This window comes from Pseudomonas sp. ES4, from assembly GCF_050586665.1.
Classification (GTDB): domain Bacteria; phylum Pseudomonadota; class Gammaproteobacteria; order Pseudomonadales; family Pseudomonadaceae; genus Aquipseudomonas; species Aquipseudomonas frederiksbergensis.
Genome location: NZ_JBOBDO010000012.1, coordinates 57,672 through 160,380 on the forward strand (window position 1 = coordinate 57,672; position 102,709 = coordinate 160,380).

85 protein-coding genes and 1 tRNA gene are annotated in these 102,709 nt (G+C 59.6%); 39 read left to right on the plus strand and 47 right to left on the minus strand.

Annotation, left to right across the window (positions count from 1 at the left end; all coding sequences use genetic code 11):
• Positions 1 to 692: 692 nt before the first annotated feature.
• Complete coding sequence (gene gbcA, locus ACQ4OB_RS15285; RefSeq protein WP_074871505.1) at positions 693 to 1,988, minus strand: glycine-betaine demethylase subunit GbcA; 1,296 nt, start codon at positions 1,986 to 1,988, stop codon at positions 693 to 695.
• 282 nt (positions 1,989 to 2,270) lie between these two features.
• Between gbcA and gbcB the strand changes: the two genes are divergently transcribed.
• Positions 2,271 to 3,371 (plus strand): glycine-betaine demethylase subunit GbcB, encoded by a 1,101-nt coding sequence (gene gbcB / locus ACQ4OB_RS15290; protein ID WP_074871501.1) that lies wholly within the window; start codon positions 2,271 to 2,273, stop codon positions 3,369 to 3,371.
• Between the two features lie 105 nt (positions 3,372 to 3,476).
• Here gbcB and ACQ4OB_RS15295 read toward each other — a convergent pair whose 3' ends face one another.
• Complete coding sequence (locus ACQ4OB_RS15295) at positions 3,477 to 4,301, minus strand: SDR family oxidoreductase (protein ID WP_430955980.1); 825 nt, start codon at positions 4,299 to 4,301, stop codon at positions 3,477 to 3,479.
• Positions 4,302 to 4,576: 275 nt separating this feature from the next.
• On the minus strand, positions 4,577 to 5,617 hold the full coding sequence (locus ACQ4OB_RS15300; protein WP_430955981.1) for a low specificity L-threonine aldolase: 1,041 nt from the start codon (positions 5,615 to 5,617) through the stop codon (positions 4,577 to 4,579).
• A gap of 131 nt (positions 5,618 to 5,748) precedes the next feature.
• Between ACQ4OB_RS15300 and ACQ4OB_RS15305 the strand changes: the two genes are divergently transcribed.
• The 9 genes from ACQ4OB_RS15305 (at position 5,749) to ACQ4OB_RS15345 (ending at position 16,691) form a co-directional block, all read left to right on the plus strand.
• A complete protein-coding gene (locus ACQ4OB_RS15305; protein WP_430955982.1) occupies positions 5,749 to 6,465 on the plus strand; it encodes a TraX family protein in 717 nt (238 codons plus the stop codon).
• Positions 6,466 to 6,750: 285 nt separating this feature from the next.
• On the plus strand, positions 6,751 to 8,004 hold the full coding sequence (gene glyA / locus ACQ4OB_RS15310; RefSeq protein ID WP_430955983.1) for a serine hydroxymethyltransferase: 1,254 nt from the start codon (positions 6,751 to 6,753) through the stop codon (positions 8,002 to 8,004).
• A 23-nt stretch (positions 8,005 to 8,027) separates the two neighbouring features.
• A complete protein-coding gene (locus tag ACQ4OB_RS15315; protein ID WP_007947735.1) occupies positions 8,028 to 9,278 on the plus strand; it encodes a sarcosine oxidase subunit beta in 1,251 nt (416 codons plus the stop codon).
• Positions 9,279 to 9,292: 14 nt separating this feature from the next.
• Positions 9,293 to 9,622 (plus strand): sarcosine oxidase subunit delta, encoded by a 330-nt coding sequence (locus ACQ4OB_RS15320; RefSeq protein WP_033053963.1) that lies wholly within the window; start codon positions 9,293 to 9,295, stop codon positions 9,620 to 9,622.
• On the plus strand, positions 9,619 to 12,636 hold the full coding sequence (locus ACQ4OB_RS15325; RefSeq protein WP_074871494.1) for a sarcosine oxidase subunit alpha: 3,018 nt from the start codon (positions 9,619 to 9,621) through the stop codon (positions 12,634 to 12,636). Before ACQ4OB_RS15320 ends, ACQ4OB_RS15325 begins: the two co-directional genes overlap by 4 nt.
• Positions 12,637 to 12,766: 130 nt before the next feature.
• The gene (locus tag ACQ4OB_RS15330; RefSeq protein WP_074871492.1) at positions 12,767 to 13,399 is read left to right on the plus strand and encodes a sarcosine oxidase subunit gamma; all 633 of its coding nucleotides are present in this window, start codon (positions 12,767 to 12,769) and stop codon (positions 13,397 to 13,399) included.
• Between the two features lie 133 nt (positions 13,400 to 13,532).
• Positions 13,533 to 14,390 carry a formyltetrahydrofolate deformylase gene (gene purU, locus ACQ4OB_RS15335; protein WP_074871490.1) on the plus strand — a complete coding sequence of 286 codons (858 nt, stop codon included), beginning with the start codon at positions 13,533 to 13,535 and terminating at the stop codon, positions 14,388 to 14,390.
• Positions 14,391 to 14,596: 206 nt separating this feature from the next.
• Complete coding sequence (gene fdhA, locus ACQ4OB_RS15340) at positions 14,597 to 15,796, plus strand: formaldehyde dehydrogenase, glutathione-independent (RefSeq protein ID WP_074871488.1); 1,200 nt, start codon at positions 14,597 to 14,599, stop codon at positions 15,794 to 15,796.
• A 325-nt stretch (positions 15,797 to 16,121) separates the two neighbouring features.
• A complete protein-coding gene (locus tag ACQ4OB_RS15345; protein WP_430955984.1) occupies positions 16,122 to 16,691 on the plus strand; it encodes a DUF2780 domain-containing protein in 570 nt (189 codons plus the stop codon).
• 1 nt (position 16,692) lies between these two features.
• On the opposite strand, the gene ACQ4OB_RS15350 is transcribed toward ACQ4OB_RS15345, so the two are convergent.
• Positions 16,693 to 17,580 (minus strand): acyltransferase, encoded by an 888-nt coding sequence (locus ACQ4OB_RS15350; protein WP_430955985.1) that lies wholly within the window; start codon positions 17,578 to 17,580, stop codon positions 16,693 to 16,695.
• Between the two features lie 316 nt (positions 17,581 to 17,896).
• On the opposite strand from ACQ4OB_RS15350, the gene ACQ4OB_RS15355 reads away from it, so the two are divergent.
• The 4 genes from ACQ4OB_RS15355 to creD all read left to right on the plus strand — a co-directional run bounded on the left by ACQ4OB_RS15355 (position 17,897) and on the right by creD (position 22,161).
• A complete protein-coding gene (locus tag ACQ4OB_RS15355) occupies positions 17,897 to 18,403 on the plus strand; it encodes an ATP-dependent zinc protease family protein (RefSeq protein ID WP_074871484.1) in 507 nt (168 codons plus the stop codon).
• Between the two features lie 74 nt (positions 18,404 to 18,477).
• On the plus strand, positions 18,478 to 19,158 hold the full coding sequence (creB, locus tag ACQ4OB_RS15360) for a two-component system response regulator CreB (protein WP_430955986.1): 681 nt from the start codon (positions 18,478 to 18,480) through the stop codon (positions 19,156 to 19,158).
• On the plus strand, positions 19,158 to 20,579 hold the full coding sequence (gene creC, locus ACQ4OB_RS15365) for a two-component system sensor histidine kinase CreC (protein WP_430955987.1): 1,422 nt from the start codon (positions 19,158 to 19,160) through the stop codon (positions 20,577 to 20,579). Before creB ends, creC begins: the two co-directional genes overlap by 1 nt.
• Positions 20,580 to 20,790: 211 nt before the next feature.
• Positions 20,791 to 22,161: a cell envelope integrity protein CreD gene (gene creD, locus ACQ4OB_RS15370; RefSeq protein WP_430955988.1), complete on the plus strand. Its 1,371-nt coding sequence runs from the start codon at positions 20,791 to 20,793 to the stop codon at positions 22,159 to 22,161.
• A 210-nt stretch (positions 22,162 to 22,371) separates the two neighbouring features.
• On the opposite strand, the gene ACQ4OB_RS15375 is transcribed toward creD, so the two are convergent.
• From ACQ4OB_RS15375 to ACQ4OB_RS15410, 8 genes are all read right to left on the minus strand, one after another.
• A complete protein-coding gene (locus ACQ4OB_RS15375) occupies positions 22,372 to 23,001 on the minus strand; it encodes a glutathione S-transferase (RefSeq protein WP_074871476.1) in 630 nt (209 codons plus the stop codon).
• Positions 23,002 to 23,249: 248 nt separating this feature from the next.
• Complete coding sequence (locus ACQ4OB_RS15380) at positions 23,250 to 23,429, minus strand: hypothetical protein (protein WP_074871475.1); 180 nt, start codon at positions 23,427 to 23,429, stop codon at positions 23,250 to 23,252.
• A complete protein-coding gene (locus ACQ4OB_RS15385; RefSeq protein ID WP_430955989.1) occupies positions 23,426 to 24,556 on the minus strand; it encodes a PepSY-associated TM helix domain-containing protein in 1,131 nt (376 codons plus the stop codon). Before ACQ4OB_RS15385 ends, ACQ4OB_RS15380 begins: the two co-directional genes overlap by 4 nt.
• A 72-nt stretch (positions 24,557 to 24,628) precedes the next feature.
• Positions 24,629 to 27,064 (minus strand): TonB-dependent siderophore receptor, encoded by a 2,436-nt coding sequence (locus ACQ4OB_RS15390; protein WP_102614889.1) that lies wholly within the window; start codon positions 27,062 to 27,064, stop codon positions 24,629 to 24,631.
• Positions 27,065 to 27,287: 223 nt separating this feature from the next.
• Positions 27,288 to 28,259, minus strand: a complete 972-nt coding sequence (locus ACQ4OB_RS15395; RefSeq protein ID WP_430955990.1) for a FecR domain-containing protein — start codon at positions 28,257 to 28,259, stop codon at positions 27,288 to 27,290.
• A complete protein-coding gene (locus tag ACQ4OB_RS15400) occupies positions 28,256 to 28,774 on the minus strand; it encodes an RNA polymerase sigma factor (RefSeq protein WP_430955991.1) in 519 nt (172 codons plus the stop codon). The genes ACQ4OB_RS15395 and ACQ4OB_RS15400 overlap by 4 nt, the downstream gene beginning before the upstream one ends.
• Before the next feature lie 277 nt (positions 28,775 to 29,051).
• The gene (locus ACQ4OB_RS15405) at positions 29,052 to 29,759 is read right to left on the minus strand and encodes a 3'-5' exonuclease (protein ID WP_430955992.1); all 708 of its coding nucleotides are present in this window, start codon (positions 29,757 to 29,759) and stop codon (positions 29,052 to 29,054) included.
• Positions 29,756 to 31,696 (minus strand): putative nucleotidyltransferase substrate binding domain-containing protein, encoded by a 1,941-nt coding sequence (locus tag ACQ4OB_RS15410; protein ID WP_074880389.1) that lies wholly within the window; start codon positions 31,694 to 31,696, stop codon positions 29,756 to 29,758. Before ACQ4OB_RS15410 ends, ACQ4OB_RS15405 begins: the two co-directional genes overlap by 4 nt.
• 250 nt (positions 31,697 to 31,946) lie before the next feature.
• On the opposite strand from ACQ4OB_RS15410, the gene ACQ4OB_RS15415 reads away from it, so the two are divergent.
• Positions 31,947 to 32,408 carry a response regulator gene (locus ACQ4OB_RS15415; protein WP_074871465.1) on the plus strand — a complete coding sequence of 154 codons (462 nt, stop codon included), beginning with the start codon at positions 31,947 to 31,949 and terminating at the stop codon, positions 32,406 to 32,408.
• A gap of 71 nt (positions 32,409 to 32,479) precedes the next feature.
• On the opposite strand, the gene ACQ4OB_RS15420 is transcribed toward ACQ4OB_RS15415, so the two are convergent.
• Positions 32,480 to 34,657, minus strand: a complete 2,178-nt coding sequence (locus ACQ4OB_RS15420) for a malate synthase G (RefSeq protein ID WP_074871464.1) — start codon at positions 34,655 to 34,657, stop codon at positions 32,480 to 32,482.
• A 599-nt stretch (positions 34,658 to 35,256) separates the two neighbouring features.
• Here ACQ4OB_RS15420 and ACQ4OB_RS15425 point away from each other — a divergent pair.
• On the plus strand, positions 35,257 to 35,775 hold the full coding sequence (locus ACQ4OB_RS15425) for a glycine cleavage system protein R (protein WP_007947710.1): 519 nt from the start codon (positions 35,257 to 35,259) through the stop codon (positions 35,773 to 35,775).
• A gap of 215 nt (positions 35,776 to 35,990) precedes the next feature.
• Here ACQ4OB_RS15425 and rarD read toward each other — a convergent pair whose 3' ends face one another.
• From rarD to ACQ4OB_RS15450, 5 genes are all read right to left on the minus strand, one after another.
• A complete protein-coding gene (rarD, locus tag ACQ4OB_RS15430; RefSeq protein WP_430955993.1) occupies positions 35,991 to 36,878 on the minus strand; it encodes an EamA family transporter RarD in 888 nt (295 codons plus the stop codon).
• Between the two features lie 207 nt (positions 36,879 to 37,085).
• Positions 37,086 to 38,060 (minus strand): serine/threonine protein kinase, encoded by a 975-nt coding sequence (locus tag ACQ4OB_RS15435; RefSeq protein ID WP_074871461.1) that lies wholly within the window; start codon positions 38,058 to 38,060, stop codon positions 37,086 to 37,088.
• A 211-nt stretch (positions 38,061 to 38,271) separates the two neighbouring features.
• Positions 38,272 to 40,173 carry a PhoX family protein gene (locus ACQ4OB_RS15440; protein WP_430955994.1) on the minus strand — a complete coding sequence of 634 codons (1,902 nt, stop codon included), beginning with the start codon at positions 40,171 to 40,173 and terminating at the stop codon, positions 38,272 to 38,274.
• A gap of 58 nt (positions 40,174 to 40,231) precedes the next feature.
• Positions 40,232 to 40,996, minus strand: coding sequence for a TOBE domain-containing protein (locus ACQ4OB_RS15445; RefSeq protein WP_074871458.1), 765 nt, complete (start codon positions 40,994 to 40,996; stop codon positions 40,232 to 40,234).
• Between the two features lie 181 nt (positions 40,997 to 41,177).
• Positions 41,178 to 41,918, minus strand: coding sequence for a ComF family protein (locus ACQ4OB_RS15450; RefSeq protein WP_074871456.1), 741 nt, complete (start codon positions 41,916 to 41,918; stop codon positions 41,178 to 41,180).
• 93 nt (positions 41,919 to 42,011) lie between these two features.
• Between ACQ4OB_RS15450 and bioB the strand changes: the two genes are divergently transcribed.
• The 10 genes from bioB (at position 42,012) to ACQ4OB_RS15500 (ending at position 54,457) form a co-directional block, all read left to right on the plus strand.
• The gene (gene bioB, locus ACQ4OB_RS15455; RefSeq protein WP_074871455.1) at positions 42,012 to 43,067 is read left to right on the plus strand and encodes a biotin synthase BioB; all 1,056 of its coding nucleotides are present in this window, start codon (positions 42,012 to 42,014) and stop codon (positions 43,065 to 43,067) included.
• Positions 43,068 to 43,226: 159 nt separating this feature from the next.
• Positions 43,227 to 44,405: an 8-amino-7-oxononanoate synthase gene (gene bioF / locus ACQ4OB_RS15460; RefSeq protein ID WP_430955995.1), complete on the plus strand. Its 1,179-nt coding sequence runs from the start codon at positions 43,227 to 43,229 to the stop codon at positions 44,403 to 44,405.
• The gene (locus ACQ4OB_RS15465; RefSeq protein ID WP_430955996.1) at positions 44,398 to 45,129 is read left to right on the plus strand and encodes an alpha/beta fold hydrolase; all 732 of its coding nucleotides are present in this window, start codon (positions 44,398 to 44,400) and stop codon (positions 45,127 to 45,129) included. Before bioF ends, ACQ4OB_RS15465 begins: the two co-directional genes overlap by 8 nt.
• Positions 45,122 to 45,934 carry a malonyl-ACP O-methyltransferase BioC gene (gene bioC, locus ACQ4OB_RS15470; RefSeq protein ID WP_074871449.1) on the plus strand — a complete coding sequence of 271 codons (813 nt, stop codon included), beginning with the start codon at positions 45,122 to 45,124 and terminating at the stop codon, positions 45,932 to 45,934. Before ACQ4OB_RS15465 ends, bioC begins: the two co-directional genes overlap by 8 nt.
• Complete coding sequence (bioD, locus tag ACQ4OB_RS15475; RefSeq protein WP_074871447.1) at positions 45,931 to 46,611, plus strand: dethiobiotin synthase; 681 nt, start codon at positions 45,931 to 45,933, stop codon at positions 46,609 to 46,611. Before bioC ends, bioD begins: the two co-directional genes overlap by 4 nt.
• Positions 46,612 to 46,732: 121 nt before the next feature.
• Entirely contained in the window at positions 46,733 to 47,029 is a 297-nt protein-coding gene (locus tag ACQ4OB_RS15480) for a pyrroloquinoline quinone biosynthesis protein PqqE (RefSeq protein ID WP_074871445.1), read from the plus strand.
• A 279-nt stretch (positions 47,030 to 47,308) separates the two neighbouring features.
• Positions 47,309 to 49,114, plus strand: a complete 1,806-nt coding sequence (locus tag ACQ4OB_RS15485) for a phenylacyl-CoA dehydrogenase (RefSeq protein ID WP_074871442.1) — start codon at positions 47,309 to 47,311, stop codon at positions 49,112 to 49,114.
• 199 nt (positions 49,115 to 49,313) lie between these two features.
• Positions 49,314 to 50,603 carry a GGDEF domain-containing protein gene (locus tag ACQ4OB_RS15490; protein ID WP_074871439.1) on the plus strand — a complete coding sequence of 430 codons (1,290 nt, stop codon included), beginning with the start codon at positions 49,314 to 49,316 and terminating at the stop codon, positions 50,601 to 50,603.
• Between the two features lie 90 nt (positions 50,604 to 50,693).
• Entirely contained in the window at positions 50,694 to 52,490 is a 1,797-nt protein-coding gene (locus tag ACQ4OB_RS15495; RefSeq protein ID WP_430955997.1) for an acyl-CoA dehydrogenase C-terminal domain-containing protein, read from the plus strand.
• A gap of 188 nt (positions 52,491 to 52,678) precedes the next feature.
• Positions 52,679 to 54,457 (plus strand): acyl-CoA dehydrogenase C-terminal domain-containing protein, encoded by a 1,779-nt coding sequence (locus ACQ4OB_RS15500; RefSeq protein WP_430955998.1) that lies wholly within the window; start codon positions 52,679 to 52,681, stop codon positions 54,455 to 54,457.
• A gap of 227 nt (positions 54,458 to 54,684) precedes the next feature.
• On the opposite strand, the gene ACQ4OB_RS15505 is transcribed toward ACQ4OB_RS15500, so the two are convergent.
• Positions 54,685 to 55,614, minus strand: a complete 930-nt coding sequence (locus ACQ4OB_RS15505; RefSeq protein ID WP_430955999.1) for a LysR family transcriptional regulator — start codon at positions 55,612 to 55,614, stop codon at positions 54,685 to 54,687.
• 169 nt (positions 55,615 to 55,783) lie between these two features.
• Here ACQ4OB_RS15505 and ACQ4OB_RS15510 point away from each other — a divergent pair, with 169 nt between their 5' ends.
• From ACQ4OB_RS15510 to ACQ4OB_RS15525, 4 genes are all read left to right on the plus strand, one after another.
• Positions 55,784 to 57,067, plus strand: a complete 1,284-nt coding sequence (locus tag ACQ4OB_RS15510; RefSeq protein WP_430956000.1) for an aspartate aminotransferase family protein — start codon at positions 55,784 to 55,786, stop codon at positions 57,065 to 57,067.
• Positions 57,068 to 57,318: 251 nt separating this feature from the next.
• A complete protein-coding gene (locus ACQ4OB_RS15515; RefSeq protein WP_430956010.1) occupies positions 57,319 to 57,675 on the plus strand; it encodes a type II toxin-antitoxin system RelE/ParE family toxin in 357 nt (118 codons plus the stop codon).
• Entirely contained in the window at positions 57,668 to 57,988 is a 321-nt protein-coding gene (locus ACQ4OB_RS15520; protein WP_102614876.1) for a helix-turn-helix domain-containing protein, read from the plus strand. Before ACQ4OB_RS15515 ends, ACQ4OB_RS15520 begins: the two co-directional genes overlap by 8 nt.
• A gap of 82 nt (positions 57,989 to 58,070) precedes the next feature.
• Positions 58,071 to 58,229: a YqaE/Pmp3 family membrane protein gene (locus ACQ4OB_RS15525; protein ID WP_007904205.1), complete on the plus strand. Its 159-nt coding sequence runs from the start codon at positions 58,071 to 58,073 to the stop codon at positions 58,227 to 58,229.
• A 148-nt stretch (positions 58,230 to 58,377) separates the two neighbouring features.
• On the opposite strand, the gene ACQ4OB_RS15530 is transcribed toward ACQ4OB_RS15525, so the two are convergent.
• From ACQ4OB_RS15530 to ACQ4OB_RS15575, 10 genes are all read right to left on the minus strand, one after another.
• On the minus strand, positions 58,378 to 60,204 hold the full coding sequence (locus tag ACQ4OB_RS15530) for a S9 family peptidase (protein ID WP_074871426.1): 1,827 nt from the start codon (positions 60,202 to 60,204) through the stop codon (positions 58,378 to 58,380).
• Positions 60,170 to 61,345, minus strand: coding sequence for a pyrroloquinoline quinone biosynthesis protein PqqE (gene pqqE, locus ACQ4OB_RS15535; protein WP_074871424.1), 1,176 nt, complete (start codon positions 61,343 to 61,345; stop codon positions 60,170 to 60,172). The genes ACQ4OB_RS15530 and pqqE overlap by 35 nt, the downstream gene beginning before the upstream one ends.
• Positions 61,317 to 61,592 carry a pyrroloquinoline quinone biosynthesis peptide chaperone PqqD gene (pqqD, locus tag ACQ4OB_RS15540; protein WP_008024193.1) on the minus strand — a complete coding sequence of 92 codons (276 nt, stop codon included), beginning with the start codon at positions 61,590 to 61,592 and terminating at the stop codon, positions 61,317 to 61,319. The genes pqqE and pqqD overlap by 29 nt, the downstream gene beginning before the upstream one ends.
• Complete coding sequence (gene pqqC / locus ACQ4OB_RS15545; RefSeq protein ID WP_430956001.1) at positions 61,589 to 62,341, minus strand: pyrroloquinoline-quinone synthase PqqC; 753 nt, start codon at positions 62,339 to 62,341, stop codon at positions 61,589 to 61,591. The genes pqqD and pqqC overlap by 4 nt, the downstream gene beginning before the upstream one ends.
• A 137-nt stretch (positions 62,342 to 62,478) precedes the next feature.
• The gene (pqqB, locus tag ACQ4OB_RS15550; RefSeq protein ID WP_430956002.1) at positions 62,479 to 63,390 is read right to left on the minus strand and encodes a pyrroloquinoline quinone biosynthesis protein PqqB; all 912 of its coding nucleotides are present in this window, start codon (positions 63,388 to 63,390) and stop codon (positions 62,479 to 62,481) included.
• 76 nt (positions 63,391 to 63,466) lie between these two features.
• Complete coding sequence (gene pqqA, locus ACQ4OB_RS15555; protein WP_009045898.1) at positions 63,467 to 63,541, minus strand: pyrroloquinoline quinone precursor peptide PqqA; 75 nt, start codon at positions 63,539 to 63,541, stop codon at positions 63,467 to 63,469.
• Between the two features lie 155 nt (positions 63,542 to 63,696).
• A complete protein-coding gene (gene pqqF / locus ACQ4OB_RS15560; RefSeq protein ID WP_430956003.1) occupies positions 63,697 to 66,129 on the minus strand; it encodes a pyrroloquinoline quinone biosynthesis protein PqqF in 2,433 nt (810 codons plus the stop codon).
• Positions 66,130 to 66,177: 48 nt separating this feature from the next.
• On the minus strand, positions 66,178 to 66,972 hold the full coding sequence (locus ACQ4OB_RS15565; RefSeq protein WP_074871418.1) for a carbon-nitrogen hydrolase family protein: 795 nt from the start codon (positions 66,970 to 66,972) through the stop codon (positions 66,178 to 66,180).
• Positions 66,973 to 66,984: 12 nt separating this feature from the next.
• Positions 66,985 to 68,667, minus strand: coding sequence for a flavin monoamine oxidase family protein (locus tag ACQ4OB_RS15570; RefSeq protein ID WP_074871416.1), 1,683 nt, complete (start codon positions 68,665 to 68,667; stop codon positions 66,985 to 66,987).
• A 221-nt stretch (positions 68,668 to 68,888) separates the two neighbouring features.
• Positions 68,889 to 69,350 (minus strand): Lrp/AsnC family transcriptional regulator, encoded by a 462-nt coding sequence (locus tag ACQ4OB_RS15575; RefSeq protein ID WP_007980298.1) that lies wholly within the window; start codon positions 69,348 to 69,350, stop codon positions 68,889 to 68,891.
• 204 nt (positions 69,351 to 69,554) lie between these two features.
• Between ACQ4OB_RS15575 and ACQ4OB_RS15580 the strand changes: the two genes are divergently transcribed.
• The gene (locus tag ACQ4OB_RS15580) at positions 69,555 to 70,202 is read left to right on the plus strand and encodes a peptidase M41 (RefSeq protein WP_102614920.1); all 648 of its coding nucleotides are present in this window, start codon (positions 69,555 to 69,557) and stop codon (positions 70,200 to 70,202) included.
• 92 nt (positions 70,203 to 70,294) lie between these two features.
• On the opposite strand, the gene ACQ4OB_RS15585 is transcribed toward ACQ4OB_RS15580, so the two are convergent.
• From ACQ4OB_RS15585 to rpsU, 5 genes are all read right to left on the minus strand, one after another.
• Positions 70,295 to 70,371 (minus strand) — tRNA-Ile (locus tag ACQ4OB_RS15585).
• Between the two features lie 15 nt (positions 70,372 to 70,386).
• Positions 70,387 to 74,133 (minus strand): bifunctional diguanylate cyclase/phosphodiesterase, encoded by a 3,747-nt coding sequence (locus tag ACQ4OB_RS15590; protein ID WP_074871414.1) that lies wholly within the window; start codon positions 74,131 to 74,133, stop codon positions 70,387 to 70,389.
• Between the two features lie 121 nt (positions 74,134 to 74,254).
• Positions 74,255 to 76,105 carry an RNA polymerase sigma factor RpoD gene (gene rpoD / locus ACQ4OB_RS15595; protein WP_074871412.1) on the minus strand — a complete coding sequence of 617 codons (1,851 nt, stop codon included), beginning with the start codon at positions 76,103 to 76,105 and terminating at the stop codon, positions 74,255 to 74,257.
• A 67-nt stretch (positions 76,106 to 76,172) separates the two neighbouring features.
• Positions 76,173 to 78,140, minus strand: a complete 1,968-nt coding sequence (gene dnaG / locus ACQ4OB_RS15600) for a DNA primase (protein ID WP_076029528.1) — start codon at positions 78,138 to 78,140, stop codon at positions 76,173 to 76,175.
• A gap of 482 nt (positions 78,141 to 78,622) precedes the next feature.
• The gene (gene rpsU, locus ACQ4OB_RS15605; RefSeq protein WP_002551877.1) at positions 78,623 to 78,838 is read right to left on the minus strand and encodes a 30S ribosomal protein S21; all 216 of its coding nucleotides are present in this window, start codon (positions 78,836 to 78,838) and stop codon (positions 78,623 to 78,625) included.
• A 199-nt stretch (positions 78,839 to 79,037) separates the two neighbouring features.
• Between rpsU and tsaD the strand changes: the two genes are divergently transcribed.
• Positions 79,038 to 80,063: a tRNA (adenosine(37)-N6)-threonylcarbamoyltransferase complex transferase subunit TsaD gene (gene tsaD / locus ACQ4OB_RS15610; RefSeq protein ID WP_102614869.1), complete on the plus strand. Its 1,026-nt coding sequence runs from the start codon at positions 79,038 to 79,040 to the stop codon at positions 80,061 to 80,063.
• 35 nt (positions 80,064 to 80,098) lie between these two features.
• Here the strand turns inward: tsaD and plsY are convergent, their stop codons facing one another.
• Positions 80,099 to 80,668 (minus strand): glycerol-3-phosphate 1-O-acyltransferase PlsY, encoded by a 570-nt coding sequence (plsY, locus tag ACQ4OB_RS15615; RefSeq protein WP_008147193.1) that lies wholly within the window; start codon positions 80,666 to 80,668, stop codon positions 80,099 to 80,101.
• A gap of 74 nt (positions 80,669 to 80,742) precedes the next feature.
• Between plsY and folB the strand changes: the two genes are divergently transcribed.
• The gene (gene folB, locus ACQ4OB_RS15620) at positions 80,743 to 81,099 is read left to right on the plus strand and encodes a dihydroneopterin aldolase (protein WP_008008297.1); all 357 of its coding nucleotides are present in this window, start codon (positions 80,743 to 80,745) and stop codon (positions 81,097 to 81,099) included.
• Positions 81,090 to 81,608 (plus strand): 2-amino-4-hydroxy-6-hydroxymethyldihydropteridine diphosphokinase, encoded by a 519-nt coding sequence (gene folK, locus ACQ4OB_RS15625; RefSeq protein ID WP_074871408.1) that lies wholly within the window; start codon positions 81,090 to 81,092, stop codon positions 81,606 to 81,608. The genes folB and folK overlap by 10 nt, the downstream gene beginning before the upstream one ends.
• An 83-nt stretch (positions 81,609 to 81,691) precedes the next feature.
• On the opposite strand, the gene ACQ4OB_RS15630 is transcribed toward folK, so the two are convergent.
• From ACQ4OB_RS15630 to ACQ4OB_RS15680, 11 genes are all read right to left on the minus strand, one after another.
• Positions 81,692 to 82,921, minus strand: coding sequence for a multifunctional CCA addition/repair protein (locus tag ACQ4OB_RS15630; protein WP_430956004.1), 1,230 nt, complete (start codon positions 82,919 to 82,921; stop codon positions 81,692 to 81,694).
• A gap of 63 nt (positions 82,922 to 82,984) precedes the next feature.
• Entirely contained in the window at positions 82,985 to 84,547 is a 1,563-nt protein-coding gene (locus ACQ4OB_RS15635; protein ID WP_074871405.1) for a SpoVR family protein, read from the minus strand.
• Complete coding sequence (locus tag ACQ4OB_RS15640; RefSeq protein ID WP_074871403.1) at positions 84,544 to 85,815, minus strand: YeaH/YhbH family protein; 1,272 nt, start codon at positions 85,813 to 85,815, stop codon at positions 84,544 to 84,546. The genes ACQ4OB_RS15635 and ACQ4OB_RS15640 overlap by 4 nt, the downstream gene beginning before the upstream one ends.
• A gap of 201 nt (positions 85,816 to 86,016) precedes the next feature.
• A complete protein-coding gene (locus tag ACQ4OB_RS15645; protein WP_033056218.1) occupies positions 86,017 to 87,939 on the minus strand; it encodes a PrkA family serine protein kinase in 1,923 nt (640 codons plus the stop codon).
• Between the two features lie 296 nt (positions 87,940 to 88,235).
• Entirely contained in the window at positions 88,236 to 88,565 is a 330-nt protein-coding gene (gene glpE / locus ACQ4OB_RS15650; protein WP_074871401.1) for a thiosulfate sulfurtransferase GlpE, read from the minus strand.
• A gap of 33 nt (positions 88,566 to 88,598) precedes the next feature.
• Entirely contained in the window at positions 88,599 to 89,480 is an 882-nt protein-coding gene (locus tag ACQ4OB_RS15655) for a symmetrical bis(5'-nucleosyl)-tetraphosphatase (protein ID WP_430956005.1), read from the minus strand.
• Positions 89,480 to 89,860: a Co2+/Mg2+ efflux protein ApaG gene (gene apaG / locus ACQ4OB_RS15660; protein WP_074871397.1), complete on the minus strand. Its 381-nt coding sequence runs from the start codon at positions 89,858 to 89,860 to the stop codon at positions 89,480 to 89,482. The genes ACQ4OB_RS15655 and apaG overlap by 1 nt, the downstream gene beginning before the upstream one ends.
• Positions 89,861 to 89,983: 123 nt before the next feature.
• Entirely contained in the window at positions 89,984 to 90,802 is an 819-nt protein-coding gene (gene rsmA / locus ACQ4OB_RS15665; RefSeq protein WP_008147203.1) for a 16S rRNA (adenine(1518)-N(6)/adenine(1519)-N(6))-dimethyltransferase RsmA, read from the minus strand.
• Positions 90,799 to 91,788: a 4-hydroxythreonine-4-phosphate dehydrogenase PdxA gene (gene pdxA, locus ACQ4OB_RS15670; RefSeq protein WP_430956006.1), complete on the minus strand. Its 990-nt coding sequence runs from the start codon at positions 91,786 to 91,788 to the stop codon at positions 90,799 to 90,801. Before pdxA ends, rsmA begins: the two co-directional genes overlap by 4 nt.
• Positions 91,785 to 93,101 (minus strand): peptidylprolyl isomerase SurA, encoded by a 1,317-nt coding sequence (gene surA / locus ACQ4OB_RS15675; protein ID WP_139273350.1) that lies wholly within the window; start codon positions 93,099 to 93,101, stop codon positions 91,785 to 91,787. The genes pdxA and surA overlap by 4 nt, the downstream gene beginning before the upstream one ends.
• Positions 93,082 to 95,898 carry an LPS-assembly protein LptD gene (locus tag ACQ4OB_RS15680; RefSeq protein ID WP_430956007.1) on the minus strand — a complete coding sequence of 939 codons (2,817 nt, stop codon included), beginning with the start codon at positions 95,896 to 95,898 and terminating at the stop codon, positions 93,082 to 93,084. Before ACQ4OB_RS15680 ends, surA begins: the two co-directional genes overlap by 20 nt.
• Before the next feature lie 130 nt (positions 95,899 to 96,028).
• Between ACQ4OB_RS15680 and ACQ4OB_RS15685 the strand changes: the two genes are divergently transcribed.
• The 3 genes from ACQ4OB_RS15685 to ACQ4OB_RS15695 are packed head-to-tail and all read left to right on the plus strand — an operon-like array spanning position 96,029 to position 98,485.
• Positions 96,029 to 97,048 (plus strand): aminoglycoside phosphotransferase family protein, encoded by a 1,020-nt coding sequence (locus tag ACQ4OB_RS15685; RefSeq protein WP_102614866.1) that lies wholly within the window; start codon positions 96,029 to 96,031, stop codon positions 97,046 to 97,048.
• Entirely contained in the window at positions 97,045 to 97,716 is a 672-nt protein-coding gene (gene murU / locus ACQ4OB_RS15690) for an N-acetylmuramate alpha-1-phosphate uridylyltransferase MurU (RefSeq protein WP_430956008.1), read from the plus strand. Before ACQ4OB_RS15685 ends, murU begins: the two co-directional genes overlap by 4 nt.
• Before the next feature lies 1 nt (position 97,717).
• Complete coding sequence (locus tag ACQ4OB_RS15695) at positions 97,718 to 98,485, plus strand: TerB family tellurite resistance protein (protein ID WP_074871388.1); 768 nt, start codon at positions 97,718 to 97,720, stop codon at positions 98,483 to 98,485.
• Positions 98,486 to 98,605: 120 nt separating this feature from the next.
• Here the strand turns inward: ACQ4OB_RS15695 and ACQ4OB_RS15700 are convergent, their stop codons facing one another.
• A complete protein-coding gene (locus ACQ4OB_RS15700; protein ID WP_074871386.1) occupies positions 98,606 to 99,598 on the minus strand; it encodes an alpha/beta hydrolase family protein in 993 nt (330 codons plus the stop codon).
• A gap of 73 nt (positions 99,599 to 99,671) precedes the next feature.
• On the opposite strand from ACQ4OB_RS15700, the gene ACQ4OB_RS15705 reads away from it, so the two are divergent.
• A complete protein-coding gene (locus ACQ4OB_RS15705) occupies positions 99,672 to 102,071 on the plus strand; it encodes a PAS domain-containing sensor histidine kinase (RefSeq protein ID WP_430956009.1) in 2,400 nt (799 codons plus the stop codon).
• Positions 102,072 to 102,701, plus strand: coding sequence for a response regulator (locus ACQ4OB_RS15710; RefSeq protein WP_003210977.1), 630 nt, complete (start codon positions 102,072 to 102,074; stop codon positions 102,699 to 102,701).
• The last annotated feature ends 8 nt before the right edge of the window (positions 102,702 to 102,709 follow it).

Below are 102,709 nucleotides of genomic sequence, written 5' to 3' on the forward strand. Positions count from 1 at the left end.
CAAGCCTTCGTACAAAAAACAACCAACCTAACTTGCGGTTTTTTCAGGCTTTTTCCAGAGGATAAGTTTGTACGCAAGCCAATACTTGCCCCCAATCTCTGTTAGCGTATCTGTGGATAAGATGTTCGCTGTCCTCTACAGGCCATATAGACCGGGCCTTTCAGGCGACTGATTAAAAAACGATCAAATTATCGTTTTTAGTCGGTGAAACTCGCACAAACCCCGATTTGTCGCGGCTTTCAACGGTTTTCCACAGATCCGCCGAAGTTGCCCCCAAAGTCTGTTGGCGCTTCTGTGGATAAGGTGTTCGCCATCCTCTGTAAGCCACGTATAACGTGACCTTCAAGCTTCTGATTAAAAAACAACCAATCGCTGTTCAAAACCCTGCTTCTGGATAAGTCACGGATTTTCTTCAGTTTCTGTGGAGAAAGTTTCCACGAAATCCACACTTGTCCCCAATAGCTGTGGGTGGAGGTGTGGATAACTTGTTTGCGGAAGGCTGGAAGGTGCGTGCGGCATAGCGCTGAACGGAATAGGTCATATTTCGTACAGTTCTAGATTGAGGGATGTATCAGTGAAAGGTATGTAGTTGAGGAGGGCGCCATCGCAAGCAGGCTCACTCCCACATTGGATCTGTGTCGTTCACAAATCCCCTGTAGGAGTGAGCCTGCTCACGATGCTTTTGATCTCGATTAGCCGCTAACAGGAACGCCTTTGAGGTAAGGCGCAGGCTCCGCGCCCAGGTTGTTCAGCAAACGCTCGCTGTACCAATCCACAAAGTTCACCACGCCAAACTCATAGGTCTTGGAGTAAGGGCCTGGCTGGTAAGCCGTGGAGTTAATTCCGCGCTGGTTCTCTTCGGCCAGGCGACGGTCCTGGTCGTTGGTCGCATCCCAGACCTGGCGCATGCGCTCCACGTCGTAGTCCACGCCTTCGACCGCGTCCTTGTGGACGATCCACTTGGTGGTGACCATGGTTTCCTGCGCGCTGATCGGCCACACGGTGAACACGATGATGTGGTCGCCCATGCAGTGGTTCCAGGAGTGCGGCAGGTGCAGGATGCGCATCGAGCCCAGGTCCGGGTTCTTGATGCGGCCCATGAGTTTGGCGCAGCCTTGTTTGCCGTCCAGGGTCATCGACACGGTGCCCTTGAGTAGCGGCATGCGCACGATGCGGTTACGCAGGCCGAAACTGGCGTGGGCGTAAGGAATCTTCTCGGCTTCCCAGGCAGCGGCCGAAGCAGCGACGTGGTCCTTGAAGGCCTGGTCGGCACGCGGGTCGGTGACGTCGTCCCATTCCAGCAGGGTTTTCAACAGTTCCGGGTGCGACGCGTTGCAGTGGTAGCACTCGCGGTTGTTTTCCAGCACCAGTTTCCAGTTGGCTTTTTCCATCAAGGTGGTGGTAATTGCCACCTTGGTGTTCTCCATGTCGTACGGTTCCATGTAATGGTTCAGCGTCGACAGGAAGTCATCAATGGCCGGCGGGTTTTCCGACAGGCTGATGAAGATGTAGCCGCCGGCAGTCTTCACGTTCACTGGTTTGAGGCCGTACTGCTTCATGTCGAAGTCGGCGCCCATTTCGGTGCCGGCGAACAGCAGGCGACCGTCCAGCTCGTAGGTCCACTGGTGGTAGTGGCAGACCAGTTTGGCGACCTTGCCTTTTTCACTGGTGCACAGACGCGAACCACGGTGACGGCAGACGTTGTGGAATGCATGGACCACACCGTCGGCACCGCGAATCACGATGATCGGGTTCTTGCCGACTTGCAGGGTCAGGTAGTTGCCCTTGGTCGGGATTTCGCAGGTCATGCCGGCGATCAACCACTCTTTCTGAAAGATTTCCTGCATGTCGATATCAAACAGCCGCTCGTCAGAGTAAAACGGCTGCGGCAGCGAAAACGTGCGCTCGCGCTCTTGCAACATCTGCGCGGTGGCCTTGCGTGCGGGTTCCAGTGGATCGCCCAGGCTCAGGGTAGTGGTGACGTCCATCGTGTGTTTCCTCAAGGCCATCTGCGTGGCCGCGAAAGTGGCTGATCAGGTTTGCTACGCAAGGTGTAAAGGTTGTGTCTTGGTATGGGGCGAGTGTGGGGCCGGCGCTCGCCAGAACCTTATCCATGGGCGACATGGCCAAATCTGTTCCCGACGCGCAACCCCCGGTAATTGGGGGCTGGTCGCGATAAGTATGTGAATGTCGCAGATAGGTAAATGGAGGAGCTGCGCTATACGCAGAATCGCCAACATAAAGGCCGGTAGTCGGCCGTGGAGAACAGCATGTCCAACAGCTTCCTGAATCCGGTAACCACCCAGACCTGGGCCAATGGTCGACACATCGTCCGTTGCGTCAAAGTCATCCAGGAAACCTGGGATGTGCGCACCTTCTGCTTTATGGCGGACCAGCCAATCCTGTTCTTCTTCAAGCCGGGGCAGTTTGTCACCCTGGAGCTGGAAATCGACGGCGTGCCGATCATGCGCTCCTACACCATTTCCAGCTCGCCATCGGTGCCGTACAGCTTTTCGGTGACCATCAAGCGTGTTCCGGGCGGCAAAGTGTCGAACTGGCTGCACGACACCCTGCACGAAGGCCAGGAGCTGGCGGTGCACGGGCCGGTCGGGCTGTTCAACGCCATGGATTTCACTGCGCCGAAGGTTCTGTACCTCAGCGGTGGCGTCGGTATCACGCCAGTCATGTCGATGGCGCGCTGGTTCTACGACACCAACGGCAACGTCGACATGGTCTTCGTCCATAGCGCCCGCTCGCCCAAAGACATCATTTACCACCGCGAGCTGGAACACATGGCGTCGCGGATCGATAACTTCAGCCTGCACCTGATCTGCGAGAAGCATGGTCTGGGCGAACCGTGGGCCGGTTATCGCGGTTACCTGAACCACAAGATGCTTGAGCTGATGGCGCCGGACTTCCTTGAGCGGGAAGTTTTCTGCTGCGGCCCGACGCCGTATATGAATGCGGTCAAGCGCATGCTCGAGTCAGTCGGCTTCGACATGTCGCGTTACCACGAGGAGTCGTTCGGCGCTACGCCACCGGAAGCCCGTGCCGATGCGGTGGAGCAAGCGGAAATCGCCGCAGACGCACCGGATATCGACGTGGCGGACCTGCACCAGGTGGAATTCACCGCGTCCGGGAAAAGCATTCGTGTGGCGCCGGGTGAAACCGTGCATGCCGCCGCTGCCAAATTGGGGCTGTTGATTCCGAAGGCTTGCGGGATGGGGATCTGCGGGACGTGCAAGGTGATGAAGCTGGGCGGTGAGGTCGAAATGGACCACAACGGCGGGATCACCGAGGAAGATGAAGCGGAAGGGTTCATTCTTTCGTGCTGCAGCGTGCCGAAGGGCGACGTGCGCATCGAGTTCTGAGCCTGTGGGCGCGAGCCTGCTCGCAATGGCGGTGGATCAATCAATATCAATGTTGAATGTTCCGGCCTCATCGCGAGCAGGCTCGCTCCCACAGTGGTTGGTGTTTCAGTCGATAAACAGATCCGGCATCAGCTTGTCGTTCGTGCCGGGCTCAAAGCGGTAATGATCGAATTCGGTCACCCCGTGCTCCCGCAAAATCTCCTCATCAATCAGCAAGCGTCCCGTCATGCTGCGACCGCTGCTGCTCAGAATCACATGGGCGGCATCGGCCATGATTGCGGGCGTACGCGCATGTTTGAACGACTCGCGTGAGCCGAGCTGAAACTCGATGGCGGCGGTGGCGATCATCGTTTGCGGCCACAGGGAATTGACGCTGATGCTGTAGTTCTTGAATTCCTCGCTCATGCCCAATGTCAGCATGCTCATGCCGTATTTGGTCACCGTGTAGGGGCTGTACTGGGCGAACCATTTGCTTGCCAGATTCAGTGGCGGGGAAAGATTGAGGATGTGTCCGCTGCTTTTCTTCAGATAGGGCAGGGCGGCCTGGCTGCACAGCAGCACGGCGCGGGTGTTGATCTGGTGCATCAGGTCGAAGCGCTTGAGCTCGATGTGTTGAACCCCGGTCAACTTGATCGCCCCGGCATTGTTGATCAGCGCATCAATACCGCCGAAATGCTCGTCAGCCTTGGCCAGCGCCTCACGCACTGCGACTTCATCGCGCACATCCACCTGCAAGGCCAGCGCCTTGCCGCCCGCGGCTTCGACTTCCGCAGCCACGCTGAAAATCGTGCCGGGCAGTTTGGGGTGAGGGGTGGCGCTTTTGGCGGCAATCACAATGTTGGCCCCATCCCGCGCAGCCCGCAGCGCAATTTCGCGACCAATCCCGCGGCTCGCGCCGGTGATGAACAGGGTTTTGCCTTTCAATGACATGCGTGCGCTCCTGATTATTGTTGTCTGAGCGAGTGGAACAGCTCGTCAATCAATGTAGACCAGGACCGCGGAGAGGAACGACTTGCGAGGGCTTTTGTGGCGAGGGGCTTGTCGGCACGCCGCATCGCCCCGTTCGGCTGCGCAGCAGTCGTAAACCCGGTCAGTGCGGTGTCCCTGACAGACCGCATGCTCAGGCTTTGGGGCTGCTTCGCAACCGAACGGGGCGATGCGGCGTGCCGACAAGCCCCCTCACCACAGGGGATCGGGGGTGCTGTTTAGCGGGACATGACTTCGCGAATATCCGCCGCCAGTTCGCGTACGCGTTCTTCTTCGGTGTCCCACGAGCACATGAAGCGTGCGCCGCCGTTGCCGATGAAGGTGTAGAAGCGCCAGCCCTTGGCGGTCAGTGCGGCAATCGCTGGTTCCGAGAGTTGCAGGAACACGCCGTTGGCCTGTACCGGGAACATCAGTTCCACGCCGGGAATATCGCTGGCCAGTTCAGCCAGCAGCTGCGCGCAGTGGTTGGCGTGTTTGGCGTATTTGAGCCAGGCATCGTTTTCCAGAATCCCGACCCATGGCGCCGACAGGAAGCGCATCTTCGAGGCCAGTTGGCCGGCCTGTTTGCAGCGGTAGTCGAAGTCTTCGGCCAGTTTGTGGTTGAAGAACAGAATCGCTTCCCCCACCGCCATGCCGTTTTTCGTGCCGCCGAAGCACAACACGTCGACGCCGGCCTTCCAGGTCAGGTCGGCTGGCGAGCAGCCGAGAAAGGCGCACGCATTGGAGAAGCGCGCGCCGTCCATGTGCAGGTTCAGGCCCAGCTCCTTGCACGTGGCGCTGATGGCGCGGATTTCTTCCGGGGTGTAGACGCTGCCCACTTCGGTCGCTTGGGTCAGGGTCACGACGCGTGGTTTCGGGTAGTGGATGTCCTGGCGCTTGAGCGCGATTTCGCGGATCGAATCCGGGGTCAGCTTGCCGTTTTCAGTGCGGGCGATGAGCAGTTTGGAACCGTTGGAAAAGAATTCCGGGGCGCCGCATTCGTCGGTTTCGACGTGGGCGGTTTCCGAGCAGATCACGCTGTGGTAACTCTGGCACAGCGACGACAGGGCCAGGGAGTTGGCCGCGGTGCCGTTGAAGGCGAAGAACACTTCGCAGTCGGTTTCGAACAGTTTGCGGAAATCGTCGGACGCGCGTGCGGTCCATTCGTCGTCGCCATAGGCGCGTTGGTGGCCGTGGTTGGCCTGTTCCATGGCAGCCCAGGCTTCAGGGCAGATACCGGAATAGTTGTCACTGGCGAATTGTTGGCTCTTATCGGTCATGGCCGGCTTCCGTGGTCGAGGCTCTTATGGTGAAGAGCTTCGTGGTCAATGATGATGCGCACTTTACCCAAGATCGTCAGGAGAGCACACGGGATGATGCTGTCAGAAAAATACAAGGACGACGGGCAATTATGCACATGACGCAAAGGGATGGGGCGCTGGATCTGCTCAAGTGGCTGGCGCTGTTGAGCATGGTGCTCGATCACCTGCGATATGTCGGGTATTCCGTCGATCTGCTGTATATACCTGGACGGTTGGCGTTCCCGTGGTTCTGTCTGGCAATGGCGGCGAACCTGGCACGGGCTCGCGCGGTGACGACTCACGGCCAGTGGCGTTATCTGGGGTGGTTGCTGCTGTTTAGCGCCATCAGCGAAATCCCGTATCGGATGTTCATTCCTGATCCCGGGACCTTGAATGTGCTTCCCACGTTGGTCCTGGGATTACTGGTGGCCCGTGGCTGGCAGGACCGAACCCTGCAAATGCGACTGTTGGCGGCTGGTGCCTTGTTGCTGGCGGCGCTATTCCCGGAGCGGTTGATGTTCGGCTTCTTCGGTGTGCTGTTGCCGCTGGCGATGTTGCTGGTGATCGGACGGCCCTGGTATTTCGCCCTGTTGCCGGGGCTGGTCTGCCTGGCGGCCAATCAGTGGCCGGTGCTGTATTCCGCGGCGCGGTTTCACAATGTTGAAGCCATCCTCGGTATCGCCGCTTGTCTGATTGCGCCATTGCTGGGGCTGCTCTTGTTGCGACAGGCAAAAGGCTTCCAGCCACCGCCGATGCGCCGTTGGGCGTATGCGCTGTATCCGCTGCATTTTCTACTGCTGCTCGCAATACGTCAGATCATCGCCTGACCCCTGTGGGAGTGAGCCTGCTCGCGATGGCGGCAGCCCAGGCAACATCAATGTTGAATGTGAGGCCGCTATCGCGAGCAGGCTCGCTCCCACAGGGGATCCAGGCGACTTCAAGGGTTGTGTCCGGCCAGCCATTTCGGTCCATGTCGTAAACGCACCTTTGCGTGGCGTCCGTAGGCATTTGGCCTGTCTGCGCCGGTCATACCATCGCATTCAAAGGGCACTGTCGAAACACCAGTGCCTTACCGAGACGAATGGCGCATAGATGCCGCTGGGAGAGACGCGATGTTCAGCAAGCAAGACCAGATCCAGGGTTACGACGATGCACTGCTGGCGGCGATGAATGCCGAGGAGCAACGCCAGGAAGATCACATCGAACTGATCGCGTCCGAGAACTACACCAGCAAGCGCGTGATGGAAGCGCAAGGCAGCGGCCTGACCAACAAGTACGCCGAAGGCTATCCGGGCAAGCGCTACTACGGTGGCTGTGAGCACGTCGATAAAGTTGAAGCGCTGGCCATCGAACGCGCCAAGCAACTGTTCGGTGCCGACTACGCCAACGTGCAGCCGCACTCCGGTTCTTCCGCCAACAGCGCCGTTTACCTGGCCCTGATCCAGCCGGGCGACACCATTCTCGGCATGAGCCTGGCTCACGGCGGTCACTTGACCCACGGCGCGAAAGTGTCGTCCTCGGGCAAGCTCTACAACGCCGTGCAGTACGGCATCGACACCAAGACCGGGTTGATTGACTACGACGAAGTTGAACGTCTGGCCGTCGAGTGCAAGCCGAAAATGATCGTTGCCGGGTTCTCGGCTTACTCCAAGACCCTCGACTTCCCACGTTTCCGTCAGATCGCCGACAAGGTCGGTGCGCTGCTGTTCGTCGACATGGCCCACGTCGCCGGTCTGGTCGCCGCTGGCCTGTACCCGAATCCTCTGCCATACGCCGATGTGGTCACCACCACCACCCACAAGACCCTGCGCGGTCCACGTGGCGGGCTGATCCTGGCCAAGTCCAACGAAGAGATCGAGAAAAAGCTCAACGCCGCGGTATTTCCCGGCGCACAGGGCGGCCCGTTGATGCACGTGATCGCTGGTAAAGCGGTGTGCTTCAAGGAAGCGCTGGAGCCTGGTTTCAAGGCTTACCAGCAACAAGTGATCGACAACGCCCAGTCCATGGCCGGCGTATTTATCAAACGCGGCTACGATGTAGTGTCCGGCGGCACCGATAACCACCTGTTCCTGGTCAGCCTGATCCGTCAGGGCCTCACCGGCAAAGACGCGGATGCAGCACTCGGTCGCGCCCACATCACCGTGAACAAGAACGCTGTCCCGAACGATCCACAGTCGCCGTTCGTGACCTCCGGCCTGCGCATCGGCACCCCGGCGGTGACCACTCGCGGCTTCAAGGTGACCCAGTGCGTCGAGTTGGCCGGCTGGATCTGCGACATCCTCGACAACCTCGGCGACGCCGATGTCGAGGCCAATGTTGCGCAGCACGTTTCGGCCTTGTGCGCGGACTTCCCGGTTTATCGCTGAGCGCGGTTTTGGAGTAAATGACTATGCAACGCTACTCGGGCTTCGGCCTCTTCAAACACTCCCTCAGCCATCACGAAAACTGGCAGAAGATGTGGCGCACGCCGACCCCTAAAAAGGTCTATGACGTGGTCATCGTCGGCGGTGGCGGGCATGGTCTGGCGACCGCCTACTACCTGGCCAAAGAGCACGGCATCACTAACGTGGCCGTGGTCGAGAAAGGCTGGCTGGGCGGCGGTAACACCGCGCGCAACACCACCATCGTTCGCTCCAACTACCTGTGGGACGAGTCGGCGCACCTGTACGAACACGCGATGAAATTGTGGGAAGGCCTGTCCCAGGACCTGAACTACAACGTGATGTTCTCCCAGCGCGGCGTCTACAACTTGTGCCACACGCTTCAAGACATCCGTGATTCCGAGCGTCGGGTCAGCGCCAACCGCCTCAACGGCGTGGACGGCGAACTGCTCGATGCCAAGCAAGTGGCCGACGAGATTCCGTACCTCGACTGCTCGAAAAACACTCGCTACCCGGTGATGGGCGCCACCGTCCAGCGTCGCGGCGGCGTGGCCCGTCACGATGCCGTGGCGTGGGGCTTTGCCCGTGCCGCCGATGCCTTGGGCGTGGACCTGATCCAGCAGACCGAAGTGATCGGTTTCCGCAAGGAAAACGGCGTGTGCATCGGTGTCGAAACCAACAAGGGCTTCATCGGCGCCAAGCGCGTCGGTGTGGTGACCGCCGGTAACTCCGGGCACATGGCCAAACTCGCCGGTTTCCGTCTGCCGATCGAATCGCACCCGCTGCAAGCGCTGGTGTCCGAGCCGATCAAGCCGATTATCGACAGCGTGATCATGTCCAATGCCGTACACGGTTACATCAGCCAGTCCGACAAGGGCGACCTGGTGATCGGCGCCGGTATCGACGGCTACAACGGCTACGGCCAGCGTGGTTCGTACCCGGTGATCGAGCACACCATTCAAGCCATCGTCGAGATGTTCCCGGTGTTGTCCCGCGTGCGCATGAACCGTCAGTGGGGCGGCATCGTCGACACCACGCCGGACGCCTGCCCGATCATCTCGAAAACCCCGGTTCCGAACATGTTCTTCAACTGCGGTTGGGGCACCGGTGGCTTCAAGGCAACACCTGGCTCGGGCAACGTGTTTGCCGCGAGTCTGGCCAAGGGTGAAATGCACCCATTGGCTGCACCTTTCTCCATCGACCGTTTCCACAACGGTGCGTTGATCGATGAACACGGCGCTGCTGCGGTTGCCCACTAACAGGAGAAATCCCCATGTTGCATATCTTCTGTCCTCACTGCGGCGAACTGCGCTCCGAAGAGGAATTCCACGCATCCGGCCAGGCGCACATCCCGCGTCCACTGGATCCGAACAGCTGCACCGACGAGGAGTGGGGCGACTACATGTTCTTCCGCGACAACCCTCGCGGTTTGCACCACGAACTGTGGGATCACGTCGCCGGTTGCCGTCAGTACTTCAACGCCACCCGTGACACCGTGACCTACGAGATTCTCGAAACCTACAAGATCGGCGCCAAGCCACAATTCACCGACAAGACCGATAGCCCGAAAGCGGCCGCCACGGCTCTGGGAGAGAAGGTATGAGCCAGATCAATCGCCTGTCCAACGGCGGACGCATCGACCGTAACAAAGTGCTGAGCTTCACCTTCAACGGCCAGACCTACAAAGGCTTTGAGGGCGATTCTCTGGCCGCGGCCTTGCTGGCTAACGGTGTCGATATCATCGGTCGTAGCTTCAAGTACTCGCGTCCACGCGGCATCTTCGCCGCCGGTGCCGAAGAGCCGAACGCCGTGCTGCAGATCGGCGCGACCGAAGCCACGCAGATCCCGAACGTACGCGCCACGCAACAAGCGCTGTATCAAGGTTTGGTCGCCACCAGCACCAACGGCTGGCCGAGCGTGAACAACGATATGATGGGGATTCTCGGCAAGGTCGGCGGCAAGCTGATGCCGCCGGGCTTCTACTACAAAACCTTCATGTACCCGCAATCGTTCTGGATGACTTACGAGAAGTACATTCGTAAGGCTGCTGGTCTTGGCCGCTCGCCGACCGAGAACGATCCGGACACCTACGACTACATGAACCAGCACTGCGACGTGCTGATCGTCGGCGCTGGCCCTGCGGGTCTGGCGGCTGCATTGGCGGCTGCCCGTAGCGGTGCGCGTGTGATCCTGGCCGATGAACAGGAAGAGTTCGGCGGCAGCCTGCTCGATTCCCGCGAAAGCCTCGACGGCAAGCCTGCCACCGAGTGGGTCGCCAGCGTCATCGCCGAGCTGAAAAATACTCCGGACGTGCTGCTGTTGCCCCGCGCCACGGTCAACGGTTACCACGACCACAACTTCCTGACCATTCACGAGCGCCTCACCGATCACCTCGGCGACCGCGCCCCGATCGGCCAGGTGCGTCAGCGCATCCACCGGGTTCGCGCCAAGCGTGTCGTGCTGGCGACCGGTACTCACGAGCGTCCACTGGTTTACGGCAACAACGACGTGCCGGGCAACATGCTCGCCGGCGCTGTGTCGACTTACGTGCGTCGTTACGGCGTGGCACCGGGCAAGAAACTGGTGCTGTCGACCAACAACGATCACGCCTACCGCGTTGCACTGGATTGGCTCGACGCCAGCCTGCAAGTCGTGGCGATCGCCGACGCCCGCAGCAACCCTCGCGGTGCGCTGGTGGAAGAAGCGCGCGCCAAGGGCATCCGCATCCTGACCGGCAGCGCTGTGATCGAGGCCCGTGGCAGCAAGCACGTGACCGCCGCTCGCGTTGCCGCGATCGATGTCAAAGCACACACCGTGACCAGCCCGGGCGAGTGGCTCGATTGCGACCTGGTCGCCAGTTCCGGCGGTTACAGCCCGGTGGTTCACCTGGCGTCGCACTTGGGCGGCAAGCCGATCTGGCGTGAAGACATCCTCGGTTTCGTACCGGGCGAAGCACCGCAGAAACGCGTGTGCGTCGGTGGCATCAACGGCGTCTACGGCCTCGGCGATTCCCTGGTCGATGGTTTTGCAGGTGGTGCTCGCGCCGCCAGCGAAGCCGGTTTCAGCGTGGTCGAAGGCACCTTGCCGAAAGCCCTGAGCCGTCTGGAAGAGCCAACACTGGCGCTGTTCCAGGTGCCGCATGAAAAGAACACCGCACGTGCGCCGAAGCAATTCGTCGACCTGCAGAACGACGTCACCGCTGCCGCCATCGAACTGGCGACCCGCGAAGGTTTCGAGTCGGTCGAGCACGTCAAGCGCTATACCGCACTGGGCTTCGGTACGGACCAGGGCAAGCTCGGCAACGTCAACGGCCTGGCCATCGCCGCCCGTTCGTTGAACGTGACCATCCCGCAGATGGGCACCACCATGTTCCGTCCGAACTACACGCCGGTAACCTTCGGCGCCGTGGCCGGTCGTCACTGTGGGCACATCTTCGAGCCGGTGCGTTTCACTGCGCTGCATCACTGGCATGTGAAGAATGGCGCCGAATTCGAAGACGTCGGTCAATGGAAGCGTCCGTGGTACTTCCCGAAAAACGGTGAAGACCTGCATACCGCCGTGAAGCGTGAATGCAAAGCCGTGCGCGACAGCGTCGGCCTGCTGGACGCTTCGACCCTGGGCAAGATCGACATCCAGGGCCCGGATTCGCGTGAGTTCCTCAACCGCATCTACACCAACGCCTGGACCAAGCTCGACGTGGGCAAGGCCCGTTACGGCCTGATGTGCAAAGAAGACGGCATGGTGTTCGACGACGGCGTGACTGCCTGCCTGGCCGACAACCATTTCGTGATGACCACCACCACCGGCGGCGCTGCACGCGTGCTGCAATGGCTGGAAATCTACCACCAGACTGAATGGCCAGATCTGAAGGTGTATTTCACGTCCGTGACGGATCACTGGGCAACCATGACCCTGTCCGGGCCGAACAGCCGCAAGCTGCTCAGCGAAGTCACCGACATTGACCTGAGCAACGAAGCCTTCCCGTTCATGACCTGGAAAGAAGGTCTGGTCGGCGGTGTGCCGGCGCGGGTGTTCCGGATTTCGTTTACCGGTGAACTGTCGTACGAAGTCAACGTGCAGGCCGACTACGCCATGGGCGTTCTGGAAAAAATCGTCGAGGCCGGCAAGAAGTACAACTTGACGCCTTACGGCACCGAAACCATGCACGTTCTGCGGGCGGAGAAAGGCTTCATCATCGTCGGTCAGGACACTGACAGCTCGATGACCCCGGATGACCTGAACATGGGCTGGTGTGTCGGTCGCACCAAACCGTTCTCGTGGATCGGCTGGCGTGGCATGAACCGCGAAGACTGCGTGCGTGATCAACGCAAACAGTTGGTCGGTCTGAAGCCGATCGATCCGACCAAATGGCTGCCGGAAGGGGCGCAACTGGTGTTCAACACCAAGCAAACCATTCCGATGACCATGGTCGGTCACGTGACTTCCAGTTACCTGCACAACTCCCTGGGCTATTCGTTTGCCATGGGTGTGGTCAAGGGCGGCTTGAAGCGCATGGGTGAGCGGGTGTTCGCACCGCTGGCCGACGGCAGCGTGATCGAGGCGGAAATCGTTTCTTCGGTGTTCTTCGATCCGAAAGGCGATCGCCAGAACGTTTAACACCACAGTACCTGTGGGAGCGTGGCTTGCCCGCGATGAACGATAACGCGGTGCCACAGGCAGACCGAGTTGCTCCCATCGCGGGCAAGCCACGCTCCCACAGGAATACGAATACAGGAACAGGTGCTTTATGACCGCAGCCAATGTTTACCAACAACGCCCAACCACTGGGGCCAAGGCCGAGTCGTCGCTGCATCATGCCGACCTCGCCAGCCTGGTGGGCAAGGGCCGCAAAAACGCCGGCGTGATCGTGCGTGAGAAGAAACTCCTCGGCCACCTGACCATCCGTGGCGATGGCCATGATGCTGCGTTCGCAGCCGGTGTGCACAAAGCCCTCGGTATCGAATTGCCGGGCGCGCTGACCGTCATCGTCAAAGGCGAAACCAGTCTGCAATGGATGGGGCCGGATGAATGGCTGCTGATCGTGCCGACCGGTGAAGAATTCGCTGCCGAGAAGAAACTGCGTGAAGCGCTGGGCAACCTGCACATTGCGATCACCAACGTCAGCGGCGGCCAGCAGCTGCTCGAACTGAGCGGCCCGAACGTGCGCCAGGTGCTGATGAAGTCCACCAGCTATGACGTGCATCCCAACAGCTTCCCGGTGGGCAAGGCTGTGGGCACCGTGTTTGCCAAGTCGCAACTGGTGATCCGTCACACCGCCGAAGACACCTGGGAACTGCTGATTCGTCGCAGCTTCTCGGATTACTGGTGGTTGTGGTTGCAGGATGCGGCCGCCGAATATGGCCTGAGCGTCCAGGCGTAAAGATCGTTCCCACGCTCTGCGTGGGAATGCATCCCGGGACGCTCCGCGTCCCAAAGCGGACGCAGAGCGTCCATGGCGGCGTTCCCACGCAGAGCGTGGGAACGATCAGTTTCGCTACAGGAGTCACCGCACTATGAGCCGCGCCCCAGACACATGGATTCTGACCGCCGACTGCCCAAGCGTCCTCGGCACCGTGGACGCGGTGACCCGCTTTCTGTTCGAGCAGGGCTGCTACGTCACTGAGCACCATTCCTTCGATGACCGGCTTTCGGGCCGTTTCTTCATTCGCGTGGAATTCCGCCAGCCCGACGGCTTCGACGAGCAAGCCTTCCGCGCCGGTCTCGAAGAGCGTGGTAAAGCCTTCGGCATGATCTTCGAACTGACGCCGCCGAACTACCGCCCGAAAGTGGTGATCATGGTTTCCAAAGCCGATCACTGCCTCAACGATTTGCTCTACCGCCAGCGCATCGGCCAGCTCTCGATGGACGTGGCCGCCGTGGTCTCCAACCACCCGGACCTCAAGCCATTGGCGGACTGGCATCAGATTCCGTACTACCACTTTCCGCTGGACCCGAACGACAAACCGTCGCAGGAGCGTCAGGTCTGGCAGGTGATCGAAGACTCCGGCGCCGAACTGGTGATCCTTGCCCGCTACATGCAAGTCCTGTCGCCCGAGCTGTGCCGCAAACTCGACGGCAAGGCGATCAACATCCATCACTCCCTGCTGCCGGGTTTCAAGGGCGCCAAGCCTTATCACCAGGCCTACAACAAGGGCGTGAAACTGGTCGGCGCCACGGCGCACTACATCAACAACGACCTGGACGAAGGCCCGATCATCGCCCAGGGCGTGGAAGCTGTGGATCACAGTCATTACCCGGAAGATTTGATCGCCAAGGGGCGGGATATCGAAGGGCTGACCCTGGCGCGAGCCGTTGGTTATCACATTGAACGAAGAGTGTTCCTTAACGCCAATCGCACAGTCGTTCTTTAGATCGCCTTCGCGGGCAAGCCCGCTCCCACAGGGTCCTTTGTCGTTTACAGACCTTGTGTTCACCCCGTCCACTGTGGGAGCGGGCTTGCCCGCGATGAGGCCCTGACAAACAACGCAAAGACACACAGGCAATAACCCGAGCAATCAACGCGCCGCCGACCCATGGCGACGCGACCGTTACATAAAAACAACAGCGAGGTGAAAGCATGTCTGGCAATCGTGGTGTGGTGTATCTCGGCAATGGCAAAGTCGAAGTACAGAAAATCGACTATCCGAAAATGCAGGACCCGCGCGGCAGGAAGATCAACCACGCTGTCATCTTGCGTGTGGTTTCCACCAACATCTGTGGTTCCGACCAGCACATGGTGCGCGGTCGTACAACCGCTCAAACCGGCCTGGTACTGGGTCACGAAATCACCGGTGAAGTGATCGAGAAGGGCAGCGACGTCGAGAACCTGCAGATCGGCGACCTGGTGTCCGTACCGTTCAACGTAGCTTGCGGGCGCTGCCGTTCCTGCAAGGAAATGCATACCGGCGTTTGCCTCAGCGTCAACCCGGCGCGTCCGGGCGGTGCTTACGGTTATGTCGACATGGGCGACTGGACCGGCGGTCAGGCTGAATACGCGATGGTGCCGTATGCCGACTTCAACCTGCTGAAACTTCCTGACCGCGACAAGGCCATGGAAAAAATCCGCGACCTGACCTGCCTCTCCGACATCCTGCCGACCGGTTACCACGGCGCAGTGACGGCCGGCGTTGGTCCGGGCAGCACCGTGTACATCGCCGGTGCCGGTCCTGTCGGTCTGGCCGCTGCCGCTTCCGCTCGCCTGTTGGGCGCGGCCGTGGTGATCATCGGTGACGTCAACACTGTCCGCCTGGCACACGCCAAGGCTCAGGGTTTCGAAATCGCCGACCTGTCCCTGGACACCCCGCTGCACGAGCAAATCGCCGCACTGCTGGGCGAGCCAGAAGTGGATTGCGCCGTCGACGCCGTGGGCTTCGAAGCGCGTGGTCACGGCCATGACGGGGTGAAACACGAGGCTCCGGCCACCGTGCTCAACTCGCTGATGGGCGTGGTTCGGGTGGCTGGCAAAATCGGTATCCCGGGCTTGTACGTGACTGAAGATCCGGGAGCAGTCGACGCCGCCGCGAAGATGGGCAGCCTGAGCATCCGCTTCGGTCTGGGCTGGGCCAAATCCCACAGCTTCCACACGGGTCAAACGCCAGTGATGAAGTACAACCGCCAACTGATGCAGGCGATCATGTGGGACCGTATCCACATTGCCGACATTGTTGGCGTGGAAGTCATCAGTCTGGATGACGCGCCACGTGGTTATGGCGAGTTCGATGCGGGCGTGCCGAAGAAGTTTGTGATCGATCCACACAAACTGTTCAGCGCGGCGTAAAGGCTTCAGGCAAAACAAAACGGCGACCCTCGGGTCGCCGTTTTTTGTTGGATGATGATCGTTCCTACGCTCTGCGTGGGAATGCAGCCCGGGACGCTCCGCGTCCCAAAGCGTGACGCAGAGCGTCACAGGAGGCATTCCCACGCAGAGCGTGGGAACGATCATTTACAGGGCTGCCAACGCGCGGCCTGTGCCGGTCAATTTTTTTTCGACTGTTCGTCAGGCGCTTGCCAAACCTGGGAACAATCCCCCTGGATGCCAGTCCAAACCACGGTTTTTCGCCGCCCATTGCCGGGCGGTTTTCATGGCACATGAGGATGTCTGGATGAAGATTTCACGCGGTTTTGCACTGGCTTCGCTGATGTGTCTGGCGGCCAGTCCGGTCTTTGCTCAGTTCAACCTGTTCGACGCGGCCAATGCCCTCTCCGGCACGCAGGGCGATGACGCCGCCGCGCCGACTTCGCAGACCGCGCAGACCGCGCAGACCGCCGGTTTGCTGAGTGCGCTCAGCCAATTGAACGTGACGCCGGAACAAGCCATTGGCGGTGCCGGGGCGATGCTCGGTCTGGCGAGGAATCAATTGAGTTCGACCGACTACTCGGAGTTGGCCAAAAGCGTGCCCGGCATCGACTTGCTGGCCGGTGGCGGTGAACTGGGCGTCCTCAGCGGTTTGCTTGGCTCGTCCGGTAAAGCGGCAGGTCTGGACAACCTCATGGGCAACGTGAGTAACACCAACGACCTGAACAGTGCCTTCAGCGCATTGGGCATGGACACTGGGATGATCGGCCTGTTTGCCCCCGTGCTTCTGCAATTTTTCGGTCAGCAGGGCGTCGGCGGTTCACTGCTGACAAACCTGGGCGGGATCTGGGGCGCAGGCACCGGCACCGGTATCTGATTCAGCGGCGCTCGGCGCGCAACGCGTCGATGCGCTGATCCTTCTCGATCCAGAGCTGGTTGACCCAGTTCTGGATGGTTTCGCGAAACTGCGGATCGTTTTGGTAATCGCCCTGCCACAGCGCCGGGTCGAGTTCGCGGGTCTGGATGTCGATGATGACCTTCGGCACGTTACCGCTGAGCAAATCCCAGAAGCCCGGAATCGTTGGCTGCGGATAAACCACCGTCACATCAAGGACCGCGTCCAGCTGTTCGCCCATTGCCGCCAGAACAAACGCCACGCCGCCAGCCTTGGGCCTGAGCAGGTGGGTGAAGGGTGATTGCTGCCGGGCACTTTTCGCCGCGGTATAGCGCGTGCCTTCCAGGTAATTGACCACTGTCACCGGCTGACGCTTGTACAACTCGCACGCCGCTTTGGTGATCTCCAGGTCCTGGCCGGCCAGTTCAGGGTGCTTCGCCAGGAATGCCTTGGTGTAGCGTTTCATGAACGGGTAATCCAGCGCCCACCACGCCAGCCCCAGGAACGGTACCCAGATCAGCTCTTTCTTGAGGAAGAACTTGAAGAACGGCGTGCGTCGGTTCAGCGTTTGGATCAGCGCCGGGATATCGACCCAGGATTGATGGTTGCTGATCACCAGATACGACGTGTCGACCCGCAGGTCATCGCCGCCACGGATGTCCCATTGCGTGGGGATGCACAGGCGGAAAATCAGCTTGTCGATTTCGGCCCAGGTCTCGGCGATCGCCATCACCGTCCACGAGGCGTAATCACGCAAGCGCCCGGGCAGGAACAGTTTGAGCAAGGCGAACACCATCAGCGGCCCGAACAGGACCAGGGTGTTGAGCAACAGCAGCAGGGTAACGAAACAGCCGGTGAGCAGGCGGCGCATAGATAACTCTTGAAAGCTTCTGGGCGCGCAATGATAAGCAGCTTCGGACGGCAGGCCAAATCGGTGACGACAAATGTTTCACCTTTTCGGCGGTATGCTTGAGCAGATTTGAACCTGTCAGTCATTTGTGGGGGGACTGTTCCGGCCTCTTCGCGGGCAAGCCCGCTCCCACAGTAGATTGGGGTGTACCCAAGGTTTGTGAACGACACGAAACCCCGTGGGAGCGTGGCTTGCCCGCGAAGCGATTTCAAGAACGAACGAATTGCTCACTGACGGTCTAAAATTCCGCTGCCCACTCCTCAAGGAAGCCCATTACGTGAAATCCCTCCTTGCACTGCTTTCCCTTATAGCCCTGCCGGTCCTGGCTGCTGAGCCGACCCTGTACGGGCGCTACGAATACATCGCGCTGCCGGAAATCGGTGGCGAAGTCCTCAAGGCCAAGATGGACACCGGCGCCCTGACCGCGTCGCTGTCGGCCAAAGACATCGAAACCTTCACTCGTGATGGCGACGAGTGGGTGCGTTTCCGCCTCGCTACCAAAGGCGCGAGCAACAAGGTCTACGAGCACAAGGTCGCGCGGATCAGCAAGATCAAGACCCGCTCCGAAGAAGATGACGACGACAACGAATCGGTCGAACCCACCAAGCGTCCGGTGGTCGATCTGGAGCTGTGCCTGGGCAACGTCAAGCGCACCGTGGAGGTCAACCTCACCGATCGCAGCAGCTTCAATTACCCTTTGTTGATTGGCGCCAAAGCCTTGCGTGAGTTCGGCGCGGCGGTGAACCCGGCACGGCGCTTTACGGCGGACAAACCCGACTGCTGATTTGAAGTGGTCTCATTGACGTGACGTGAGCCTTGGGGCACCGTTCGCCCACTTAACTGCCGGGCTCGGACGCCATGCCTCATATCCTGATTGTCGAAGACGAAGCGGCGATTGCCGACACCCTGATTTTCGCCTTGCAGGGCGAGGGCTTCACCACCACCTGGCTGAGCCTTGGCGCCGCGGCGCTTGAGCATCAGCGCCAGACACCGGCCGACCTGATCATTCTCGACATTGGTCTGCCGGACATCAGCGGCTTCGAGACCTGCAAGCAATTGCGCCGTTTCAGCGAAGTGCCGGTGATCTTCCTCAGCGCCCGTGATGCTGAAATCGATCGCGTCGTGGGCCTGGAAATCGGTGCCGACGATTACGTGGTCAAGCCGTTCAGCCCAAGGGAAGTGGCGGCGCGGGTCCGGGCGATTCTCAAACGCATGGCGCCGCGAGCGACCGCCGAGGTGGCATCGACGTTGTTTCGCATCGACAGCGAACGGGTACAGATCAGCTACCGCGGTCAGCTGCTAACCCTGACCCGCCATGAATTCCGTCTGCTGCAATGCCTGCTGGAGCAACCCGAACGGGTCTTCAGCCGCGAGCAATTGCTCGATGCGCTGGGTGTCGCCGCCGATGCCGGGTACGAGCGCAGCATCGACAGCCACATCAAGAGCGTGCGCGCCAAACTGCGCCAGGTGAAAGCCGACGCGGAGCCGATCCAGACCCATCGCGGCCTCGGCTACAGCTACAGCCCGGGGCGTAGCTGATGCCGCTGGGGATCCGGATCTTTCTGGTCTATGTGCTGTTTATCGGCCTGACCGGTTATTTCGTGCTGAACACCGTGATGGAAGAAATCCGTCCCGGCGTGCGCCAGTCCACCGAAGAAACGCTGGTCGACACCGCCAACCTGATGGCCGAAATCCTGCGCGACGACTTCAAGGCCGGCACCCTGAACCAGAACCGCTGGCCCGAGCTGCTCAAGGCTTATGGCGAACGGCAACCGAAGGCGAACATCTGGGGATTGCCGAAGAATCAGGTCAACCACCGCATCTACGTCACCGATGCCAAGGGTGTTGTGGTGCTGGACTCCAGCGGCATGGCAGTGGGGCAGGACTACTCGCGCTGGAACGACGTTTTACTGACCCTGCGAGGCGAATACGGCGCTCGTTCCAGCCGCAGCGATCCAGACGATCCGAGCTCCTCAGTGATGCACGTCGGCGCCCCGATTCGCGACAACGGCCAGATCATCGGTGTGGTCACCGTCGCCAAACCCAATAGCTCGTTGCAGCCATACGTTGATCGCACCGAGCGGCGATTGCTTGCCTGGGGCGCCGGGTTGATCGGCCTCGGTCTGCTGTTTGGCGCGCTGTTGTCGTGGTGGTTGAGCGCGGCGCTGCGGCGGTTGACTGCTTACGCTCAGGCGGTCAGTGAAGGCCGGCGGGTCGAGGTTCCGCATTACCGTGGTGGCGAACTGGAACAATTGGCGACGGCGGTGGAGCAGATGCGCACGCAGCTCGAAGGCAAAGCCTATGTCGAGCGTTACGTACACACCTTGACCCACGAACTGAAAAGCCCGCTGGCGGCGATTCGCGGCGCGGCGGAGTTGTTGCAGGGCGAGATGCCGCTGGCCCAGCAACAGCGTTTTGTCAGCAACATCGACAGCGAAAGCGCGCGGATGCAGCAGTTGATTGAACGCCTGTTGAACCTGGCCGTGGTCGAGCAACGCCAAGGGCTGGAAGAGCGGGTGACGGTGCCGCTGGCGAAGTTGGTCGATGAATTGCTGAGCGCTCAGGCGGCGCGCATCGAAGGCAAGCAGTTGCGCGTGGAGCAAACGATCCCAGCGGATCTGCTGCTGACCGGTGAGCCGTTCCTGTTGCGTCAGGCGCTGGGCAATCTGCTGGAGAATGCTTTGGACTTCACCCCGGCTCGGGGTTTGCTGCGATTCAGTGCTGCGAAGGTTGGCGAGCAAATCGAATTCAAACTCTTCAACCAGGCCGAGGCGATTCCCGACTATGCGTTACCGAGGTTGAGCGAACGATTCTATTCACTGCCGCGACCGGACAGCGGGCGCAAGAGCACGGGGCTGGGACTCAATTTTGTTGAAGAGGTGATGAAGCTGCATGGCGGAGAACTATGCATCGGCAATGTCGGGGACGGTGTTGAAGCAGGTTTGCGCTTCCCCGTGTGATCGTTCCCACGCTCTGCGTGGGAATGCCTCAACGGACGCTCTGCGTTCGGCTTTGGATGGGACGCGGAGCGTCCCGGGCTGCATTCCCACGCAGAGCGTGGGAACGATCAAACGATCAACATCAACCAGTCTCCACACACTCTCCACATTCCTCCCATAAATCCCCCACACACACCACCCAGACTCGCCCCATCCAAACAGGGAGAGTCCCATGAACCGTAGCCTGACCCTAAAACTGGGGGCAATTGCCCTTCTGATTCTGTTGTTGCTGATCCCGCTCTTGATGATCAACGGCGTGATCCAGGATCGCCAGCAACTGCGCGACGTTGTCCTCGAAGACATCGCCCGCAGCTCCAGCTACAGCCAGCAACTGAGCGGTCCGATCATGGTAGTGCCGTATCGCAAGGTGGTGCGCACCTGGAAGACCAATGAGAAAACCAACAAGCGCTATCAGGAAATCGGCGAAGAACGCGGCCAACTGTATTTTCTGCCGGAGCGTTTCGAGCTCGACGGCAAGGTGCAGACCGAGTTGCGCTCGCGGGGTATTTACGAGGCGCGGCTGTACCACGCCGACAACCACATCAGCGGCCTGTTTTCGATTCCCGCGCAAATGGGCATCGAGGAAGATTTCGCCGATTATCAGTTTGACCAAGCGTTCCTGACGATAGGCATCAGCGATATCCGCGGGATCGAAAATGCCCTGAAACTGGACCTCAACGGTCAGAGTCTGGAATTTGAACCGGGCACGCAGCTGGGTTGGCTAGGCGAGGGGGCACACGTCAAGTTGCCCGCGCTGGACAGGCACAAAGGCGCGGAACTGGCATTCGCCTTTGACCTGCGCCTGCAGGGCACCGGCCAGTTGCAGATCACTCCGGTCGGCAAAACCAGCAAGGTGCAACTGGCCGCCAACTGGCCTCACCCGAGTTTTATCGGCAACTACTTGCCGGCTCAGCGTGAAGTCACCGGCACAGGTTTTACCGCGAATTGGCAGACTTCGTTCTTTTCCACCAACCTGGAAGAAGCCTTGACCAACTGCCTGACCAGCGACCGTTGTGACGAGTTCAAGAGCCGCAACTTCGGGGTGAGCTTCATCGACCCGGTGGATCAGTACCTGAAAAGCGATCGGGCGATCAAATACGCGCTGCTGTTCATTGCCCTGACCTTCGCCGGTTTCTTCCTGTTCGAAGTGCTCAAAAGCATGGCCGTGCATCCAATCCAGTACGCGCTGGTGGGTGTGGCGCTGGCGTTTTTCTACCTGCTGTTGCTATCGCTGTCCGAGCACATCGGCTTTGCCCTGGCGTATCTGTTGTCGGCGGGCAGCTGTGTGTTGTTGATCGGGTTTTATGTCTGCCATGTGCTGCGCAGCGTGCGTCACGGCTTGAGTTTTTCGGCGGGACTGGCGGCGTTGTATGGCTTGCTCTATGGCTTGCTCAGTGCCGAGGATTACGCGTTGCTGATGGGTTCGCTGCTGTTGTTCGGGTTGTTAGGTGTGTTCATGGTGCTGACCCGCAAGCTGGACTGGTACGGGATCGGGCAGAAGCCGGCCAAGCCGTTGGCGTTTGATCTCGGGGCTGTGGAATGAGCCGGTCGTTGGGGTTGCGTGAGGATCAGCGGGAAGGGGAAGCGTTGGCGACGCGGATTGCGGTGTTGTTTCCAGTGGATCCGCTGTGGTGCCATCGCAAACAGGCTCGCTCCCACAAGGGATCTCCAGTGAACACAAAATTCGTGCACACAACCGATCAACTGTGGGAGCGAGCCTGCTCGCGAAGAGGCCCGAACAGCCAGTGAAAATCTAAACCTTAGGCATCGTCGCCAGCATCGAAGCCCGCTGACTGACTTCGAAATACCAAGCAGCCAGCTTCGGATTCACCGTGCGCCATTCCAGATCCGGATGGCGCAAATCCAGGTAGCCCAACGCACAGGCGACACTGATCGCCGCCACGTCGAAGTGGCTGGTCAGCTCGGCAATCGCGTCCGCTTCCAGCAATGCCAGGCCACGACGAATCTTCTCGCGCTGGCCGTCGAGCCACTCATCCCAGTGTTTTTCCGGGGCACGCAGGGCGACTTCATAACGAATCAGCACCGCCGCGTCCATGATCCCGTCGGCCAGGGAGGCCAGGGTCAGGCGCCGCCAGCGGGCCGAGCCGTCACGCGGGATCAGTGGGTTGCCGACGTGCTGGTGGTCGAGGTAATCGAGGATCACCCGGCTGTCGTGGATGACGCTGCCATCGGCCAGGCGCAGGGCCGGGATTTTACCCAGCGGGTTGTCTTCGTTGAGCATCAGGTCCGGGCTGACCGGTGTGAGCACGCAGTCTTGCAGCGCTACGCGGTCCTGTTGACCGGTTTCGTGCAGCAGCACCATGACTTTGCGAACGAAGGGCGACAACGGGTTGTGGAACAGGGTCATGCTGGGGGCGGACATGGCAGCATCTCGGAGTGGGCAGTGCTGGGCAGCATAGCGCGTGGATCCGGGAGCTCAAACGGTTGGCGCATTTAACTCTGTAGCAGCTGCCGAGCAGCGCGAGGCTGCGTCCGGCTGCGCAGCAGTCGTGCATCCTGCGGCCGAGTTGTTTCAGACAAATCGCGTTTGCCGGACTGCGGCCGCTACGCAGCCGGACGCAGCCTCGCGCTGCTCGACAGCTGCTACAGGAGTTCGCCGATCGATTTGGGTTAGCGGCGTTGCAGCAGGCCGCGCAGGGCGAGGATGGCGGGAATGCCCAGTCCAAGCCAGCTCAAGGCGTCCCACACGCCATCGCCCAGCAACGCGGAAAACAACCCCGCCGCGCTGAGCAGGGCGATGACTGTCGGGGTGGAGAAGACTTTCCAGAAATTCGACTGCCGCGGCCTCATGCTGCACTCTCCGCGTTTTCGAGCACCGGTTTCACCGCCTTGCGCCGCACCACCCAAAGATAAACGCCGCTGCCGAGCACGACGATGGTCAGCCCATCCAACGTCGCCCAGAGGATTTTCATCGGCATGCCGCCGTAATCACCGAAGTGCAGCGGCTGGGACATGCCCATGGCGTCCATGTACCACGGGCGTTCAGCCACGGCGGTGACTTGCAGGGTGCTGGCGTCGATCAGCACCGGTGTCAGCAGGTGCGAGGTCAGGTGAGTGCTGCCTTTCATGAACACCGCGTAATGGTGTTCGCTGGAGAAGCGTGTGCCGGGAAAGGCAATGAAGTCCGGCTGCATGCCCGGAGCGACTTCCTTGGCGATGTCGAGCAAGCGGGTCGCAGGCGCCAGTTGGGTCAATGGCGGCGCGTCGCGATAGGGCGCGACCATCGCGCTCAGGCTGTCGTTGCGCCACGCGGCGATCAGCAGGTCGGCGCAAGCGCTGATGACGCCGGTGACGCCGACCACCAAGGCCCAGGTCAAGGTCACCACGCCGATCAAATTGTGCAGATCGAGCCAGCGCAGGCGCGTGGATTTGTCCTGGCGCACGGTGGCGAATTTCAAGCGGCGCATGAACGGCAGGTACAGCACCGTCCCGGAAACAATCGCCACCACGAACAGAATGCCCATGAACGCCAGCAGCAACTTGCCCGGCAGACCGGCGAACATGTCCACGTGCAGGCGCAACATGATCATCATGAAGCCGCCGTTGGCCGACGGCATCTCCAGCGCTTCGCCGGTGCGGGCGTCGAGCATGAAGGTGTGAGACGAATTCGGTTCAGTGCCGGCGGTGGCCGCCATGATCGTGATCGCGGCGTTGGGCTCGTCTTCGTCGAAGCCGAAATACTGCATCACTTCGCCGGGGCGATGCTTTTCAGCGGCCTGCACCAACTGCTGCAAATCCAGATGCGGGGTGTCCGCCGGCATCGTCTTCAATTCAGCGGCATCGCCCAGCAAGTGGTCGATCTCGTGATGGAAGATCAATGGCAGGCCGGTCAGTGCGAGCATCAGCAGGAACACGGTGCAGATGAGACTGCTCCAGGTGTGGACGAAGGACCAGCGGCGAATTGTTTTGCTTTTCATTTCATAGCCTTCAGAAATACCAAAGCCGTCCTCGAGGGACGGCTTGGATATCAGGTGTGTCAGATCAAGGCGTTACCACTTGTAGCCGACGCTGGCCATTACGTTGCGACGGTCGCCGTAGTAGCAGTAAAAACCGTCGCAGGTCGAAATGTATTCTTTGTCGAATACGTTGTTGGCATTGACGCTGAGACTCACACCCTTGAGCGTGTTGTTCAGGCGGCCCAGGTCGTAATGGACTGCCGCGTCATAGACGGTGTAGGAACTGCTATGGCCGTCTGATGGATCGCGTACGAAGCCCATGCTGCCGATGGCGATATTGTCGGTTTCGCCGATATAGCGCACGCCGAAGCCGATTCCGAAACCATCCAGAACACCGGTATGCCACGTGTAATCAGCCCATGCAGAAGCCTGGTTTTCCGGGGTCAGTGGGAGTGGGCGGTTTTTATCCAGAGGGTCGGTGACTTTAGTCATCTTGCTGTTGGCGTAGGTGTACGCGGCCGTCAATTTCAAGTTCTCGTTGACGTTTCCGGTAGCTTCCAACTCGAACCCGCGCACGTTGGCCTCACCCAGAGGGCGAGATACACCCAGGGTGTCACTGAGCACGATGTCCTTGCGGGTCAGGTCATAGGCCGCTGCGGTGAACAACATGTCGCTGCCCGGAGGCTGGTACTTGATACCGATCTCATATTGTTTGCCAGTGCCTGGACGGAACGCCTCGCCATTGGCACCGCCGGCTTCCGCCTGGAAGGATTCGGCGTAGGAGATGTACGGTGTGAAGCCTGAGTCGAACACATAGCTCAGCGCAGCGTTGCCGGTGAAGGCGGTGTCGTCGCGGGTGTCCTTTGCATCGTTCATGTTGTAGAAAGTCGTATCGGTGTGCAGCCAGTCCTGACGGCCGCCCAACGTCAGGCGCCAGCTATCCAGGGCCATCTGGTCCTGGAAGTACAGACCTGTGTCATGGGTCTTCTGGTTGTAATCATTGAACGCGGTGTAGCTGACGTTGCTGAAGTCCTGGCCGTAGATCGGGGTGATGATGTTGCTGGGCGGCGCGCTGCCATACAGCCATTTGTAATTGGTGTTGACGCGCTGGTGGTCCAGGCCCAGCAACACGGTGTGCCTGATCGAGCCCGTATCGAAGTCCGCCTGGAAATTGTTATCCACGGCGAACTGGCTGATGTCTTCGTTGACGATGTTGGCACCTCGGGCGAGGGTACCGTCGTCACTGACCGAACCATAAAAACCGCCTGCGGTAATGCCTTGGAAGGACAGGTCGCTCTTGGTGTAGCGCAGGTTCTGACGGTACTGCCAGACATCGTTCATCCGGTGCTCAAAAGCATATCCCAACGCGTAATAGGTCTTGTCGTAGAACTCCCACTCCGGATCACCGAGATTCTTGTGGTACTTCACTTCGCCAGCAGGCGTTGAAAGCTTGGTGCCTTGTAAAGGAAGGAACTGGCTGGTGATGCCTGTGTCGTCACGGTTGAACTGGCTCAGGAACGTCAGCTTGGTATCGGGATCGATGTTCCATGTCAGGCTGGGAGCGATGTTGTAACGCTTGTCATCGTTGTGCTCGATGGCTGTATTGCTGTCTCGCACCACGCCGCTGACACGGTAAAGAAAGCGTCCTTCGTCATCGATGGGGCCGGTGCTGTCGAAGCTGATCTGCTTGCGCTGATAGCTGCCGATCTGCAACTGCACTTCGTTGCTGGCAATGTCTTCGGGGCGGCGGCTGACCATATCGATCAAGCCACCAGGAGGCGTCTGGCCATAGACCGACGATGCCGGGCCACGCAACAATGCTACACGCTCCAGATCCCAGGTTTCCATCTTCGGCATGGCATAGGTGCCCTTGGGCAGGGGCAGTCCATCAAGGAATTGGGTGGGCTCAAATCCACGAACCTTCAACCACTCGGCGCGGCTATCGCTGCCGTAGCTGCTGGCTACGACGCCGGGCATGTAACGGACTGCGTCATCCAGGTTTTGCACGGCGCGGTCTTGCATCTGTTCACGGGTGGCAACAGAAATTGACCGCGGTGCCTCCGCCAGCGCCGTATCGGTTTTAGTCCCTGCTGCCGTACGTTTTGCGAGGTAGCCTTGTACTGGACCCCAAGCGCTCTCGGTGTTTTCCGCGCCGATCACGCTGGTCGCCGGCAGAGCCATCACACCCTCGGGCACGGCCACCAGGCTGAAGGTGCCAGTGCTGCTTTGTTCCAGTTGCAGACCGGTGCCGCGCAAGGCTTCGCGCAGGGCGCCGGCAGCGTCGAACTGGCCGTTGACCGGTGCCGAGGTCTTGCCTGCCGCCAGTGAAGGATTCAACGACAGCGCCAGACCCGCCTGGCTGGCGATCTGGTTCAGAGTGTTGGCCAATGCCGCGGCCGGCAGGTTGTAGGCGCGAACGCTGGATGCCTGTTCAGCGGCCATCAGCTGACTGCTGGCCAGAGGGGCACTAAGGGCAATGGCAATCGCCAGCAAACTGGGGCGCAACACGGTGTCTAGCGAGCGGGACATACAGCGGCTCCTGAATGGAAATATTTCTCAATTGCCTAGGTGCCGGACGAGAATTCAAAAGTGATAGGGCTGATTGAAAATAATTTCGATTCAGTAAACCAGTCGCTAAGGGGGGATCGTTCCCACGCTCTGCGCGGGAATGCCTCAATGGACGCTCTGCGTCCGCTTCGGCATGTGACGCGGAGCGTCACGGGCTGCATTCCCACGCAGAGCGTGGGAACGATCATTTAGCGTCAGTCTTCGCCTCGACCGTCACCCACCACGGCGTGTGCTGTTCGATCTGCACCGGCAGGGTCGGCAGCAGGGCGCTCAGGGCCAGATCGGTGTCGTGCAGCGGGAAGCTGCCAGTGATGCGCAGGTCGGCGATTTCTGGCGCAACGCCAAGATGCCCGCGTCGATAACGACCGAGTTCATGGACCAGGTCTTCCAGCCGTGTGTTGTCCACCACCAGCATGCCGCGGGTCCAGGCATCGGCGCCGAGGGTGAGCGCGACGATCGGCCCGAGGCCATTGCTGCGCATCAGGACTTGCTGGCCTTCACGCAGAATCTGCTCTTCCGGGCTCGACTCGGGGTGAGCCGCCACCGCTGATTTCAGCACGCTCAGGCGTGTACCTTGTTCTTCACGCTTGACCAGGAACCTTGTTCCCAGTGCGCGCATGCTGCCTTCGCGGGTTTCGACGATGAACGGCCGGGTGTCGCCATGGCCGGTTTCGACGAGAATTTCCCCTTCCTGGAGGATGATCAGCCGTTGTTTTTCATCGAAACGCACATCCACGGCACTGTGGGTGTTGAGGTTGATCAGCGTGCCATCGGTCAGGCGCAGGGTGCGTTGTTCGCCGGTGGCGGTGCGCTGGTCGGCCAGCCAATAGTCGATCGGCAGATAACGATCACCGGCAAACAACGCCAACCCGATCACCGCGACGATGCTGGCCAAGCCGCTGCCGAGTTTGCGCACGCGCCGGCGAATGCTTTCGCGCGATTGCAGTAACGCGGTGCGTGCCGGGCCGCTGGCAACGCTGAAGCGCTGGTCGAGCATGCCCAGTTGGCGCCAGGCCCGCGCATGTTCTTCGTGGGCGGCGTGCCATTTGGCGAACTCTTCGCGCTCCACCGGGTTGCCGGAGTCCAGGGACAACTGCCAGGCAATCGCGGCATCCAGCACCTGCGCCGAGACGGGTTTCGAACTGACCGGACTCATACCGGCTCACCGTACAGCGCGATGTAGCACTGACGAATGCCCTGGGCCAGATACTGGCGCACCCGCGGTACCGACACGCCCAGGCGCTCGGCGATTTCGGCGTGGCCGAGGCCATCGAGACGGTTATAGAGAAACGCCGCCCGGGCTTTGCTTGAGAGCTTGCCGAGCAGGCGGTCGATGGCTTTGAGGTCTTCGAGGATCAGTTGCTGTTCCTCCACCGACGGTTGTTCACCCGTGGGGATCAGCATCAGTTCGGTGAGGTAGGCCTGTTCCAGCGCGGCGCGGCGGAAATAGTCGAACAGCAGCCCCTTGGCAATCGCCACCAGAAACGCGCGAGGTTCACGCGGCTCCTTCAGTTCTTCACGACCCAGCAAACGTACGAAAGTGTCCTGACTCAGGTCTTCGGCCCGTTGCGGACAGGCCACATTGCGTCGTAGCCAGGCCAACAGCCAACCGCGATGGTCGCGATACAACGCACCAACGAGCTCACTTTGAGGGCTTTGGACTGACGACACGCAGCATCACCGATTGGGAAGTGTTAAGTAACGAGAATTGTTCGCGATTGTGGCAGAGGCGGGGGAGGTAAGCAATTGGCGCTGGTCGGGTGGGGATAACCAGGATTCTGGACCCGGCATCGAACCTTGTAGCAGCTGCCGAAGGCTGCGTCCGGCTGCGAAGCAGTCGTAAAAACAGCGAATGCGGTGCATCAGGCAGACCGTGGTGGCCGGTTTGACGACTGCTGCGCAGCCGGACGCAGCCTTCGGCGGCTGCTACAAAGGATCGCGATGCGTGTCAGAAGGAGTGTGTGTGCTGGCGCCGTTTCCACTGATTCACGCGCTGCTGCAGATTCAACGGGCTATGGATCTGCAACTGCCGCGCCCGACTGAACAAAATCAACGCCAACTCAGCGGTGGCCAACGCATCGGCACTGGCATTGTGGCGCTCGAACACTTCGAGTTTGAACCAGTCGATCCACTGATCCAGCCCGGCATCGCGAATGTGCGCCTGAGGGCAAAGCAGCGGCGCGATATCAGCCACATCCAGAAACGGATGCTGCAACTTGTAGCCCAGATGATCTTTCAGCGCGCGCCCGAGCATGTGCTGATCGAACGGCGCATGAAACGCCAGCACCGGGCTGTCGCCGACGAATTCCATGAACTCGACCAGGGCCTGAGCCGGATCACTGCCCGCGGCAATCGCACTTGGCCCCAGGCCATGGATCAACACACTGGGCGCCAACTTCATGTCGGCGCATTGCAACGTGCGTTCGAACTGCTGGCTGAAGTCGATCGCCCCGTCCTCGATCACCACCGCGCCGATGGACAACACTCGATCCTTGTTCAGGTTCAGCCCGGTGGTTTCCAGGTCGAGCACCACCCAGCGTTGTTCGCGCAGGCTGCATTCGCCCAGCTCTGCCGCCGAGGGCAAGCGTTGCAGGCGTTGTTGAAGGTCGCAGGGAAGGCTGGGACCTGCCGGACGCAGCCATGAAAACAGGCTCATAGCTGATACCTCAAGGCCAGGCTGCTTTGCAGGCGTTGGGCCTGGCGCAGGGATTCACGCAGGATCCGTCGATCCAGATGATTGAGGCTGTCCGGATCGACCCGGTTGGAGTAGGGCAAGTTCTCCCGAGTCTGTAGCTGATGTTGCTGCATGCGGGTTTGCTGGATGAAATGATAGGCCTCTTCGTACGCCGCACCGTCCAGCCGTTCGATGACTTCTTTGTCCACCAGTTGGCGAAAGCGCTCCAGCGTGTTGTTCACCTCGATGCCATGGGCCAGGGCGAGCAGTCGGGCACCGTCGACAAACGGCGTCAGTCCCTGGACTTTCAAATCAAGGGTGGCTTTCTCACCATTCTTGCGAGCCAGTACGAACTCACGGAAACGTCCTACGGGCGGACGGTTGCGCAGGGCGTTCTCGGCCATCATTCGCTGGAACAGGCGGTTGTCATTCACCTGATCGAGAATGCCCTGACGCAGCTGCTCGCAGCCTTGCTCGTCGCCCCAGACCACCCGCAAGTCGAAATAAATGCTCGAACCCAACAGGTTCTCCGGTGTGGCTTCGCGGATAAACGCGGCAAAACGTCGGGACCATTCGGCACGGGACAGGCACAGCTCAGGGTTGCCGGCCATGATGTTGCCCTTGCACAGGGTGAAACCGCAGAGCGCCAGGCTCTGGTTGATCTGCTGGGCGATGGGCAGCAATTTGCCGCGAATCTCGGCGGCGTGGGCCGCGTCCCGGGCTTCGAACAGAATGCCGTTGTCCTGATCGGTATGCAGCGTCTGTTCGCGGCGACCTTCGCTACCGAAGCACAGCCAACTGAACGCAATGCCGGGGTCGCCTTTCTCGGCGAGGGTCAGTTCGATCACCCGGCATACAGTGTGGTCATTGAGCAGGGTGATGATGTGCGTGATCTGGGTTGAAGAAGCGCCGTGGGCCAGCATGCGCTCCACCAGTTGACCGATTTCGCCGCGCATCGCGACCAGGTTTTCCACTTTCTGGGCGCTGCGGATGGTCCGCGCCAGATGCACCAGATCGACCCGTTGCAGGGAAAACAGATCACGTTCCGAAACCACGCCGCACAGGCGATGATCTTTCACCAGGCAGACGTGGGCGATGTGCCGTTCGGTCATGGCAATTGCCGCATCGAAGGCGCTGTGGTCCGGCGACAGGAAAAACGGCGCCCGGGTCATGTGGCGCTCGATGGCTTCGTTGAAATCGTCAGTGCCGTCGGCCACCACATGACGCAAGTCGCGCAGGGTGAAAATCCCCAACGGCGCTTTATCTTCGTCGACCACCACAATGCTGCCGACCTGCTGCTCATGCATCAGGGTCACGGCTTCACGCAGTGGCGTAGTCGGGCTGCAGGTCACTGGATGACGCATGGCCAATTCGCCCAGGCGGGTGTTGAGCGAGTACTGGGTGCCGAGGGTTTCCACGGCTTTTTGCTGGACTTGCTGGTTGACCTGATCCAGCAGGCTGCTCACGCCGCGTAGGGCAAAGTCGCGAAATGCGTTGGAAAGCGCGAACAGTTTGATGAACGCCAGCTTGTTCAGCTGTAGGCAAAAGGTGTCTTCGGAGGCCAGATGTTCGGTGCGCGTCGCGCGCTCACCCAGCAGCGCGGCGAGGGGGAAACACTCGCCGGTGGTGATTTCAAAGGTGGTTTCGGTGCCGCCCTTGGCCGTATGCGGGCGTTCTCCCACGACGCGGCCTTGCTTGACGATGTAGAAATGCTCGACCGGACCGTCGGCGGGCTTGAGGATGCTCTCGCCGGGCGCATAAAAACGCAGCTGGCACTGCTCGACCAGGTACGCCAGGTGAGCGTGTTCCATTTGATTGAAGGGCGGGAAGCGCTGAAGGAACTGCAAAGTGCCCTGGATGTTCTGCAACACCGCGGTTTTCCCTGCCTGTGTGAAGGCATCCTCTTTACTCATAACCATTACCGCAGTCTTTTGATTGTTGTTGTCGGATGACTCAGCCATGGTCGGCCCCTGCGCGCGGGGTGCCCATTGGACGTAAGTCTAGGTAGGACGTGAAGCTGTAGGTATTTGGGAAATGTCTGACGCAACTGTGCGAAAAACCTCCTACATTGGCTATAGGAAATTTTTCCGACGAAGTGCACATTGAAGGCCTGCTTAGCGATGTCTGACGGATGTGCTAGGGAATAGAAATGAAATCGTAGAGTAAGCCATGTCCGACCACGATATTTTGAGTGACGCCGAGCGCGAGGCGCTGAGTGCCCTCATGCTGGAACCTGCCCTGCCGACGCAAAGGGTATTGATCGTTGACGATGATAGAGACGCGCGGGAGTTGTTGTCGCAGATTCTGGAACTCGGTGGGGTTCGATGCATTACCGCAGCAAGTGGCGAAACTGCACTCAAGATGTTGGTTGATGAAGCTGAACTGAAAAAGCTTTCAATCGGTTTGATGATCACTGACTTACGCATGGGCAATGTCGATGGCCTGGATCTGATCCGTCAGGTACGTGAGTCGGTGCGGGCGGCGTTGCCGATCATCATTGTCTCCGGCGACGCCGATGTGAAAGACGCCATCGAAGCGATGCATTTGAGTGTGGTGGATTTTCTGCTCAAGCCTATCGATACCGACAAGCTGTTGGCGCTGGTCAAGCATGAGTTGGGAATGGATGTGTAGGTGATCGTTCCCAAACAAAAATGCCCTGATCTTTCGATCAGGGCATTTTTTTGTCCGGCGTCAGCGCTTAGTTACAGGCCATTGGCAGCCTTGAACTCGCGGCGACGACGGTGCAGGACCGGCTCGGTGTAGCCGTTCGGCTGCTTCGTGCCTTCGACCACCAGTTCGACCGCCGCCTGGAAGGCGATGTTGCTGTCGAAGTTCGGGGCCAGCGGACGGTACAGCGGGTCATTGGCGTTCTGACGGTCAACCACTGGCGCCATGCGCTTGAGGCTTTCCATGACCTGATCTTCGGTGACGATGCCGTGACGCAGCCAGTTGGCGATGTGCTGGCTGGAAATACGCAGCGTCGCACGGTCTTCCATCAGGCCGACATCATTGATGTCCGGCACTTTCGAACAGCCCACGCCCTGGTCGATCCAGCGCACCACATAACCGAGAATGCCCTGGGCGTTGTTGTCCAGTTCGTTCTTGATCTGCTCTGCAGTCCAGTCCGGATTGACGGCCAGCGGGATGGTCAGGATGTCATCCACCGAAGCGCGCGCACGTTTGGCCAGCTCAGCCTGACGGGCGAACACGTCGACCTTGTGGTAATGCAGTGCGTGCAGTGCGGCAGCGGTCGGCGATGGAACCCAGGCAGTGTTGGCACCGGCCAGCGGGTGAGCGATTTTCTGTTCGAGCATCGCAGCCATCAGGTCCGGCATCGCCCACATGCCTTTACCGATCTGCGCGCGACCTTGCAGGCCGGTGCTCAAACCGATGTCGACGTTCCAGTTCTCGTAGGCGCCGATCCACTTCTCGGCCTTCATGTCCGCCTTGCGCACCATCGGGCCGGCTTCCATGGAGGTGTGGATTTCATCGCCGGTACGGTCGAGGAAACCGGTGTTGATGAACACTACACGCTCGCTGGCAGCCTTGATGCAGGCCTTGAGGTTGACCGTGGTACGGCGTTCCTCGTCCATGATCCCGACTTTCAGCGTGTTACGTGGCAAGCCGAGCACTTCTTCGATGCGACCGAACAGCTCGTTGGTGAACGCGGCTTCTTCCGGGCCGTGCATCTTCGGTTTCACGATGTAGACCGAGCCGGTACGGCTGTTCTTGCGCGAGTTGTTGCCGTTGAGGCTGTGGATCGCTGCGAGGCTGGTGACCAGGCCGTCGAGGATGCCTTCGGGTACTTCGTTGCCGTCTTTATCGAGGATCGCGTCGATGGTCATCAGGTGACCGACGTTGCGCACGAACAGCAGCGAACGACCATGCAGGCTCAGTTCTTTACCATCGACACCGGTATAAGTGCGGTCGGCGTTCATGGTGCGGGTAAAGGTCTGACCGCCCTTGGAGACTTCTTCCGACAGATCGCCCTTCATCAGGCCGAGCCAGTTGCGGTAGATCACCACTTTGTCATCGGCATCGACGGCGGCGACGGAGTCTTCGCAGTCCATGATGGTGGTCAGTGCGGCTTCCATCAGGATGTCTTTGAGGCCGGCAGCGTCGGTCTGGCCGACCGGGGTGCTGGCGTCGACCTGGATTTCGAAATGCAGGCCGTTGTTTTTCAGCAGGATCGCGGTCGGTGCGGCTGTATCGCCGTGGAAACCGATCAGCTGTGCATCGTTGCGCAGGCCGGTATTGCTGCCGCCTTTAAGGGCGACCACCAGTTTGCCGTCAACGATCTTGTAGCCGGTGGAATCGACGTGAGAGCCAGCAGCCAATGGCGCCGCTTCGTCGAGGAAGGCGCGGGCGAAGGCGATGACCTTGTCGCCGCGAACCTTGTTGTAGCCTTTGCCTTTTTCCGCGCCGTCAGCTTCGCTGATGGCATCGGTGCCGTAGAGCGCGTCATACAGCGAACCCCAACGGGCGTTCGAGGCATTGAGCGCGAAACGGGCGTTCATCACCGGAACCACCAGCTGTGGACCGGCCATGCGGGCGATTTCGTCATCGACGTTTTGCGTCGTTGCCTGGAAATCAGCCGCTTCTGGCAGCAGATAACCGATGTCTTGCAGGAAGGCTTTGTAGGCCACCGCATCGTGCGCAACACCTGCACGAGCCTGGTGCCAGGCATCGATACGAGCCTGGATATCATCGCGTTTGGCGAGTAGGGCTTTGTTCTTCGGCGCCAGGTCATGAATGACCTTGTCGGCACCGGCCCAGAACTTATCGGCGGTGAGGCCGGTACCGGGAATGGCTTCGTTGTTCACGAAGTCGAACAGGACTTTGGCGACCTGCAGGCCACCGACTTGAACGTGTTCAGTCATTGCTTGCCTCACTCTGCTCAGCTATTTCGCTTTTCAGCTCTTCAATTTAACAATGAAGCCTCTGGCATTTAAACCACAAACCTGTTGACCAGTACATGCCATTGCGGGCGGCTGGGTTATGACCAATCAACGGCGTTGAGGCCGTGCTGACGGGGCTTTCAGGTTGTGGCTGTACCTGCGGCAGACATCGATCCAGCGTTATGTAGTGCGCGCTGCGGCATACTACATGATGAATTGCGCTTGTGAAAATTAGACTAAATACGTCGTTCTGCGACGCCATGACGCATTGCGGTCACGTCGGGGAACGGGATGTTCTCAAAAAACTATTGGATTGTTCCAGTTAAATATAAAAACTTGTACACATAATCTTCATTGCCCTGCTATGGGGCCTTGCTTTTGTGGCGAGGGAGCTTGCTCCCGCTCGGCTGCGCAGCAGTCGCAAAATCAGCGAAAGCGGTCCGTCTGGGCTATTCAGGGGGCCGCTTCGCGCCCCAGCGGGAGCAAGCTCCCTCGCCACAAAAAAGTAGTGCCGGGCTGATTCCGGTCCCTTGCCTATACTTGCTTTTCTATAACAAAAGTCATGACAAGAGGGCTGCGCCATGGACCACCTCGTACTCACTGTTTTCGCTCCGGACAAGCCTGGGCAGGTCGAGCGCATTGCCCAATGCATCGCCGAGCACGGCGGTAACTGGCTGGAAAGCCGCATGTCGCGCATGGCCGGGCAGTTCGCCGGGATTCTTCGCGTGGGCGTGCCGGCCGAGGCCTACGATGAATTGGTCGATGCCCTACAGGCGTTGTCCGCCCACGGCATTCGTGTACTGATTGCCGAAAGCGGCATCGAGCAATCCTGCACCTGGAAACCCATAGCCATGGAATTGGTGGGCAATGACCGCCCGGGGATCGTACGCGACATCACGCGTCTGCTGAGTGAGCAGGGGGTGAACCTGGAGCGTCTGGTGACCGAAGTACGTCCGGCACCGATGAGCAGCGAGCCTTTGTTCCACGCCGAAGCGATTCTCGCCGTGCCGCTGACGTTGTCCCTGGACGTGCTGCAATCGCGCCTGGAAACCCTGGCGGATGATTTGATGGTCGAATTGGTGCTGCGCAGCGAACCCTGAACAGGTTATCCAAGTTATACGTGCACCTGCCTGTGGATAACCTGTAGAGACCATCCTCCAGGCCACGTCGACCGGGCTTCTTCAGGAGTTGATCAAAAAACCAGCAGTTTCAGTGACTTGCGCACAAACGCCGGGGATCACGTTGTGGATAACCTTGGGAAGGATCGATGCAGGCCACGGTAGCCGTGGCCTGTAGAGGTTTGTGTGTTTTTTGATCAGCGGCGACGACGCATACTTATCCACGCGTCGACGCTGTAAATCGCCAGGCCCGCCCAGATAAAGATGAACGCAACCAGTGTGCTCGACGACAAATGCTCGCCAAACAGCAGCACGGCTTGCAACAGCACCAGCGTCGGCGCCAGGTACTGGAGAAAGCCCAGCGTCGTGTAGGGCAAATGCCGTGCGGCGGCGTTGAAACACACCAGCGGCACCAGCGTCACCGGACCCGCGGCCACCAGCCACCAGGCTTCAGACGTAGTCCAGAACTCGGGCTGAGCGCTGGTGGCCGTCTGATTGAAAAGCAGCCAGGCAATCGCAATCGGCACCAGCATCCAGGTTTCCACCACCAGACCCGGCAGCGCCTTGACCGGTGCCTGCTTGCGGATCAATCCGTAGAAACCGAAGGTCAGTGCCAGCACCAACGACACCCACGGCAGACTGCCAACTTGCCAGACCTGCTGGGCGACGCCGACCGCCGCCAGGCCAACCGCCAGCCATTGCATGCGCCGCAGTCGTTCGCCAAGGATCAACATGCCCAGCAGCACGTTCACCAGCGGGTTGATGTAGTAACCGAGACTGGCTTCGAGCATGCGCCCGTTGTTCACCGACCAGACGTAGGTCAGCCAGTTGGCCGCGATCAATGTGCCACTCAGGGCCAGGATCGCCAGGCGTTTCGGGTTGTCACGCAACTCGCGCCACCAGCCCGGATGTTTCCACACCATCAGCAGCAAGGCGCCGAACAGCGCGGACCAGAGCACTCGGTGGATGATGATCTCCACGGCGGGCACGCTGGCGATGGCTTTGAAGTAGAGCGGGAACAGGCCCCAGATGATGTAGGCACTCAGGCCCAGAATGTACCCGCGACGCGGGTTGGCGGCTTGCATGCAGAATCCTTGCTTAGGCAGCTAACAAAGAGGGGATTGTAAGGAGAATTGTCTACGGATGTCCTACCTGATTAGGTTGGTTATTTGTGAACACAAACAACTGTGGGAGCGAGCCTGCTCGCGAAAGCGGTAGTTCATTCAGCATCACTGTTGAATGTGAAACCGTATTCGCGAGCAAGCCCGCTCCCACATGGGGATTTGTGTTCGTCAGAAGAGCTTCAACGGTTCTTCGTTGAGCGCAGCCAGTTGTTCGCGCAAGGCCAACACCTGGTCGCCCCAATACCGTTCACTGCCGAACCACGGAAAACTGTGCGGGAACGCCGGGTCGTCCCAGCGGCGGGCGAGCCAGGCGCTGTAGTGCATCAGGCGCAGGGCGCGCAGTGGTTCGATCAGCGCCAGTTCCCGCGGATCGAAGTCGTGGAACTCACTGTAGCCGTCCATCAATTCCGACAACTGACCGAGACATTCCTGACGGTCACCCGCCAGCATCATCCAGATGTCCTGCACCGCAGGACCCATGCGGCAGTCGTCGAGGTCGACGATGTGGAACATCTCGTCGCGGCACATCATGTTGCCGGGATGGCAGTCGCCGTGCATGCGGATGTTCTTGTGCGGCGTTGCCTTGTAGACCTCTTCCACCCGCTTGAGCAGGTCGCGGGCGACGGACTCGTAGGCGGGCAGCAGGCTTTTGGGTACGAAATTGCCTTCGAGCAATGTGGTCAGCGAGTCATGACCGAAGTTTTTCACACCCAGCGCTTCGCGGTGTTCGAACGGTTTGGTAGAGCCGACCGCGTGCAGGCGACCGAGCAGTTGCCCCAGTCGATACAGCTGATCGAGATTGCCCGGCTCCGGCGCACGGCCACCGCGGCGGGGGAACAGGGTGAAACGAAACCCGGCGTGTTCATGCAGGCTGGCACCGTTGTGAATCATCGGCGCCACTACCGGCACGTCGCACTCGGCGAGTTCGAAGGTGAACTGGTGTTCTTCGAGAATCGCTTCGTTGGTCCAGCGCTGCGGGCGGTAGAACTTGGCGATCAGCGGCTCGCAGTCTTCGATACCGACCTGATAGACACGGTTCTCGTAGCTGTTGAGCGCCAGAATGCGCGCGTCACTGAGAAAGCCGATGCTTTCGACGGCATCGAGCACGAGGTCTGGGGTGAGCGTTGCAAACGGGTGGGCCATGCTGACTCCTGCGCGCAGCAGGCTGCCGCGTCCGGCCAAGCATGGTAGCGCAGACGGGGCTTCTTTAGGGGGATCGTTCCCATGGGATCGTTCCCACGCTCTGCGTGGGAATGCCTCACCGGACGCTCCGCGTCCGTTTCTGGGACGCAGAGCGTCCCGGGCTGCATTCCCACGCGGAGCATGGGAACGATCACCAGGGGGGGGACTTTTATCAGGCGCCGACGATGCCGCCATCTTCCCGGGAAATCGCCATCACCGAAGACCGCGGTTTGCCATTCGGCAGATGCTCAGGGAACGTCGATCCGCCGTTCTCCCCCGGATGCTGAATCCCGACAAACAAAGTCCTCTGATCCGGCGAAAAGCTGATCCCCGTCACCTCGCAGCCCACTGGCCCGACCATGAAGCGGCGGATCTCCCCGGTGACCGGGTCAGCGCAGAGCATCTGGTTATTGCCCATGCCCGCGAAGTCGCCTGCGTTGCTCGAATCGCCATCGGTCAGAATCCACAACCGCCCAGCCTTGTCGAATCCCAAGCCGTCCGGGCTGTTGAACATGTTCTGCGGTGTGATGTTCGATGAACCACTCTTCGGCGTGCCGGCGTGGACGCTCGGGTTGCCAGCGACCACAAACAGATCCCAGGCAAAGCTTTTCGAACCGTGATCGTCACGGTCAGTGCGCCAGCGCAAAATCTGCCCGTAGACGTTTTTCTCGCGCGGGTTCGGCCCGTTCACCGGTTGCCCGTCCTCGCCACGCTTGGCGTTGTTGGTCAGCGTGCAGTAAACCTGGCCATCCTTGGGACTGACGACGATCCATTCCGGGCGGTCCATGCGTGTAGCTTTCACCACACTGGCGGCGAGGCGGGCGTGAATCAACACCTCGGCCTGATCGGCGAAACCGCTGCTGGCGTCGATGCCGTTTTTGCCATGGGTCAGTTCGATCCACTCGCCCTGGCCTTTCGGGTGATCGGCATTGCCGTCGCCCGCGTCGAAGCGCGCCACGTACAAAGTGCCGTGATCCAGCAGGTCGCGGTTGGCCTTGGGGTTTTTGTGGTTGACCTTGTCGCGGCTGACAAATTTGTAAATGAACTCGCCGCGCTCATCGTCGCCCATGTACACCACGGCGTGACCGTCACTGGTTTCGGCCAGGGCGGCGTTTTCATGTTTGAAGCGGCCCAGCGCGGTGCGTTTGACTGGCGTCGATTGCGGATCGAACGGGTCGATTTCCACAACCCAGCCGTGACGGTTGAGTTCGTTGGGGTTTTTCGCCAGGTCGAAACGCTCGTCGTGTTGATGCCAGTTGATCTCTTTACTGGCCGCTACTGCGCCGTAGCGTTTTTGCGCGGCGTCGAACTTCTGTTCGGCATTGCTGCTGCCAAAGCAGTCGGTGAAGTTTTCTTCGCAGGTCAGATACGTGCCCCACGGCGTCTTGCCGTTGGCGCAGTTCTGGAAGGTGCCAAGGACGTTTTTGCCGTGCGGATCAGCGCTGGTTTTCAGCAGCGCGTGGCCGGCGGCCGGACCGCTCAGGTTGATCGGCGCGTTGCCGTGAATGCGCCGGTTGTAGCGCGAACCCTGGACGAAATGCCACTGGCCGTTCTTGCTCTGCACTTCGATCACCGACACGCCTTCACAGGCCAGAGCCTTGCGCACGTCAGCAGCCGACTGCGGCATGCCGCCGTGTGGATAGAGGTAGCGATAGTTGGTGTATTCGTTGTTGATCGCCATCAGCGCCCGGTTGTTGTCGTCGGGAAATTCGAACAGGCTCATGCCGTCGTTGTTGTCGCCGAACTGGACTTCCTGATGCTCGGCCGTGCCGTTGCCGCTTGGGTCGAATGCCGGACCGTTCTTCTGCAGGGGTTGGCCCCAACTGATCAATACCGAAGATTTGTAACCTGGCGGCAGGGTGATGGCGTCGCTGGTGGCGGCGGGAATACTGGCAAAACCCAACAGTTTGCTGGAACCGGCGCTGACGCTGGCGGCCAGCACGCTGCGGCTCAGCAGGTTGCCGCCCAGGAACATCGCTGCACCGCAAAGGGCGCCGGCGCTGATGAAGCCTCGACGGCTAAGGCCGACCATGTTCTCGAGGTCGGTGGATTGGTTGTCTTCTAATAGGCTCACATCAGGCTCCCTGCTGGTTTTTGCAGTCACCTTAATGAGCGTTAATGACACTTGTGTTTCAAAGCGGTGTACCGAGCAAAACGTTGGATGGCGCGAACTGCACCCGCACCGGTTTATCGGCGGCCAGATCGAGGGTTCTCAAGTGCAGCGGTTCGGCCAGTGCGCAGAGTGTCTGGCCATTGGACAAGCCGATGCGCACTTCGCTGGGGCCGTCCTCGGCGTCGAGAATTACTTCGATGATGCCTTTCAGGCAGTTGTTGCCGGGTGTTGCCACTTGATCGATGCCCAGCAACTCCAGCCAACCGGCCTTGATCAGTGCAACCACTTCGGTGCCGGTTTCCAGCTCCAGGCGCAGGGTGCTGTCGTGAGTGATCTGCGCATCAATGCTCAAGCCTTCGGCCAATTCAAGACGAATACGGTCGTTGTGCCCTTGGTTATCAATCGCCGCTACCTTGCCATGCAGTTGATTGCGCGCGCTGGTTCTGAGCATCAGTCGGCCGAGCAGGTCAAGATCGCTGGCATCCTCGGCGGCTTCCAGCACCTGAGCCTGCAAGGCTTGCAGCTTTTGATACAGGCGCAATACGCGCTCGCCTTCGCTGGAGAGTTTGGCGCCACCGCCGCCCTTGCCGCCGACACTGCGCTCCACCAACGGCTTTTGCGCGAGGTTGTTCAGCTCGTCGATGGCGTCCCAGGCCGCTTTGTAACTCAGCCCCGCGCTTTTCGCGGCGCGGGTGATCGAGCCCTGTTCGGCGATGTGTTGCAGCAACGCGATGCGTTGCGGGCGACGGACAATGTGCTGCGACAACAACGTAGGCAAGGACATGGCAGGGCGCTTTGGGCTGGGGCGATGGAAAGGACGTTGGCGGCTGGGAGCCCGGGAGTCAAGTCGGGTCATATCCTTGTAGGAGTGAGCCTGCTCGCGATGAGGTCATCAACTTCACCATAGATGTGACGGATCGACCGTCATCGCGAGCAGGCTCGTTCCTACCTTGAATGCCACTGAATCAGGGCGCATCGCCGGGTTTGGGTGTGCGGGCCAGACAATAGACGTCAACCCGGGCGGCGCCGGCGTCCATCAGCAGGCGAGCCAGGGCTTGGGCCGTGGCGCCGGTGGTCAACACATCGTCCACTAACGCTAGATGACGACCCTTGATACACGCATCGGGCGTCAGGGCGAAGGCGTTGCGCAGGTTCTTTTTGCGGGCCTCGGCATTCAGGTCCTGTTGAGCGCTGGTGTCCTGAATCCTCAGCAACAACGTTTCATCGCACGGAATGTCGAGGCTGGTACTGAGCCAGCGGGCGAGCATCGCGGCCTGGTTGAAACCCCGTTTACGCAGGCGTTTGGCGGCGAGCGGAACCGGGATGAGTACATCGGGTCGATTCAGGTCTTCATCAAAGCGATGTTGCAGGAACTGAGCGAGAAGTTCGGCGAGCAGGCGACCAAACGGCCACTTCGCAGCGTGTTTGAAGCGTGTGATCAACGTGTCCACCGGAAAGCTGTAAGTCCAGGGCGTGGCGACCCGTTCAAAAGCTGGTGGGTGTTTCAGGCATTGGCCGCAGGTCAGACCAGCGGCAGGTAACGGCAGGGCGCAGGTTTGGCATTGATCGCCAAGCCAGGGCAGCTCTGTTTCACAGGCCATGCAGAGGGGTGTGCATTCATCGGCGGGTTCTGCGCAAAGCAAACAGGTCTGGTTGTTTTTTAACCAGATGTAAACCGGTCCCTCGTATCGTGGTTGACAGCGCATGAGTCTTCCTTAAATATGCCGAACATCCGTGTCGCGTCTGTGGGTATTCCATTCCCCCAGCCGCTTGCCAAGCATAAAACAAAGGAAACGCCCATGAGCGCCAGCACCACTGCAACCCTGCGTCATGACTGGTCTTTGGCCGAAGTCAAAGCACTCTTCGTTCAGCCATTCAATGACCTGTTGTTCCAGGCGCAGACGGTGCATCGCGCGCATTTCGACGCCAATCGGGTCCAGGTGTCGACGCTGCTGTCGATCAAGACCGGTGCCTGCCCGGAAGATTGCAAATATTGTCCTCAGTCCGGTCACTACAACACCGGCCTGGAAAAAGAAAAGCTGATGGAAGTGCAGAAGGTCCTCGAAGAGGCCGCTCGCGCCAAGGCCATCGGTTCGACCCGCTTCTGCATGGGTGCGGCGTGGAAACATCCGTCGGCCAAAGACATGCCTTACGTGCTGGAAATGGTCAAAGGCGTGAAAGCCATGGGCCTGGAAACCTGCATGACCCTCGGTCGTCTCGATCAGGACCAGACAGTCGCCCTGGCAGACGCCGGCCTCGATTACTACAACCACAACCTCGATACCTCGCCGGAGTTCTACGGCAGCATCATCACCACCCGCACTTACAGCGAGCGCCTGCAAACGCTGGCCTACGTGCGTGAATCCGGGATGAAGATCTGCTCCGGCGGCATCCTCGGCATGGGCGAGTCGCTTGATGATCGCGCCAATCTGCTGATCCAGCTGGCCAACCTGCCGGAACACCCGGAATCGGTGCCGATCAACATGCTGGTGAAAGTCGCCGGTACGCCGCTGGAAAATGCTGACGATATCGACCCGTTCGACTTCATCCGCATGCTGGCTGTCGCCCGTATCCTGATGCCGCAATCCCACGTGCGCCTGTCCGCCGGCCGCGAAGCGATGAACGAGCAGATGCAGGCCCTGGCGTTCTTTGCTGGCGCGAATTCGATTTTCTACGGTGAAAAACTGCTGACCACCGCCAACCCGCAAGCCGACAAGGACATGCAACTGTTCTCGCGCCTGGGCATCCTGCCGGAAGCGCGCGAAGAGCACGCTGACGAAGTCCATCAGGCGGCGATCGAACAAGCGCTGGTTGAGCAGAAGAGCAGCTCGCAGTTCTATAACGCTGCCGTCTGAAGCCTCCACGGATCTTTCTGAAGGAATGCAAAACCCTGTGGGAGCGGGCTTGCCCGCGATGACGGACTTACATTCAACATTGATGTCGACTGGACCGACGCCATCGCGGGCAAGCCCGCTCCCACAGGGGACATGTGTCATTTGATAGTCGAGGCCTGCATGTCTTTCGATCTCAGCGCGCGCCTTGCTGCCCGTCGTGCCGAAAATCTCTACCGCCAACGCCCATTGCTCGAAAGCCCCCAAGGCCCGGAAGTAGTGGTCGATGGTCAGCCGTTGCTGGCGTTCTGTAACAACGACTACCTGGGCCTGGCCAATCACCCGCAAGTGATCGAAGCCTGGCGCGCCGGTGCGACCCGCTGGGGTGTCGGCGGCGGGGCGTCGCATTTGGTCATCGGCCATAGCAGCCCACATCACGCACTGGAAGAAGCCCTCGCCGAGTTCACCGGTCGCCCGCGCGCGCTGTTGTTCACCACCGGTTACATGGCCAACCTTGGCGCGGTCACCGCGCTGGTCGGGCAGGGCGATACGGTGCTGGAAGACCGGCTCAATCACGCGTCCTTGCTGGATGCGGGTCTGTTGTCGGGAGCGCGCTTCAATCGCTATTTGCACAACGACGCGGTGAGTCTGGCCAAGCGTCTCGAGAAGGCGACCGGCAATACCCTGGTGGTCACCGACGGCGTGTTCAGCATGGACGGCGACATCGCCGACCTGCCGGCGCTGGCGCGGGAAGCCAAGGCCAAAGGTGCATGGTTGATGGTTGATGACGCTCACGGCTTCGGTCCGCTGGGTGCCAATGGCGGCGGAATCGTCGAGCATTTCGGTTTGAGCCAGGAGGATGTGCCGGTGCTTGTCGGCACCCTCGGCAAGGCGTTCGGCACCGCCGGGGCTTTTGTGGCGGGCAGCGAAGAGCTGATCGAGAGCCTGATCCAGTTCGCCCGTCCCTACATTTACACCACCAGCCAGCCGCCGGCGCTGGCCTGCGCGACGCTGAAAAGCCTTGAGTTGCTGCGTACCGAGCACTGGCGACGGGAACATCTGAAAACGTTGATCCGCCAATTCCGCCACGGGGCCGAGCAGATCGGCCTGGAGTTGATGGACAGCTTCACGCCGATCCAGCCGATCATGATCGGCGATGCCGGGCGTGCGGTTCGACTGTCGCAGATGCTGCGCGAACGCGGTCTGATGGTCACTGCGATCCGTCCCCCGACCGTGCCCGCCGGCAGCGCCCGACTGCGGGTAACCCTGACCGCCGCCCACAGCGAGGCGCAGGTACAGCTATTGTTAAATGGACTGGCCGATTGTTTTCAACAACTGGGACCGGAGCCAAGCCATGCGTGATCGTCTGATTCTGCTGCCCGGCTGGGGGCTCGGCATTTCTCCCCTGGAGCCCTTGGCGGCAGCGTTGCAAGGACTGGATGAACACTTGCGGGTCGAAATCGAGCCGTTGCCGGAACTGCAATCGAGCGATCTTGAAGAGTGGCTCGATGAGCTGGATTCGACGGTGCCTCAGGACGCCTGGCTCGGCGGCTGGTCGCTGGGCGGCATGCTCGCTTCAGAGTTGGCGGCGCGGCGCGGCGATCGCTGCTGCGGCTTGCTGACCCTGGCGAGCAATCCTTCTTTTGTCGCCCATGAGCAATGGCCGAGTGCGATGCCGGCTGAAACCTTCGATGCGTTTCTGGCCGGCTGCAAGGCTGATCCGCGCATGACATTGAAGCGTTTCTCGCTGCTCTGCGCTCAGGGGGCCGAAGACCCGCGCGGATTGTCTCGGCTGTTGCTCGGTGGCGCCCCACACACTTCGGCCGAGGTGCTGATGAGCGGCCTGGAATTGCTCGCACAACTGGATACCCGTCAGGCTTTGCAAGCGTTCCGCGGCCCGCAACTGCATGTGTTCGCAGGTCTTGATGGGCTGGTTCCAGCCGAAGCGGCAAGCGACCTGCTGACATTGCTGCCGGATGTTGAAATTGGTCTGATCGAGCAGGCCAGTCACGCGTTTCTTCTGGAAGACCCTCACGGTGTGGCGGGGGCGATCCAGGCCTTTTTGCATGAGTCCGGTGATGACTGATTTATCCCTTCCCAACCTGCCCGGTGGTTTGCCCGACAAACGCCAGGTCGCGGCATCTTTTTCCCGTGCGGCGGCAAGCTACGACAGCGTGGCCGAATTGCAGCGCGACGTGGGCGGCGAATTGTCGAGTCGTTTGCCGGAGGACTTCGTGCCGGGTGTCTGGCTCGACCTGGGCTGCGGCACCGGGCATTTCAGTCGTGCATTGGGCGAGCGATTTCCTGCAAGTCACGGCCTGGCAATGGACATCGCCGAAGGCATGCTCAATCACGCCCGGCCGTTAGGTGGCGCAACGCATTTCATCGCAGGCGATGCCGAGCGGTTGCCATTGCAGGATTCGACCTGCGACCTGATCTTCTCCAGCCTGGCGGTGCAGTGGTGCGCGGACTTCGCTTCGGTGCTCAGTGAAGCCAATCGGGTGTTGAAACCAGGCGGAATTTTCGCGTTTGCTAGTCTGTGCGTAGGCACACTGTTCGAGCTGCGTGACAGCTGGCGACAGGTGGATGGCATGGTGCACGTCAACCGCTTCCGCGAGTTCGGGGTTTATCAACAGCTTTGCGCGGACAGTGGGTTGAGCGTCGCGAGTCTGCAAGTTCGACCGCACGTGTTGCATTACCCGGATGTGCGCAGCCTGACCCATGAATTGAAGGCGCTGGGTGCCCACAACTTGAACCCCGGTCGGCCGGGTGGTTTGACCGGCAGGGCGCGGATCCTCGGTTTGATCGAGGCTTATGAGCGGTTTCGTCAGGCCGAAGGATTGCCGGCGACTTATCAAGTGGTCTACGCCGTGTTGGAGAAACCCTTATGAGCGCAGCCTATTTCATCACCGGTACTGATACCGATGTCGGCAAGACCACCATTGCCGCCGCTTTGCTGTATGCCGCGCGCTCGGCCGGTTTGAGCACGGCGGCGGGCAAACCGGTCGCCTCAGGATGCGATGTGACACCCAAGGGCTTGCGCAATGCCGATGCGTTGGCGTTGCTGGCGGAGTGCTCAGTGCCTTTGACTTATGCTCAGGTCAACCCTATGGCGTTCGAACCGCCGATCGCGCCGCATCTGGCAGCGCGGGAGGCCGGCGTGGCATTGACGGTGCAATCACTGTTGACGCCGATGCGGGAGATCCTCGATATGCAGGCGGACTTCACCTTGATCGAAGGTGCTGGCGGCTGGCGAGTGCCTTTGGCGGATCAGGACAACCTGTCGGACCTGGCGATGGCGCTGGGTCTGCCGGTGATCCTGGTGGTGGGCGTGCGCCTGGGTTGCATCAACCATGCGCTGCTGACGGCTGAGGCGATCGCTCAGGACGGTTTGCAGTTGGCGGGGTGGGTGGCCAATATCATCGATCCGAAGACTTCGCGTCTGGAAGAAAACCTCGCGACACTCGCTGAGCGGATCCCGGCGCCGTGCCTGGGGCGTGTGCCGAAACTCAAGTTGGTGACGGCTGAAGCGGTGGCGGAGCATCTGCAACTGGATCTGCTGGACTGAGTTTTCTGACACGGGGTTTTAACTATGACAAGGCACTGTGCTATTAGGGTTTTTGTCGGGCCTTTTGGCAGTGGGTCTGGTTCAATGGCCGCTGTTGATCCTTTGTAGGACGAGTTCTGCCATGGAAATCTCAGGAAATACCGCTTTTTATCCCGGTCTGAGCACTATTCAGACAGGGCAGAACCGTGTGGATCAGGCCTCTGGCCAGATCGCCAACACGACGATCGAGCGTTCGGTGACCAGCCAGTCTTCCGACGCTCAGGTTGATCGTCTGCGTTCAGTGGATCGCAGTCAGCAGTCGGACCTGGCCAGTAATATGGTCGAGATGTCCCAAGGCAAATTTCAGGTTGAACTGGGTGTCAAAGTCGCCAAGGCATCCGACGAAATGCTCGGTACGCTGATTGATACCTACGCTTGAATCCTCGCTGAATCCGTACCCCCAACGCCGCGAATATTCGCGGCGTTTTTCTGCGTAAGTCCTTCTCGCTCAACTAATCTTTTCTGCACAGCGTTTGCTCAGGCGACGGAGGTGTTGCGTGGCTGTGGATCGGTCATTTGCCTCGGATGATGACGAACGGCAAAAGATCGGCGCTTGACAAGATTTAGGCGTAAACGTATGTTTCAAACAACTGTTTGACCGCCACAACAAATCAACGCGGTCGTTCATTCCCGGTTACATCAGCAGAGGTTTATCGCTATGCCTGACTACAAGGCCCCCTTGCGTGATATTCGCTTCGTTCGTGACGAACTGCTCGGCTACGAAGCGCACTATCAGAGCCTTCCAGCTTGCGCAGACGCAACTCCGGACATGGTTGATGCCATTCTCGAAGAAGGCGCCAAGTTTTGTGAGCAGGTACTGGCTCCGCTGAACCGCGTGGGTGACACCGAAGGCTGCACCTGGAGCGAGTCCGGCGTTAAAACCCCGACTGGTTTCAAAGAAGCCTACAAACAATTCGTCGAAGGCGGCTGGCCAAGCCTGGCCCACGACGTAGAGCACGGCGGCCAAGGCCTGCCGGAATCTCTGGGTCTGGCCGTCAGCGAAATGGTTGGCGAAGCCAACTGGTCGTGGGGCATGTACCCAGGCCTGTCCCATGGTGCGATGAACACCATTTCCGAGCACGGCACGCCTGAGCAACAAGAGGCTTACCTGACCAAGCTGGTTTCCGGCGAATGGACCGGCACCATGTGCCTGACCGAACCGCATTGCGGCACCGACCTGGGCATGCTGCGTACCAAGGCTGAACCTCAGGCCGACGGTTCCTACAAAGTCTCTGGCACCAAAATCTTCATCTCGGCCGGTGAACACGACATGGCCGACAACATCGTCCACATCGTGCTGGCACGTCTGCCGGATGCGCCGGCTGGCACCAAAGGCATTTCGCTGTTCATCGTTCCCAAGTTCATGCCGAACGAAGACGGTACGGTCGGCGCACGCAATGCTGTGACCTGTGGTTCCCTGGAACACAAGATGGGTATCCACGGTAACGCCACCTGCGTGATGAACTTCGACGCGGCCACCGGTTACCTGATCGGCCCGGCGAACAAAGGCCTGAACTGCATGTTCACCTTCATGAACACCGCACGTCTGGGTACCGCGCTGCAAGGCCTGGCTCACGCCGAGATCGGCTTCCAGGGCGGTCTGAAATACGCTCGTGATCGTCTGCAAATGCGCTCCCTGACTGGCCCGAAAGCGCCGGAAAAAGCCGCTGACCCGATCATCGTTCACCCTGACGTACGTCGCATGCTGTTGACCATGAAGGCGTTCGCCGAAGGCAACCGTGCGATGGTTTACTTCACCGCCAAGCAAGTCGACATCGTCAAGTACGGTGTGGACGAAGAAGAGAAGAAGAAGGCCGACGCATTGCTGGCGTTCATGACGCCGATCGCCAAAGCCTTCATGACTGAAGTCGGCTTCGAATCCGCCAACCACGGCGTGCAAATCTACGGCGGCCACGGTTTCATCGCCGAGTGGGGCATGGAGCAGAACGTTCGCGACAGCCGTATTTCGATGCTGTACGAAGGCACCACCGGTATCCAGGCACTCGATCTGCTGGGCCGTAAAGTGCTGATGACTCAAGGCGAGGCTCTGAAAAGCTTCACCAAGATCGTCCACAAGTTCTGCCAGACCAACGAAGGCAACGACGCAGTCAAAGAGTTCGTCGAGCCATTGGCTGCCCTGAACAAAGAGTGGGGCGAGTTGACCATGAAGGTCGGCATGGCGGCCATGAAGGATCGCGAAGAAGTCGGCGCGGCGTCGGTGGATTACCTGATGTACTCCGGTTACGCCTGCCTGGCTTACTTCTGGGCTGACATGGCGCGCCTGGCTGCCGAAAAACTGGCTGCCGGCACCACCGAAACGGCGTTCTACACCGCCAAGCTGCAGACTGCGCGCTTCTACTTCCAGCGCATCCTGCCGCGTACCCGCACTCACGTTGTGACCATGCTGTCGGGCGCCAACAACCTGATGGACATGAAAGAAGAAGACTTCGCGCTGGGTTACTAAGCCCCACGCTGTCGCTTCATAAAGCCGCTGCTTCCTCGGGAGCAGCGGCTTTTTTGTGCGCGATATCTACGGGTAAATATTTCCTGACTAAAACGCTAAGAAGAAAGTCTTTGCTGCCGTTAAAGAGGGTGGCGATATGACATGTCGCCCGAAGAGAAGGCACAATGCCATCTTTATTTGCCGGGTCGGAGCTTTCCCCTTGCCGCGTTCTTCCGCTGTACGTTTCAGCCATTTCCTGCCGTCATTACTGCTTTTGCTCGCGGGACTGGCGGCTGCGTACGTGAAGGATCTGAACGTTTTTTTCACCTCGCTGTTCAACGTACTGCCAACCCTGGTGTTGTTGCTCGGCGGTGCTTACTGCGCGGTTTACCGACGTCAGCGTGAGCTGTTTCTGATGGTCACGGTGTACATCGCCTACTTCCTGCTCGACACCCAGACCGACTATTACCGCGACAACGGCAAGGTTCGTGAAGACGCCGCGGTGGTCTTCCATCTGTGCTGCCTGTTGCTGCCGCTGCTATTTGGTGTGTTCGCCGCGTGGCAGGAGCGCACCCACCTGTTCCAGGACATGGTGGCGCGCTTCGCCGTGTTGCTGGCGTTCGGTAGCGTAGCGTTGGGACTGGAACAAAGTTACCCACAGGCGCTGTTGATGTGGCTGTCGGAGATCCGTTGGCCAGCGTTGCATGGCGCCTGGATGAGTCTGATCCAGCTGTCTTATCCCGTGTTCATCGCCTCGTTTGCGTTACTGGCCTGGCAATACTGGCGCAACCCGAGACCCTTGCATGCGGCCCAATTGGTGGGCCTGCTCGGGTTGTTCTGGATGTTGCCGAAAACTTTCATCTTGCCGTTTACCCTGAACATCATGTGCAGTCAGGTGATGTTGATGATTGCCGCAGCGGTCGCCCACGAGGCCTATCAAATGGCCTTCCGCGACGAGCTTACCGGCCTGCCGGGCCGTCGCGCCTTGAACGAGCGGATGCAGCGATTGGGGCGCAATTATGTGCTGGCGATGAGCGACGTCGATCACTTCAAGAAATTCAATGACACCCACGGCCACGATGTCGGCGATCAGGTACTGCGATTGGTCGCCAGCAAGCTGTCGAAAATCGGTGGCGGCGGTAGGGCGTATCGCTATGGCGGTGAGGAATTCGCCTTGGTATTCGCAGGCAAGACTCTCGAAGAGTGCATGCCGCACCTGGAAGTCATCCGCGAGTCCATCGCCACCTACAACATTCAACTGCGCAATCAGGACAGCCGTCCTCAGGACGACCAGCAAGGTCGTCAACGTCGCGCAGGCTCGGGCGCCTCAAGTGTGTCGGTCACCGTCAGCATTGGCGTGGCCGAACGACTGGAGCAGCGCACCCCCGAGAAAGTGCTCAAGTCCGCTGACGAGGCGCTCTACAGTGCCAAAGGTGCGGGGCGCAACTGTGTGGTGGCGTTCGGTCAAAACCGTCGTGGCGCGGTGCGCATGGACGCCGCTACTGATTGAGTGATGATGGCGCATTCAGCGTCTGGACTGTGATTGTGAGGCCGGGTGTGCGGCAGTAGGTTTGGGGAATCTGCTGCCGGAGAAATGACCATGCCTGAGTACAAAGCTCCCCTGCGCGACATGCGCTTTCTGATCGACCACGTCTTCGATTTTCACAGCAACTACGCCGCGCTGGGTGCCACTGATGCCAGCCCGGACATGGTCAATGCGATCCTCGAAGAAGGTGCGAAATTCTGTGAGAACGTTCTTGCACCGCTGAACCGCAGCGGCGACGAAGAAGGCTGCCATTTCGACAATGGCGTGGTGACTACGCCTACAGGCTTCAAGCAAGCCTTCGCACAATATGTGGAAGGCGGCTGGCACGGTCTGGCGGCTGATCCGGTTTACGGTGGCCAGGGGTTGCCGAGTTCGCTGGGGCTGGTCATTAGCGAAATGGTCGGCTCCAGCAACACCTCCTGGGGCATGTACCCCGGTCTGACCCACGGCGCGATGTCGGCAATCCACGCCCACGGCACCGAGGAACAGAAACAGACTTACCTGAGCAAGCTCACGGCCGGCCAATGGACCGGCACCATGTGCCTGACCGAAGCCCATTGCGGCACCGACCTGGGCATCATCAAAACCCGCGCCGTACCTGCGGCCGACGGCAGCTATGCGATTTCCGGCAGCAAGATCTTCATCTCCGCCGGCGAGCATGACATGAGTGAAAACATCATTCACCTGGTGCTGGCGAAACTGCCGGACGCCCCGGCCGGGACCAAGGGCATTTCCCTGTTCATCGTTCCTAAATTCCTACCCAACGACGAAGGTCAGGCGGGAGAGCGCAACGGTGTTTCCTGCGGCTCGATCGAACACAAAATGGGCATCAAGGCCTCGGCTACCTGCGTGCTGAACTTCGACGACGCCAAGGGCTTCTTGATCGGTGAGCCGAACAAGGGCCTGAACTGCATGTTCACCATGATGAACCATGCTCGGCTGGGCACCGGCATGCAGGGTTTGTGTCTGGGGGAGGCAAGCTTTCAAGGGGCGATCAAGTACGCCAATGATCGCTTGCAGATGCGCGCGCTGACCGGCCCGAAAGCGCCGGAAAAAGCCGCCGATCCGATCATCGTTCATCCTGATGTGCGCAGGATGTTACTGACCATGAAGGCCTTCAACGAAGGCAACCGGGCGCTGACTTATTTCACCGCGCAATTGCTCGACGTGGCGCACCTGAGCGCGGATGAAACGGCGCGTCAGGAGGCCGAAGACCTGCTGGCATTCCTCACGCCGATCTGCAAAGCCTTCATGACCGATACCGGGCTGGAAGTGACCAACCACGGCATGCAGGTGTTCGGTGGTCACGGTTTCATCCGCGAATGGGGCATGGAGCAGTTGGTACGCGACTGCCGGATTGCACCAATCTACGAAGGCACCAACGGCATTCAGGCGCTGGACTTGCTGGGCAGAAAAGTCCTCGGCAGCCAGGGGAAACTGCTGCGCGGGTTCACCAGAATCGTCCACAAGTTCTGTGCGGCAAACGCCGGACACCCGCAACTCGCCAGCTACGTGGCGCAGCTCGACGACCTGAATCAGCAGTGGGGAGAGGTGACCACCAAAGTCGGCATGGCGGCGATGAAAAATCCGGATGAAGTCGGCGCGGCGTCGGTGGATTACCTGATGTACAGCGGTTACATCATCCTCGGCTATCTGTGGCTGCGCATGGCGCTGGTCGCTCAGGCGCAGCTGGATTCGGGCAGCGGCGATGCCGATTACTGCCAGGCAAAACTGGCGACCAGCGAGTTTTACTTCAAGCGTTTGCTGCCACGCACGGCGGCTCACCGGGCGGCCATCGAGGCAGGCAGCGATTGTCTGATGAAGCTGCCAGCGGAGTTATTCGCACTATAGTGTTTCAAGCAGACGTAAAAGAGCCCGCCTAGTTGCGGGCTTCTTTAATGGTTCGCTTTCCGGTGACTAAAAATAACAAAACGGTCATGTGCTGACCCTATGTGTCGTAAAAGTTGTTGGGTTACACTCAAATTCAACGAAAGCACCACTCCTACGAATTACCCTGTTTAGATCTTGCGAGGTTTGCCATGGCTGACTACAAAGCGCCCCTGCGCGATATGCGCTTCGTCCTCAATGAAGTTTTCGAGGTCGCCAAACTCTGGGCCGAGCTGCCTGCGCTGGCCGAGACTGTCGATGCTGAAACGGTCGAAGCCATTCTTGAAGAAGCCGGCAAGGTCACCAGCAAAAGCATCGCGCCCCTGAGCCGTGCGGCTGACGAAGAAGGTTGCCATTGGGCGGACGGTGCCGTCACCACGCCGGCAGGTTTCCCACAGGCTTATCAGACTTACGCTGAAGGCGGTTGGGTCGGTGTCGGCGGCGATCCGACCTACGGCGGCATGGGCATGCCCAAGGCCGTTTCGGCGCAAGTCGAAGAAATGGTCAACTCCGCCAGCCTGTCGTTCGGCCTGTACCCGATGCTGACCGCGGGCGCCTGCCTGTCGATCAACGCCCACGCCAGCGAAGAATTGAAAGCCGCGTACCTGCCGAACATGTACGCCGGGGTCTGGGCCGGTTCCATGTGCCTGACCGAGCCACACGCCGGTACGGACCTGGGCATCATCCGCACCAAAGCCGAGCCTCAGGCCGACGGGTCCTACAAAGTCAGCGGCACCAAGATCTTCATCACCGGCGGTGAGCACGACCTGACCGAGAACATCATTCACCTGGTATTGGCCAAACTGCCGGACGCACCGGCGGGGCCGAAAGGTATTTCGCTGTTCCTGGTGCCGAAGTTCATGGTCAATGCCGATGGCACCCTGGGCGCGCGCAACCCGGCGACCTGCGGTTCGATCGAACACAAGATGGGCATCCAGGCCTCTGCGACCTGCGTGATGAACTTCGATGAGGCCGTGGGTTATCTGGTCGGCGAGCCAAACAAAGGTCTGGCCGCGATGTTCACCATGATGAACTACGAGCGTCTGGGCGTCGGTATCCAGGGCCTGGCCTCTGGTGAGCGCTCCTACCAGAACGCCGTCGAATACGCCCGCGACCGCCTGCAAAGCCGTTCGCCGACCGGTGCGCAGAACAAGGACAAGGTCGCTGACCCGATCATCGTCCACCCGGACGTGCGTCGCATGTTGCTGACCATGAAAGCCTCGAACGAAGGCGGTCGTGCCTTTTCGACTTACGTGGCCATGCAACTGGATACCGCCAAGTTCAGCGAAGACGCCATCACCCGCAAACGCGCGGAAGATTTGGTGGCCTTGCTGACCCCGGTAGCCAAGGCGTTCCTGACCGACCTGGGTCTGGAAACCACCATTCACGGCCAGCAGGTTTTCGGCGGCCACGGTTACATCCGTGAGTGGGGCCAGGAGCAACTGGTGCGCGACGTGCGCATCACACAGATCTACGAAGGCACTAACGGCATTCAGGCGCTGGACCTGGTAGGCCGCAAGATCGTTGGCACCGGCGGCGCGTTCTACAATCTGTTTGCCGACGAGATCCGTCATTTCACTGCGACCGCCAGCGCTGACTTGGTGGAGTTCACCAAACCGCTGAACGATGCGGTGACCACCCTCGACGAACTGACCGCCTGGTTGCTGGATCGGGCGAAAAACAACCCGAACGAAATCGGCGCTGCCTCGGTCGAGTACCTGCAAGCATTTGGTTACGTGGCGTATGCGTACATGTGGGCACTGATGGCCAAGGCCGCTTTTGGCAAAGAAGCGCAGGACGATTTCTACGCGAGCAAGATGGGCACGGCGCGCTTCTATTTCGCACGTCTGCTGCCGCGTATTCACTCGTTGAGCGCGTCGGTGAAGGCTGGCAGCGAATCACTATTTCTGCTGGACGCAGGGCAGTTCTGACAATGTAACGTCATGTAAGCATTCTCTTACATGACGTGCTGCTTTTCTCCCATAGATGCAGATTGGATCCACGGCTAATCTACTTCACATGGACGTCGCGCAGGAAGCGCAAAGCAACAACACGGACACGTAGGATTCTGCCAGGACGGCGGAGTGAAATGGATGTCAGGGAAACAGTCTGCAAAGCCCCGCTTCGGCGGGGTTTTCTTTTGCCTGCAGAAAAGTGCTCAGCTCATCTCATCCAGTGTTGCCGGGCTGATCAAGCGCCCCTCCGAGCCATTCATCACTTCTTCCAGCAACGTACGCAACAAGGTCAGCGAGGCCTGTTGCCGCTGCACATCCCGACACACCAAGCCAACTTTCAGCGGCACCCGCGGCTCGCTCAGTGGTTTCCACAACAGCTCCTTGTTGCTGTGTGCCTGTTGTGAGCGTCCGGGCAGCACCGTCGCCAGTCGTGTGTGCGGCAAACTGTCTAGAATCCCCGCCATGTTGTTCAGTTCTGCCTGTACTTGCGGGCGTCGTCCCAGATTGGCCAATTGGGCTTGCCAGATCTGCCGCACTTGAAACTCTTCACCCAGCAGCAACATCGGCAATTCGGCAGCCTGACTCATCGAGACTTTCTTGAATTCGCGCAACGGGTGATCAGCCGGGATCACCAGGGTCAGCTCGTCTTCGTACAGCATCACGCCGTGCAGCCCCGGCTGACGAGGCGGCAGATAGCTGATGCCGATGTCCAGCGAGCCGTTGAGCAAGCGTCGCTCGACTTCCAGCCCCGTCAATTCATAGATTTGCACCACCAAATGCGGCTGCGCCTTGCGCACGCGTTCGAGCATCTGCGGCACCAGGCTGCTATGGACGGTCTGCAATACACCGATAGCCAGCGTGCGCAGTGCCTGGCCCTTGAAGTTGCCCAAGGCTTCACGTGCCCGCTGCAATCCATCCAGCAAAGGCAGGGCATGGTTGTACAACGTATGGGCAGCCAGGGTGGGCAGCAGGCGTTTGCTGCTGCGTTCGAACAAGCTTACATCGAGGTTTTGCTCGAGGTGGCGGATCTGCTGGGACAGTGCCGGTTGGGAGATTGAAAGCCGCTCGGCAGCCCGGCCCACATGACCTTCTTCGTAGACCGCGACGAAATAACGCAGTTGCTTGAAATCCATAAGGTGTGCTTATCGAAAATGCTGGGAAATCGAAATGGCTCAAGGCCTCGCGTAAGCCTAGTCTAACCGCATTCACAAGGCTTACAGGGCCACAGAGCGCGATGAATACCGTTTGCTTCGATGGTGTTTACATAGGCACGGCAAAAAACCTCGCACGAGGTTCGATCAGATGAATTTGTTCAGCTTGCGGCGCAATCCCCCGAGTCTTGATGACTTGGCCGTGGACGCCTCCTTGCCGTCCAAAGACGACAATCTTTCCAGCGAGTGCCTGATGCCCAGTGTCGAGCGACCGAAACAGATATTCGTGCGCGGCCAGGGCTCATGGTTGTGGGACAGCGATGACCGCGCGTATCTGGATTTCTCTCAGGGTGGCGGGGCCAATAGCCTCGGACACAGCCCTTCGGTACTGGTCAACGCCATTTCGGCGCAGGCTCAGTCGCTGATCAACCCCGGCTTCGGCCTGCATAACCGCGGCATGCTCAATCTTGCTGAGCGACTGTGTTCCAGCACCGGCAGTGATCAGGCGTACCTGCTCAACAGTGGCAGCGAAGCCTGTGAAGCGGCGATCAAACTGGCGCGCAAATGGGGCCAGCGGCATCGCGGCGGGGCTTCGCGGATCATCGTTGCCAACAACGGCTGCCATGGTCGTAGTCTGGGGACGCTGTCGGCGTCGGACAGTTCAAATCTGCCTAACCGATTCGAGCCGCTGCTTCCGGGCTTCAGTCACGTGCCGTTCAATGATCTTGCGGCCTTGCATGCAGCCGTCGATGCCCGGACCGTGGCGGTCATGCTCGAACCGATCCAGAGCGAAGCCGGGGTGATACCGGCCACGGAGCATTACCTCAAAGGTGTTGAGCGCCTGTGCCGTGAGCTAGGGATTCTGCTGATCTTCGACGAAGTGCAAACCGGCATCGGTCGTTGCGGCACTTTACTTGCCGAGCAATCCTACGGCGTGCGGGCAGATATCGTCGTTCTTGGCAAAGGGCTGGGCGGTGGCGTGCCATTGGCAGCGTTGTTGGCGCGAGGCAAAGCCTGCTGTTTCGACATCGGCGAAGTGACAGGCACTCATCATGGCAATGCACTGATGACGGCGGCCGGTCTTGCCGTCCTCGACAGCGTGCAGGACAAAGGGTTTCTCGAGCATGTCGGGGAAATCGGCCAGCACCTGAGTGAAGGTCTGCAGCGTTTATCCCGTCGCTATGGTCACGGCGAGTTACGCGGGCAAGGGCTTCTCTGGGGTCTTGCCTTGTCCGACGAATCGGCTGACGCCGTCGTCAAGGCGGCGTTGTACGAAGGCCTGCTGCTCAACGCTCCGCAGCCCGATTGCTTGCGCTTCACCCCAGCCCTGACCGTCAGCATAGCCAACATCGACGAAATGCTCCTGCGTCTGGCCCGCGCCTTCTCCCGCGTGCGCACTGCGCAACTGCAATGCCGCAAAGGGATTGCCGTCTGATCAGACCTTTCCTACACGAATTCCCGAACCGTCTCGCGGTATAACGCATCGCCCCATGCCTGATTCTTTTGGTGTGGGGCGTTTTTTTGTCTCTGCGTTTTGCCAAATGCCATTCAGTGCTTGAGTGGTAGTGGGAACAATGGCTTTTTAGAGCGTATCGGCAAGGAGTGTCGGTGCCAGCGAAACAATATTGTTGTGGAACTGGCTTTGAGTTCTATACCACTGGGTGGTATGTTTTGGAAGGGAAGCCGATGTCACCAAGGTTATTCAAAACGAAACGTTTTTCGATGCAAGTTGGGAAGGCCTGGATCGATGATGACGAGCTTCGTGAAGCATTCACCGAAATGCTCAACGGCCAGGGGGACAATCTCGGCGGTGGGGTCTGGAAAAAACGGTTGAATGCCAATCGTCATCGGTCGATTGTTTTGGCCAAAGGTGGCCATTACTGGATCTATCAGTTTCTGTATGCCAAGAAAGACCAGCGCAATATCAGTCCGAGGCAGTTGACCGACTTGCGCGAGTTAGCCAAGACGTATGGAGGGCTGACCGAGATGGAAATCCAGCGCTTGCTGGATATGAAGGAGTTTGTGGAGATACCTCATGAGTAAAAAATTCAAAAGTGAAATTTCGGAATCGATACACGAGTCAGCCAGTGCCTTGTTTGCCATCGGTGCAATCAGCAAAGCAACCATGCGCAAATTCGATGAGTCATGTCTTGCAACAGTTCCAGATGCGATCCCCGCTGAGCAGATCAAAGCGTTACGCGAACGCAACAACGTAAGCCAGCCAGTATTCGCGCGTTATCTGAACACCAGTGCCTCGACGGTTAAACAATGGGAAGCGGGAGACAAGCACCCCAGCGGCATGGCGCTGAAGTTGCTGAGCATCGTGCAGAAACATGGACTTGAGATACTGGCCTGAAGAACCGCACTGAACCCTGACGAACGGCAAAGGTCGATTAGCTGTAGGCTTACGCGAGCCAACTTTAATCAGGAGCTGACCCATGGACTTTATTCGTATCATCATCGCCATTCTGTTGCCGCCACTGGGTGTGTTTCTGCAAGTCGGTTTCGCCGGGGCGTTCTGGCTGAATATTCTGCTGACGCTTTGCGGTTATATTCCCGGGATCGTGCATGCGGTGTACATCATCGCCAAGCGCTGAGTTTCGCGGCGCCCGTTAGATCGCTTTCGCGAGCAGGCTCGCTCCCACAATGGATCTTTGGTGTACAGAAATCCCTGTGGGAGCGGCGGTGCGACCATTCGACTTGCTCGCGAAGGGAGCACCGCAATTTCCGCACTCAGTGCGATCTTCAGTCCGCCAACGCCATCACCCTTCGATAAAACAACCACTCCTGCTCCAGCGCATGGGCCTGATTGCCGGCCTTGCGAAAGCCATGGCGTTCGTCGTCGTAGTAGTGCGCTTCAACCAGAATGCCTTTGTCCTGCAACGCCGTGACCATGTCGCGGGTCTGTTGCGGCACCACCACGGCGTCCAGTTCACCCTGAAAGAAAATAACCGGAACACTGATGTTGCCCGCGTGCAGCAACGGCGTTCGAGCAGCGTAGCGTTCGGCATCCTGCACCGGGTCGCCGATCAGCCAATCCAGATAGTCGCCTTCGAACTTGTGAGTCGTCCGGCCCAGCGCCACAGGATCACTGACGCCATACAGGCTGGCGCCGGCGCGGAAGACTGTGTGAAAGGCCAGGGCACACAGCGTGGTGTAGCCGCCGGCACTGCCACCGCGAATAAATGCCTTGTTGCCGTCGATCAGCCCGCGTTCGGCAAGTTGAGTGACGACTGCGCAGGCATCCTCCACGTCCACTTCGCCCCAGCTCAAATGCAGCGCTTGTCGATAAGCCCGACCGTAGCCACTGCTGCCGCGGTAGTTGAGGTCGGCCACGGCGAAACCGCGTTGCGCCCAGTACTGAATCCGCGGATCGAGCATCGGGTAGCAGGCCGACGTCGGGCCGCCGTGGATGAACACCACCAGAGGCGGCTTCGCATCATCGGTCATCGCGGGATAGAAGAAGCCGTGGGCCTCGCCCGAACCGCTCGGGTAGCGCAGGGTTTGCGGCAGGCTGATCTGCTCGGCGGGCAACGGTGCAATACCGCCCGCCAGTGTTTTGACCTGGCGGGTCTGGCGGTCGATGGCAATGACTGCCGACGAACTGACTGGCGAAGCGGCGATGCAGTAAATGAACTGCTCATCCAGTGCGAGAGCGCGGAAGCGGCTGTAATCGCCCGTGAAATCCTCACCGGCATCACCACAAAGCCCCAGTTTGCCAAAGCCGTCTTCAGTCCAGCTCGCCAGATAGCGGCCTTCGCTTAGCGGCAACCAGGTGCAGCCACCCAACTGCCACGGTGCTGGCCCATGATCCGCAGGGGCACTCGGCAGCGGGCTCAGACCGTCTGCCGATTCCACCCAAGGCTGCCAGTAGCCGGCGCGATCAGTCAGGCAAAACAGGCGGCCGTTTGCATCGAACCTCGGTTGTTGCAGCGATTCCTCCGCGTCTTCGCCCGCCACGCAACGCGGCAGAGCAAAGCGGCCATCGTCCTGGCGTTCGGCAACCATCAGGCGAGTCGCGGTCCAAGGCTGGTCCGGGCGGCTCCACTCGATCCATGCCAGTCGTTGCGCGTCGGGACTCAACGTCGGCGCGGCATAGAAATCGGCGCCTTCGGCCAGCAGATGACGTGCGCCGTCAGCCACATCGATAGCCACCAGACGATGCCGGTCGCGGTTTTCTTCAACCGCCAATACCTGCCCGTCAGCGAACTGCAGATCGCCATATCGGCATTCGCCTGAGCTCAGTAATTCGGGTGTCTCACCGGTCAGCGACTGTCGATACAGCTGTTGGTCCGCCTCGTTGACGAACACGATCCCGTCATCGGTCAGACAGAACGCGCCGCCGCCGTATTCGTACACGCGACTGCGCACACTGAAGCCCGCTGGTGTCAGGCAATTCGCCTGGCCGTCACGCCAATGCCAGATCCGGCAGGCGGCGTCCTCGGGCCGGTACTCGTTCCAGAACAAGCCATGCGGGCCGACCTGCAACTCGGCGAAGTCGATGCCGGCCGCAACAGCCTTGGCAGCGCTGAAGGGCTCAGCTTTTAGCGATGAGTCGTGAATTTCGTTCATTGCGAAAGGCCAGTTGTTCAATGGTCTGGGTCGCGTGCTCGGCTTCTTCGCGAGCCTTGAGGATCACGCCGTGATGGTCCGATTTGCTGCACACCGGGTCGGCGTTGCTCGCGTCCCCCGTGAGCATGAAGGCCTGGCAGCGACAGCCGCCGAAGTCTTTTTCTTTCTCGTCGCAGGAACGGCACGGCTCGGGCATCCAGTCGTAACCGCGAAAGCGATTGAAGCCGAACGAGTCGTACCAGATGTGCTGCATGCTGTGGTCGCGCACGTTAGGAAATTGCACCGGCATCTGTCGGGCGCCATGACAGGGCAAGGCGGTTCCGTCCGGTGTGACCGTCAGAAAAATACTGCCCCAGCCATTCATGCAGGCTTTCGGACGTTCTTCGTAATAGTCAGGCGTGACGAAAATTAGCTTGCACGGATGCCCTTCGGCTTCGAGTTTGGCGCGGTATTCGTTGGTGATGCGTTCGGCGCGGACCAGTTGTTCCTTGGTCGGCAACAGACCGACCCGGTTGAGCTGCGCCCAGCCGTAGAACTGGCACGTGGCGAGTTCCACAAAGTCCGCCTCAAGGGCGATGCACAGCTCGATGATCCGGTCGATCTTGTCGATGTTGTGCCGATGGGTCACGAAGTTCAGCACCATCGGATAACCGTGGGCTTTCACTGCGCGAGCCATTTCCAGCTTCTGGGCGAAGGCCTTTTTCGAGCCCGCCAGCAAGTTATTCACCTGCTCGTCGCTGGCCTGAAAGCTGATCTGAATATGGTCCAGGCCGGCCTTTTTGAAGTCGCTGATTTTCTGCTCGGTCAGGCCGATGCCGGAGGTGATCAGGTTGGTGTAGAACCCCAGCTTGCGCGCCTCGGCAATCAGCTCGGCAAGGTCCTGGCGCACCAGCGGTTCACCGCCGGAAAAGCCCAACTGCGCCGCACCCATTTCCCGCGCCTCGCGGAACACCTTGATCCACTGTTCGGTGCTCAGTTCCTTGCCTTGCTCGGCGAAGTCCAGCGGATTGGAGCAGTACGGGCATTGCAATGGGCAGCGATACGTCAGTTCGGCCAGCAGCCACAGCGGCAGGCCGATTTCCGGTTTGGGCGGTAACTTGTCTGACGCGGATTCAGGCAAGTTCGATCCAGTGCTGAGCACGGGCAACCTCCATGAATTGTTCGATGTCGTCACCGAGCTCGGGCACGCCGGGGAACTGCGCGTCCAGTTCGGCGATGATTGCCGCGACGTCTCGCTCGCCGTCGATCAAACCGCCGATCAGCGCGGCACTTTCGTTGAGTTTGATCATGCCTTCCGGGTAGAGCAGCACATGACCTTTCTGCGCCGGTTCGTACTGGAAGCGGTAGCCGGGACGCCAGGTCGGGGTCTTGCTGCGATCAAAACTCATAAGGTGATTCCTTTATGCCAGACCCGTTGCTCGGTCACGCTGTGATACGGCGGGCGTTTCAGTTCGTAGGCCATGCTCATGGCATCGAGCATGCTCCAAAGAATGTCCAGTTTGAACTGGAGAATTTCCAGCATGCGCTCTTGGCCGGCCCGCGTCGTGTAGTGCTGCAAAGTGATCGCCAAGCCGTGTTCCACGTCGCGGCGCGCCTGGCCCAGGCGGGTGCGGAAATACTCGTAGCCCGCCGGGTCGATCCACGGGTAATGCTGCGGCCAGCTGTCCAGGCGCGACTGATGGATTTGCGGCGCAAACAGTTCGGTCAGCGAGCTGCTGGCGGCTTCCTGCCAACTGGCCCGGCGGGCGAAGTTGACGTAGGCGTCGACGGCAAAACGTACGCCGGGCAGTACCAATTCCTGCGAGCGTAGCTGATCGGGGTCGAGGCCGACGGCCTGTCCAAGGCGCAGCCAGGCTTCGATGCCGCCGTCTTCGCCGGGGGCACCGTCATGGTCGATCAGGCGCTGAATCCACTCACGACGAATCTCGCGGTCCGGGCAGTTGGCGAGGATCGCGGCGTCCTTGAGCGGGATGTTCACTTGATAATAAAAGCGGTTGGCGACCCAGCCCTGGATCTGCTCGCGCGATGCCCGGCCTTCGTACATCGCCACGTGGTACGGGTGATGGATGTGGTAGTAAGCGCCCTTGGCGCGCAGGGCCGCTTCGAACTCGGCGGGGGACAGTGCGGTGTCAGTCATTTCGGTTCTCCGGGTACGACCGGTGGATTCTTTGGTGTCGGGTCGGGCCTTATCGCCAGCAGGCTGGCTCCCACATTGGAATGCTATCAACTGGGAGCCAGCCTGCTGGCGATAGACCGCGCAGCGGTCTGTATGCCCTACAGCACAATACTCATGCCGTCATACGCCACTTCAACATCGCGCCGAGCCAGTTCTGCACGCTCCGGTGAATCCTCATCGAGAATCGGGTTGGTGTTGTTGATGTGGATAAGCACTTTGCGCTGGTTAGGCAGCTGTTCCAGCACTTCCAGCATGCCGCCGGGGCCGTTCTGCGCCAGATGGCCCATTTCCCGGCCGGTGCGGGTGCCGACGCCACGGCGCTGCATTTCGTCGTCATCCCACATCGTGCCGTCCACCAGCAGGCAATCGCTGCCGGCCATGATTTCCAGCAGCGGTGCGTCGACCTTGCCCAAGCCCGGCGCGTAGAACAGTTTGCCGCCGGTGTTGAGGTCTTCAACGATCAGGCCGATGTTGTCGCCGGGGTGCGGGTCGAAGCGGTGCGGCGAGTACGGCGGCGCGGCGCTGCGCAGCGGCAACGGGGTGAAGCGCAGGCTGGGGCAGGCCGGGATGGTGAAACTGCGGTCGAGCTCGATCGGGTTCCAAGTCAGCCCGCCGTTCCAGTGGGTCAGCATGGTGAACAGTGGAAAACCGGTGCTCAGGTCTTCGTGGACCATGTCGGTGCACCAGACTTCGTGCGGGCAACCTTCGCGCAGGCTGAGCAGGCCAGTGGTGTGGTCGATCTGGCTGTCCATCAGGATGATCGCGTTGATGCCGGTATCGCGCAGGGCGCGGCCCGGTTGCATCGGGGCAAAGCTCTGGAGCTGGGCGCGGATGTCCGGCGATGCGTTGCACAGCACCCAGTTCACGCCGTTATCGGAAATGGCGATGGACGACTGGGTCCGCGCCTTGGCGTTCAGGCTGCCATCGCGAAAGCCGGCGCAGTTCACGCAGTTGCAGTTCCACTGAGGGAAACCACCGCCGGCGGCGGAACCTAGAATCTGGACAAACATGGCCGCTCCATCATTTTGAAAACTGAAAATAAAAACGCCTCGGCGAGCCGAGGCGTTGCACTGCGCTACAAAAAGATTAGCGGCTGGCGAAGTACATGGTGACTTCAAAGCCGATACGCAGGTCGGTGTAAGCAGGTTTGGACCAGGACATAAAAGCGCTCCTTCGGGTGATGGGACAGTTGAGATCTATACATATAGTCCACCTCCAGCCGGAGATGTTCAGATAGTTAGGTGGCTATGTTACTCAAAATTACAGGGCGATTGGCCGCGAATCTTTGAGAAAGCTAATTGCAGCCTCGGTAATGATCATTTTGCCGCTTGCCAAGGTGCAGCCGGGCACGGCCCGCTGGACAGACAGCGCCAACCGCCTTCAGCCTGATTCAGTCGTTGTGCTGCGGCCAGTAACGTTTCGCGGTCGATCATCAGAATCGTCTGAGGTAGAAGCTCCAGATAATCCGACGAGTGGCCGGCCAGTTTGCCCTGCCAGAGCAGTTCGGCGGCCTGCGCATTGGGCAACGCTGCGCGATCGAATTGATCGGCCAGTGCCTGGCGCTGGTCGAGGAAGGTTTCGTCATCGATGGCTTCGATCATCCCCGCCAAACCGCTCAGGAAGTGTTCGATGTGTTCCAGCAGATCCAGAGGGGCAACGCTGGGTGATTGCACGCCGAACAGCAGCCCGGTCTGCCCATGGATCTGCCGCAGGGCGCTGAACACCGCATAACCGAGCTGCAGGTCTACCCGCAGGCGTTGGTAAAACGGCGTCTGGTAGACGTGAGCCAGCAAGCGCCAGGCGGCTTCGTCAGCGATGTTTGCCGTTGCGGTCGGACAGAAGAGCAGCAGCGCATGTTCGCTGGAGCCGGTATCGACCGCGCTCCACAGATGCTGCGCGTTTATCGGCGAGGGCGGTGTCAGTTGATTGTCCGCAGTGCCGGGCACACGACTCAAAGCAAAGCCCATCGCTGCCTGTGTCTGGGCGGACAGCCCGGTCGCCAGGCCATCCCAGCGTGCGCTCGACCAAAGCTGCATCAAATCGTCCGAGTCAGCGCTGCGCTCAAGGCAGTGATCAGGCAGCGCTTTAAGCAACTGTCGAATCGGCATCAACGCAATGCTAGGCGGCTCTTCTTGCGAGAAACCGGCATCGGCTGTTGTCAGTTCTTTCAGCGCGTGTTCTAGGACGCTTGGCATCGGCTCCTGTAGCCCGGTCATTTTCAGCAGCCATTCATTGCCCGATGCGTTGAAGGAAAAATCGACACCTGCCTGACGAGCGTCTTCACGCAATGGCTGAAGGCGCTTTTCCAGGTTTGCCTGGAGGCTGCTGCGAGGTGCCGAGTCCAGACGCCAGCGCAGGTAAACGGCACCTTCGGCACTGTTATCCGGCAACGCCTGACTGAACTGCATGGGCGAACGTTCACGGCGACCGCGCGAGCGATCCTGGGCAAAGGTCCGCAAGCCTCGGTGTTTGCTGGTCTGGCCGCGGATCAGTCCGGCACTTGGGGCCGCAGCCTCGGCGCGTAAAAACGGATTTTGGGTTGGCAGTTGCCATTGGCCGGTGAAGTTATTCACAGCGCCGATTTGTTTCAGGACGTCCTTGAGGGCAGCAACACCCGATTCGGATAACTCGGCTTCACGCTGTTCGCTGTCCAGTCGGGCCAGTTGCAGGGCGCCGCTGACTTGCTGCTGACGTTGCAGCAAGGCAGCGTATTCTTCGCGCAACCCGGCCCAGGGTTGCTGTGAGGCAAAGAACCCAAGCCAATCCAGCAGCTGTTCGCGGATCCCGTCGGGCGTCGCGTTGGCCGGCAATGTGAATTCGACGTGCAACACAGCCTGGCTGGCGAACTGATACAACGGTGCAGCTTTCAGGCTGTCAGCCAGCCCGTGCTCGCGCAATTGCGCTAGCAGGCCACCGGGTTTCGCGGCGTTCAGCCAGTGACACAGGAACGCCAGCGCCTCGGACGATGAATAGGGCAATGCTTCGAAGGCAAACAGCAGATCCAGTCGACGCGCTCCAGCCTGTTGATAACTTTTGTCCGAAGAATCCATCAGCGATGGAGGCGCCTGTTGCGGGACCTTTTCCCCTCCGGGAATAGCAGCGCTAAAGCGCTGAGCCATCGCCCTCAATTCATCGAGACTCTGCGGCCCGGTCAGGCTCAAAGTCATCTGCCCAGTCTGATAAAACCGCTGATAAAAATCCTGCAAGGCTTGCTGGAACTCAGGTTGCGGCACCGGCAGGCTGTAGCGGTTACCAGCATGAAACGCCCGCAACGGATGCGCCGCTGAAAGACCGTCGAACAGCGCGAATTGCTGCTGAGCGGTCGTATCTCGAGACCAAGCGACAAATTCAGCATGCAGCACTTCCCGTTCCCGCCGCTGATCGTCCGGATTCATACGTGGATGAGCGAGCATGTCCGACAGGCGCTCCAGCCCTCCGCTAAACGACTGCGGCGGTAACTCGAAAAAGTAGTCCGTGGTGCGTTCACTGGTCCGCGCATTCACCTGACCACCATGGCCCTGGACGTAGGCCATCAGTGCCTGGCTCGCAGGAAAGCGCTCTGTACCGAGAAACAGCAGGTGTTCGAGGAAGTGCGCCAGCCCGGGCCATGCCAGCGGCACGTCATGGCTGCCCGCCGCGACGCGCAACGCTGCTGCACTGCGCTTCAAATCGGGAGCATGACGCAGCGTCACCCGCAGACCGTTGGCCAGGGTTTCAGTGTGAGGGCGAGGGTGATTCAGCGCAGGCATGAGCACTTCCAGAGCAGAGAAGCGCTAATGCTAGCGGATTACAGAGGCTCAGCGCTTGTTAAGGTCGTCGTAAAGCTCGGGGCGACGATCGAGGAAGTAGCGATTGGCGGCGCGGGAGTCGACCATCAACTGACGATCCAGCTCACCGACAATCAGTGCTTCATCGAGCCCGGCCTGGGCGATGCGGCTGCCATCCGGCGCAGCAATGCTGCTCTGGCCGCAATACTGGATCTCGCCTTCGTTGCCGCAATAGTTGGCGTAAGCCACATAGCACTGGTTTTCGAAAGCCCGGGCGCGGACGGTGACGTCGGCGATGAAGTCGTAGGGAATCATGTTCGCTGTCGGCACAAGGATCAGCTCGGCGCCAGCCAGGGCCAGGCGTCGGGCGTTTTCCGGGAACTCCAGGTCGTAGCAGATCAGGAAACCGAGCTTCCAGCCGTTGAGTTCAACCAGCGGAAACTCATCCGGCCCGGCGCTGAACATCGAATGATCGAGGTCGCCGAACAGGTGAGTCTTGCGGTAGTTGCACAGGCGTTCGCCATTGGCGTCGATCAACTGCACGGCGTTGTAGATCTGCCCGTCCTCGGTGCGCTCGGGATAACCATACAAAATGGCGATCCCGGCCGTCTTGGCGATGCGCGCGATTTGCTGCGCCGACTCACCGTTGTGCACCTCTGCCAGCACGTTGACGGCATCGAGGCCGATGTTGTAACCGGTCAAAAACATCTCCGGCAGCACCAGCAAGTCTGCGCCCTTGGCCTCCAGCGCCAATTGATGCAGACGTTGCAGGTTGCCTGCGACATCCAGGGGCAGCGGTGGACATTGGTAAAGGGCTACGCGCATTTCGGATTCCTCTTACTCGGGCAGGGCGATCGGACCGATCTCGTTGAACACATCTCCTGGACCCGGGTTCTCGGCGTGAGTTTCACCGCCGAAGTGTTTCATGATGCCCCACACCGCATTAAGCGAGGTCTGTACCGCGCCTTCGACCCAGGCAGGCGTCCACGAAACGTCGTCGCCGGCGATGAAAATCCCGCGCTGCTCGGCCGGCATGTCGTCCTGCATGAAGTGCGCGTACATGCGCTGGTTGTAGCGATAGTGGCCGGGCAGGGCGCCTTTGAAAGCCCCGAGGAAATGCGGGTCGGCTTCCCAGGACACGGTGATCGGATCGCCGATGATCCGCGCGGCGATGTCTACTTTCGGGTAGATCTTTTTCAACGCATCCAGCGCCAGTTTCACGCGTTTTTCCACCGGTTGCGGGAGCATTTTCAGCGCATCGCTCATCCACGAATAGGACAGGCAAATCACCCCCGGCTTGTCGTCGCCGTTGTCGAACAGATAAGTGCCACGGGTCAGACGATCGGTGAGGGTCATGCTCATCAAGTCGCGGCCGGTTTCCGGGTCCTTGTCCTTCCAGAATGGCCGGTCGACCATCACGAAGGTTTTCGACGATTGCATGTAGCGAGTGCGGTCCAGCGCCATCCACATCTTTTGCGAGAACAGGGTTTCGTCGCATTCGATCTGGGTGGTCAGCAGCCAGCTCTGGCACGTGGTCAGCACCGCTGCGTATTCGCGGGTGTCGCCCCAGTTGTCGGTGACGGCAAAGCGCCCGTCTGCCGCGTGGGCAATTTTCTTCACGCCGGTACGCGGTGCGCCGTTGTGCAGGGAGCTGAGGCTGGTGCCTTCCGGCCAGTGCACGCAACGTTCCGGCACATGACGCCAGATCCCCAATGGCACTTGTTCCACACCGCCGACCACCAAATGCTGGTGATCGTCGCAGTTGGTCATGACCACGCGGAAGATTTCCAGCATCGAATTCGGGAAGTCCGAGTCCCAGCCGCCGGTACCGAAACCGACCTGACCAAACACTTCGCGGTGATGGAACGAGAGTTTGGCGAAGGCTTTTGAGGTGGCCACGAAGTCGTAGAACGTGCGGTCGTCCCACAGCGGAACGAGGGTGTTCCACAGTTCTTTCAGGCGCGGCACATCACGGTCGCGGATCGCTTGCTGGATGTCAGAGAACTGCGAACCGGCTTCCAGCGCATCGGCCCAGGCGTCGGCGACTTCCTGGAACAGCGCAGGAAGATCCGCCAGTTTCTGTGCGTAATGGGTCTGACCTTCGAGGTCGATCACCGTGCTGCCCGAAGCAGGGGTCAGCGGGTTCGGGAAAGGTTTGGTTTCGAGGCCAAGCTTGTCGACGTAGTGATAAAACGCGGTGGACGATACCGGGAAACGCATGCCGCCGAGCTCGGCGATGATGCCTTCGGCGCCGTTGAATGCCTGCGAGCGCAGACGGCCGCCCATTTTCGAGGCTTCGTAGACGACGGGTTTCAGGCCCAGTTTCATCAATTCGTAGGCCGCCACCAGACCGGCGATGCCGGCACCGACGATCGCAACCTCGGCGCCATGGTTGTGCACAGGGATGCTACCCAGGCCGGCCGGATGCTCGATCCAGTCATCGAAACCGAAAGGAAAGTCCGGACCGAAAATGGTGACTGGTTTTTTACCGTCTGCAGGATGGCGATTGTTCTTGTTCATGGCTGACCTTGCTGGCGACCGGACGCGGCATGCGCGTCTGAGTATAGGAAAAGATGGCAGCCATTCTAGAGAGCGTAGAACACGTTAATAAGACGCAATGTGTCGTCGTTTTGATAAATGTTTTAACAGAATGACGACAAGTTGCTGCACATCGTCAATGTAGGAGCCGAGCTTGCTCGCGATGAGGCCCTCCCAGACATCCAAGAGCTATCGGCAAAAACTCAAACCGGCTGCCCCCGATCAATCTTGCTACTCAAGATAATCGACGTAGTCGTCTTCTCCACCCCATCGACGCTGCCTATCTGATCCAGCAACTGATCAAGTTGCTCTGGTGAGTCGGTGCGCAACCACGCCACGTAATCAAATTCGCCACTGACCGCGCACAACTGCTGCACCTGGGCCATTGCGCTGAGGCGTCGCAACACTTCCTTGCCCGAGCGCGGTTGCACCGTGATCCCGACGTACGCCTGCAAGCCGCCATCCACGACACGTTGACCCAAACGCACGCCGTAACCGGTGATTACCTTGGCTTTTTCCAGCCGGGCCAGCCGCGAAGTCACGGTGGTGCGAGCGATGCCCAATTGGCGCGCGAGCATGGCCACGCTCTCGCGGGCATTGATCTGCAAGGCTGCAATCAATTGGCGGTCGATTTCGTCAAGGACGGGCGGGCGAGTGTCAGGCAAGGGGCGTCTCCAGCGGCACAGATCAATGGGTTGGCATGTTACAGGCACATCTCGCACCGCGGATGGTTGATCTCGCCTCAGTACCGTTCAGAGCGCTTCTGCCTCTCGGGTTTTTCTTTGGCTTGAACAAGGCGTAATCGACGGTATGGACACCAACAGTCAGTCGTAGTCGAATGCGAAATCGAGGGATGCGAGGCGATGGAAATGACAAAGAAAATGCCACCCGCTGTACGGGAACGTGCGTTGCAGATTGCCAATCACGAAATGGCGCATTACGTCATGGCCCGAGCCTTGGGGTTTGAAACGGGTGGCGTGACCCTGACAGTGACCATGGACCTGCGGCATCAAGGCGGGGCGTCCATTAGCCTGGTGCGGCCAATTTCATCGATGCAAGCTATGAGGGAACATCTGGAGGCGCGAATGATGGTCCTGTTTGCGGGCGCGATGGGGCAGACGTTAGCTTCACCGCATTCGCCCGACAAACGCGTCGATAAGTCGAAAGCGACAGCCATCCTCAAAGGAGAGCTGGGGGCGGAACAGGATTACGCAAAAATAAGGGAGTTACGGCACTTGCTGCGCAATCTCGCCTACCCCGATACGGATCCGGCCTCGTCTGACCGCATAACGGCTGAACTGAAAGAGATTACTGATCGTGTGTGGCTGAGGACTCAAACGATCGTAGAAGAATTGGCCGATACGATTACCGAATTGGGACGCGTACTTGTCGACGGCATGGTCATCGTTGAACAGTGGGGCAGGGCGGCGGATACGTATGAGGTCGTGTTGACGGGTGCAATGCTTGAGCAGCTGCGATCAGTGCAGGCCATTCCAGCGTTAACGGATGCTTCTTAAGCTGAGAGTGATCTGTGCGTATGAAGATTGGAAGCCCCGAACACGTTATTCCAACAGACACGAAAAAGCCGCGCATTGCGCGGCTTTCAAGATGGTGGGCCCAGTAGGACTCGAACCTACGACCAAGGGATTATGAGTCCCCTGCTCTAACCAACTGAGCTATAGGCCCTCAGTAGGCCGCGGATTATAGCGACGGTTTCTCGGCTGTGCTATCCGAAAAGTCTGAAATGGCTATACGAAGAAACGTCGCGGCAAATTCTTCCGGTGGCAAAGGCAGGCTGACGATGTAGCCCTGGATCTGTTCACAGCCCTCGGCAGCGAGGAATTGCTGCTGTGCGAGGGTTTCGACGCCCTCGGCGATGATGGTGAATTGCATGCTTCGGCCCAGGGCGATGATGGCGCGAACGATGGCTGCGTCGTGGGGGTCATCCGGCAGGCCGCGGACGAAAGACTGGTCGATCTTGAGAATGTCCAGTGGCAGGCGTTTGAGGTAGCTCAGGGACGAGTAACCGGTGCCGAAGTCGTCGATCGCCAGTTGCACGCCCAGGTGTTTGAGTTGATGCAGCACGGCCAACGCTTCTTCAGCCTGGCTCATGATGAAGTTTTCGGTGATTTCCAGTTGCAGGAAATCGGGTTTGAGGCGGTTGTCCTTGAGCAGTTGTTCGATCCGGCCGAGCAGGTTCGGCTGACGCAATTGAGCGCCTGCGAGGTTGACCGACAGTGGGCCGACGGGTTCGTAAACCTGATTCCACTGGAACATCTGCCGGCAGGCGGTTTCGAGAACCCAATCGCCGATTTGCAGGATCATGCCGTTTTCTTCGGCCAGCGGAATGAAGTGCTCCGGCGGCACCTCGCCGAAGGTCGGGTGGCGCCAGCGAATGAGCGCTTCTGCGCCGACCAGGCGATGGTCGACCAGGCTGATCTTCGGTTGATAATGGAGGTGCAGTTCGTTGCGCTCGATAGCGCGTCGCAGTTCATGTTCAAGTGCCACCCGTTCGCTGGCTTGAGCGGTGAGGTCGCGGGTATAGCTTTCGACCCGGTTGCGACCCTTGGCCTTTGAGCGGTACATCGCCGCATCGGCGTTCTTGACCAGCGTGGCGACGTCGCAGCCATCCTTGGGATACAGGCTGGTGCCGATACTGGCGCTGATAAAAAACTCATGTTCGCCAGCCTGGAACGGTGCGCCGAAGCAATTGAGCAATTTGGTCGCGATGTTGTCGGCGTCACTGGATTGCTGCAGCCCGGGCAGCAGGATGATGAATTCGTCGCCACCCAGGCGCGCCACGGTGTCGATGTCGCGCAACTGCTCCTTGAGGCGCACGGCAATGCCCTTGAGCAGCAGGTCACCGACCGGGTGACCCAGGCTGTCGTTGATGTGTTTGAAACGGTCCAGGTCCAGGAACAGCACCGCCCCCTGGCCGCCGTTTTCCTGTTGGTTGTTGAGCGCAGTCAGCAATCGGCTCTCGAACAGCGTGCGATTTGGCAGCCCGGTCAGCGGGTCGTGGTGTGCCTGGTAATCGAGCTTGGCCTGGGCGTGTTTGAGGCTGGAAATGTCCGCGAACACCGCGACAAAGTGGGTGACGAATCTGTCCCGGTTGCGCACTGCACTGATGGTCAGCCAGCTCGGATAGAGCTCGCCATTCTTGCGCCGATTGGAAATTTCGCCCTGCCAATGACCTTCGGCTGTCAGCTGATGCCACATGGCGGCATAAAACGCGCTGTCGTGCAGGCCCGAGGCGAGCAGGCGAGGGGTGTGGCCCAATGCTTCACTCTCGCTGTAGCCGGTGATTTCGGTAAACGCACGGTTGACCGCGCTGATGTGTTGTTGAGTGTCGGTGATCAAAACACCTTCGGCGGTGCTCTCGAATACCGTGGCAGCCTGTTGCAGCTTTTCCTGCATCAGGTGTCGCTCGGTGATGTCCCGGGCGATGGTCAGCATGCAATCTTCATCGCCGATCGGTAGCGGCCTGCTGGACACTTCGCAGAGGCGGATCTGTCCGTCGCTGCGGCGTATATGGCAACTGAAGTCGCGGACGAAACCGTCCCGGTGCAGCAGGTCGAGCATCTGTTTGCGTTCGTTGAGATTGACCCAGATACCCAGCTCGAGGGCGGAGCGATCCACGGACATTGCGCTGTTGAAACCGGTAATGCGACTGAAACCCTCGTTGACCTCAATCAGTAAACCGTCGCTCTGCCGTGACAACAGCAGGCCGTCGGGGGAGGCATGGAAGGCCTTGGCGAACTTCTCTTCGGAGGTTTGCAGCTGTTTCTGGGTTTCCTTGAGCTGGCTGATATCCCGCACGACCACTACCAGCGCAGGGGTTGTATCGAGGTCGAACGGCTCAGCGGAGATCAGGCCGGTAAACACCTGGCCATTGTTGCGGCGAAAGGGCATCTCCAGGTTACGGATGCTGCCGGCCTGCAACCGTTGCAACAAGCCTGGCCCGACGCCGGGTACTCCCCAGATATTGAGGTCGGTGGCCGTCTGGCCGATGACGTCTTCGGCCTTGAGACCGATCTGTTCTTCGAACGCCTCGTTGACCTCCAGCAGGCAGCCGTCGCAGAGCCGCGCAATGACCAGTATGTCCGGGCATTGCTGGAACACCGAGGCGAACTTCTGTTCCGACAGGCGCAACGCCTCTTCGGTGCGCTTGGCCTCGCTGATGTCGATCATCAGCCCACGCAACACCGGTTCATGGCCGTGCTCGATCAGGCTGACGATATCGCGCACCCAAATGCAGCGGCCATCGGCGGTAATGACCCGGTAATCGAGGCTGTGATCGCGCCCGGCCAGTACTTCGTGATCACAGAAGGTCTGGGCGCGAGTCAGGTCGGCGGGGTGAATGATGTTGCGCCAGAAGCCCGGAATCAGCCAATGAGACAAGGGGTAACCGAGCAGATCCTCGGCATGGGGGGACACATAGCTGTAGGTGAAATCGCTGATCCGCGCTTCCCAGGCAATGGCCGAAAGGCTCTCCACCAGCCCGCGGTAATGGTATTCACTGCTGCGCAGTTCTTGTTCCAGATCGACCCGGCGGGCAATTTCTGAACTCAGTCGGCGGTTGATCCGGATAACCATCGCCAGCACGATGATCAGCAGCAGCAATCCCGGTAGGCCGTAAACCAGCAGATCGTTCCAGAAAGTCCGATGATCGAGGACGTTGCCGACCCACTGCTCCTGAATCTCATTGATTTCGTCCGGGGACATGTCCGCCAGGACTTTATCCAGAATGCCGACCAGTATCTTGTTGTCCCGGGGCACGCCCATCGCCAATTGATAGCGATAAGGGGTTTCGCCGCTGACGTAGAGCCCGTCGAGCTTTAACTGACGCAGGCTCCAGACGCTGGAGGCGAGATCGCCGACTACCGCATCGACTTCATCGGTAGCCAGCGCCTGCAGCGCTGAGCTGACATTGGGCATCGCCACCAGATTGAGGTCGGGGTTGTGGGTGCGCAACAGCTCATGGGGGGCGTAGTTTTCCACCACGGCGATTTTCAGGCCGTACAAGTCTTCGAGTTTACGGGGCTGAGGGCCTCCGACATGGGCAAGGATAACAATCGGGAAGTCCAGGTAGGGGCGAGTGAAGGAGAGGTAAGTCTGGCGCTCCGGGGTCGACATGATGCCGGGCAACAGGTCCAGCTTGGCTTGTTTGGCCTGCTCCAGGACGACGGTCCAGCTGACGGGCTCGATGGGCGTGAGCTTGATGGCCAGGCGTTGACGGATCCTGTCGATATAGTCTGCTGCAAGGCCCTGATAGCGGCCCTGATCGTCGCGAAACTCGAAGGGTGGCCATGACGCATCGACACCCAGGCGCAAGTCCGGGTGAGCCGCCAGCCAGCTACGTTCTTCGTCGGTCAGAGTCAGCGCGCCAGCCGTTGCGGTCCAGGTCAATATCGACAGCAAAAAAAGCACGGTCGGCAGTCTGGGCATAACGGTCTCGTTATGGCTCGGGGAATGTTTCGAGTGTAGACGGGCAATTCGGAGGGGGGGAGGTGCGGGGGATTTAATCTGTATAAAAGCAAAACCCCCGGCCTGGGCCGGGGGTTTTGTATTACTCGTCGAGGAAGGAGCGCAAATGCTCGCTTCTCGTCGGGTGGCGCAGCTTGCGCAGCGCCTTGGCTTCGATCTGGCGAATCCGTTCACGGGTCACGTCGAACTGCTTACCAACCTCCTCGAGGGTGTGGTCGGTATTCATGTCGATACCGAAGCGCATGCGTAGAACCTTGGCTTCACGGGCAGTGAGGCCGGACAGGACTTCGCGAGTCGCTTCTTTAAGGCTCTCAACGGTGGCGACATCGATTGGCGACTGCATGGTCGAGTCTTCGATGAAGTCACCCAGATGGGAGTCTTCGTCATCACCGATCGGGGTTTCCATGGAGATCGGCTCTTTAGCGATCTTCAATACCTTGCGGATCTTGTCCTCAGGCATTTCCATGCGTTCGCCCAGCTCTTCCGGGGTCGGTTCGCGACCCATTTCCTGCAACATCTGGCGGGAAATACGGTTGAGCTTGTTGATCGTCTCGATCATGTGCACCGGAATACGGATGGTGCGGGCCTGGTCGGCGATCGAGCGAGTGATCGCCTGACGGATCCACCAGGTGGCATAAGTCGAGAATTTGTAGCCGCGGCGGTATTCGAATTTATCTACCGCTTTCATCAAGCCGATGTTGCCTTCCTGGATCAGATCGAGGAATTGCAGGCCACGGTTGGTGTACTTCTTGGCGATGGAGATCACCAGACGCAAGTTCGCTTCTACCATCTCTTTCTTCGCGCGGCGGGCCTTGGCCTCACCGATCGACATGCGACGGTTGATGTCCTTGATCTCGGCGATCGTCAAACCGGTTTCGGTTTGCAGCGCGGTTAGCTTCTGCTGGCAACGAATGATGTCCGGTTGCAGGCGACCAATGGCTTCAGCGTATTTGCTTTTGCCTTTGGCCAGCGCATCGGTCCAGCTTTCGTCGACTTCGTTGCCCGGGAACTGGCGCAGGAAGTCGGCACGCGGCATGCGGGCATCACGAACGCAAAGTTGCATGATCGCGCGCTCTTGCTGACGCAGACGATCCAGGGCACTGCGAACACGCTCGACCAGGCCTTCGAATTGCTTCGGAACCAGTTTGATCGGCATGAACAGCTCAGCCAGCAGCACCAGCTCGGCAATTGCCAGCTTGTTGCCACGACCGTGCTTTTTCAGCGCCTTGCGGGTGATTTCCATCTGGTCGGCAACAGCGCCAAAGCGCTGAGCTGCGATGACCGGATCCGGACCGCTTTCGGCTTCTTCTTCGTCGTCGGTGCTGGCTTCAGCTTCGTCGTCGTCGGTGTCGTCGTCCGCTTTCACGGCTTTCGGGTCGACAGGCGGCGGCACTTCTGCAGCAGGCGGCGCAATGCCGTCGTCCGGGTCGATATAACCGCTCAGGACGTCGGACAGGCGGCCACCTTCGGTGGTGACGCGAGTGTATTCGGAGAGAATATGGTCAACCGTGCCAGGGAAGTGCGCAATTGCGCCCATCACTTCGCGGATGCCCTCTTCAATACGCTTGGCGATTTCAATTTCGCCTTCACGTGTGAGGAGCTCTACCGTACCCATTTCACGCATGTACATGCGCACTGGGTCGGTGGTGCGACCAATGTCGGTCTCGACCGCTGCCAACGCTGCTGCTGCCTCTTCGGCCGCGGCTTCGTCGGTATCGGCGTCGGCCAGCATAAGGGAATCCTTATCTGGCGCAACCTCGAATACGTTGATCCCCATGTCATTGATCATGCGGATGATGTCTTCCACCTGTTCCGGATCTGAAATATCCTCCGGCAGGTGGTCGTTGACCTCCGCGTAAGTCAGGTAACCCTGCTCACGACCAAGTGTGATCAACTCTTTGATACGAGACTGCTGTTGCGCTTTTCCGGACATAACACCCTATCCACTGAAGGTCTTGGCGGGCAAAAAACAAGCCGAGGATTATACCTGAGCTATGACCTCACGCGCCAGTTGAGGTCGGGCTTGTTGCGGAAACATTGCGACTTAATAGGTCGCGCAGTTGGTTTTTCTCTTCGGCACTCAGTTCACTTTGACGTGCTTTCCTGAGAAGTTGTTCCAGGTTTCGCTCGCGTTGGCGGGCTGACAAGCTAGTAATGGTGTCGAAAAACTGTTGTTCAAGGTTATCTCCATCAATCAGCCATTCCTTTTCCGCCAGCGCCTTGAGCAAACGTCCTTGCTCCGTACCGTGCCAGCGTGCAATCAACTGAAATGAGTTTAGCTTGGGATTCTTCTGTACGGCTTCGAGCAAGGCCACCAGCAATTGCGTGTTGGTGTGATCCTCGGCAGCAAAGTGCCCGGCATCCTCGACTTTCTCGGCCAATTGCGGGTGATGCAATAGCGTGCGCAAGGCGGCCAGGGTCGGCGGCTCTACAGCGGCCGGCACCCGTGGCGCGCGGGGTTGATCGTGATCACCGCCGCGTTTGCCATTTTTGTCCCACGGTTTTTTGTCCCATTTCTTGCCGCCGGCGCCGGGTTTCTTCGGTGTCCATTCCTGCTGCGGCACATACATCTCTTGTGCCTGCGGCTGATGGTAGTCGCTGTAATCCGGCATGGCGTCGTAATCGATGCCCGGATCGTACGCCGGCGGAGCTTCCTGGGGCGCGCTTTGCACCAGCTGGCTCACGGCTTCACCGCTAAGCCCGGTAATTTCGGTCAGGCGCTGACGCATCAGGATGCGCAGGTTCGCCCCGGGGACTTTGTCGATCAGCGGCGCGGCGAGAGTGGCCATGTGGGCCTTGCCTTCAAGCGAGCGTGGGTCCGATTCCTCGGTCAGCTGTTGAAAAAAATAATCCGCTAATGGCTGGGCGTGCTGGTTGATCCGTGCGCGGAAGGCATCAGTGCCTTCGGAGCGGACCAGCGTATCCGGGTCTTCGCCTTCGGGGAGGAACAAAAAGCGTGCGCGCCGTCCGTCCTGCAGGCTCGGCAGCGTTGCCTCCAGTGCCCGCCAGGCGGCATTTCGGCCCGCCTGATCGCCGTCGAAACAGAACAGCACGTTGGGCACGACGCGAAACAGACGCTTCAAGTGCTCTTCGCTGGTGGCGGTGCCCAGGGTCGCGACAGCATTGCGCAGACCTTGCTGGGCCAGGGCGATAACATCCATGTAGCCTTCGACGACGATGATTTCGTCGAGGTTGCGGTTGTTCTTGCGTGCTTCATAAAGGCCGTAGAGTTCCTGGCCCTTATGGAATACCGGGGTTTCCGGTGAGTTCAGGTATTTCGGCTTGTCGTCGCCCAATACCCGGCCGCCGAAGGCGATGATTCGCCCGCGGCTGTCGCGGATCGGGAACATCACGCGATCGCGGAAGCGGTCATAGCGTTTGCCGGTTTCGGCGTTCTCGATCAGCAGGCCGGCATCGATCATGGCTTTCTGTTGCAGGGTGTCGCTGCTCAGGTGCTTGAACAGATTGTCCCAGCCGGGCGGGGCAAAGCCGAGGCCGAAGTCTCGGGCGATTTCGCCGGTCAGCCCGCGACCCTTCAAGTAATCCACCGCTGCTTTTCGCGATGGATGGCTTTTCAGCGCCTGGCGGTAAAAGTCGGCGGCGGCGGTGAGTAGCGGGTAGAGCGGCGAATCGGTCGGCTGCCGCGGTTTGTGCGGGCGTCCGCTTTCTTCGCGGGGGATTTCCATGCCGGCGGCTTTGGCCAGTTCCTCGACAGCCTGGACGAAATCCAGATTGTCGTGGTCCATCATGAAGCCGAGGGCGTTGCCGCCAGCGCCGCAGCCAAAGCAATAATAAAACTGCTTGTCGGGGCTGACGCTGAAGGAGGGGGTTTTCTCTTTGTGGAACGGGCAGCAGGCGGTGTAGTTCTTGCCAGCCTTTTTTATTTGCAGGCGCGAGCTGACCACGTCGACGATGTCGGTGCGGTTCAGAAGGTCGTCAATGAAGCTCTGGGGAATTAGCCCGGCCATGGCGTTCTCGTCATCTGCGCTGCAATGGATCCGAAACGAAGAGCGGCTGAGCGCGGGTCCTTGTTTGAGGCGCGCAAAATGTGCGGCTCGACCAGTGTCGTCTGCGTAATCGCTGTCGGGAAGTGTATCTGCCGAAAATCCACTGACGTTAGTACCAATCAGTATTCGACTATTTGAAAGTGTTGCGCTGAAATCCGCTGCGGCCTGTCGATGGCCTCGGATAGCTCATAAGCTGGCACGCAAGAAGGTGCCTTGGGCTGATCGTCGTGAGAGGAATCAGTGGGTGTGCTCGTCAGTAGCCTTGGAAGGCTCGTCAGAAAAGACGTGCACCGCTGGCAAAAGAGCCAGGTCTGACGCTGTGAAGCAGATTTGTCTCGGTCGCGTGTGCGGCTTTGACGGTGAAGCATCAAGCGTTTTCCGCAAATGCCATTAGCCCGGCTGAGGGCCGGGCTTGGCAGAAGCTTGCTACGAACGTCTGTGTATTAGTACAGACGAACGGCGCGGCGCTGTTCGCGCTGAACTTTCTTGGCGTGACGCTTAACAGCGGCTGCTGCTTTGCGCTTACGCTCAGAAGTAGGCTTCTCGTAGAATTCGCGGCTACGAACTTCAGCCAGTACACCGGCTTTTTCGCAGGAGCGCTTGAAACGACGCAGAGCTACGTCGAAGGGTTCGTTCTCTTTTACTTTGACGGCTGGCATCCAGAGCTACCTTCATTCATTACCGGGGTCAACATCCTCGTGGCAAAAGAGCACTTGAAGACGTCGGTTTTTAAGGGTTGCGGATGTTAACCCCTCATCGCCCGGAATGCAAAGCCTCTGATCGAAAACCGCTAGTCGGGGCATCACATGGCGACTATTATGCGCGCCTTCGAATTCAGCCTAAACAAGGCGCAAACCCATGCTAGTACTGGGATTAGAAACCTCCTGCGACGAAACCGGTGTCGCATTATATGACAGTGAACGCGGCCTGCTGGCCGACGCGCTGTTCAGCCAGATCGACCTGCACCGCGCCTATGGCGGGGTCGTGCCGGAGTTGGCCTCGCGTGATCACGTCAAACGCATGCTGCCCTTGATTCGTCAGGTGTTGGCTGAGGCTGACTGTGTGCCGACCGAGATCGATGCCATCGCCTATACCGCGGGTCCTGGCCTGGTCGGTGCCTTGCTGGTGGGCGCTTCCTGCGCTCAGGCGCTGGCCTTTGCCTGGGGTATTCCGGCGCTGGGCGTGCACCACATGGAAGGTCACCTGCTGGCGCCGATGCTGGAGTCACAGCCGCCAGAATTCCCGTTCGTCGCTTTGTTGGTGTCTGGCGGTCATACGCAGCTGGTTCAGGTCGACGGGATCGGTCAATACACGCTCCTGGGCGAGACCCTCGACGATGCCGCCGGTGAAGCTTTCGACAAGACCGCGAAGATGATGGGCCTCAATTATCCAGGTGGCCCGGAAATCGCTCGACTGGCGGAGCAAGGGGTTGCAGGACGTTTCACTTTCCCGCGTCCGATGTGCGACCGTCCAGGCCTGGCTTTCAGTTTCAGTGGCTTGAAAACCTTTGCCCTGAACACCTGGCAGCAGAGCGTCAGCGCCGGGGACGACAGCGAGCAAGCCCGTTGCGACATCGCGCTGGCGTTCCAGCAGGCCGTGGTGGAGACTTTGACCATCAAGTGCAAGCGTGCCCTGAAACAGGCCGGCATGAAGCGCTTGGTGATCGCTGGCGGCGTCAGCGCCAACAAGGCGCTGCGTACCTCACTGGAGAAGATGCTAGGCGACATGAAGGGCGATGTTTTTTATGCTCGTCCAGAGTTCTGCACCGACAACGGCGCGATGATTGCCTTTGCCGGCTGCCAGCGTTTGCAGGCCGGTCAGCACGAAAGCCTGGCGATCAGCGTGCAGGCGCGTTGGCCGATGGAGCAATTGTCGGCGCTGTGATGAGGTGCGGGATGAACCGCGCTCATGCCCGGTATTTAAAAATGCCGTTCGCGCCCGGCAAACAGGTCGCGTAGATTGCCCCGATGTCGCCAGACGATCAGTCCCGTGAGTGCGCTCATGGGCAGCAGGGCCGCCGGTTCTTGCCAGGCCAGCAGCGGCAGTGTCAGCGGTGTGGCGATCAAGGCCGCCAGTGAGCTGGTGCGAGTCAGGTAGAACGTCAGCAACCAGGCGCAGACCGCCAGCAGTGCGGCGGGCGGGTAGAGTCCCAGTAGCATGCCGGCAGAGGTGGCGACACCTTTGCCGCCGCGGAAGCGGAAATACAACGGGAACAGGTGGCCGATAACGGCACAGACGCCGATCCAGGCCTGTTCTTGAAGCGAAAGGCCCGCAACGCCGGCGATCAGTACCGGCAGCAGGCCTTTGAAGAGGTCCCCGATCAAGGTCAGAACGGCAAGTTTTTTGCCGGCCAGGCGCAACATGTTGGTGGCGCCGGCATTGCCCGAGCCACTCATTCGCGGATCGGGGTTACCGGTCAGGCGGCTGAGCAAAATGGCGAAGGACAGAGAGCCGAGCAGGTAGGCGAGGGTCGCCAGTAACCAAAACATGCTAACTATTCCGGGCGAGGACGCCCTGATTCTAACGGCGCATTGCGCCCTTGTCGTGCAGCGGAGAAAAGTGCTTGGACAGAGTGTTTATCGAGGGCCTGGAAGTCGACACCGTGATTGGTGCCTACGACTGGGAGCGAGGCATCCGACAGTGCTTGCGTCTTGATCTGAGTTTCGCCTGGGATAATCGCCCGGCCGCGGCCGGTGATGACCTGACGCTGGCACTCGATTACGCCAGTGTGTCGTCGCGTATCCAGGCCTTTGCCGAGCAGGCGCAGTTCCAACTGGTCGAGACCTTCGCCGAGCGTCTGGCTGAAGTCCTGATGAGCGAATTCAATATCACCTGGATGCGCCTCAAGCTGACCAAGCCAGGCGCCATCCCGGCTGCCACAGGCGGTGTGGGCGTGGAGATTGAGCGCGGATGTCGCTGACTCAGGTGTTTCTCGGGCTCGGTAGCAATATCGAGCGCGAATCCCATTTGCAGGCTGGCCTGGAAGCCTTGGCCGGTTTCCTCGTGGATATACGCTGCTCGGCGGTGTTCGAAAGTCAACCGGTGGGGATCAAGAGCGGGCCTTTCTTCAATTTTGTGGTATCGGCTTTTACCGATTTGCCGCTGATGGAGCTGGATCGCCGGCTGAAATTCATCGAGGCGGACAATGGCCGTTATGCGCCGGACCGCAAAGGCTTGCCGCTGGATATCGACGTGTTGCTGTTCGGTGATCTGGTGGGCAACTTCGATGGCTTGATCCTGCCGCGGGCAGAAATTCTGAAAAATGCCTTCGTGTTGTGGCCGTTGTCGCTGATTGCGCCGGATCGCGTGCATCCGGGTGTGGGCAAGAGTTTTGCGACGTTGTGGCGTGAGGCGCAGATTGATCAGGTGTTGGCGCCGGTGGCGTTTGAGTGGCGCGGCGAGCAACTGACCCCTTCAGCATTGTTGTGATGCGGATGACGCCTTCGCGAGCAAGCCCGCTCCCACAGGGCTTGCGCTGACCTTGTGGAAGCGGGCTTGCTCGCGAAGCTTTTTCAGGCAGACGCCGCGTCTTTGTAAGCCTTCAGCGCCTTGAGCCGCTCGCGCTTGATCGCCTCGCCCAGCTCCGGTCCTTTGAATCCCTTGTCCAGCAACGGCTGAACCGCTACAGCCCGCGCAGCATTCGCTGCTCCGCGCAAATAATCAGCCTGTGGATAACTTCGCTGCTCCAGCCCTTTACGTCCTCGGGCGTCCATCTCGCACGCCGCGATAAATTCCTCGAACCGCTGCGGCCGACGGTAAATGTCAAAACTCTGCAGCAACTCCAGCAAAGTCGACGGCTTCAGTTCCAGCGCGCGATGGCCGTGGGTGTGGTATTCGCCCACCAGCAGTGCCAGTTCCTGACAGTCCTTCGGCGCCTTGAAGCGTTCGTTGAACGCTTTGATCAGCTTCAAGCCCTTGTGCTCATGAGCTATGTGTCGGGGCCACTCTGCCTCGGGCGTCAGTCCCTTGCCGAGGTCGTGCAGCAGGCAGGCCCAACGCACGGTAAGTGGTTGTTTGTGCCGCGCGGCCTGTTCCAGCACGCTCAAAGTGTGCACGCCGGTGTCGATTTCGGGGTGATGGGCTTCCGGTTGCGGCACGCCGAACAGGGCATCGACTTCCGGCATTAATACTTTGAGAGCGCCACATTCGCGCAGCACTTCGATGAACACCTGTGGCTGATCTTCCATCAGGGCGCGGGAAATTTCCTTCCAGCTGCGTTCGGCGGTCAAGGCTTCCAGTTCACCTGACTCGCTGAGTTGGCGCATCAGTTCCAGTGTCTCCGGCGCCACGGTGAAACCGAGCCCCGCATAACGAGCTGCGAAGCGGGCAACGCGCAGAACCCTGAGCGGATCTTCGGCAAACGCGGGGGAAACGTGACGAAGCAAGCGCGCCTCGAGGTCGCGCTGGCCGTGGTAAGGATCGGTCAGGTTCTGCTGATCGTCTTCGGCCATGGCGTTGATGGTCAGGTCACGACGGATCAGGTCTTCTTCGAGGGTGACTTCGGGGCTGGCGTGAAAGGTAAAGCCGCCGTAACCGCGTCCGCTTTTGCGTTCGGTGCGGGCGAGGGCGTATTCCTCGCCGCTTTTTGGGTGAAGGAACACCGGGAAGTCCGCGCCTACCGGGCGAAAGCCCTTGGCGAGCATTTCTTCAGTGGTGGCGCCAACCACAACCCAGTCGATGTCGGTGACAGGCTTGCCCAGCAGGCGATCGCGTACCGCACCGCCGACTTTATAAATCCGCATAAAAAACCTCCGTTAGCTCGACAGAATAACCTTTGCGTCGAACTTCCGGAGGCCGAAACGGGATCAAAGATGAATAACGGCCAGGTCCAGTCGCCCGTAATCGCCTTCAGCGTGCTCGCCTCTGGGCGGAACATGATGGGTTTTCATCACCTGGTCGCCTTGGAGGGTTTCAAGATGAATATCGAAGCCCCACAGGCGGTGGAGGTGCTTGAGCACTTCCTCGGTGGACTCGCCCAGCGGTTTACGGTCGTGTTGCTGGTGACGTAAGGTCAGGGAGCGGTCACCGCGCCGGTCGATGCTGTAGATCTGCACGTTGGGTTCACGATTGCCGAGGTTGTACTGCGCCGCCAGGGTTTCACGGATGATGCGGTAGCCACCTTCGTCATGAATGGCCGGGACCAGCAGATCCTCCTTCTGGTCGTCATCGAGAATGCTGAACAACTTCAGGTCGCGGATCACCTGGGGTGACAGGTATTGCAGGATGAAGCTTTCATCCTTGAAGCTACTCATGGCGAACTTGATGCTCGACAGCCAGTCGGTGCCGGCAATTTCAGGGAACCAGCGGTAGTCCTCTTCGGTAGGGTGTTCACACATGCGGCGGATGTCCCGGTACATGGCAAAACCCAAGGTGTAGGGGTTGATGCCGTTGTAGTAGGGGCTGTCGAAGCCGGGTTGATAGACCACGCTGGTGTGGGACGTCAAAAACTCCATCATGAAGCCGTCGGTCACCAGGCCTTCGTCATACAGGTCGTTCATCAGGGTGTAATGCCAGAACGTGGCCCAGCCCTCGTTCATCACCTGGGTCTGACGTTGCGGGTAGAAATACTGGGCGATCTTGCGCACGATCCGCACGATTTCCCGCTGCCATGGTTCCAGCAGTGGTGCGTGTTTTTCGATGAAGTAGAGGATGTTTTCCTGAGGTTCGGCGGGGAAGCGCGCGTTGTCCTTGTCGCTGTACTTGTCCGCACCTTTTGGAATGGTCCGCCACAGATCGTTGATCTGCTTCTGCAAATGCTCTTCCCGATCCTTTTGCCGGCGACGTTCTTCTTCGGCGGAAATCGGATATGGGCGTTTGTAGCGATCGACTCCATAGTTCATCAGGGCATGGCAGGAATCCAGCAAGTCCTCGACCGCGTCGATACCGTGGCGCTCTTCGCACTGCATGATGTATTGCTTGGCGAACACCAGGTAATCAATGATCGAACTGGCGTCAGTCCAGGTGCGGAACAGGTAATTGCCTTTGAAAAAGCTGTTATGCCCGTAGCAGGCATGGGCAACGACCAAAGCCTGCATGCAGATGGTGTTTTCTTCCATCAAGTAGGCGATGCAAGGGTCCGAGTTGATCACGATTTCGTACGCCAGCCCCATCTGGCCGCGACTGTAGGATTTCTCGGTGCTGAGGAAGTGTTTGCCGTAGGACCAATGGTGATAACCCAGCGGCATGCCGACGGAGGCGTAGGCGTCCATCATTTGCTCGGCGGTGATCACTTCGATCTGGTTGGGGTAAGTATCGAGCGCGTAGCGAGCCGCCAGACGACTGATTTCTTTGTCGTAGGCCTGAATCAGCTCGAACGTCCATTCGGAGCCGGTGGAAATGGGTTGGCGCTTCTGCTCTTTGGCGGTCATGTCACTAACCTGCGCTGGAAGAGTTCACGGAAGACCGGATAGATATCCCCGGCCGAGACCAGTTGTTGCTGGGCAAAAGTGTCAGAGAAGGCTTCGGCGATGCGTTCGTACTCGAACCACAGGGCCTGATGTTCGCGCGGGGTAATCTCAACGTAAGTGTAGTACTGCACGAACGGCATGATCTGGTTGATCAGAATGTCGCGGCAGATCGGCGAGTCGTCGTTCCAGTTATCGCCGTCGGAAGCCTGGGCGGCATAGATGTTCCACTCATTGCTCGGATAGCGTTCGGCCATGATCTCCTGCATCAGTTTCAAGGCGCTGGAAACGATGGTGCCGCCGGTTTCGCGAGAATAGAAAAACTCTTCTTCGTCCACTTCCCGGGCACTGGTGTGGTGGCGAATGAACACGACGTCGATCTTGTCGTAGTTACGCTTGAGAAACAGGTACAGCAGGATAAAGAAACGCTTGGCGATGTCCTTGGTCGCTTGGGTCATGGAGCCGGACACGTCCATCAGGCAGAACATTACCGCCTTGGAACTGGGGTTGGGCTGCTTGATGAGCAAGTTGTACTTGAGGTCGAAGGTATCGAGGAACGGTACGCGATGAATGCGCGCACTGAGTTTTTCGATTTCCGCCTCGACTTTCTGAATGTCGCCGAAGTTGTCTGGCTCTTCACGCTTGAGGCGCAGCAGTTCTTCCTTGGCCTCGCGTAATTTTGCCCGGCTGCTGCCAGACAGGGCGATGCGCCGAGCATGGGCCGAGCGCAAGGTGCGGATGATGTTGATCCGCGACGGATTGCCTTCGTTACTGATCCCGGCACGAACGGTCTTGAAGGTGTCGGTGCCGGTCAGGTTGCGCTTGACCAGGTTCGGCAGTTCGAGGTCCTCGAACATGAATTCGAGGAATTCCTCCTGGGTGATCTGGAAGACGAACTCGTCCATCCCTTCGCCCGTGTTGCCGGCCTTGCCCGGCCCTCTGCCACCGCCACCTCCGGGCGGACGGGCAATGTGCTCGCCACTGGTGAACTCCTTGTTGCCCGGGTGCACGACGGTCTGCTTGCCACCGCGACCGTGGTGAAGCACCGGCTCGTCAATGTCGCGACCGGGAATGCTGATTTGTTCGCCGTGTTCCATATCGGTAATGGAGCGCCGGCTGACCGCCTCTTCGACAGCCTTTTTGATGTGATCACGGTAACGCCGCAGAAACCGCTGACGGTTCACCGTGCTCTTGTTCTTGCCATTGAGACGTCGGTCGATCACATAGCTCATGACTGCTCCTTAGAAGCTGTCCTGAAAGGGGCGAGCGGTTATGCAGCATCGACGGTGCCAAGGGATGTGCACGCTCCCCCAAGCGCTTTTGGACGCTGACTGACCTCGCTACCGACTTTCGAACACCTTCCAGAGGTCTGTGTAACAGAAAACGCGTACACAGGCCTCTGGCTGACGACAACCGGTCTGACCGGCAGCGGGTTATTGTGATTTTCTGACCCGCAGGTACCACTCGGACAGCAGTCGTACCTGTTTGTCGGTGTAGCCCCGCTCGACCATCCGTGTGACGAAGTCGTTGTGCTTCTGCTGGTCCTCTTTGCTGGCCTTGGCGTTGAAGCTGATGACTGGCAGGAGGTCCTCGGTGTTGGAGAACATTTTCTTCTCGATGACCACCCGCAGTTTTTCGTAGCTGAGCCAGGTCGGGTTCTTGCCGTTGTTGTTGGCCCGGGCACGCAGTACGAAGTTGACGATTTCGTTGCGGAAATCCTTCGGATTGCTGATGCCGGCCGGTTTTTCGATTTTCTCCAGTTCTTCGTTCAGCGCTACGCGGTTGAGGATCTCGCCGGTTTCCGGGTCGCGGTATTCCTGGTCCTGGATCCAGAAGTCGGCGTACAGCACATAGCGATCGAAGATGTTCTGGCCATACTCGCTGTAAGACTCGAGGTAGGCGGTCTGGATTTCCTTGCCGATGAACTCGATATAACGCGGTGCCAGGTACTCCTTGAGGAAGCGCAGATAGCGTTCGCGGGTTTCCGCCTGGAATTGTTCCTGTTCGATCTGTTGTTCCAGCACGTAAAGCAAGTGCACCGGGTTGGCAGCGATTTCGTGCGGATCGAAGTTGAACACTTTCGACAGGATCTTGAACGCGAAGCGAGTCGACAGGCCGTTCATGCCTTCGTCGACACCCGCGTTGTCGCGGTATTCCTGGATCGACTTGGCCTTCGGATCGGTGTCCTTGAGGTTTTCACCGTCGTACACGCGCATCTTGGAGTAGATGTTGGAGTTTTCCGGCTCTTTGAGTCGCGACAGTACGGTGAACTGGGCAAGCATCTTCAGGGTGTCAGGCGCGCAGTGAGCCTTGGCCAGGGAGCTGTTGAACAAGAGCTTGTCGTAGATCTTCACTTCGTCGCTGACCCGCAGGCAGTACGGCACTTTGACGATGTAGATCCGATCGATGAAGGCTTCGTTGTTCTTGTTGTTGCGGAAGGTATGCCATTCCGATTCGTTGGAGTGGGCCAGCAGGATCCCGGTAAACGGAATGGCCCCCAGACCTTCGGTACTGTTGTAGTTGCCTTCCTGGGTGGCGGTCAGCAGTGGGTGCAGCACCTTGATCGGCGCCTTGAACATTTCGACGAATTCCATCAGGCCCTGGTTGGCCCGGCACAGTGCGCCCGAGTAGCTGTAGGCGTCGGCATCGTTCTGCGGGAATTCTTCGAGTTTGCGGATATCGACCTTGCCCACCAGTGCCGAAATGTCCTGGTTGTTTTCATCTCCCGGCTCGGTCTTGGCCACTGCGATCTGGTTGAGGATCGACGGATACAGCTTCACCACACGGAACTGGCTGATGTCACCGCCGAACTCGGCGAGGCGTTTGGTCGCCCATGGCGACATGATGGTGTTGAGGTAGCGCCGTGGAATGCCGAAGTCTTCCTCGAGGATCGCGCCATCTTCGGTGGCGTTGAACAGACCCAGAGGTGATTCGAATACCGGCGAGCCCTTGATCGCGTAGAAGGGCACTTTTTCGATCAGCTGTTTCAGCTTCTCGGCCAGGGACGATTTACCGCCACCCACAGGACCGAGCAGATAGAGAATCTGCTTCTTCTCTTCCAGGCCCTGAGCGGCATGACGGAAATACGACACGATCTGGTCAATGCATTCTTCCATCCCGTGGAAGTCTTCAAAGGCCGGATAGCGGCGGATTACCTTGTTGGAAAAGATCCGCGACAGCCTCGAGTTGGCCGAAGTGTCGAGAAGCTCCGGCTCACCGATGGCCAGTAACAGACGCTCGGCGGCGGAAGCGTAGGCGCTACGGTCGCTTTTGCACAGTTCAAGATACTCTTGCAGCGAGAGTTCTTCCTGGCGTGTGGACTCGAAGCGTTGTTGGAAGTGGCTAAAGATACTCATGACGTCACCTCGCTCGATACGTGGAGCCGACGCCGGATCATTCAGTCGATGCTGGCAGCGACCGAATATGCAGTCGCTGTTTACCCCCCAGAACTCTTTCGAAGCTGACGACCCCGAAAGCTACTCCCGATGACCCGCGCGCCGGTGTACCGGCTCTCCCCTGTTTTGGATGGCCTGCGCTTAAGGATAGTTGCTTATTCGGCAGGTAAAGGCGAGATACGTAATTAGTTGTGGCAGACCGTTCGTCTGCCACCGCGCTAGCCCCCGGGGGACGGGGCTTGCGCGTTACAAAAAAATTATTCGGAAGTGCCTTGCGCCGTTTCCGAAGGATAAGTCGTACGCCACAGCTCAAAACCGCCATCCATGCTGTAGACGTCGGAGAAGCCCTGACTAATGAGGTACGCGGCGGCGCTCTGACTGGAGTTGCCGTGGTAGCAGACGACCACGGTCGGTGCGTCGAGGTCGGCAGCGCGGATGAAATCCGAGAGGGAGTGGTTATCCAGATGCTTCGAGCCGGCGATGTGCAGCGCGGCAAAAGTTGCTGGGTCGCGGACATCGACCACTACCGCGCCTTGCTCGCGCAGGGCTTGGGCCTGTTCCGGGGGGATACGTTTGAATTCGCTCATGGCGGGCTCCTGTGGCTCGGCTGAAAGCGCAGTCTAGCGCGGGGCGCTTGCTGACGATGGTTCGGGGATAGGTGCGGCGACTGGCGGCAGGACAAGGCCATGCTCATCGCATTTGCAAGACAGGCGTTCACCGGTGTCGACATTCATCAGGGTCAAGGCGCCACCCCAGACACAACCGGTGTCGAGGGCCGAGATGCCCGGCTCATTGCATCGGCCTTCCAGAGCGGCCCAGTGGCCGAAGATGATCTTCAGGCCCTTGGTCTTGCGCTCTTTGTGTTGAAACCAGGGTTTGTAGCCCGGTGGCGCATTATCGAGGCCTTCCTTGCTTTTGAGGTCAAGCTTGCCCTCGGCGGTACAAAACCGCATGCGGGTGAAATAGTTGGTAATCACCCGCAAGCGTGTCACGCCTTTGAGGTCGTTGTCCCATTTCGCCGGATCGTTGCCGTACATGCCGTCGAGGTAGGGCGGCAACAGGTTATCGTCGCGCAATGCAGCCTCGACTTCGGCGGCGTACTTCAGGGCTTTGCGCAGCGACCACTGCGGCGGAATGCCAGCATGTACCAGGGCAACATCGCGTTGTTCGTCGTAATGCATGAGTTTTTGCTGGCGCAGCCACTCCAGCAGTTCCGCGCTATCGGGCGCTCCCAGAATCTCGAGCAGGGTGTCGGACTTCTTCAGGCGTTCGATGTTTTTCCCGGCGGCCAGCAAGTGCAGGTCGTGGTTGCCGAGTACGCACACCAGCGATTCGCGGATGCTATAGAGGAAGCGCAAGGTGTCCAGCGACTGCGGGCCACGATTGACCAGATCGCCGACCAGCCACAGACGATCCCGTGTCGGGTCGAAGGCGACTTGCTTGAGCAGGCATTGCAGTGCTTGAAGGCAGCCCTGCAGGTCGCCGACGGCATACGTTGCCATCAGTGCAGGGCTCCGGGCACCGCCAGGCGGAATGGGGCGATGATGGCGTCGAAGTGTTTACCGTCGTCGGCAACCATTTCATAAGTGCCCTGCATCGTGCCGACCTTGGAGGTCATGACGGTGCCGCTGCTGTAGGTGTGACTTTCGCCCACCGCGATCAACGGTTGCAGGCCAACAACACCGGCCCCGCGTACCTCTTCGACATGCCCGTCACCGTCGGTGATCACCCAGTGCCGCGACAACAGTTTGGCCGGTAGCTCGCCATTGTTGTGCACGGTGATGGTATAGGCGAAGGCAAAGCGGTTTTGCTCGGGTTGCGATTGTTCTGCCAGATAGCGGGTGACGACGCTGACGTCGACCTGATAACGAGGATCGGACATGCAAGAGGCCTTAAAAACGAAGCGGGACGCGGGGCGTAGCTGAATGAACTCAGTCTAGGCCAAGTATCGGGTAGTAAACCAGACATCGCGTCTGGCGTCCTACCCGATAACGCTCATTGCCTGTCAGTCGGCGGCGGGCGTCTGTAGGACTTGTTCGCTGAGCTTGTCGGCCAGGCGCACGAAGGCGGCCAGATCGAGCTGTTCGGGGCGCAGGCTGCCATCGACGCCGGCGGCTTCGATTTCAGCGTTGCTCAGCAGCAGCTTGAGGGTGTTGCGCAGGGTCTTGCGGCGCTGGTTAAAGGCTTCGCGCACGACGCGCTCCAACAGCTTGTGATCCTTGGCCGGGTGCGGCAGTACTGCGTGAGGCACCAGGCGCACGATAGCTGAGTCGACTTTTGGCGGCGGATTGAACGCGCCCGGGCCAACGTTGAACAGATGTTCAACCCTGCAGTGATACTGAACCATGATCGACAAGCGGCCCCAGTCACCACCACCAGGGCCTGCTGCCAGGCGCTCGACCACTTCTTTTTGCAGCATGAAGTGCATGTCGCGAATCAGGCTGGCGTTATGCAGGAGGTGAAAAATCAGCGGCGTAGAGATGTTGTACGGCAGGTTGCCGACCACCCGCAGGCTGTTCGGCGCAGCGTTCAGGCTGGTGAAGTCGAACTTCAGAGCATCACCCTGATGCAGGCTGAAATTGCTCTTGCTGGCAAATTGCTGGTTGAGGATCGGGATCAGATCCTTGTCCAGTTCCACCACGTCCAACTGGGCGCCGCTGTTAAGCAGGCCTTGAGTCAGAGCACCCTGGCCAGGGCCGATTTCCAGCAGGCGGTCTTCGGGCTTGGCGCGGATGGCGCGCAGGATACGGTCGATAACGCCGGCATCGTGCAGGAAGTTCTGGCCAAAGCGTTTGCGCGCCTTGTGTTGGTAATGCTCGGTCATAAACGGGTCTCGGCCATCTGGTAGGCGGTTTCCAGGGCGACTTGCAGGCTGCCGGTGTCGATTTTGCCGCTACCGGCCAGGTCCAGGGCAGTGCCGTGGTCCACCGATGTGCGGATGATCGGCAAGCCGAGGGTCACGTTGACTGCCGCGCCGAAGCCTTTGTACTTCAGCACAGGCAGGCCCTGGTCGTGGTACATCGCCAGCACTGCATCGCAGTGCTCCAGATACTTGGGGGTAAACAGAGTGTCGGCGGGCAGGGGGCCACGAAGGTCCATTCCTTCGCCGCGCAGGCGCTCTAATGTAGGTTCGATGATGTCGATTTCTTCATGGCCCAGGTGTCCGCCTTCGCCGGCATGGGGGTTGAGCCCACACACGAGGATGCGTGGCCGGGCAATGCCGAATTTTTCTTGCAGATCGGCGTGCAGAATTCGCGTGACCCGTTCCAGGCGCTCCGGCGTGATCGCATCGGCAATCTCGCGAAGGGGCAGGTGAGTGGTGACCAGCGCCACGCGCAATCCGCGAGTGGCGAGCATCATCACCACTTGTGCGGTATGGGTCAGGTTGGCGAGAAATTCCGTATGCCCGGAAAAGGCGATTCCGGATTCATTGATCACGCCCTTGTGCACAGGGGCGGTGATCATGCCGGCAAAATGCCCGTCCAGGCAGCCTTGGCCCGCTCGGGTCAAGGTTTCCAGAACGAAAGCCGCGTTGGCCTTGTCCAGTTGCCCGGCAGTGACCTTGGCGTTGAGCGGTGTATCCCAGACATACAGGCTGTTGGCTGGCGCGGGTACATCCGGCCAGCGGTCCGGGGTTACCGGCAGCAAATCGACGACCACGCCCAGCTGCGCGGCCCGCTCGAGGAGCAGGTCGCGGCTGGTAATGGCAATCAGGGGATGTGGCTGGGCTTGCGAGGCGAGCAGCAGGCACAGGTCGGGACCTATGCCGGCCGGTTCGCCGGGTGTCAGCGCGAAACGTTTGGGTTTCACTGCGCTGCCTGGTCTGCACCAGGGAGTTTGATCTCTACGTACGCTTCGTCACGGATCTGACGCAGCCAGGTTTGCAGCTCTTCATCATATTTGCGGTTACGCAATACGGTCATCGCTTGCTGCTCACGGGCCTGGGTGGTGCTGTCAGTGGCACGACGGCCAAGGACTTCCAGGACGTGCCAGCCATATTGAGTCTGGAACGGCTTGGACAGCTGACCTTGTGGGGTCTTGGCCATCACTTCGCGGAACTCGGGAACCAGTGCATTCGGGTCGATCCAGTTCAGGTCGCCACCGTTGAGGGCGGAACCTGGATCTTCCGAGAAGCTTTTCGCCAGTTCGCCGAAGTCTTCGCCCGATTCGATGCGGGAGTAGAGGGACTCAGCGAGCGCTTTGGTTTTTGCTTCGTCGCGGATCGGGCTCGGTTTGACCAGGATATGACGCACGTGCACTTCGTCACGCACCTGGGTTTCGCCGCCACGCTTGTCGAGGATCTTCAAAATGATGAAGCCGCCCGGAGTACGCATAGGTTGGGTCACATCACCCACTGCCATGGTGCTGAGCAGGCGATCGAACGGAGGTGGCAGTTGAGCGGCTTTACGCCAGCCCATGTCGCCGCCTTCCAGTGCGGTTTCGCTGGCGGATTTGGCGATTGCCAACTGACCGAAGTCAGCGCCTTGCTGGAGTTGCTGGTAAACCGCGTCGGCTTGCTTGGCTGCATTCTGAATCGCGTCGGAGTTGGCGCTTTCCGGCGTAGGAATCAGGATGTTGGCCAGGCGGAACTCTTCGGACAGTTGCATCTTGCCAAGGTCGGAAGCGAGGAAGTTCTTCACTTCCTGTTCGGAAACCTGGATACGCTCGGCCACACGACGCTGACGCACACGGCTGATGATCATTTCGCGGCGAATCTGGTCACGGGCGTCGTCGTAAGACAGACCGTCGCGAGTCAGAGCGGCGCGGAATTGATCCACGGACATGTTGTTGCGCTGGGCAATGGTGCCGACAGCCTGGTTCAGTTCTTCATCGGTAATGCGGATGCCGGAACGTTCGCCGATCTGCAGTTGCAGGTTTTCGACGATCAGGCGTTCAAGTACCTGCTGATCCAGCACGTTAGCCGGCGGTACTGCAGCACCGCGCTTGGCGATGGTTTGCTGAACTTCATGAACCCGTTGGTCCAGTTGGCTCTGCATGACCACGTCGTTATCGACAATGGCCACCACTTTATCGATGGACTCCACCGCGGCGTTCGCCGCGGTACCCAGGAACAGCGCGCCCAGCATCAGCGGGCGCAGACAATCAGAAAGCTTGGTCTTCACGTTCACGATAACCTTGGATGCCTTTGTCGAGGAAGCTCTCTACTTTGGCGCCGGTGAGGCCGCCGAGTCCCTTCAGAACAATTTGTAGGAAGATGCCGTGGTCGCCTTTTTCGTTTTCCGGGGCGTTCTGACTGAACTCGTCATACGAAACCCAGTAACGGTTGATCAGGCGCAGTTTCCAGCAGCAGTTGTCGTACTCGAAACCACCGAAAGCTTCCAGGGTACGGTTACGGTTGTAGTCATACTGCCAGCGGCTGATGGCGTTCCATTGCGGCACGATCGGCCAGATCACCGAGAAATCGTGCTGTTGGATCTTGTAGTAGTCCTTCACGTAGCCAGGTTGGCCCGGGGTGCCGTAGTCACCGCCGCCCACTTGCCATTTACCGGTGTTCTGGTCGTAACGGACCTGGTCATTACGATAGCGATAGCCGGCGTTGATGACCTTGTTCGGGTTGTCTTCAGGCTGGTAGTGGAACATCGCGCTGCCCGAGCGAGGGCTGCGGCTGTCCGGGTCCCAGTTGTAATCGGCCGTGGTGCGCCAATCACGGTTCCAGCGGTATTCGTATTCCAGCGCATACGGTGAAACATTGGAATGCGCGTCGTCGCGGGTTTTTGCATCGATACCCGGCAACTGGACTTCGCGATCCTTGAAGTACACGGCCTGGCCGACGCTGATGCGTTGACGTTCGAAGCCATTGTCTTCGATCCAGCGGTTGGTTACGCCCAAGGACAGTTTGTTCTCGTCGCCGACGCGGTCGGCGCCGGAGAAGCGGTTGTCACGGAATAACGACGCATAGTTGAAGGTGTATTCGCTGGTGTCGAAGACCGGAATGTCTTCCTGATCCGTTTCAGGGACGTACAGGTAGAACAGGCGCGGTTCGAGGGTCTGGCGATAATTCTTGCCGAACCATTGGGTATTGCGATCGAAGTACAGGCCGCTATCGATGCTTGCAATCGGCACGCCACGGTTCTGGTTGCTGTCGAAATGACCATTGATATTTTCAGTCCCAGCGTCAGCTGCGGCTTGATCTTGGGCAGCGATGTCGCTTTTCCCTTTACCGTCCAGGTCCAGTTGGTACTGGGTGTATTGGTACTTGAGCGATGGCTTCAGGAAGCCATAAGTCCAGTCCAGCGGCAGGCTGACACCCGGTTTGAGATTCAAACGATCGCCGTTGGCACGTGCCAGTCCCGCAACGTTGTTATCCAGGCGCGGATCAACGGTGCCATCTTCGTTTACGAAGTCACCGTCCTTCAAGTCACGGTCAAACCGTACGACTTCTGTCTCGTAGTCGAAATTCAGGCCACCAGGATGAGTCGGCAGCTGACCCACGAAAGTGATCTGTGGCAAGCGGTCATACGGTGTGATGTTCGAAATGGTCGCGAGCTGATAAGCCTGTGCGTTCAAACGAGCGGTGTAGCTGTCGCCACGATAGGTGACAGAACCCTGCTGGTTCACATAATCAGAGCTTTTAACCCCGATCTGGTCAGTCTGCAGATCCTGGAAGTAATACGGATCGCTGATCTTGGTGTAATCGACCTGGGTCAGAACGCGCGAGTCGAGACCGCCCTTGTGCTGCCAGTTATACATGTAGCGGTTTTTCTGGTAGTCGGTCTGCTTGCTGCGATCGGTGTCTTCGTCGTTGAGGTACGCGGCGCCGAACTGACCTTCGCTGGACGGGGTCAGGTAACGGAATTCGCCTTCCATCAACAGCCCGTGCTTGCTCATGTAGCGCGGGTACAACGTGGCATCGTAGTTGGGTGCCAGGTTGAAGTAATACGGTGTGACCAGCAAGAAGCCGGTATCGCTGCCGGTGCCGATGGTCGGCGGCAGGAAGCCGGACTGGCGACGGTCGTCGATCGGGAAATAGATGTACGGCGTGTACAGGACCGGAATGTCCTTGACCCGCAGCGTCACGTTGGTCGCGGTACCGAAGCCGGTGGCCGGGTTCAAGGTGATGTTGTTGCCCTTGAGCTGCCAGGCGTTGCTGTCCGGTTCGCACGTGGTGTACGTACCATCCTTGAGGCGGATGATCGCGTTCTCGGCACGCTTGGCGTACAGCGCACTGCCGCGGATACGGGATTTGTGCATCACGTATTCGGCGTTGTCGACCTTGGCTTCACCGGTGTCGAGCTGCACGTCGGCGTGGTCGCCAACGATCAGTGCGCCGTTGTCGCGAACACGGACGTTGCCGCTCAGTTCGCCACGGCTCTCGGCCTGGTAAAGGTTCGCTTCGTCGGCTTCGACCTGCATGCTGCCCTGGCGCATGACCACGTCACCGGCGAGGGTCGCGACTTGCTCATCCTGCTTATAGCGAGAGGCTTTGGCGCCGAGGAAGGTCGGAGCGTCACTTTTATTCGTCTTGTCATTCATGCCAGGACGAATCGGTTCGATATAGGAACCAGCGCAGTAAGGACCGGTTTCGGCCAATTGCGCTGCAGTGAGCTTCTCGCGCGGAACCCAGTCGAGGTGACTGTAGTCTTCGCTACGCGACTTCAGGCCGCGGCCCTTGGCTTCGGTCACCAGCACAGGCTTGGCGCCGGTGTCTTGACTTAAACCGCTGTCAGCCGGAGTCTCGCCGCTGGTGGTTGCCGCCGCACTGCCGTCATGGACGGGGCGCGGTGGCAGCGCAGCTGCTGGAGATTTTGGCGCACAGTTCCAGGCACCCGAAGCAGAGACTGAGCAGTCATACTGTTCCGCGGCGACCACGAACGAAGTGGCTAGAGGTTGCAGGGCCAGCAGACTGCCGGTAACCAACAACGGAAATTTTTTACGAAACGCGGGGGATTTCAATGCCATCTTATTAGTCCGGGCTTCCTGCGTGCCATCTGCCCGCGGTGTGGGCCGCACGCCTCTCGATGGTCTGAAAAAGATGCTGGATAATAAAGCATGACCCGCTTGACGGCTAGCGCCGTCGGAGACCCTTGCAATGCCTGATCAAGATGTACGTTTGCAACACCTGAAAGTTTGGCTCGATGAGCAATTGGCTGTCCTTTTTGCAGAGCAGGGTTGGGGTGCCGTACCCCCGGCCACGTTGACCGCGGCCAGTAGCGATGCGAGTTTTCGACGGTATTTTCGTTGGGAAGGCGAGGGCCGAAGCTTCGTCGTGATGGATGCGCCACCGCCCCAGGAAAACTGTAAACCCTTCGTGGATATCGCTTTTTTACTGGGGAAATCCGGAATAAATGTTCCGAAAATTTATGCTGAAGACCTCGAACGTGGTTTTCTTTTGCTCAATGACCTGGGCAACAAGACCTACCTCGACGTGATCGACAGCGAAAATGCCGATGATTTGTTCAAGGATGCCCTACAAGCGCTGCTGGCTTTTCAGCAGTTGCCGATGGTTGCACCGCTGCCAAGTTATGACGTGGCGCTGCTGCGCCGAGAGCTGGAATTGTTCCCTGAGTGGTACGTGAAGCGCGAGTTGGGCATCGAGTTCGACTCGGCGCAGCAAGTGCTCTGGCAGAACGTGACCGAGCTATTGATCGACAGCGCACTGGCCCAGCCCAAAGTGCTGGTGCACCGCGATTACATGCCGCGCAACCTGATGCTCAGCGAGCCCAACCCTGGCGTGCTGGATTTCCAGGACGCCGTCTATGGTCCGGTGACCTACGACGTGACCTGCCTGTTCAAGGATGCATTCCTCAGCTGGCCCGAGGAGCGCGTGCGCGGCTGGCTGGAAGCTTACTGGCAGCAAGCGGGCGATCTCGGAATCCCGGTTCAGCCCGACTTCGAAGATTTCCTGCGGGCCAGTGACCTGATGGGCGTGCAGCGGCACCTGAAAGTGATCGGCATCTTTGCCCGCATCTGCCACCGTGACGGCAAGCCACGTTATCTCGGCGATGTGCCACGCTTCTTTGCATATATAGACGCCGTGATCGCCCGCCGTCCTGAACTGGCCGAGCTGGATGTGTTGCTGCTGAGTCTGCGTGCTGGAGTGAATGCATGAAGGCAATGATTCTGGCTGCCGGCAAAGGCGAGCGCATGCGCCCGCTGACCCTGACCACGCCGAAACCGCTGGTTCGCGCTGGCGGCATACCGTTGATCGAGTATCACTTGAAAGCCTTGGCGGTGGCGGGGTTTACCGAGGTGGTGATCAACCATGCCTGGCTCGGCCAGTTGATCGAAAACTACCTGGGCGATGGCTCGCAATATGGCGTACGCATTCAGTATTCGGCGGAAGGTGAGCCGCTGGAAACCGGAGGCGGGATTTTCCGCGCGCTGCCGTTGCTGGGTGACGAGGCCTTTCTGGTGGTCAACGGTGACATCTGGACCGATTACGACTTCAGCACGTTGCACCAACCCATCACCGGGCTGGCGCATCTGGTGTTGGCGGACAACCCGGCCCATCACCCGACCGGCGATTTCAGCCTGGTCGACGGGCAAGTCCGCGACGCTCAACCGGGCACTGCAACCCTGACCTACAGCGGCATCGCGGTCCTGCATCCGCAGCTGTTCGACGGTTGCTCCGCCGGTGCCTTCAAGCTTGCACCGCTGCTGCGCAAGGCCATGGCCAATGGTCAGGTTACCGGCGAGCACTTGAAGGGACATTGGGTGGATGTTGGCACTCACGAGCGTCTGGCAGAAGTCGAAGCCTTGTTAGAAGCGAGACGCTGACATGTTGTGGCCAGGGACTCTGATTGGAGCCGGAGCGGGCTTTTACATCGCCAGCATTCCGGGGGCCATGCTTGGCGCCTTGTTGGGGCAGGTGCTGGACCGGCACTTGCACATACAGAGTTGGGCGCACTTGCGGGAAAAGCTCGGTGGCCGCCCAGTGCTGCGCAACGATGAACTGCTGTTTGTGTTGTTGGGACGCCTGGCCAAGAGCGATGGCAGGGTGGTCGAGGGCCACATCCAGCAGGCTCGTCAGGAAATGCGTTCTCTGGACATGACCGAGTCGGCCCAGCGCCGGGCCATTGCCGCGTTCAATCGCGGCAAGTCGGGAAATGACCGGTTGCGCGGTTATTTGCGCCGCTTGAGCACTCAGCCTCATGCGGCCGAAGGCGTCTTGCGCGCCTGCTGGCGGATGATCTGGGCGGATGGCCGCGCCGGCAGTGCTGAGCGAGAGCTGATCAGGCAGTGGGGTAAATGGCTGGGCTGGACGTCACAGCAGGTGCAGGCTCTGGCGGCCGATTACGAGCAGCACAAGTTTGTAAAGACCAGCAGCGCGCTGACCTATCAAGATGCCCTGCGGCTTCTGGGCGTTTCGGCGACCACCGAGCCGGCGCAGATCAAGCGTGCTTATCGACGCCTGCTGAGTCGCCATCACCCGGACAAGATCGCCGGCAGCGGTGCGACGGCGCTGCAGGTGCGCGAAGCCACTGACAAGACCCGCGAACTGCATAGCGCCTATACATTGATTCGTGAGCGGCGGGATTTTCGTTAGGGCGACAGATTTGTAGTGTTTGTACGCCCCCTTCGCGAGCAAGCCCGCTCCCACATTTGTCCTGTGTACACCGGTCAAATGTGGGAGCGGGCTTGCTCGCGAATGGGGCGACGCGGTCTATCAGTTGACCGCGTTCTGTGGACTCAACCAACCCCGCACCCGACGGAACAGTTGCTCTTGCTCAGCCTTGGAATTACCCGGCAACGCCTTGAGCGAAACCTGACTGAACCCCACAGTCTTCAAGCGTTTGCTGGCTTGCAAGCGTTCAAGCGCCAGGTTGCGATCCAGCGGCTTGTCCATATAGAAAATGTCTGCGGTGGGCAGCTTCAGGGTCGGTGTCAGTTCGACCAGCTCTGGTTTGGCTTTCGCCGGCATCTGAGCGGCAACCATCACAAATTTCTCCACTTGCGAGGGCTGCTTCTCGCTCAGGTATCGCGCGGCCCAGTAGGCGCCAGTGCCATGCCCCAGCACGACAATGCGGCGAGCGCTTTGCTGTTCGGCGTAGGCAATCGCGGCGTCGATGCGGGCGAAGATTCGTTCGGCGTCGGCTTTGGCCTGTTCCTCGGTGGTTTCGGCGATCGCCTTGTCCGCCACCTCCGCTTCACCGCCCGCTGCTTGTTCAATGGGCGCGGCGGTGGTCGAGTCTTTGCTGCCGGGGTCAGCGGCTTTTGGTGTGGGTGCGACTTCGACGATACGCGGCGCGATGGCATCGCTTTGCAGGTCCGGCAGGGTGATACTCAGGCTGCTCCACTCGGCGTCCGGCAATTTACGGCGCAATGGACCGATTGCTTGCGGCCAGTCAACGGTTTCGCCGGCCCCCGGGATGATAATCACCGCGCCTTTGGGTTCGGCGGTATTGGCCGGTTTCCACAAGGCCAGAAACGTGTCGCCACCTGCTTGCAGTTGCTGCTGTTCCTGAGCCGGGATCTGTCGCTCAAGTGCAGACGCCTCTTCCTGACTACGCTCAAGCAGCGGCTGGCGCTCGAGCGGTTTTTCTTCGCCGGGTGTTTGCGTTGCGGCAGGTGCCGGGTCGGCGGCCTCGACAGAAAAGGCGCATGGCAGGATCAGCGACAGGCACAATGCTGGCAGTGCCAGGCGGTAGACAGGGGGCATCGGATATTCCAGGCCAGAAGTTATTCCGGCAGCCTAATGGGTTGGTCAGTATTTGTCAGTGTGTGAGATTTCGATGATGCGTTTTCGCTGCCTGTGGGTTATCGGCTGTTTGTGGTTTCCCTTGATGGGCTGGGCGGCTCCCGCGCCCCCGGTGCACGTCGCGCAATTGTCCGCGGGCCAGCAGCAATGGCTGGCGCAGCATGGCGAATTGCGCGTGGGGCTGGTGTTGCAGGTGCCCTACGCCCAATACGATCGCCGCTTGCAGCGTTTGTCGGGGGTCAATGTCGAGCTGATGAAGTGGCTGGCCAAGGCGCTCAAGGTCGAGCTGAGCTGGCGCAACTTTCCCGACCTGGCGCAACTGGAAGCCGCCGCGCGCGAGGGTGAAATCGACATCGCTCCGGGGCTGACCCAAACCCCCGGTGGCTTGCGGCTCTGGCAGTTTTCCGACCCGTATATGCGGGTGCCGCAACTGGTGGTCAGCGACCAGAAAAGCACCGGCGTGGTCGAGCTGGAAAAACTCGACAGCCAGACCCGCGTCGCCGTGCGCATGCCCGGTGCCACCGCAGAATACCTGCGCAGTAATTACCCGCACCTGAACCTTCAAGGCGTACCGATCGAACGCCAGGCACTGCAACTGTTATTGAGTCAGCAGGCCAGTTACGCCGTCATCGACGAAGCGCAGTTGGGGCGTTTGTCCGCCGAACCTGAGTTCGCCGGGCTGGTGGTGGTCGGTGATATCGGCTTGCCGCAATTGTTGCGGGTGGCCACGCGCCGGGATTGGCCAGAACTGGCCGGCATCGTCGAAAGCGCGCTGCGGGCGATCCCCGCCAAGGACCTGGAGCAGCTGCACAACCAATGGCTGCAACCCAAATACCCGCGCCTGACCGAGTCCCCGGGTTTCTGGCAAAACCTTTGCCTGTTGTTGGCGGTGCTGATGCTGAGCAGCATGGCCATCGTGTTCTGGCAGCGTCGGCAGCAGCACAGTCTTGAGCATCGTTTGCGGGCCGCGCGTGAAGACATTGCCTTGCGTGCCGCCAGCGAAGAAGCCTTGCGCCTCACCCAGTTTTCCATCGACCAGAGCACTGTCGGCATCCTTTGGGTCAACTGGGACAGCCATGTGCGCTACGCCAATCGCGCGGCCGAAACCATGCTGGGTTATCCGGCGGGCGGGATCATTGATCGGCCGCTGATCGACTTCGAGCCCGGCTTGCACATGGACCGCTGGCTGAACCTGTGGAAGCGCGCCCGGGCCAGCGAGGACGGCCCGCAAAGTTTCGAAACCAACTGCATACGGGCGGATGGCAGCAACCTGCCGGTGGATGTTTCGCTGAGCTTTTTGCGGTTTCGCGACAGCGAATACCTGGTGGTTTACCTCAATGACGTCACCGAGCGCCGTCGTGCATTGGCTGCGCTGCAGGAAAGCGAGGCGCGTCTGCAAGGGATCGCCGCCAACGTTCCGGGGCTGGTCTTTCGTCTGGAGCGGGCGCCGGTGACGGGACAGATCGATTTTGCCTACATCAGTGAAGGCAGCGAGAGCCTGGTCGGTTACGCGCCGGCCACCCTGGCCCATCGCGACAAAGGCTTGCGCAGTCTGGTGCACCCGGACGACAAGGCCAGTTATCACCAAACCCAGGACCATGCGCTGGATACCGACAGTGACTGGTCATGGCAGGGACGGATTCTCACCCGTTCCGGCGAACAGCGCTGGGCCGAGATCAAGGCCATCACCCGCCGACTCGAAGACGGCGCCTATGTCTGGGACGGGATCGTCTGGGACATCAGCGAGAGCAAGCGCATCGAATTGGAACTGGCCAGCTCTCGCGAACAGTTGCGTGAATTGTCCGCGCACCTGGAGAGTGTGCGAGAAGAAGAAAAAGCCCGCATCGCCAGGGAAGTTCACGACGAACTGGGTCAGATGCTCACCGTGTTGAAGCTGGAAACCTCCATGTGCGAATTGGCCTACGCCCAGCTCGACCCTGGTCTGAACGAGCGCTTGAACAGCATGAAGCGACTGATCGCGCAGCTGTTCCAATTGGTACGCGACGTGGCCACGGCGCTGCGGCCGCCGATTCTCGACGCCGGGATCGCCTCGGCTATCGAATGGCAGGCCCGCCGATTCGAGGCGCGCACGCAGATTCCGTGCTTGGTGCAGGTGCCGGAGAACCTGCCGCTGCTCAGTGATGCCAAGGCGATTGGTCTGTTTAGGATCCTTCAGGAAGCGCTGACCAATGTCATGCGCCATGCCCAGGCGCATACTGTTGAACTGACGCTGGTGCTTGAAGGTGACGAGTTGTGTCTGACCGTCAGCGATGATGGCGTAGGATTTGTCCCTGCCACCGGTAGGTCAACCTCCTTCGGGGTGGTCGGCATGCGCGAGCGAGTGTTGATCATGGGCGGGCAGTTGTCGCTTGAGAGTGAACCGGGTGAAGGCACGACCCTGAGCGTGCGAGTGCCGCTGGATGAGGAGAAGTAAGTGATCCGTGTACTGGTAGCCGAAGACCACACCATCGTCCGCGAAGGCATCAAGCAATTGATCGGCCTGGCCAAGGATTTGCTGGTGGTAGGGGAGGCGAGCAATGGTGAGCAGTTGCTCGAGACCTTGCGTCATGTTCCCTGTGAAGTGGTCTTGCTGGACATCTCCATGCCCGGGGTTAACGGGCTGGAGGCGATTCCGCGGATTCGCGCCTTGAACAATCCGCCGGCGATTCTGGTGTTGTCGATGCACGACGAAGCGCAAATGGCCGCTCGAGCGTTGAAGGTCGGCGCCGCGGGTTATGCGACCAAGGACAGCGATCCGGCACTGCTGCTGACGGCAATCCGCAAGGTCGCGGCGGGCGGGCGCTACATCGACCCGGACCTGGCCGACCGCATGGTCTTCGAAGTCGGCCTGACCGATTCGCGGCCGTTGCACTCGTTGTTGTCCGAGCGTGAATTCTCGGTGTTCGAACGCCTGGCCCAGGGCGCCAACGTCAACGACATCGCCCAGCAACTGGCCCTGAGCAGCAAAACCATCAGCACCCACAAGGCGCGGCTGATGCAAAAACTCAACATCACCTCCCTGGCGGAACTGGTGAAGTACGCCATGGAGCACAAACTTCTCTAAGAACGCCG

Bases quoted from the DNA above. Each gene is read 5' to 3' on its own strand.
- gbcA (WP_074871505.1), bottom strand. From the start codon at position 1,988: ATGGACGTCACCACTACCCTGAGCCTGGGCGATCCACTGGAACCCGCA.
- gbcB (WP_074871501.1), top strand. From the start codon at position 2,271: ATGTCCAACAGCTTCCTGAATCCGGTAACCACCCAGACCTGGGCCAAT.
- ACQ4OB_RS15295 (WP_430955980.1), bottom strand. From the start codon at position 4,301: ATGTCATTGAAAGGCAAAACCCTGTTCATCACCGGCGCGAGCCGCGGG.
- ACQ4OB_RS15300 (WP_430955981.1), bottom strand. From the start codon at position 5,617: ATGACCGATAAGAGCCAACAATTCGCCAGTGACAACTATTCCGGTATC.
- ACQ4OB_RS15305 (WP_430955982.1), top strand. From the start codon at position 5,749: ATGCACATGACGCAAAGGGATGGGGCGCTGGATCTGCTCAAGTGGCTG.
- glyA (WP_430955983.1), top strand. From the start codon at position 6,751: ATGTTCAGCAAGCAAGACCAGATCCAGGGTTACGACGATGCACTGCTG.
- ACQ4OB_RS15315 (WP_007947735.1), top strand. From the start codon at position 8,028: ATGCAACGCTACTCGGGCTTCGGCCTCTTCAAACACTCCCTCAGCCAT.
- ACQ4OB_RS15320 (WP_033053963.1), top strand. From the start codon at position 9,293: ATGTTGCATATCTTCTGTCCTCACTGCGGCGAACTGCGCTCCGAAGAG.
- ACQ4OB_RS15325 (WP_074871494.1), top strand. From the start codon at position 9,619: ATGAGCCAGATCAATCGCCTGTCCAACGGCGGACGCATCGACCGTAAC.
- ACQ4OB_RS15330 (WP_074871492.1), top strand. From the start codon at position 12,767: ATGACCGCAGCCAATGTTTACCAACAACGCCCAACCACTGGGGCCAAG.
- purU (WP_074871490.1), top strand. From the start codon at position 13,533: ATGAGCCGCGCCCCAGACACATGGATTCTGACCGCCGACTGCCCAAGC.
- fdhA (WP_074871488.1), top strand. From the start codon at position 14,597: ATGTCTGGCAATCGTGGTGTGGTGTATCTCGGCAATGGCAAAGTCGAA.
- ACQ4OB_RS15345 (WP_430955984.1), top strand. From the start codon at position 16,122: ATGAAGATTTCACGCGGTTTTGCACTGGCTTCGCTGATGTGTCTGGCG.
- ACQ4OB_RS15350 (WP_430955985.1), bottom strand. From the start codon at position 17,580: ATGCGCCGCCTGCTCACCGGCTGTTTCGTTACCCTGCTGCTGTTGCTC.
- creB (WP_430955986.1), top strand. From the start codon at position 18,478: ATGCCTCATATCCTGATTGTCGAAGACGAAGCGGCGATTGCCGACACC.
- creC (WP_430955987.1), top strand. From the start codon at position 19,158: ATGCCGCTGGGGATCCGGATCTTTCTGGTCTATGTGCTGTTTATCGGC.
- creD (WP_430955988.1), top strand. From the start codon at position 20,791: ATGAACCGTAGCCTGACCCTAAAACTGGGGGCAATTGCCCTTCTGATT.
- ACQ4OB_RS15375 (WP_074871476.1), bottom strand. From the start codon at position 23,001: ATGTCCGCCCCCAGCATGACCCTGTTCCACAACCCGTTGTCGCCCTTC.
- ACQ4OB_RS15380 (WP_074871475.1), bottom strand. From the start codon at position 23,429: ATGAGGCCGCGGCAGTCGAATTTCTGGAAAGTCTTCTCCACCCCGACA.
- ACQ4OB_RS15385 (WP_430955989.1), bottom strand. From the start codon at position 24,556: ATGAAAAGCAAAACAATTCGCCGCTGGTCCTTCGTCCACACCTGGAGC.
- ACQ4OB_RS15390 (WP_102614889.1), bottom strand. From the start codon at position 27,064: ATGTCCCGCTCGCTAGACACCGTGTTGCGCCCCAGTTTGCTGGCGATT.
- ACQ4OB_RS15395 (WP_430955990.1), bottom strand. From the start codon at position 28,259: ATGAGTCCGGTCAGTTCGAAACCCGTCTCGGCGCAGGTGCTGGATGCC.
- ACQ4OB_RS15405 (WP_430955992.1), bottom strand. From the start codon at position 29,759: ATGAGCCTGTTTTCATGGCTGCGTCCGGCAGGTCCCAGCCTTCCCTGC.
- ACQ4OB_RS15410 (WP_074880389.1), bottom strand. From the start codon at position 31,696: ATGGTTATGAGTAAAGAGGATGCCTTCACACAGGCAGGGAAAACCGCG.
- ACQ4OB_RS15415 (WP_074871465.1), top strand. From the start codon at position 31,947: ATGTCCGACCACGATATTTTGAGTGACGCCGAGCGCGAGGCGCTGAGT.
- ACQ4OB_RS15420 (WP_074871464.1), bottom strand. From the start codon at position 34,657: ATGACTGAACACGTTCAAGTCGGTGGCCTGCAGGTCGCCAAAGTCCTG.
- ACQ4OB_RS15425 (WP_007947710.1), top strand. From the start codon at position 35,257: ATGGACCACCTCGTACTCACTGTTTTCGCTCCGGACAAGCCTGGGCAG.
- rarD (WP_430955993.1), bottom strand. From the start codon at position 36,878: ATGCAAGCCGCCAACCCGCGTCGCGGGTACATTCTGGGCCTGAGTGCC.
- ACQ4OB_RS15435 (WP_074871461.1), bottom strand. From the start codon at position 38,060: ATGGCCCACCCGTTTGCAACGCTCACCCCAGACCTCGTGCTCGATGCC.
- ACQ4OB_RS15445 (WP_074871458.1), bottom strand. From the start codon at position 40,996: ATGTCCTTGCCTACGTTGTTGTCGCAGCACATTGTCCGTCGCCCGCAA.
- ACQ4OB_RS15450 (WP_074871456.1), bottom strand. From the start codon at position 41,918: ATGCGCTGTCAACCACGATACGAGGGACCGGTTTACATCTGGTTAAAA.
- bioB (WP_074871455.1), top strand. From the start codon at position 42,012: ATGAGCGCCAGCACCACTGCAACCCTGCGTCATGACTGGTCTTTGGCC.
- bioF (WP_430955995.1), top strand. From the start codon at position 43,227: ATGTCTTTCGATCTCAGCGCGCGCCTTGCTGCCCGTCGTGCCGAAAAT.
- ACQ4OB_RS15465 (WP_430955996.1), top strand. From the start codon at position 44,398: ATGCGTGATCGTCTGATTCTGCTGCCCGGCTGGGGGCTCGGCATTTCT.
- bioC (WP_074871449.1), top strand. From the start codon at position 45,122: ATGACTGATTTATCCCTTCCCAACCTGCCCGGTGGTTTGCCCGACAAA.
- bioD (WP_074871447.1), top strand. From the start codon at position 45,931: ATGAGCGCAGCCTATTTCATCACCGGTACTGATACCGATGTCGGCAAG.
- ACQ4OB_RS15480 (WP_074871445.1), top strand. From the start codon at position 46,733: ATGGAAATCTCAGGAAATACCGCTTTTTATCCCGGTCTGAGCACTATT.
- ACQ4OB_RS15485 (WP_074871442.1), top strand. From the start codon at position 47,309: ATGCCTGACTACAAGGCCCCCTTGCGTGATATTCGCTTCGTTCGTGAC.
- ACQ4OB_RS15495 (WP_430955997.1), top strand. From the start codon at position 50,694: ATGCCTGAGTACAAAGCTCCCCTGCGCGACATGCGCTTTCTGATCGAC.
- ACQ4OB_RS15500 (WP_430955998.1), top strand. From the start codon at position 52,679: ATGGCTGACTACAAAGCGCCCCTGCGCGATATGCGCTTCGTCCTCAAT.
- ACQ4OB_RS15505 (WP_430955999.1), bottom strand. From the start codon at position 55,614: ATGGATTTCAAGCAACTGCGTTATTTCGTCGCGGTCTACGAAGAAGGT.
- ACQ4OB_RS15510 (WP_430956000.1), top strand. From the start codon at position 55,784: ATGAATTTGTTCAGCTTGCGGCGCAATCCCCCGAGTCTTGATGACTTG.
- ACQ4OB_RS15515 (WP_430956010.1), top strand. From the start codon at position 57,319: ATGTCACCAAGGTTATTCAAAACGAAACGTTTTTCGATGCAAGTTGGG.
- ACQ4OB_RS15520 (WP_102614876.1), top strand. From the start codon at position 57,668: ATGAGTAAAAAATTCAAAAGTGAAATTTCGGAATCGATACACGAGTCA.
- ACQ4OB_RS15525 (WP_007904205.1), top strand. From the start codon at position 58,071: ATGGACTTTATTCGTATCATCATCGCCATTCTGTTGCCGCCACTGGGT.
- ACQ4OB_RS15530 (WP_074871426.1), bottom strand. From the start codon at position 60,204: ATGAACGAAATTCACGACTCATCGCTAAAAGCTGAGCCCTTCAGCGCT.
- pqqD (WP_008024193.1), bottom strand. From the start codon at position 61,592: ATGAGTTTTGATCGCAGCAAGACCCCGACCTGGCGTCCCGGCTACCGC.
- pqqC (WP_430956001.1), bottom strand. From the start codon at position 62,341: ATGACTGACACCGCACTGTCCCCCGCCGAGTTCGAAGCGGCCCTGCGC.
- pqqB (WP_430956002.1), bottom strand. From the start codon at position 63,390: ATGTTTGTCCAGATTCTAGGTTCCGCCGCCGGCGGTGGTTTCCCTCAG.
- pqqF (WP_430956003.1), bottom strand. From the start codon at position 66,129: ATGCCTGCGCTGAATCACCCTCGCCCTCACACTGAAACCCTGGCCAAC.
- ACQ4OB_RS15565 (WP_074871418.1), bottom strand. From the start codon at position 66,972: ATGCGCGTAGCCCTTTACCAATGTCCACCGCTGCCCCTGGATGTCGCA.
- ACQ4OB_RS15570 (WP_074871416.1), bottom strand. From the start codon at position 68,667: ATGAACAAGAACAATCGCCATCCTGCAGACGGTAAAAAACCAGTCACC.
- ACQ4OB_RS15580 (WP_102614920.1), top strand. From the start codon at position 69,555: ATGACAAAGAAAATGCCACCCGCTGTACGGGAACGTGCGTTGCAGATT.
- ACQ4OB_RS15590 (WP_074871414.1), bottom strand. From the start codon at position 74,133: ATGCCCAGACTGCCGACCGTGCTTTTTTTGCTGTCGATATTGACCTGG.
- rpoD (WP_074871412.1), bottom strand. From the start codon at position 76,105: ATGTCCGGAAAAGCGCAACAGCAGTCTCGTATCAAAGAGTTGATCACA.
- dnaG (WP_076029528.1), bottom strand. From the start codon at position 78,140: ATGGCCGGGCTAATTCCCCAGAGCTTCATTGACGACCTTCTGAACCGC.
- rpsU (WP_002551877.1), bottom strand. From the start codon at position 78,838: ATGCCAGCCGTCAAAGTAAAAGAGAACGAACCCTTCGACGTAGCTCTG.
- tsaD (WP_102614869.1), top strand. From the start codon at position 79,038: ATGCTAGTACTGGGATTAGAAACCTCCTGCGACGAAACCGGTGTCGCA.
- plsY (WP_008147193.1), bottom strand. From the start codon at position 80,668: ATGTTTTGGTTACTGGCGACCCTCGCCTACCTGCTCGGCTCTCTGTCC.
- folK (WP_074871408.1), top strand. From the start codon at position 81,090: ATGTCGCTGACTCAGGTGTTTCTCGGGCTCGGTAGCAATATCGAGCGC.
- ACQ4OB_RS15630 (WP_430956004.1), bottom strand. From the start codon at position 82,921: ATGCGGATTTATAAAGTCGGCGGTGCGGTACGCGATCGCCTGCTGGGC.
- ACQ4OB_RS15635 (WP_074871405.1), bottom strand. From the start codon at position 84,547: ATGACCGCCAAAGAGCAGAAGCGCCAACCCATTTCCACCGGCTCCGAA.
- ACQ4OB_RS15640 (WP_074871403.1), bottom strand. From the start codon at position 85,815: ATGAGCTATGTGATCGACCGACGTCTCAATGGCAAGAACAAGAGCACG.
- ACQ4OB_RS15645 (WP_033056218.1), bottom strand. From the start codon at position 87,939: ATGAGTATCTTTAGCCACTTCCAACAACGCTTCGAGTCCACACGCCAG.
- glpE (WP_074871401.1), bottom strand. From the start codon at position 88,565: ATGAGCGAATTCAAACGTATCCCCCCGGAACAGGCCCAAGCCCTGCGC.
- ACQ4OB_RS15655 (WP_430956005.1), bottom strand. From the start codon at position 89,480: ATGGCAACGTATGCCGTCGGCGACCTGCAGGGCTGCCTTCAAGCACTG.
- apaG (WP_074871397.1), bottom strand. From the start codon at position 89,860: ATGTCCGATCCTCGTTATCAGGTCGACGTCAGCGTCGTCACCCGCTAT.
- rsmA (WP_008147203.1), bottom strand. From the start codon at position 90,802: ATGACCGAGCATTACCAACACAAGGCGCGCAAACGCTTTGGCCAGAAC.
- ACQ4OB_RS15680 (WP_430956007.1), bottom strand. From the start codon at position 95,898: ATGGCATTGAAATCCCCCGCGTTTCGTAAAAAATTTCCGTTGTTGGTT.
- ACQ4OB_RS15685 (WP_102614866.1), top strand. From the start codon at position 96,029: ATGCCTGATCAAGATGTACGTTTGCAACACCTGAAAGTTTGGCTCGAT.
- murU (WP_430956008.1), top strand. From the start codon at position 97,045: ATGAAGGCAATGATTCTGGCTGCCGGCAAAGGCGAGCGCATGCGCCCG.
- ACQ4OB_RS15695 (WP_074871388.1), top strand. From the start codon at position 97,718: ATGTTGTGGCCAGGGACTCTGATTGGAGCCGGAGCGGGCTTTTACATC.
- ACQ4OB_RS15700 (WP_074871386.1), bottom strand. From the start codon at position 99,598: ATGCCCCCTGTCTACCGCCTGGCACTGCCAGCATTGTGCCTGTCGCTG.
- ACQ4OB_RS15705 (WP_430956009.1), top strand. From the start codon at position 99,672: ATGATGCGTTTTCGCTGCCTGTGGGTTATCGGCTGTTTGTGGTTTCCC.